The following is a 111,227-nucleotide window of genomic DNA, read 5'->3' as shown; positions in this document are numbered from 1 at the left end:
GACGAGATCAAGAGCGGCCTGAAGGCCGGTCTCGACACGTTCAAGGCCACTCAGAGCTGGTGACCCCGTCGGCCCGCTCCCCCCGGGGAGCGGGCCCTGGAGCTTTCTGAGGGCCACGAACAAAGGTAGATCGCTATGGCAGCTGCAAAAGAGATACGCACCAAGATCGGCAGCATCAAGAACACGCAGAAGATCACCAGTGCCATGGAGATGGTCGCTGCGTCGAAGATGCGCAAGGCGCAGGACCGGATGAAGGCCAGCCAGCCCTACGCCCAGCAGATCCGCAAGGTGGTGGGCCACGTTGCCGACGCCAACCCCGAGTACAAGCATCCGTGGATGCTCGAGCGCGAGGTCAAGCGGGTCGGCTACATCGTGGTGTCCAGTGACCGCGGCCTGTGCGGCGGCTTGAACGTCAACATGTTCAAGGCCGTCGTCAAGGAAGCCGGGGCCTGGCACGACAACGGTGCCGAGCTGGATTTCTGCGCCCTGGGCAGCAAGGCCACCGGCTTCTTCCGCAAGTATGGCGGCAGCCTGGTCGCGGCCAAGAGCGGCCTGGGCGAGGCGCCGGAGGCCGATGACCTGATCGGCAGCGTGAAGGTGATGCTGGACGCCTACGACGAGGGCAAGCTGGATCGTCTGTACGTGGTGTACAACGAGTTCGTCAACACCATGACCCAGAAGCCGGTGATTCGCCAGTTGCTGCCCTTGTCGCCCGAGATGGGTGCCGACAACACGCAAGACGAAGAACACAAGCGTCCCGGAAGTTGGGACTACCTGTATGAGCCGGATGCCAAGGAGCTGCTGGATAGCCTGCTCGTGCGTTTCGTCGAGGCGCAGGTCTATCAGGCGGTGGTCGAGAACGTGGCCTGCGAGCAGGCCGCGCGGATGATCGCCATGAAGAGCGCCACCGACAATGCCGGCAATCTGATCGACGACCTGGAGCTGGTGTACAACAAGGCCCGTCAGGCGGCCATTACCCAGGAAATCTCCGAGATCGTCGGTGGCGCCGCCGCCGTATAACGCCGAGGGAGGGTGCGACCCTTCCGGCAACCGGGTTTCATTTGCAGGTATTTGAGAGGAACCAAGATGAGCGGACGTATCGTACAAATCATCGGCGCGGTGATTGACGTAGAGTTTCCGCGGGACGATGTGCCCAAGGTCTACGACGCGCTGAAGGTCTCCGAGCAGGAGACCGTTCTCGAGGTCCAGCAGCAGCTGGGCGACGGCGTCGTGCGTGCCATCGCCATGGGCTCCACCGAGGGGCTCAAGCGCGGCATGGACGTCACCAACACCGGCGCGGCCATCTCCGTGCCGGTCGGCAAGGCGACCCTGGGTCGCATCATGAACGTGCTGGGCGAGCCCATCGACGAGGCGGGCGAGATCGGCGAGGAAGAGCGCATGCCGATCCACCGCAAGGCCCCGGGCTATGCGGATCAGGCGGCCTCCGAGGAGCTGCTGGAGACCGGCATCAAGGTCATCGACCTGGTATGCCCCTTCGCCAAGGGCGGCAAGGTCGGCCTGTTCGGCGGCGCCGGCGTCGGCAAGACCGTCAACATGATGGAGCTGATCCGCAACATCGCCACCGAGCACAGCGGCTATTCCGTGTTCGCCGGTGTCGGCGAGCGGACCCGCGAGGGCAACGACTTCTACTACGAGATGGAAGAGTCCAACGTCCTCGACAAGGTCTCGCTGGTCTACGGCCAGATGAACGAGCCGCCCGGCAACCGCCTGCGTGTGGCCCTGACCGGCCTGACCATCGCCGAGAAGTTCCGCGATGAAGGCCGCGACGTGCTGCTGTTCGTCGACAACATCTACCGTTACACCCTGGCCGGCACCGAGGTCTCCGCTCTGCTGGGCCGCATGCCGTCCGCGGTGGGCTACCAGCCGACCCTGGCCGAGGAGATGGGCGTCCTGCAGGAGCGCATCACCTCCACCAAGACCGGCTCCATCACCTCCGTGCAGGCGGTGTACGTGCCCGCGGACGACCTGACCGACCCCTCCCCGGCGACCACCTTCGCGCACCTCGACGCCACCGTGGTACTGGCGCGCTCCATCGCCGAGCTGGGCATCTACCCGGCCATCGACCCGCTGGACTCCACCTCCCGTCAGCTGGATCCGCTGGTCGTCGGCGACGAGCACTACAAGACCGCTCGCGGCGTGCAGGGCGTGCTGCAGCGCTACAAGGAGCTCAAGGACATCATCGCCATCCTGGGCATGGACGAGCTGTCCGACGAGGACAAGCTGGCCGTGGCGCGGGCGCGTAAGATCCAGCGCTTCCTGTCGCAGCCGTTCTTCGTCGCCGAGGTGTTCACCGGGGCGCCCGGCAAGTACGTGTCGCTGAAGGAAACCATCCGTGGCTTCCAGGGCATCCTCGACGGCGAGTACGACGAGCTGCCGGAGCAGGCCTTCTACATGGTCGGCACCATCGACGAGGCCGTCGAGAAAGCCAACCAGATGAAGTAATCCCTCCACCTGGGAGACGTCATCATGACGAAAACCTTCAAGTGCGAGATCGTCAGCGCCGAGGCGTCGATCTTCTCCGGCGTCGCCGAGCATGTCGTGGCGGCCGGACGCGCGGGGGATCTCGGGGTGCTGGCCGGCCACACGCCGCTGCTCACCGAGCTGGCCCCCGGCCCGGTGCGCATCGTCCGGGGCGGAGGTGAAGAGGATCACTTCTATGTCTCGGGCGGCTTCCTCGAGGTTCAGCCCGAGGTGGTCACCGTGCTTGCCGACACCGCCGTGCGCGCCGATGATCTGGACGAGGCCGCTGCCGAGGAAGCTCGCCAGCATGCCCTCAAGGTCATGCAGGACAAGTCCGCGGAGATGGACTACACCCGGGCCACGGCCGAGCTGGCCGAGGCCATGGCCCAGCTGCGGACCATCCAGCAGCTGCGTCGCAAGTTGGGCCGCAGCTGACGCCGCCCCCGCCCTGTGCGATGATGGCGCCCCCCGAGATCCTCGGGGGGCGCTGTCGTTTGTGTCGGCACCCGAAGGACCTGGCCCATGCCGCTCGAAGAATCCCTGCATCGCCACCAGGCGACCCTGCTCGCCGCCCTGGAGGCGGATGACCGCGTCAGCCTGGACGCCCAGCTGCCGGAACTCCGCTCCGCCGATATCGCCGAGATCCTCCAGCACCTGCTGGAGGACGAGCAGGTGCCGCGCGTTCGGGCCCTGCTGGACTGCCTGCCCCTGGAGCGCCAGGCCAGTGTGATCGGTTACCTGCACGGCGAGGAGCAGCTGGCGATCACCGCCGCCATGGGCGACGACCGCCTGCAGGCGATCCTCGAGGAAATGGGCGCCGACGAGCGGACCGACCTGTTCAAGGTGCTCGACGACGACCGCCGCGAGGCGCTGCTGCGGCGCATGGCGCATCGCGAGCGCGAGGAACTCAAGCGCCTGGCCAGCTACGAGGAAGGCACCGCCGGGGCGCTGATGACCTCGGACTACGTGGCCATCCCCGCCGGCCTGACGGTGTCCCGGGCGATGATGCGGGTGCGCCAGACCGCGCCGGACGCCGAGACGGTCTACCAGCTCTACGTGATCGATCCCGAGGGGCGGCTGGCCGGCACCATGTCGCTGCGCCAGTTGATGGTGGCGCGTCCCGGCGCCCGGGTCGACGACCTGATGATCCACGACGTCATCCACGCCACGGTGGACACCCCCCAGGAGGAGGTGGCGCGCATCGTGGCCCGCTACGACCTGCTGGCGCTGCCGGTGGTCGACGAGGCGCGCCGCCTGGTGGGCATCGTCACCCACGACGACGCCCTGGACGTGGTGGAATCCGAGGCCACCGAAGATATCCACAAGGGGATGTCGATCGGCGCCCTGGAGGACGGCGTCAGCCGGGTGCCGCTGTGGAGCCTGTACCGCAAGCGGGTGACCTGGCTGGTGCTGCTGGTGTTCGGCAATCTGCTGTCCGGGGCCGGCATCGCCCACTATGAGGCGACCATCTCGGCCCAGGTGGCGCTGGTGTTCTTCCTGCCGCTGCTGATCGGCAGCGGCGGCAATGCCGGGGCCCAGGCGGCGACCCTGATGGTGCGCGGCATGGCCACCGGCGAGGTCGGGGTGCGCGACTGGGGCAAGCTGCTCGGCCGCGAGCTGCTGGTGGCCGGCTCGCTGGGGCTGACCATGGCGCTGGCCGTGGCGCCGATCGGGGTGTTCCGCGGCGGCGAGGCGGTGGCGCTGGTGGTGGCGATCAGCATGATCGCCATCGTGCTGTTCGGCAGCCTGCTGGGCATGTGCCTGCCGTTCCTGCTCGATCGGCTGGGCTGGGATCCGGCCACCGCCTCGGCGCCGCTGGTGACCACGCTGATCGACGCCTCCGGGGTGCTGATCTACTTCAGCATCGCCACCCTGGTGCTGTTCGGCGGCTGAGGGGGCGGACAGCGGGCCCGGCGACCTGTATGCTCTGGAACGCGCATCGAACACTGTTTCCACTCACCGAGAACCGTGCCCATGGACTGGCCACAGATCATCCTGCTCTCCCTGGTTCAGGGATTGACCGAGTTCCTGCCGATCTCCAGCTCCGCCCACCTGATCCTGGTCCCGGTGTTCACCGACTGGCCCGACCAGGGCCTGGCCTTCGACGTGGCCCTGCACCTGGGCAGCCTGGCGGCGGTGGTGCTCTACTTTCGCCGGGAGCTGGTCGCCATGCTGGGCAGCTGGTGTCGCAGTGTGATCGGCCGAGGCACCGATGCCGACGCCCGGCTGGCCTGGTGGGTGATCCTGGCGACCATCCCGGTGGGCGTGGCGGGGTTGGCCCTCAAGGAGCCCATCGAGTCGGTGATGCGCTCGCCGCTGGTGCTGGCCGGGGGGCTGATCGTGTTCGGTCTGGTGCTCGGCATTGCCGACTGGCGCCACCGCGGCCGCCGCGACGAGTATCGGATGTCCTGGCGCGATGCCCTGTGGATCGGCCTGGCCCAGGCCCTGGCGCTGATTCCCGGCACCTCGCGCTCGGGCATCACCATGACCGCGGCGCTGATGCTGGGGCTGACCCGCGAGGCGGCGGCCCGCTTCTCCTTCCTGCTGTCGATCCCGGTGATCGTGCTGGCCGGCGGCCTGGAGACCCTGGACCTGCTGGAGACGCCGGTACCGGTGGCCTGGGGCGACCTGGCCGCGGGGACCCTGCTGTCGGGGGTCAGCGCCTACCTGTGCATCCATTTCTTCCTGGCCTTCATTCGCCGGATCGGCATGCAGCCCTTCGTCATCTATCGGTTGATGCTCGGCGTCGCGCTGATCTGGCTGTTCGGCTGAGGAAGCACGGATGTATTGCTGCGCTCCGGCGGCGGCCAGGCTAGGCGCCCCCACCTCTCAGCGCTCGCGACATCGATCTGCGCATCCTCCGGACTTTATCTGTTGGAGCCCACATGCCATTCCCACACCATCGCCTCGCCTTCCTGACGCTGCTGCTGGTCGCCCTGCTGGCCGGCTGCTCGGAGCGCACCCTGGAGCCTCCCGTCACCCTGGAGGGCGACATCTTCGGCACCTTCTACCAGGTGACCATCGCCGACCCGATCACCGCCGAGCGTCGCGACGCCCTGGAGGCCGGTATCCTCGACGAGCTCGAGAGCGTCGATGCCTCCATGTCCACCTATCGCGACGACGCCGAGCTGGTGGCCTTCAATCAGGCGCCGCTGGGCGAGTGGCAGACGCTGTCCGCGCCGCTGATCGAGGTGCTGGGGGTCGCCCATGAGGTAGGCGACGCCAGCGGCGGCGCCTTCGACATCACCGTGGGCGGGCTGGTCAACCTGTGGAGCTTCGGGCCCGAGGCACGGCCCCGGGAGGTGCCCGAGGACGCGCTGATCGAGCGGCGCCTGGCCGAGGTCGGCATGGACACCCTGGAGCTCGATGTCGAGTCGAACCGGGCGCGGCGCCTCAAGGATGTCTTCGTCGACCTGTCCGGGGTGGCCAAGGGGCACGCCACCGACCGGGTGGCGGCCTACGTGGCCGAGCAGGGCATCGACGACTACCTGGTCAACATCGGCGGCGAGCTCGAAGTGGCCGGTCATCGCGACGGCGAGGCCGAGCCCTGGCGGATCGGCGTCGAGATCCCCCGCGACGGCCGGCCCCAGGCCAAGTACGTGCTGCCCCTGGCGGACACCTCGGTGGCCACCTCGGGCGACTATCGCAACTACTTCGAGCAGGACGGACGCCGCTATTCGCACACCATCGACCCGCGCACCGGCCGTCCGATCCAGCATCGCATGGCCTCGGTGACGGTGGTGGACGACTCCAATGCCCGCGCCGATGCCTGGGCTACCGCCATGTCGGTGCTCGGCGAGGACGAGGGCATGGCCCTGGCCCGGGAGCATGGCCTGGCCGTGCTGATGCTGGTGCGCGACGAGGACGGCGACGGCTGGGTGAGCCAGGCCAGCCCGGCCTTCGCGGATCGCTTCGGGCGCGACAGGCTCGAGGGCATGGGCGTCGAGGTGGTCGACGCCCGGGCCGCGACCGGGGACGTGGATGCCGAGGCCTCGGACGCACTAGAATGAACCGATTCAACGATGATGGACAAGGAGTCACGATGAGCCTCGACGTGGTGATACTGGCGGCCGGGCAGGGGACCCGGATGCGTTCGGCCCTGCCCAAGGTGCTGCACCGGCTGGCCGGCAAGCCCCTGGTGCGACACGTGATCGACACCGCCGCCGGGCTCGAGGCCGAGCGGACCCATGTGGTGGTCGGCCACGGCGCCGAACACGTGCGCGAGACGCTGGCCGACTGCCGGGTGCGCTTCGCCCGTCAGACCGAGCAGAAGGGCACCGGCCATGCCGTGGCCCAGGCGCTGGAGGGCCTGGGGGAAGGCAAGGTACTGGTGCTCTACGGCGACGTGCCGCTGATTCGCCGCGAGACCCTGCGCGACCTGCTGGGACGCGTCGATGAGCGGCACCTGGGGCTGCTCACCGTGACCCTCGAGGACCCCAACGGCTATGGCCGCATCCTGCGCGACGAGGCCGGCGAGGCGGTGGCCATCGTCGAGCACAAGGACGCCTCCGAGGCCGAGCGCGCGGTGCGCGAGTGCAATACCGGCATCATGGCGATGACCGCCGCCCAGCTGCGTCGCTGGCTGCCGCGGCTGTCCGCCGACAATGCCCAGGGCGAGTACTACCTCACCGATGTCATCGCCATGGCCGCCGCCGAAGGCGTGAAGATCGCCACCGCCCAGCCGGCCCGGGCGCTGGAGGTCGAGGGCGTCAACGACCGGGCCCAGATGGCGCGTCTCGAACGGGCCTGCCAGCGCGACACCGCCGAGGCCCTGATGGCCGCCGGCGTGGCCCTGGCCGACCCCGAGCGCCTCGACGTGCGCGGCAACCTCACCTGCGGCCACGACGTCGAGATCGACGTGGGCTGCGTGTTCGAGGGCGACGTCGAGCTGGGCGAGGGCGTGAGGATCGGCCCCTACTGCGTGATCCGCGACAGCCACGTCGGCGCCGAGACGGTCATCGAGTCCCACAGCGTCCTCGAGGGCGCCGTGGTGGCCGGCCACAACCGCATCGGCCCCTTCGCCCGGCTGCGTCCCGGCTCCCGCCTGGCGGTGGGCGCCAAGGTCGGCAACTTCGTCGAGACCAAGAACGCCGAGGTGGGCGAGGGCAGCAAGATCAACCACCTCAGCTACGTCGGCGATGCGCGGCTGGGGCGCGACGTCAACGTGGGCGCGGGCACCATCACCTGCAACTACGACGGCGCCAACAAGCATCGCACCGAGATCGGCGACGGCGCCTTCATCGGTTCCAATACCGCCCTGGTGGCCCCGATCAGCGTGGGCAAGGGCGCCACCGTGGGCGCCGGCTCCACGCTGAGCCGCGACGTGGCGGACGATACCCTGGCGGTGAGCCGGGGCCGCCTGATCAACAAGGAAGACTGGCAGCGGCCGGTCAAGAAAGACGACCTCTGAGGAGCGAACCATGTGTGGCATCGTCGGCGCCGTCGCCCAACGCAACGTCCAGGGCATTCTCCTGGAGGGCCTCAAGCGGCTGGAGTATCGCGGCTACGACTCCGCGGGCATGGCCGTGCTGGGCCACGACGGCCGCCTGGCGCGCCGTCGCGCCCTGGGCAAGGTGGCGGCCCTGGAGGAGAGGCTCGTCGCCGCCCCCCTGCCGGGCCATAGCGGCATCGCCCATACCCGCTGGGCCACCCATGGCCGGCCCAGCGAGGAGAATGCCCACCCCCACCAGTCCGGCGAGCGCCTGGCGCTGGTGCACAACGGCATCATCGAGAACCACGAGGCGCTGAGGGGCGAACTCGAGGCCGCGGGCTACGCCTTCGCCTCGGAGACCGACACCGAGGTGATGGCCCACCTGATCGCCCGGGAGGCCGGCGAGGGCGACCTGCTCGGCGCCGTGCGGCGCGCCCTGGCCCGGCTCGAGGGGGCCTATGCGCTGGGCGTGGTCCACGCCGAGGCGCCCGGCGTGGTGATCGGCGCCCGTCAGGGCAGCCCGCTGGTGGTCGGCGTCGGCATCGAGGAGGCCTTCCTGGCCTCCGACCCGCTGGCGCTGCTGCAGGTCACCGACCGCTTCATCTACCTGGAGGAGGGCGACGTGGTGCGCCTCTCCGACGGCGGCAGGATCGAGGTCTTCGACGCCGAGGGCGCCGCGGTGGAGCGGCCGGTGCAGACCTTCGAGTATGGCGACGGCGCCGCCAGAAAGGGCGGCTATCGCCACTTCATGCTCAAGGAGATCCACGAGCAGCCGGCGGTGATCGCCGCGGCCCTGGAGGGGCGGCTGGGCGAGCGCAGCGCCCTGGTGGAGAGCTTCGGGCCCGAGGCCGAGGCGCTGTTCGGCGAGGTGCGCCAGATCCACGTCGTGGCCTGCGGCACCAGCTATCATGCCGGCATGGTGGCGCGCTACTGGCTGGAGCGCTATGCGGGGGTGCCGGTGCAGGTCGAGGTGGCCTCGGAATATCGCTATCGCCGCGTGGTGGTGCCCGAGGGCACGCTGTTCGTGACCCTCTCCCAGTCCGGCGAGACCGCCGACACCCTGGCGGCGCTGCGCTTCGCCAAGGGGCTGGGGTACCTGGGCAGCCTGGCGATCTGCAACGTGCCGGGGAGCTCCCTGGTGCGCGAGTCGGACCTGACGCTGATGACCCAGGCCGGCCCGGAGATCGGCGTGGCCTCCACCAAGGCCTTCACCACCCAGCTCACCGCGCTGATGCTGCTGACCCTGGCGCTGGGCCGCTCGCGGGGCCAGGCCGCCGACGAGCAGGCGGCACTGGTCGAGGCACTGCGTCGCCTGCCCGAGCAGGTGCGGGAGGTGCTGGCGCTGGACCCGGCCATCGAGACGCTGTCCGCGGCCTTCGCCGAGAAGCATCACGCGCTGTTCCTCGGCCGCGGCGCACACTTCCCGGTGGCCCTGGAGGGCGCCCTGAAGCTCAAGGAGATCTCCTACATCCACGCCGAGGCCTATCCGGCCGGCGAGCTCAAGCATGGCCCGCTGGCGCTGGTCGACGGCGAGATGCCGGTGATCGCGGTGGCGCCCAATGATGCCCTGCTCGACAAGCTCAAGTCCAACCTCCAGGAAGTGCGGGCCCGGGGCGGCGAGCTGTTCGTGTTCGCCGACCAGGGGGTAACGCTCGAGGACGGCGAAGGCATTCGCGTGCTGCGCCTGCCGCGGGTCGAGGATGCCCTGGCGCCGATCCTCTACACCGTGCCGCTGCAGCTGCTGTCGTACCATGTCGCGGTGCTCAAGGGCACCGACGTGGACCAGCCCCGCAACCTGGCCAAGTCCGTGACCGTGGAGTGACGCCAGGCACCGTGACGGGAAAGACGGCTCTCGGTGCCCCCGGGCCGCGCCTGCATCTGGGGCTGCCCATGTGGGCCAATCCCGACTGGCGCGGTGGGCTCTATCCGCCCCACGGCGGCAGCGAGCGCCTGCTGGACGATTACGCCCGGGTGTTTTCCGCCGTGGAGGGCAATACCACCTTCTACAGCGGGGCGCCCCGCGCCGAGACGGTGGCGGCCTGGGCCGCTCAGGCGCCGCCCGGTTTCCGCTTCTGCTTCAAGCTGCCCGCCGAACTGACGCACGATCGACGCCTGACGGCCGTCGAGGGGGCCTTCGACGACTTCCTGGCGGCCCTGACGCCGCTGCATGATCGACTAGGCCCCCTGCTGGTCCAGCTCCCTCGCGATTTCGGCGCCGAGGAGCTGCCGAGGCTCGAGGCGTTGCTGGCGCGCTGGCCGAGCGGTCTGCCCTGTGCCGTCGAGGTGCGCCACAGTGAATTCTTCCACAAGGGGAACGCCGAGGCAGGTCTCAACAGGTTGTTGATAAGTCACGGGGCGAACCGGGTGATGCTCGATGTTCGCCCGCTGTTCTCCACCGCCGCCGGAGATCATCCGGGCCTGCAAAAGGCCCAGCGCGAGAAGCCGAAACGCCCGTTACACGTGATTTCCACAGGGAATTTTCCGGTCGTGCGCTTCATCGGTCATGTTGACGAAAGCGTCAATCTCGACTACTTCCGACCCTGGATCGAGCGCCTCGCGCTGTGGATAAAACAGGGGAAAACCCCTTTCCTCTTTGTGCACACCGCCGACAATCGCCGCGCCCCGCAGCTGGCGCGCCGGCTTCACGCGGCCGTCGCCGAGCGGGCCGGGCTGCCCGCCCTGCCGGCCTTTCCCGGCGAGTGCCAGGCCGCGCTGTTCTGAGCGATGCCGTCGAGCCGACGGTTTCGTCCCCATGGCTGGCCACCAAGCGTATGATCGGATATTTTTACGCCTCGATCGTCACTTGCCATGGGATATTGTGGAGTCGCTCGCCTATCCCGCGAGATTTCTGCGCTATTCCTCCCGAGGTTCCCGCCGCCCTGGCGGCGGGAGCGTAGCTTCGGCAGCGATCCTGCTTGGCATGCGTTATGCCCTTGAATGCGGTGTGCCGTGATCCGGCGCCCCGCGGACGTGGCGACTACAACCACAACCTCCGTCATCGCATCCGATCGATCGATGGCGACACGCTTTATCAAGGTGAAACATGTCGAAATCTACCCACGCACAGTGGTCATCCCGACTGACCTTTATCCTCGCGGCCACCGGGTCCGCGGTCGGTCTGGGCAATATCTGGAAATTTCCCTACATGGTGGGCGACAGTGGCGGCGCGGCCTTCGTGCTCGTCTACCTGTTGTGTATCGCCCTGGTGGGCCTGCCGATCCTGATCGCCGAGTGGCTGGTCGGCCGTCGCGGACAGAAGAACCCGGCCAATGCCATGGCCGACCTGGCCGAGGCCTCGGGGCGCACCCGAGCCTGGATGATGGTGGGCATCAGCGGGATCCTGGGCGCCTTCCTGATCCTGTCGTTCTACAGCGTGATCGGCGGCTGGTCGCTCTACTACACCCTGAGCTCCGTGACCGGGGCCTTCAGCGGACAGACCGCCGATGGCATCGGTGGCCTGTTCAACGACATGCTGGGCAACCCCGGCCTGCTGCTGGCCGGTCACTCGGTGTTCATGCTGCTGGTCATCGGCATCGTCGCCCGCGGCGTGACCAAGGGCCTCGAGGGCGCCGTGCGCAGCCTGATGCCGGCGCTGGGCGTGCTGATGCTGGTGCTGGTCGGCTACGGCATGACTACCGGCCACTTCGGCGAGGCGTTGAGCTTCATGTTCAACCCCGACTTCGGCGCCCTGGACGGCGGCGTGGTGCTGGCCGCCATGGGCCAGGCCTTCTTCACCCTTTCCCTGGGCATGGGCATCATGATGGCCTACGGTTCCTACCTGGGCGAGGACGTCAACCTGCTCAAGACCGCGCGGACCGTGATCATCCTCGACACCCTGGTGGCGCTGGTGGCCGGCCTGGCGATCTTCCCCATCGTCTTTGCCAACGGCCTCGACCTGAGCTCCGGCCCGGGGCTGATCTTCGTCACCCTGCCGCTGGCCTTCGGCAACATGGGCGGCGGCGTGATCCTGGGGCTGTTCTTCTTCCTGCTGCTGACCTTCGCCGCCCTGACTTCGGCCATCTCGCTGCTGGAGCCGGTGGTGGAGTTCGTCGAGGAGCGCACCCCGCTGTCGCGCGTCGGCGCGACCCTGGTGGCCGGCGCGGCGACCTGGGCGCTGGGCATCGCGGCGCTGCTGGCCTTCAACGTCTGGAGTGACGTGCTGATCTTCGGGCTGAACGTCTTCGACCTGCTCGACACCGTGACCAGCAAGTTCCTGCTGCCGCTCACCGGCCTGATGGCCGTGGTCTTCGTGGCCTGGTTCCTGGACCGCGACAGCGTGCGTCGGGAACTCGGGCTCGGCGACACCGCCGCGATGGTCTGGACGGTCGTGTCCCGCTTCGTCGCCCCGATCGGCGTGATCGCGGTCTTCGTGTCCAGCCTCTGAGCCGACACGTCGCCTCGGGCGACGACGCCATCGACGAGCCCCGCCCCGTGCGGGGCTCGTTGCGTCTGCCCGGGGCCGGTCGAGCCGGGCTGGGCCGCTCGGCAACGCCGGTCGGTGTCCGGTTCGTCGGGCTCCTAGTGCATCTCGTCGTCGCCGTCTTCCGGCAACTCGGCGATGTCCTGGCTCAGCCGCTTGAATTCCTCGTGGAGCTCGATGCCGCGGCGGGCGCGCAGGTTGCGCTGAGCCGCGGTGCGGGAGCGTTGTTCGTGTTCGGCGACTTCCATGCTCATGAAGATGTCGAGAAGTTCGCTCTTGACGGAGGTTAACCGTTCGACATTGCGCATGATCGACTCTCCTGTCTGCAGTGAGGGTGCCGGCATCGATGACGCTGCGCGACACTGCAATTCTTACTATACCCCACTTGACAGAATGATGAAGATCGGGGCGTAAACGCCCCGGCGACGTCCCGGAGTGCCCATTCCACGGCCGCTAGGGCATACTGTGGGCAGACCGCCCGATACGCCGACGAGGAGCGCCGCGTGAGCCTAGGCCTGTTCGATGAGATGAGACGCCGCATGGAGCACTTCCGCCGCTCCGAGCAGAAGGTGGCGCGTTTCGTGCTGCGCAATCCCGACGAGGTGATCCACATGCGCATCGTCGACCTGGCCACCGAGGCCAAGGTCAGCGAGCCCACGGTGGTGCGCTTCTGCCGGGCCCTGGGCTGCAACGGCTTCCAGGACTTCAAGCTCAAGCTGGCGCAGATGCTGGCCACCGGCAGCCAGTTCGCCCAGTTCTCGATGAACGACAGCGACTCGGTGGTCGAATTCTCCCAGAGCATCTTCGATTCCACCGTGGGCACCCTGCTCTCGGTGCGCGATCGCCTGGACAACGAGGGCCTGAGCCGGGCGATCAACGCCCTGGGCATGGCCAATCGGGTGGAGTTCTACGGCTTCGGCGCCTCCGGCGCGGTGGCCTTCGATGCCCAGCATAAGTTCTTTCGCCTGCAGATCTCCACCGCCGCCTACACCGATCCGCACATGCAGAACATGTCGGCGGTGACCCTCAAGGAGGGCGATGTGGTGGTGGCCATCTCCCAGACCGGTCGCACCCGGGCGCTGGTGGCCAGCGTGCGCCTGGCCCGGGAGGCGGGGGCCACGGTGATCGGGCTGTGCCCCAGCGGCTCGCCGCTGGCCGAGGAAGTGACCCTGCCGCTGTATATCGATGTCCACGAGGACACCGAGATCTACACCCCGATGAGCTCGCGGATCGCCCATCTGGTGCTGATCGACGTGCTGGCGGTGGGCGTGGCCAAGTCCCGCGGGCCCAAGCTCGCCGAGCAGCTCAAGTCGGTGAAGCGGAGCCTCAACCCGCTGCGCTATCCGGAACCGGACGACTCCTGAGCCGGCGTTGCCGGCGCAGGTGCCGTGGCCCGGCTCGCGGCGGTAGCCGGAGGGTCGTTCGCCGCGGGGACGCACGCTCGACGCGGGGGCTTGACGCCTCCGCTGCCGACATCAAGCTGCCTCGCCCCTCGCCCCTCGCCCCTCGCCCCTCGCCCCTCGCCCCTCGCCCCTCGCCCCTCGCCCCTCGCCCCTCGCCCCTCGCCCCTCGCCCCTCGCCCCTCGCCCCTCGCCCCTCGCCCCTCGCCCCTATGCTAAGCTGTCGGCCCATTTTCCCGAGCAGCGATGCCTTCCCATGGACGACGTCACGGCGATTCTCGACCACATGAACCCGGCCCAGCGCGAGGCCGTCAGCGCCCCCCAGGGCAACATGCTGGTGCTGGCCGGTGCCGGCTCGGGCAAGACCCGGGTGCTGGTGCATCGCATCGCCTGGCTGATGCAGGCCGAGGGACTCTCGCCGTATGCCGTGCTGGCGGTGACCTTCACCAACAAGGCGGCCCGCGAGATGCGCACCCGCCTGGAGGCGCTGCTGGGCATCTCGCTGCGCCATGTCTGGGTCGGCACCTTCCACTCCATCGCCCATCGCCTGCTGCGCACCCACTGGCAGGACGCGAGGCTGCCCCAGCACTTCCAGATCATCGACGCCGATGACCAGCTACGCCTGATCAAGCGGCTGCTCAAGGACCATCGCATCGATGACGAGCGCTACCCGCCGCGCCAGGTGCAGTCCTTCATCTCCGGCTGCAAGGAGGAGGGCCTGCGTCCGCACCAGGTGGACGCCCACGGCGATGCCTACATGACCCAGATGGTCGAGCTCTACGAGCGCTATCAGCTGACCTGCGAGCGCGGCGGCCTGGTGGACTTCGGCGAGCTGCTGCTCAGGAGCCTCGAGCTGCTGCGCGACAATCCCGCCCTGCTGGCCCACTACCAGGAGCGCTTCGCCCACGTGCTGGTCGACGAGTTCCAGGACACCAACACCCTGCAGTACGCCTGGCTGAAGCTGCTCACCGGCATGCGCACGCCGATGACCGTGGTCGGCGACGACGACCAGTCGATCTACGGCTGGCGCGGCGCGCGGATCGAGAACATCCGCCGCTTCGAGGACGAGTTCCCGGCCACCAAGACGGTGCGCCTGGAGCAGAACTATCGCTCGACCAGCGCCATCCTCGACGCCGCCAACGCCCTGATTCGCCACAACTCGGAGCGCATGGGCAAGGAACTGTGGACCGCCGGCGACCGCGGCGAGCCGATCTCGCTGTACGGTGGCTTCAACGACCTGGACGAGGCGCGCTTCATCGTCGACACCATCCGCGAGAAGGTCGAGGAGGGCATGACGCGCCGCGAGATCGCCATCCTCTACCGTTCCAACGCCCAGTCGCGGGTGATCGAGGAAACGCTGATCCGCCAGGGCGTGCCCTACCGCATCTACGGCGGCCAGCGCTTCTACGAACGTCTGGAGATCAAGAACGCCCTGGCCTACCTGCGGCTGCTGCTCAACCGCGACGACGACGCCTCCCTGGAGCGGGTCATCAACGTGCCGGCGCGGGGCATCGGTACCCGCACCGTGGAGGTACTGCGCGAGCGCGCCCGGCAGACGGGCATCTCGCTTTGGCAGGCGCTGCACGACGCCCAGCTCGATGGCTCGCTCAAGGGCCGCGCGGTGTCCTCACTGACGGCCTTCGCCGATCTGATCGAGCGGCTCGACGACGAGACCTCCGGCATGGCGCTCCACGAGATCATTGACCACGTCAACGAGCGCACCGGGCTGGTCGAGCACCACCGCAACGAGAAGGGCGAGAAGGGCCAGGCCCGGGTCGAGAACCTCGAGGAGCTGGTCACCGCCGCCAAGGCCTTCTCCCAGGGCGAGACCCTGGACACCGTGGAGGCCGGCGAGGGCATGGCCGCCCTGGAGGCCTTCCTCGCCGAGGCGGCGCTCAACGCCGGCGAACACGAGGCCGACGAGTTCGAGGACTGTGTGCAGCTGATGACGCTGCACTCGGCCAAGGGGTTGGAGTTCCCGGTGGTGTTCGTCGCCGGCGTGGAAGAGGGGCTCTTCCCCCACAAGATGTCGCTGGAGGAGCCCGGTCGCCTCGAGGAGGAGCGCCGGCTGTGCTACGTGGGGCTGACCCGAGCGATGCAGAAGCTCTACCTCACCCACGCCGAGCTGCGCCGGCTGCACGGCAAGGAGACCTTCCAGCGGCCGTCGCGTTTCCTGCGCGAGCTGCCCGAGGACTGCCTCGAGGAGGTGCGCCTGCGCGGCCAGGTCTCGCGGCCGGTCACCGCCTCACGCCCGGCCCCGGCCTGGCGTCAGGACGGCGTCAACGGCGGCGCCGACCTGCCGTCGCTGTCGCTGGGCCAGCGGGTCAGCCACCCGGTGTTCGGCGAGGGCGTGATCCTCAACGCCGAAGGCGAGGGCGAACGCGCCCGGGTGCAGGTCAGCTTCGAGGGCGAGGGCGACAAGTGGCTGGTGCTGGGGTTCGCCAAGCTGACGCCTCTCTAGTGATCCCACACCGAGAGACAAGGTCTTCGATGTGGTGAGGGGCGCTGTCGACGGATCGGCCCCGAGCGATTCCCTGTTCATGGCGCGGTGGTCGTTCGCTTGCTGAGAAATTCGGCTTTCGCGCATACTGCACGACGGACACGCGTGCCGCCGGCACGCGGCATAAAAGAACATCAAGGAGCCGCCCTCGCCATGGAGCGTCGCAATTTTCTCAAGACCAGTCTCAAGACCCTGGGCGCCGGCACCGCCGGCGTCGCCGCCGCCCCCTTCGTCAACACCGCCAGCGCCCAGGAGACCATCACCTGGAACATGGTGACTTCCTGGCCCAAGAATTTCCCGGCGCTGGGTACCGGGGCCAACGATCTCGCCGAGCGCATCGAACGCATGTCCGGCGGCCGCATGCGGGTGCGCGTCCATGGCGCCGGTGAGCTGGTGCCGGCCCTGGAGGTGTTCGATGCGGTGTCCGCCGGCACCGCCGAGATGGGCCATTCCGCCTCCTACTACTGGCGGGGCAAGGTCGCCGCGGCCCAGTTCTTCACCGCCGTGCCCTTCGGCATGACCACCACCGAGACCAACGCCTGGCTCTACTACGGCGGCGGTCAGGCGCTGTGGGACGAGCTCTACGCCGAGCACAACCTCAAGCCCTTCGCGGTGGGCAACACCGGCACCCAGATGGCCGGCTGGTTCAAGAAGGAGATCAACTCGCTGGACGACATGCAGGGCCTCAAGCTGCGCCTGCCGGGCCTGGCCGGCGAGGCCATGAGCGGCATCGGCGTGACCACCATGACGATTCCCGGCAGCGAGATCTTCACCTCCATGGAGACCGGGGTGCTGGACGCCGCCGACTGGGTCGGGCCCTACAACGACCTGGCCTTCGGCCTGCACCAGGTGGCCGACTACTACTACACCTCGGCCTGGAACGAGCCCAGTGCCATCCTCGAGGGCACCGTCAACCTCGACGCCTGGAAGGCCCTGCCGGACGACCTCAAGGCGGTGGTCGCCGAGGCGGCCCGTGCCTCCAACCTGGCGATGATCAGCGAGTTCGCCTATCGCAACGCCGAGGCGCTGCGCACGCTGGTCGACGAGCACGGCGTCCAGCTTCGCAGCTTCCCCGATGACGTCATGGCGGCCCTGCACGATTCGTCGAAGAACGTCATCCAGCGCCAGGTCGAGGGCGACGAGGCATCCAAGCGGATCTTTGATGCCTACCGCGACTTCCAGCAGAAGGTGAGCCCCTTCACCGACGCGGGCGAGTTCGCCTACCTGAAGGCGCGGGAACGCCTGGTCTGAGCCGAGGCGCCGCCCGCTCGCTGCGAGCCGGTATGCGGCGGGTGGTTCAGCTCCCCTGACGCACCGCGCGGATGCGGCCGTTGTCGTCCAGGGCGACCGTCACGACGCGCGCCTCGGTGACCTTGTGCAGTTCGTCGGGGTCGCGCTCCTGGGGCGAGCGGCTCCACACCTCGACATCGATCTTGATCGAGCTGTGGCCGATCTCGCGGACCTCGGTGAAGATGTTGACCATCGAGCCCACCCGCACCGGGCACAGGAAGTCCATGGCCTCGATGGCCACGGTGGCGGTGCGTCCCCGCGCCTCGCGACCGGCGGCCAGCTCGGCGGCCTGGTCCATGTGGCCGACCAGCCAACCGGCGGAAATGTCGCCATGGAAGTTGGTATCCTGACGGCTGGCGACCAGCTTGAGGGTCAGTCGGCCGCGGGGGGCCGGAATATCGTCGAGTTCGCTCATGGCACGGTCTCGCCTGGCTTGTTGTTGTGCGGGGATCGCGGGAGGGCCGCTGCGGCCCGAGATCGGTGAATCATCATAAACGCCAAGGGAGTGGCCACTCCACCCTTGTGAGCCGCGCCTGTGCGCCCCGCCACCGCGGTAGGAGACAGCATGCTGCGATCCCTTCGACGATACCTGACGGTCTGGCTGCTGGTGCTGGCCGCCGCCGGAAGCGCCCCGGCCACGGCCGACCACCACCTCGGCACCCTGGACACCGTGGGCTCCGATACCATGGCCGGCCTGATGCTGCGCTGGGGCGAACTGCTGGGACGACGCTACCCGGGGCTGCGGCTGCAGCTCCAGGCCAGCGGTTCGGCCAGTGCGCCGCCGGCCCTGACCGCCGGGACCACCCTGGTGGGCCCCATGTCGCGGCCCATGGACCCGGCCGAGCGCGAGGCCTTCGTGGAGCGCCATGGCTATCCGCCCCAGGCGGTGGTGGTGGCGCAGGATGCCCTGGTGGTGGTGGTGCAGCGTCACAACCCGCTGACGAGCCTGTCGCGTCGCCAGCTCGATGCCATCTTCTCCGAGTCCCGGCGCTGCGGGGCCGCCCAGGGCCTTCGTCGCTGGCGGGACCTGGGGCTCGAGCGGCCCGCCGGGCGCATCGTGCTGCATGGCCGCAATGCCGTCTCCGGCACCCACGGGCTCTTTCGTCGCGAGGCGCTGTGCGGCGGCAGCTTCCGGCCCGAGGTCAACGAGCATCCCGGCTCGGCCGCGGTGGTGGCCGCGGTGGCCGACGATCCCCTGGCCATCGGCTATGCCGGCCTCAATCACCTGACGCCCAGCGTGCGGGCGGTGCCCCTGCGCGACGGCGCGGGGCGCCTGCATGCCCCGGATCCCGACTCGGTACGCAGCGGCGCCTATCCCCTGGTCCGGCAGCTGCGCCTCTACGTCAATCGGCCGCCGGGCGAGTCGTTGCCGCCCGCCGAGCGCGCCTTTCTCGAGCTGGTGCTGTCCGAGCAGGGGCAGGAGGTGGTCGACGAGCTCGGCTTCGCCTCGCTGTCGGCGTCGTCGCTGGCCCGGCAGCGGCGGCGGCTCGGCTTGGTCGGCGACGGAGGGTGACACTGTCACCCGATTGTCACGACAATGTCGTATCGTTCCGCTACCCCCACGAGTGCCGCCGTCCATCATGCACGAACCTTCCCCCTCCCCGCTGTTGCGACGCCGCCTGAGACAGGGCCGTGACCGCCTCGGCACCGCCCTGATCACCGCCGGTGGCATCGGCGTGATCGCCGCGGTGATGGCGATCGGGGTGTTCCTGGTGGTGGAGGTGCTGCCGCTGTTCTGGCCGTCGTCCGGCGAGGCGCCGGCGGTGAGCGTCGAATCCCTGTGGTTGCCCCAGGACTATGCCGCTCTGGAGTCCCCCGGCCAGCGCTGGCAGCCGGCCCTGCCCGCGGGCGATCCCGGGCCGCGCTTCGGCATGGCGCCGCTGGCCTGGGGCACGCTGGAGGCGGCGGCCTGGTCGCTGATGATCGCCGTGCCCCTGGCGCTCGGCGCGGCCGCCCACTCGTCGCTGTTCATGGCGCGCCGGCTGCGCGCCCACCTCAAGCCGACCCTGGAGCTGATGGAGGCCCTGCCCGGGGTGGTCATCGGCTTTATCGCCGGCCTGGTGCTGGCGCCCTGGCTGGAGCGCCACCTGGGCTTGGGCCTGACCCTGCTGCTGCTGCTGCCCCCCGGGCTGCTGCTCGGCGGGGCGCTGTGGAACCGGCTGCCTGCGGGGCTCAGGAACCGCCTGCCGCTGGGCTGGTCGGCGCTGTGGCTGCTGCCCTGGCTATGCCTGCTGTGGCTCGCGGCGCGCTGGCTGGCGCCCGGGCTGGAGGCCTGGTGGTTCGACGGCGATCTGCGCCACTGGCTGGCCACCAGCCTGGGGCTCGACTATGCCAACCGCAATGCCATCATCGTCGGCATGGCCATGGGCTTCGCGGTGATGCCGAGCATCTATGCCCTGGCCGAGGACGCCCTGTCCGGGGTGCCCGCGAGCCTCGCCGAGGGCGCCCAGGCGCTCGGGGCGACGCGCTGGCAGACCCTGTGGCGGGTGGTGCTGCCCGCCGCGGCCCCGGGCGTGCTGTCGGCGGTGATGATCGGCGCCGGGCGCGCCGTGGGCGAGACCATGATCGTGCTGATGGCCAGCGGCAATACCGCCCTGATGACCGCCAGCCCCCTCGACGGCCTGCGCTCGATGGCCGCCAGCATCGCTATCGAACTGCCCGAGGCCGCCCCGGGGGGCACCCACTATCGGCTGCTGCTGCTGGCCGCGCTGCTGCTGTTCGCCTTCACCTTCCTGGTCAACACCCTGGCCGAGGTGGTCCGGACCCGGCTGCGGCGGCGCTACCGGCGTCTGGGGGATCCCTCATGAGGTGGCCATGGCGGCGTGCGTCTCGCGCCCGGCTGCCCCGGGGCGAAGGGCCCTGGGCCTGGCTGGCCGCCGGCAGCGTGTCGCTGTCGGTGCTGCTGCTGGGGCTGCTGCTGGGGCTGCTGGCCACGCGGGGGCTGGGGCATTTCTGGCCCGGCGACCTGGCCCAGCTGACCCTGACCGACGGCCGCACCCTGGCCGGTCGCGCGGTGAAGCAGGTGCCGTTGCCCGGTGGCGAGGGCGAGGAGCGGCTGTATCGCACCGACAATCGCGACCTGGACGGCGCCATCTGGACCTGGGTGCCGGTGGCGGACATCGAGACGCTGGCCCATCCCCGCGACCTGGTGACGCTGGAGCGCGACCGCTGGGGCGCCTTCGTGGGGCGGCTGGTGGCCTGGTCGCCCGCCGAGGGGGAGCGCCGCGAGGGCGCGGCGGCCTGGCAGGCCCTGCAGGCACGACTGGCGGTCTTCGAGCGCCAGCGCGAGGCGATCGAGCGGCTACGCGAAGAGGCGCTGCTGCCCCTGGCCCGGCAGATCGAGGCCCAGGGCGAGCGCCCCGGGACCTCCCGCGCCCTGGCGGACGTCCAGGCGCGGATCCGTGAGCTGCGCGAGGCCATGGCGGGGGACATCCTGGTGCTGGAGAGCGCCGATGGCCGGCGCCTGCGCCAGCCCGCCGAGGAGGTGTTGCGCGCGCTTCGCCCCAACGCCATGGGGCCCGGCGCCAAGCTCGCCGCCTGGGGCGAGGGCGTGTGGCGCTTCCTGTCGGACGGGCCGCGGGCGGCCAACGCCGAGGGCGGCGTCTGGCCGGCGATCTTCGGCACCGTCCTGCTGGTGATGCTGATGTCGCTGGTGGTCACCCCCTTTGGCGTGCTGGCGGCGGTCTACCTCAACGAGGTGGCCCATCAGGGACGCCTCACCCGGTTGGTGCGCATCGGCGTGCGCAACCTGGCCGGTGTCCCCTCCATCGTCTATGGGGTGTTCGGCCTGGGGGTGTTCGTCTACGGCCTCGGCGGCCACCTGGACCAGTGGTTCTTCGAGGACTCGCTGCCTTCGCCGACCTTCGGCACCGGCGGCCTGCTGTGGGCCTCGCTGACCCTGGCGCTGCTGACCCTGCCGGTGGTGATCGTGGCCACTGAAGAGGGGCTGGCGCGGATTCCCGACCGCCAGCGCGAGGGGGCCCTGGCGCTGGGCGCGACGCGCCTGGAGATGCTGACCCGGGTGGTGCTGCCGATGGCCATGCCGGCGATGCTCACCGGGGTGATCCTGGCGGTGGCCCGGGCCGCCGGCGAGGTGGCACCGCTGATGCTGGTGGGGGTGGCCAAGCTGGCGCCCCAGGTGCCGGTGGACGGCGAGTTTCCCTTCCTGCATCTTGAGAGGAAGTTCATGCATCTGGGCTACCACATCTTCGACGCCGCCTTCCACGGTAACGATGTCCAGGCGGCGATGCCGCTGGTCTATGCCACGGCGCTGCTGCTGGTGGTGGTGATCCTGGTGCTTAACCTGACTGCAATATTTCTGCGGCATCATCTCAGATCACGCCACGGCAGCCTCTCGCGGCACTGAGACGAGGCCGTGGCACCGAGGGGTATGCGATGCCGGTCAAGCGGGACCCGGCTCCGCGGCGCGGAGCCTTCGTCGACTTTACGCCCGAGGCCTCCTGCCTGGAGGTCTCGGGCTTCGGGCTGCGCTACGGCGACAAGCCGGCGCTGCGCGACCTGACGCTGCGGGTGCCGCGTCACCGGGTCACCGCCTTCATCGGCCCCTCGGGATGCGGCAAGTCGACCTTGCTGCGCGCCCTCAACCGGTTGCACGACCTCAACGAGGACGTGCACCGGGAGGGCGAGATTCGCCTCGAGGGGCAGGACATCCATGCCCCCGAGGTGGCGGTGGCCGAGCTGCGCCGGCGGGTGGGAATGGTGTTCCAGGCGCCCAACCCCTTCCCGATGTCGATCTACGACAACGTGGCCTTCGGGCTGCGGCTGCAGGGCGGGCTGCGCAAGCGCCGCATCGACGATATCGTCGAGTGGTCGCTGCGCTCGGCGGCCCTCTGGGAAGAGGTGAAGGACCGGCTCCAGGCCTCCGCCTGGTCGCTGTCCGGCGGCCAGCAGCAGCGCCTGGTGATCGCCCGCACCCTGGCGGTGGGGCCCGAGGTGCTGTTGCTCGACGAGCCGGCCTCGGCCCTGGACCCGATCTCGACGCTCAAGGTGGAGGAGCTGATCCGCAACCTGAAGTCGAGCCTGACCCTGGTGCTGGTCACCCACAACATGCAGCAGGCGGCGCGGGTCTCGGACTACACCGCCTTCCTGCAGGACGGCGAACTGGTGGAGTACGCCCCCACCGACACCCTGTTCACCAATCCGCGCCTGAGGCGCACCGAGAACTACATCACCGGACGCATGGCCTGACGCCTGCGCCCTCAGGAGAGTCTCATGGACATCACCAGCGATATCCACAGCCAGCATATCTCGCGGCAGTTCAATCATGAGCTCGAGGAGCTCAAGACCCACCTGATGGCCATGGGCGGCCTGGTCGAGAAGCAGGTGCAGGACGCGGTCCGCTCGCTGCTCGACGGCGACTCCGCCCTGGCCGAGCGGGTCGTCGACAACGACCGCGCCGTCAACGACATGCAGATCAAGATCGACGACGAGTGCACCCGGGTACTGGCCCGCCGCCAGCCCGCCGCCTCCGACCTGCGCCTGGTGCTGGCGGTGATCCGCGCCGCCTCCGACCTGGAGCGCATCGGCGACGAGGCCAGCAAGATCGCCCGCAATGCCCTGGAACTGGTCGAGAGCCACAACGGCAGCCGCGGCTTCGTCGAGGTGCGCATCATCAGCGAGCACGTGCGCAGGATGGTGCGCGACTCCCTGACCGCCTTCGCCCGTTTCGATACCGAGCTGGCGATGCAGGTGGTCCAGGAGGACGACCAGGTCGACAGCGAGTACCGGTCCGCCATGCGCTCGCTGATGACCTTCATGATGGAGGACGCCCGGTCGATCTCGCCGGTGCTCGGCATCATGTGGATCCTGCGCGCCCTGGAGCGCGTCGGCGACCACGCCAACAATCTGGCCGAATACGTGATCTATCTGGTCAAGGGACTCGACATCCGCCACACGGACCCGGAAGATCTCGGCGACGAGGTGCACGGCGATCGCTGAACCGCGGTCGTCCGGCGCTGTCTATGAGTCGGCCGTCGCCCCTGGCGACGGCCGACGTCGTCGTGTACGGAGGAAATGACACCGATGCTGGATGCCTTCACGGCGCTGTCCCGGGGGACCCGCCTGGTCTATACCCCCGGCCTGCGCCGCTACGTGTTCCTGCCGATCCTGGCCAACCTGGTGGTCTACGCGGCCATGCTGAGCTATGTGCTCACCCACTTCGGCGGCTGGCTGGATGGCTGGATGGCCATGGTGCCGGGCTGGCTCGACTGGCTGTCGTGGCTGATCTGGCCGCTGTTCGTGCTCAGCCTGGGGCTGATGGTGTTCTTCAGCTTCACCCTGGTGACGCAGCTGATCGCCGCGCCCTTCTACGGCCTGCTGGCCGAGAGGGTCGAGCGCGAGGTCACCGGTCGGCCGCCGCTGGACGATCGCGGCCTGGTGCGCACCGGCGTCGACGCCCTGGGCCGCGAGCTGGTCAAGCTGGGCTATATCCTGCCGCGCATGCTGGCGCTGTTCGTGATCGGCTGGATCCCGCTGCTCAACCTGGCCGCCCCGCTGCTGTGGCTGCTGTTCACGGCGTGGATGGTGGCGGTCACCTACCTCGACTACCCCATGGACAACAACCAGGTGACCTTCGCCGACATGCGCCGCCGGCTCGCGGCGCGGCGCTGGCCGACGCTCACCTACGGCGGCTGGGTGATGCTGATCACCTGGCTACCGCTGGCCAACCTCTTCCTGCTGCCCGGCGCGGTGGCCGGGGCGGTGCTGATGTGGGAGGAACACTATCGTGTCCTGACGCCCGACGCCGGCCGGGCGACGCCGCCGGCACGGTAAAGACAGAGCGCCGGCTTATCCACAGTCGGCGGCCCGCGTCGGGTTGTGGATAGTCGCGCGGGGACGGGCGCCGAATCAGCGAGCGTTGCCGGATCGGGGCAGGCCCACGGCCGGCTCCTCCCCCGCGGCGGCCGCGGTCAGGCGCTCGGCGGGGAAGACGCAGCGGAAGGTGGCGCCCTCGCCGAGCCGCGAGTCGATCTCCAGCCGGGCATCGTGGCGCAGCAGCACGTGCTTGACGATGGCGAGCCCCAGGCCGGTGCCGCCGGTAGCGGTGCTGCGCCCCTTGTCGACCCGGTAGAAGCGTTCGGTGAGCCGCGGGATGTGCAGCGGGTCGATGCCCTCGCCGTCGTCTTCCACCTCCAGGCAGGCGCCGTCCTGCCAGGGGCGCCAGCGCAGCACGATGCGGCTGTCCTCGCCGGCGTAGCGCACGGCGTTGAAGGCCAGGTTGGAGACGGCGCTGTGCAGTTCCTTCTCCGAGCCGAGCAGGCCGCGGGGCTCCTCGACCTCGACCTCGAGCCGGTGCCGGCCGTCGGACAGCGCCTCGGCGTCGCGGCGCACCGCCTCGAGCAGGCTGGCCGGGTCCAGGCGAACGTCGTCCTGGCCGCCACGGTCGTTCTCCAGCCGCGACAGCAGCAGCAGGTCGTTGACCAGGTTCTGCATGCGCTGGGTCTGGCTCTGCATCTGCCCGATGCCCCGGGCGAGCCGCTCGGGCAGCAGCTCGGCCATGTCGCCGTAGGTCTCGAGATAGCCCGCCAGCACGGTGAGCGGGGTGCGCAGCTCGTGGGAGACGTTGGCCACGAAGTCGCGGCGCATCTGCTCGAGGCGGTGCAGGCGGGTGATGTCGCGGGCCATCAGCAGTCGCTCGTCGTCGCCGTACAGGGTGATCTGGAACTGCAGGATCATGTTCTCGTCGATCGGCGACGACAGGGTCAGCGGCTCGCTGTAGGCCCGGGCATGGAAGTAGTCGACGAAGCGCGGGTCGCGCAGCAGGTTGGTGATGTGCTGACCGCGGTCGTGGGCCGGCTGCAGGCCCAGCATGCGCTCGGCGGCGCTGTTCCACCACTCCATGTCGCCATGGCGGTCGAGCATCACCACGCTGTCGCGCATGGCCTCCGAGGACTCCTGGATGCGCCTCAGGGTATCGCGCAGCCGCCGCTGGGTGATGCGCTGGCCCTTCTGGTAGCGATACAGGCGGTCGAACAGCTCGCCCCACAGCCCCGAGGCCGCCGGGGGCTCGTCATGAGGGTGATGGGTCAGCCATTCCTGCAGGGCGCGCAGCTGGCGCAGGTGGTAGAAGAGATACAGGCCCAGCGCCACGGCGATGCCGGCGCCGACCAGGGCGAAGGGCCAGCCGACCAGGGCGCCGGCGGCCACTAGGGCCCCCAGCCGCCACAGTTCGCGTCGCCACAGCCGGCCCACGTCAGCCCTTGGTGGAGAAGCGGTAGCCGGTACCGCGCACGGTCTGGATCAGCTGCTGGTGCGGTTCGCCCAGGGCCTTGCGCAGGCGGCGGATGTGCACGTCCACGGTGCGCTCCTCGACGTAGACGTTGCCGCCCCACACCTGGTCGAGCAGCTGGCCGCGGGTGTAGGCGCGCTCCTGGTGGGTCATGAAGAACTGCAGCAGGCGGTACTCGGTGGGGCCGATCTCCAGCGACCGGCCGTCGACGCTGACCCGGTGGCTGACCGGGTCGAGCATCAGCCCGTCGACCTCCACCGGGTCCTCGACGCCCCGCGGCGTGGCCCGGCGCAGCACCGCCTTGAGCCGCGCCACCAGTTCCCGTGGCGAGAAGGGCTTGGTGATGTAGTCGTCGGCCCCGGCGTCGAGCCCCTGGATCTTGTTGTCCTCCTCGCCCTTGGCGGTGAGCATGATGATCGGTAGCTCGGCGGTGCTCTCCTCGCGCTTGAGCCGGCGGGCAAGCTCGATGCCGCTGGTGCCGGGCATCATCCAGTCCAGCAGCACCAGGTCGGGCTGGTGGTCGACGACCATGGCGTGGGCGGTCTGGGCATTGTCCGCCTCGAGGACGCGATAGTCGGCCATCTCCAGCGCCACGGCGATCATCTCGCGGATCGGCGCCTCATCATCGACGATCAGTACGGTCTTGGCGGTCATCCCGGGGCCTCATGGTCAAGGTCAATGACAGGTTGGTGACGATGACAGCATGTCCTTGTGACAATACCGTGACAGCCGCCGCCTGTCGCCCTCGGCTCGGCGGGCTTCAGCCGCCGACGCCGGGCCACAGCGAGAGCGCGATGCCGGCGAATACCAGCAGTCCCGACCAGTGATTGTTGAGGAAGGCCTGGAAGCAGCGCTCGCGCTCCCGGTGGCGGATCAGCCGCTGCTGGTGCACGAAGGTGGCCGCCATGGCGGCGAGCCCCAGCCAGAAGAAGCCGCCCAGCCCGAGGCGCTGGCCGGCCCAGGCCAGCAGCGCCAGGGTCGCCAGCTGCAGCAGGCCGATGATCAACTTGTCGGCGCGGCCGAACAGCACCGCGGTGGACTTGATGCCGATCCTGAGATCGTCGTCCCGGTCGACCATGGCGTACTCGGTGTCGTAGGCCACGGTCCACAGCACGTTGGCGGCGAACAGCAGCCACGCCTCCAGGGGCAGGTGGCCGAGCACCGCGCCGAAGGCCATGGGGATCGCCCAGGAGAAGGCCGCCCCCAGCACCACCTGGGGGAAATGGGTGTAGCGCTTCATGAAGGGGTAGACGAAGGCCAGGATCACGCCGCCCACCGACAGCATCACGGTGAAGGGGTTGGTGAGCCACACCAGGGCGAAGGCCGCCAGCACCAGGGTCGCGAACAGCGCCTTGGCCTCGCCCTCGCTGATGCGCCCGGTGGCCAGCGGGCGGTCCCTGGTGCGCTTGACGTGGCCGTCGAAGTGGCGGTCGGCGTAGTCGTTGACCACGCAGCCCGCGGCGCGCATCAGGTAGACCCCGGCGACGAAGATCAGCAGCAGCCGACGCTCGGGGAGGCCCGCGGTGGCCACCCACAGCGCCCATAGCGTCGGCCACATCAGCAGCCAGGTGCCGATGGGGCGGTCGAGGCGGGTCAGGTGCAGGAAATCGGGTAGCCGGGTCAGCCCCCTGGGGCGCATCAGGGTACGTTCCATGCGGGTCTCTTCTCGAAGGGTCGGGTCGGACGACAGGGGTTTCAGACGCAGCCTATCGTGCCGGAAGCGCCAGGTCATCCGCCATGGCGTCGAGGAAGAACTCCTGGACCAGCACCGCGAAGCGGCCGTGACGCAGCACCGAACGGCGGCCCCAGGGGCCCGGCGCGCCGCGCCCGGGGGCCGGGTCGGCGCTGACCTCGATGGGGCCTCGCACCAGGTCCGGCTGGCGGAACAGCCAATGACCCAGCGAACGCTCGCCCAGGCGCTCGAGCCGCTGGCCGCGCAGGCGGTGCAGCGGCGCCACCGAGCGCGCCATCACCCAGGGGTGGTCGTCGAGGCACAGGGACACCTCGCGCAGCCAGACCCGGCGCGTGGGGGGAATGCCCAGCGCCAGGGCCTCGTCGCGACGCGGCCGGCCCAGGCGCTGGTCGAGCAGGCGCACCCGGAAGCGGCGCGGCGCCCCGGCCTCGGTCAGGCGCAGGGTTAGCGAGTCCCGGGAGGCGACCCAGCGCCACCAGGCCGCGCTCATAGCGGGGCGAGCCGCCGCCAGGGGGCGCCATCGGGGGGCGAGGGCCGGGCCGTGATTCACCGTACTACTCCGCGTCCAATCCAGGGGGCGGCTAGTGTACCATGTCGCGCCGACAGGCCATCCCGTGGCGGCCCCCCGGCGGGCCGTCGCGCCCCGCGCAGCGAGGAACCCCATGACCGCTCCCCTGACCATCATCGGCTCCGGCATGGCCGGACTGGGCCTGGCGCGCCAGGTCCGGGCCCGGCAGCCCGAGCGCGCCATGACCCTGATCACCGCCGACGGCGGCGACGATTATTCGAAGCCGCTGCTCTCCACCGGCTTCGCCAAGCGCCTGCCCCCCGAGCGCCTGGCGGCGCGTAGCGCCCTGGACGCGGCCGAGCAGCTCGGCGTGGTGATGCGGACCCGGACCCGGGTCGAGGCCATCGACCCCGCCGCCAGGACGCTTACCATCGGCACCGAGCGCCTGGCCTACGGGGAACTGGTGCTGGCCACCGGTGCCGTGCCCGAACCGCCGTTCGCGATTCCCGAGGCGCTGGCCGGCCGGGTTCACACCATCAACGACCTCGACGACTATCGCGCCTTCCACGCCGCCCTGGCGGCGCTCGGGCGGCCGGCCCGGGTGGCCGTCGTCGGCATCGGCCTGGTGGGCTGCGAGTTCGCCAACGACCTGGCCGCCGGCGGCCATCGGGTCGAGCTGGTCGCCCCGGAATCGGCCCCGCTGCCGCGGCTGCTCCCCGAGCCGCTGGGGCGCGCCCTGGGCGAGGCCTTCGTCGAGGCCGGCATCGCCCTGCATACCGGACGCCTGGTCGAGGCGCTGGCAGAGGCCGGCGGCCGGGTGGGCCTGGGGCTGGACGACGGCCAGACCCTGGAGGCGGACCTGGTGCTGGTGGCCACCGGGCTGCGCCCGCGCACCCGGCTCGCCGAGGCGGCGGGCCTGTCGGTGGGGCCGGCCGGTATCCGCGTCGATCGCTATCTCGCGACCTCGGCGCCGGGCATCCATGCGCTGGGCGACGTGGCCTGCGTCGACGGCATCAACGCCATGTACGTCCAGCCGTTGCAGGCCGGCGCCAGGGCGCTGGCCGCCACCCTCGACGGCGAGCCCACCGCGGTGCGCTATGGCCCCTGGCCGGTGCTGGTGAAGACGCCCTTGCTGCCGGTGGTCTCGCTGCCGCCCGCCGAGGCGCCCGCCCGCTGGCGGATCGAGGGCGAGGCCGGCGATCTCGCCGCCCTGGCCGAGGACGAGGACGGACGTTTGATTGGATTTGCGTTGACAGGCGCCTGCGTACGTCGGAAAGTCGAACTGGCGCGGGCTGCACCGCCATTGCTAGGCTAGTGACGTCAACGACGGCGCCCCCGATTTCCGGCGAGGCAGCGGCGTTGCACCATGGCGTCATTCGCATGCCGCTCCCTCGGGCGGGCCGACGACGGCGCTCGACCGGGCCGCATGCGAGTGGAGCAACACCTCACCATCACTGCGTACAATAACGAGGCCGATGGGACCATCGGCAGGATGTCAAAACCAGGAGGGCTGTATGCGCAAACCTGAACTCGCCGCGGCGATCGCCGAGCGTGCCGATCTTTCCAAGGACAAGGCCAGCCAGGTGCTGAACGTCATTCTCGACGAGATCACCGGCAGCGTATCCGGCGGCAAGGACGTGTCGCTGATCGGCTTCGGTACCTTCACCGTGCGCGAGCGTGCCGCCCGCACCGGCAAGAACCCCCAGACCGGCCAACCCCTGACCATCCCGGCCAGCAAGACCGTGGCCTTCAAGCCCGGCAAGGGGCTCAAGGACGCCGTCTCCAAGTGAGACGCGACGCGGCCCGTTCGGCGGGCCGCGCTTCCCTCCCTCCTCACGAACGGATTCGACATGAAGCTACGCGTGATGCTCTGGGTATTGGGCGTGCTGCTCAAGCGTGCCCTCAGGCGCAAGCCCGCCTTCCGCGAGCGCATGGCCGAACTGCGGGGCCTCGACTGGGGCATCGCCACCGAGGATCTGCGCATCGCGCGCCACTATCGGATGTCGCCCCGAGCCATCGAGACCGGGTCCGGGCTACCGGTGGATCTCGACCTGGAGCTGCGTTTCGATGACGCGGACAGCGCGGTGCAGATACTCCGCAAGCCCACCCAGAAGGCCTTCCTCGACGGCATGATGGCCGGCCATGTGCGGCTGGTCGGCGATGCCAAGGACCTCGAGCGCCTGCAGGGGCTGCTCAAGCACTTGTAAGACGCGGCTGTGCCGCTCGTGAGCGACGGGCTTCGGGCCATGAGCTTCGAGCAGTCGACTGCGAGCCCGCAGCCCGCAGCCCGCAGCCCGCAGCTTAAGGCTAGACCTGCCCGTACCGCCCGGCTTCCTCGCCCAGCCAGCGACGGATCAGCGGTCGGCTGGCCTCGGGGTGCTCGGCCAACAGCGCCTCGGCCAGCGGCGAGATCTTTGCCAGCAGGTCGGCGTCGCGCTCCAGGTCGGCGATCTTCATCTGCGCCAGACCGGTCTGGCGGGTGCCCAGTACCTCGCCGGGGCCGCGGATCTCCAGGTCCTGTTCGGCGATGCGAAAGCCGTCGGTGGTCTCGCGCATCACCGTCAGGCGCTTGCGCGAGTGCTCCGACAGCGGCGGATGATAGAGCAGCACGCAGAAGCTTTCGGTGGCGCCGCGGCCGACCCGGCCGCGCAGCTGGTGCAGCTGGGAGAGCCCCAGCCGCTCGGGGTTCTCGATGATCATCAGGCTGGCGTTGGGTACGTCGACGCCGACCTCGATCACCGTGGTGGCGACCAGCAGGTCCAGCTCGCCGGCCTTGAAGGCCGCCATGACCTCGGCCTTCTCGGCGGCCTTCATGCGCCCGTGGACCAGGCCCACGGCGAGCTCCGGCAGCGCCTCCACCAGTTCGTCGCGGGTGGCCTCGGCGGCCTGACACTGCAGCGCCTCGGACTCCTCGATCAGGGTGCACACCCAATAGGCCTGGCGGCCCTCGGCGCAGGCGTGGCGGATCCTCGCGACCACCTCGGGGCGGCGCTCGTCGGGCACCACCACCGTCTTCACCGGGGTGCGCCCCGGCGGCAGCTCGTCGATCACCGAGACGTCCAGGTCGGCATAGGCGCTCATCGCCAGGGTGCGCGGAATCGGCGTGGCGGTCATCACCAGCTGGTGGGGCGTCAGGCCGCCGGCCTCGCCCTTCTCGCGCAGCGCCAGGCGCTGGTGAACGCCGAAGCGGTGCTGCTCGTCGATGATCGCCAGGCCCAGGCGCTCGAAGTGCACGTCGCCCTGGAACAGCGCATGGGTGCCGATCACCATCTGCGCCCGGCCGTCGAGGATCGCCGCCTTGGCGTCGAGCCGCGCCTTGCCCTTGAGCTTGCCGGCCAGCCAGGCGACCTCGATGCCGAGCGGCTCGAACCAGGCCTTGAAGGCGCGATAGTGCTGTTCGGCGAGGATCTCGGTGGGCGCCATCATCGCCGCCTGGCAGCCGCCGGCGATGGCCGACAGCGCCGCCATGGCGGCGACCACGGTCTTGCCCGAGCCCACGTCGCCCTGCACCAGGCGCAGCATCGGGCGCTGCTCGGCCAGGTCGGCGCGTAGCTCGTCGAGCACCCGGCGCTGGGCGGCGGTCAGCGAGAACGGTAGCTGGGTGAGGAAGCGCGCCTGCAGGCCGCGTCCGTCGGGCAGCGGGGGGGCGCCGTCCTCCTGGATGCGCAGGCGCACCTCGCGCAGGCTCAGCTGGTGGGCCAGCAGTTCCTCCAGGGCCAGGCGCCGCACGGCCGGATGCTGGCCCCCGGCCAGCGCCTCGGGATCGGCATCGGGGGCCGGGTGATGCAGCGCGCGTAGGCAGCCGTGCAGCTCGGGCAGCCCGAAGCGCCGCCGCAGCGGCTCGGGGAGCCACTCCGGCAGTGCCTCGGGGGCCGCGTCCAGCCGGGCCAGGGCCTGGTCGATCAGCGCCCGCAGGCGCGTCTGGTGGAGGCCCTCGGTGGTCGGATAGAGGGGCGTCAGGTGGTCCTCCACCGGCGGCGCACCCTCGCCGAGCAGGCGATACTCCGGATGATAGAGCTCGAGCCCGGTGGCCCCGGCCCGAGCCTCGCCGAAGGCGCGCACCCGGGCCCCGGGGCGGAACTGCTGCTGCTGGGCCGGCGAGAAGTGAAAGAAGCGCAGGCTGAGGATGCCGGAACCGTCGCGCAGCCGCACCAGCAGGCTGCGGCGCCGGCCGCGCACCACGTCGGCCGCCATGACCTCGCCCTCGACCACGGCCTCGTCGCCGGACCTGAGGCCGGCGACGGGGGTGATGCGGGTGCGGTCCTGGTAGCGCAGCGGCAGATGGAACAGCAGGTCGGCGACGGCCTCGATACGCAGCCTGGCCAGCTTCTGGGCCAGCGCCTCACCGACGCCCTTGAGGTCCGTGACGGGGGCGTCGAGGCCGCTCATGCCGTCTCGGGCTCAGCCGCGCGGCAGTGGGCGATGGCCTCGGTGACCGCGTCGATGGCCTGGGGCCGCGGGAAGCTGGCGCGCCAGGCGATGGCCACGGTGCGCCCCGGACCCGGGGGGGTGAAGGGCCGGCTGGTCAGCAGGCCGCTCTCGTAGTGGCCGGTGCCGATCGCCGAACGGGGCAGCACGGTGACGCCCAGCCGCGAGGCCACCATGTGGCGGATGGTCTCCAGCGAGCCGCCCTCGGCGGTCAGGGTGTTGTGGGGGCTGTTGAGCTTCTGGCTGATGGCCGGGCAGGCCTCGAGGATCTGGTCGCGGAAGCAGTGGCCTTCGCCGAGCAGCAGCAGCCGCTCGTCGAGCAGGGCTTCCTTGTCGATGGACGATCGCTCGGTCCAGGGATGGTCGGCCGGCATCAGCACCTCGAAGGCCTCCTCGTACAGCGACTTGGTCACCACGTCGGTCTCGGTGAACGGCAGCGCAACGATGATGGCGTCGAGCTCGCCGCTGCGCAGCTTGCGTCGCAGCTCGCCGGTGAAGCCTTCCTCGATGTAGAGCGGCATCTGGGAGGCGCGACGGGTGAGTTCCGGCACCAGATGCGGGAACAGGTAGGGGCCGATGGTGTAGATCGCGCCGATGCGCAGCGGGCTCGCCAGCTGGTCTCGCCCGGCGGTGGCTAGCTCCTTGATCACGCTGCTCTGCTCCAGCACGCGCTGGGCCTGCTCGACGATCTTCTCGCCCAGCGGGGTGACCTGGACGGTGGATTTCGAGCGCTCGAACAGCGCCACGCCGAGCTCCTCCTCGAGCTTCTTGACCGCCACCGATAGGGTCGGCTGCGACACGAAGCAACGCTCGGCGGCGCGGCCGAAGTGGCGTTCCTGGGCCAGGGTTACGATGTAACGGAGTTCTGTTAGAGTCATTTCGGTGCCGGGGCTTCCTCGCTAGTGCTGTGTGTCACGGGCCCCATCCATAGGGCACCCCAATCGGGTCATAGGGACTTTTTATCAGGGGGCGAAGGAAAGGTGAAGACGACGACGCTGATTCTGGGCTGTGGAGACATCGGAACGACGCTGGGACGCGAGCTCAAGGCGTCCGGGCAGAGGGTGATCGGGGTGCGCCGCGATGCCGGCAGATTGGCCGAGAGTGGCCTGGAGGGCGTGTCGGCGGACCTCAACGACGCGGCGGCCCTGGCCGAGCTGCCGGATGCCGACATCCTGGTCTATGTCGTCAGTGCCGACCGCTTCGAGGAGGCGGCCTACCGCGCCGCCTACCCGGACGGCCTCAAGGCGGTACTGGACGAATTCGGCGCGCGCCGCCAGCCGCCGCGGTACGTCTTCTTCGTGTCCTCCACCAGCGTCTATGCCCAGCGGGAAGGCGAGGTGGTCGACGAGGACAGCCCCACCGTGCCCACCGGCTTCTCCGGGCTGCTGATGCGCGAGGCCGAGCAGACGCTGGCCGACCACGCGCTGCCCGGCACCGCGGTGCGTTTCTCCGGGATCTACGGGCCGGGCCGCGATCGGCTGATCCGCCAGGTGGGTGAGGGGCGCATCGCCGCCGCCACGCCGGCCATGTACTCCAACCGCATCCATCGCGACGACTGCGCCGGCGTGCTGGCCCACTTCATCGACCAGGCCCTGGCCGGCGAGGCCCTGCACGAGCTGTACCTGGCCAGCGACTGCGAGCCGGCCCCCCTCCACGACGTCATGGCCTGGCTGGCCAAGCAGCTCAAGGTCGAGGCCACCGAGACCATCCAGTCGCCGCTGCGTCGCCGCGCCAGCAAGCGCTGCGACAATCGCCGCTTGCTCGAGAGCGGCTATCGTTTCCGCTACCCGAGCTTCCGCGAAGGCTATGCCCAGGTGCTCCGCGAGGGGGGCTACCTGCAGCCGACGACTTGAGCGGTGCCGTCGAGCCTGATTCAGAGGGCCAGGCGATAGCTCAGCGAGTAGACCTCGAAGCCGTCATTGGGCCGGTCGAGGCTGGCGTTGGAATAGTGACTGAGGCCGACCCCCAGCTCGCCGCCCCGGTCGAGCCGGACCCCCGCCGCCAGGCGATCCTCGAACTGGAAGGAGGTGGACAGGTCGCGATCCTCGTGCCGCGTCTCGAGGAACAGGGCGCCCCCCACGCCGGCCTCCACATAGGCCCGCCCCCCGGCGAAGCCATAGCGCAGGGCCGGGGTCAGTCGCCAGGCGAGGTTGTCGTGACGATGATGCCCCGGCAGCCACAGCAGCCCGGTGGCGAGGCGCAGGTCGAGGGCGGGATGCAGGCGATCCAGGGCGATAACGGTGTCGAGCGTGATGCTCACCGCCGTCGTGCCCTCGCTGGTGCTCCCCAGCTCGACCGCGGGGGCGGCGTTGGCGTGTGCGGCGGCCAGGCTGCCGAGTAGCAGGCCGGTCAGGGCGAAGACTCTGGGCGACATGGCGACTCCTCGGGTCGAACCGTGCGCGCGAGGCGGCGATCGGCGACCTGGCGCGGTTCAATACCCTAAGCGGGATGAGCCGTTCGCGCGAGGCAGCGGTAGTGGCTGCCGTCATGCGTGATCGTTGACTGTATTAGCTCAACCTGAGTGTAGTCCCATGTCAGGGAAACGGCGGGCAGTTCCGCCGCCGAGGGCAGCATCGCCTTGCGCAGCAGGGTGATGTGGGGCGCGAAGTGCCCGGGGCGCGGCCCGGCGCCGAGTCGCTCCAGGCCGTCCCAGAGCTGGCGTTGCAGGCTCGCCAGTGCCGGATCGGATTCAGCCCCACCGACCCAGACGATGCCGGGCCGACGGAACTGGCCCCAGCGCTCGAGCCGCCAGCGGCCGGGCAGCAGGGTGATGCCCGCCAGCCAGTCGCCGATGGCGGTGGCGCGTTCGGCGGGCTGTTCGCCGAGGAAAGCCAGCGTCAGGTGCAGACTGTCGTCCGGCATCCGACGGCCGCCGCACTGGGCCCGGGCGGCCTCGGCCAGAACGCCGAGCCGCCGGCGCAGGGCCGGCGGCGGTACCAGGGCCAGAAACAGGCGCATGGCATCGTTGCTCTTGGGCGGGGAATCGATCAGTCGCCGATGACCAGCACGGCCTCCGCCTCGACCTGGCTACCCTTGGGCAGGGCCTTGACGCCGACGGCGGCGCGGGCCGGGTAGGGCGCGTCGAAGAACTCCTCCATGATGCTGTTGACGATGGCGAAGTTGTCCAGGTCTACCAGGTAGAGGTTGAGCTTGACCACGTCCTTGAGGCCGCCGGCGGCCTCCTCGCAGACGGCCTTGAGGTTGGTGAACACCTGGCGGGCCTGGGCCTCGAAATCATCGGAGACGATTTCCATGGTGGCCGGGTCCAGGGGGATCTGGCCGGAGAGATAGACGGTGTTGCCGGCCTTGATGGCCTGGGAATAGGGGCCGATAGCGGCGGGCGCCTGGTCGGTGTTGATGACGGCCTTGTTGCTCATGATGTGCTCCGTATTGTTGGCGATGATGGAATGACCAATGACGGCCCCCGCCCGCCGCGACCGCGACGGGCGGGGGCGGCATCTTTCAGTTGCCCAGGCGGGTGATCTTGCCGACGTGGGACAGGTTGCGCAGGCGCTTGATGATCCGCGCCAGGTGCACGCGGTTGCGCACCGACAGGGTGAGATTGACGATCGACAGCCGGGCATCGCGTTCCTCGATGCCGATGCGCTCGATGTTGGCGTCGGCATCGGTGACCAGGCTGGCCAGCTCGGCGACCAGCCCCCGGCGACTCTCGAGTTCCAGGCGCAGCGGCACCGGGAAGTCCTCGTCGGACTGCTCCGACCACTCGAGGGCGAACAGCTTGTCCGGATCGTTCTTCAGCTCGGCCAGGTTGCGGCACTCGGCCCGGTGGACGACGATGCCCTTGCCCACCGACAGGTGGCCGATCACCGGGTCACCGGGCAGCGGGTGGCAGCAGCGGGCGAACTTGATGACCATGCCCTCGGCGCCGCTGATCACGATCGGGCCCTGGTGGCGCCCGGCGTCCTGGGTCGGCGCCTGGTCGCCGTGCTGCAGGTCGACCAGGCGCCGGGCGACCACGTGGGCGACCCGGGTGCCCAGGCCGATGGATTCCAGCAGGCTGTCCTCGCTCTTGAGCTCGAGCTCATCCAGCAGGTGCTCCAGCGGCTTGGCCGGCAGCTCCTCGAGGCTGGTCTCGAACTCCGCCAGCGCCTTGTTGAGCAGACGTCGCCCCAGCTGCACGGCCTCGGTGTGCTGCTGGTGCTTGAGGGCGTGGCGGATCGCCGAGCGCGCCTTGGCGGTGGCCACCACGTTGAGCCAGGCCAGGTTGGGCCGAGCCCCGGGCGCGGTGATGATCTCCAGGGTCTGGCCGCTCTCGAGGCGGGTGGAGAGCGGCGCCAGGTGGCGATCGATGCGACAGGCGATGCAGCGGTTGCCGATATCGGTGTGCACGCTGTAGGCGAAGTCGATCACCGTGGCGCCCTGGGGCAATTCCATGATGTCGCCCTTGGGCGTGAACACGTAGATATCGTCGGGGAAGAGGTCGTGCTTGACGTGCTCGATGAACTCCAGCGAATCCCCGGCGTGGCGCTGCATCTCCAGCAGCCCCTTGACCCAGGCGCGGGCCCGGGCATGGCTGCCCTCGGCGATGGGATGCTCGGTCTGGCCGGCCTTGTACAGCCAGTGGGCGGCGATGCCGTTGTTGGCCATGGCCTCCATCTCGCGGGTGCGGATCTGCACCTCGATGGGCATGCCGCCGCTGCCGAACAGCGTGGTGTGCAGGCTCTGGTAGCCATTGGCCTTGGGGATGGCGATGTAATCCTTGAAGCGCCCCGGCACCGGCTTGTAGAGGTTGTGCACCACGCCGAGGATCCGGTAGCAGCTGTCGACGTCCTCGGTGATGATGCGAAAGCCGAACACGTCCATGATCTCGGCGAACGACTTGCGCTGGTCGCGCATCTTGCGATAGATCGACAGCAGGTGCTTCTGGCGGCCCACCACCGAGCCGGTCAGGCCCTCGTCGTCGAGGCTGTTCTGCAGGCTGTTCTGGACCTGGCGGATCGCCGAGCGACGGTGGCCGCGGGCGCTGGCCACGGCGCGCTTGATGCGCTCGGCGCGCATCGGGTGCAGGGCCTGGAAGGACAGGTCCTCGAGCTCCACGCGAATGGTGTTGATGCCCAGCCGGTTGGCGATCCGCGAGTAGATCTCCAGGGTCTCGCGCGCGATGCGGCGCTTCTTCTCCGGGCGCAGCGCGCCCAGGGTGCGCATGTTGTGCAGTCGGTCGGCCAGCTTGACGATGATCACCCGGATGTCCCGGGACATCGCCAGCACCATCTTCTGGAAGTTCTCCGCCTGGGCGACCGCCTTGTCCTCGAAGGTGATCTGGGTCAGCTTCGAGACCCCGTCGACCAGCTCCGCCACCGGCTCGCCGAACTGCTGGCCGAGGGCCTGCTTGGAGACGCCGGTGTCCTCGATGACGTCGTGCAGCATGGCGGCCATCAGGCTCTGATGGTCCATGTGCATGTTGGCCAGGATGTTGGCCACCGCCAGCGGGTGGGTCACATAGGGCTCGCCGGAGCGCCGTCGCTGGCCGTCGTGGGCCTGCTCGGCGTAGTAGAAGGCACGCTTGACCTGCTGGATCTCGTCCGGGGGTAGATAGCCGCCGAGGCGGTCGGCCAGGTCATCGATGGTGAACATGCGGCGCGCCCTGAAGGTTGCATGATGGCCGTGCGGGTGGCGACGACGGCGGCATCACTCCTCGGCGGGGATGCCCGGTTCGCCTTCGGGGCGAGGACGCACGGGAGCCTCGACGGGCTCGTCCAGCACGCTGGAGTCGACCAGGCCGTCGGCGATCTCGCGCAGCGCCATCACGGTGGGCTTGTCGTTTTCCCAGGGCAGCAGGGCATCGCGGGAGCCGCGGGCCAGCTGGCGTGCACGCTGGGTGGAGATCATCACCAGCTTGAAGCGGTTTTCGACGTTTTCCAGACAATCTTCGACTGTGACTCGCGCCATGAATGCCTTCCTGAATGCTGACGGGCGAAACCCCGGCCGGCGTCGTTGCGCCCCGGGGGTTCACCGATGAATAGATCGAATAGATTACTCGACGCCCGGTTCCCTTGACAAGCGCCGCGGCCGGCTCAGGACCAGCGGCCGGGGTTAAGACAACAGCGCCGCCAGCAGCGGGGCATGGCGTTCGTGCATGCGTCCCGCGGTCAGGCGTCGGGCGATCACCAGCGACTGCAGCTCGCGCAGGGCGGTGGTGAAGTCGTCGTTGATCACCAGGTAATCGTATTCGTCGAAGTGGGACATCTCGCCGACCGCCTCGCGCATGCGGGAGGCGACGACGGCGTGCTCGTCGGTACCGCGGCTCGACAGGCGGCGCTCCAGCTCCTCTCGGGAGGGCGGCAGGATGAAGATCGACACCGCGCCGGGCACCTGCTCGCGGACCTGGCGCGCGCCCTGCCAGTCGATCTCGAGGATCACGTCCTGGCCGGCGGCCAGCAGGTCTTCCACGGCGCGTCGGGACGTGCCGTAGTAGTTGTCGAAGACCCGGGCGTGCTCGAAGAAGTCGCCTTCCTCGATCATCCGCTCGAATTCGTCCGGGTCGACGAAGTGATAGTTCACGCCGTCGACCTCGCCCTCGCGGCGCGGCCGGGTGGTATGGGAGACCGACACCTGGATGCCGTCGAGGCTTTCGATCAGCTCGCGCACCAGGCTGGTCTTGCCGGCGCCGGAGGGGGCGGAGACGATGAATAGCGTACCTTGGGGCATGGGCGGAACCTGCGACGTTGACGGCTGCGGGGAGGGCGCGAAGTATCGCATACTTGGCGCCCATCCCCTATCCCCGTCCTGCGGGGTCATGCCGTGGCGGCTTTGGCCTCGCGACGTTCCAGATGGCGCCCCGCGAGGAACACGGCCAGCCCGCCGAGTGCCAGCACGGCGCCGACCAGGCCACTGGCGGACCAGGGCGCGCCGCCCTTGATCACCACCGCCGCCAGCCAGGCGCCGAGGGCGTTGGCGCAGTTGAAGGCGGCATGGTTCATCGAGGCGGCCATGGTCTGGGCATCGCCGGCCACATCCATCAGCCGGGTCTGCAGCGCCGGCCCCAGGGCCATGCTGGTGCCCACCAGGCCGACGAACAGCAGGCCGGCGATCAGGTGGTCGGCGGCGAAGAAGAAGCCGCCCTGGACCAGCAGGCACCACACCAGGATGCGGGGGATCGCCTTGAGCAGGTGCTTGTCGGCCAGCCGCGCGCCGACCAGGTTGCCGAGGATGGTGCCGATGCCGAAGATCGCCAGCACCCAGGGCCCCACCGATTCACGCATGCCGGCCTGGTTCGAGAGCGTCGGCACCACGTAGCTGAACACCGCGAACATGCCGCCGAAGCCCACGCTGGCCACGCCCAGGGTAAACAGCACGCGTTGCTTGAGCAGCGCGGTGAGCTCCCGACGGGGGCTGGCGTCCGGGTTGTGGGGCTGGCGGGGCACCCACAGGCGGATCAGCAAGGCGGTGGTCAGGGCGATCGCGCCGACGCCCAGGAAGGCGCTCTGCCAGCCCAGCCACTGGCCGGCCCAGGTGGCCAGTGGCGCGCCGATCACGATGGCGCTGGTCAGGCCCAGCATGACCCGGCCGATCGCCTGGGCGCGTTGTTCGACCGGCACCGCGGCCGCGGCCACCAGGGCGGCGACCCCGAAGTAGGCGCCGTGGGGCAGGCCGGCCAGGAAGCGCAGCCCGACGAAGGGCCAGAAGGACGTGGCCAGGGCGCTGGCGATGTTGCCCACCGCAAACACCAGCATCAATGCGATGAGCAGGGTGCGGCGCGGCACCCGGGCGGCCAGGGCGGAGATCAGCGGTGCGCCGACCACCACGCCCAGCGCATAGCTGGAGATGGCGTAGCCGACGTCGGCGGCGGCGACCTGGAGGTCGCCGGCGACGCGTTCCAGCAGGCCCATGATCACGAACTCGCTGGTGCCGATGCCGAAGCCGCCGAGGGCCAGCGCCAACTCGGCCAGGCGGGGGTGGCGCGCGGTGGCGCTGGAGGAAGAAGGGGGCGACATGGCGGACCTCCGTCAATAAAAAAGACCCTGACGAGGTCAGGGTCGCGTAAAATTACTACAAAAGTATAAAGCCTGCGTCAGTCGGACGCGAGGGGCGGCGCAACGTGACGGAGTCCGTGGGACGGCCCTGTCACGAGGCCGGTGGCTCGGCGAGCCACCGGGTGAGCGGTCAGGCGTGACGTGCGATGAGGCTGTCGAAGCTCTCCTTGGGTTGGACGCCGGTGAGGGCCTCGATCTTCTGCCCGTTCTTGAACAGGGCGATGGTGGGCAGGCCACGAACGCCGTTCTGGGCGGCGAGCTCGGGCGCCTCGTCCACGTTCAGCGTGACGACCTTGAGGGCGTCGCCTTGCTCTTCGGCGATGGAGTCCACGACCGGATCGAGCATCTTGCAGGGACCGCACCAGGGCGCCCAGAACTTCACCAGGACGGGCTTGTCATGCTCGAGGACTTCCTGGGTATAGCTGCTTTCGTTGACCGCTGTCAGATTGGCCATAAAGCTCTCCTTGGCACGCCTAACCGGTGCCGACATAGAAGGTAAGGCGTCGTCGGTACGCCCGGTTGCTGGCATACCCTACCTTGTCGAGAAAAATGTTAGCAAGTTAATTTTATGCCGCCCCGCCTGTTCCCCTGCGGGGCATGGCCGCCCACCGGCGGTGGCCGGGGGCGTGGCACGAGCGACCCGCGGGGAGCCTGGCGGGCTCCCCGCGGGGCCTCATCAGGAGGCCTTGTGCCACTCGTACTCGGCGAAGGGCTTGTCCAGCGGGGTCGCCGCCAGATGGTTGGTGTAGTTGCTCATCACCTTCTGCGACAGGGCGAGGACGACCTCGAGGACATGGCGTTGCGTGTAGCCGGCCTCCAGGAAGCGTTGCACCGTCGTGGCATCGAGATCACCGCGCTGACGGACCATCGCGAGGGTGAAGGTGCGCAGAGCCTCGAGGCGATCGGTCGGCAATGGCGTTTCATCACGCAGGGCGTCGGTGATGGCGCCGTCCACCTTCATCTGATGAGCGATGGCGGTATGGGCCGGGACGCAGTAATGGCAATTGTGCTCGACGTTGATGGCCTGCCACACCACGGTGGTTTCCTCATCGTCGAAGCTGCTGTCGAGGAACAGCTGGTGCAGGCGCTGGTAGCCTTCCAGCAGGCCGGGCGCCTCTGCCATCACGGCGTGCAGGTTGGGGACCATGCCGAAGGCGTTGACGGAGTTGTCGAGCAGCGTCTGGCTGGCCTGCGGCGCGGACTGCTTGTCATGAAGGGTGAAATCGGTCATGGCGGTGTCGGCTCCATATTTCAGGATAAAGGGGGTTCCTCGAAGAGGCCGTATCGGGACCTTGCCCCGGGCTTCGAGTGGGGGCCACTGTTGTTGAGTGATCGCTCAAAAACGGGCGCGCCGTTGCCTAAGGCCTCTTCACTGGGGACATCCTAGCTGTACTTGAGCGACCACTCAAGATAAAATTTTCCTACCTTCACCGCCATGATGTCCGACCCGTTCGAGGTCGGCCGCCGCCTGGACTCGCTCATGCCCCGCACGACTCGCCACAACCGACAGGAATCCCTGGAAAAGGCGCTGGCACTGTTCTGGCGCAAGGGGTTTCATGCCACCTCCCTCAAGGACCTGGAAGCCACCCTGGACATGCGTCCGGGCAGTATCTACGCCGCCTTCGGGAGCAAGGAGCAGCTGTTCCAGGAGGCGCTGGAGCGCTATGCGCAACGGGCGCTCGTCGAGCTGGATCGCACCCTGGGCAGGCATGAGTCGGCACTCGACGGCCTGGCGGCCTATCTACGCCAGCTCGGGGGGTTGCGCGAGCGTGAGCTCCCTTGCCGTGCCTGCATGCTGGTCAAGAGCCTGCTGGAGCTGGGGGATCGCGAGGCCGCGGCGAGGGAGAAGGTCGACGCCTTGCTGGAAGGCATGGAGGCTCGCTTCATCGAGCGGTTTGACGTGGCTCGTGACCGGGGCGAGATCGGCCGCGACCAGGATCCCAAGCGGCTCGGGAGGCGCCTCCAGGCCGAAGTCATGGGTCTGCGCTCCTTCGCTCAACGCGATGTCGGCAGCGATGCCCTCCAGGCCCTGGCGGAAGACCTGGCTCGGTCGGTCGAGGCGCTAGGAGACGGCCGCGGCGCGGAGGCGCCACGGCGCTGAGATCCGAGATAGTGGGGGGAGCCATGCGGGTGCCGTCCTCCCCCGGTCGCGCCTGCCTCACTCGATGTTCTGGATCTTAAGGTTGATTTTCTTAAAAAATATATTATTAATCAATTGCTTGAAGAATGTGAGTGGTGAATTTTCATGAGGGACTACCCGGTATACTACCCGGTTGGCTGATGACTCCCAATCGCCATCCCTTCGTGGTGGGTCGAGAGTACTGGCTGTTCAACCTCACTCAGAGCGATGCGCGGTCAAGCGCGGCTCTCTACAGCCTGATCGAGACGGCCGAGACCAGTAGCCTCTTGCCCTACGAGTACCTGCAGTTCGTGTTCGAGACGCTGCCGACCTTCGGCGAGGAAGCTGGACTCAGCTCCCTGCTCCTGGCACTGGAAGGAGATCCTACCGGCTTGAGAGGGGCTGATACAGATGAAGTTTCTGGATCGCATAGGAGCGGGCGGCCTGACGGTAAATCAGGCTGTACCACTCTCGCCGAGCCAGTCCGCGGCATATTCAAGGCGATCTACTACCGCATGTCGCTGGTGCTGGACACCGAGAACCTCTCGCCCTGGCTCGGTTCCACGCTCCACCACGTCGCTCATTACCTGCCCGCCTAGCGGATCATCCACTGGCCGGTGAGAATGAGGGTAAATCGACCTATTAGGACGATGCGGAACTATCGAGTCCGTCGACTATGCGCCCTAAATATTCGTCAGGCTCTATATATAATGCTGTTAGCCTTCTATGGGTGACAACTCATCACTCGTACCGGTCACCGCAACCGTTCGACTGCGCAACCTTGTCAAAGCAGGCAGCTTGACCTTTGGGTTGCACAATGGTTCTAGCCTATTAACTTTATCAGGGTCATGGCCGAAGTGCTTGGCTGTGAATGCCACATTCGCGAATGCCTTTCAGGCACTGAAGGAGGTGAAAGCCTATGAGTAGCGTTGCGTCGGCGTCTGCTGCACCGCACAAGACGGCCCGTGTCTACCGTATGAAGACGGAAGAGCACCTCTGCCCGTTTGGCCTGAAGACCGTGGATCTTCTCAAGCGCAAGGGCTATCGAGTCGATGATCACACCCTCACCTCGCGGGAGGCGATCGAGGCGTTCAAGGAGCAGGCCGGTGTCGATACCACGCCTCAGGTCTACATCGGCGAGGAGCGCGTGGGGGGCTATGAGGAGGTTCGCGCCCACCTGGGCATGAGCGTGCCCGGCGAGAAGGAGACCACCTATCAGCCGGTCATCGCCATCTTCGCGACATCCTTGCTGATCGGCCTGGCGGTGAGCTGGGCGGCCAGCGGCACGCTCGTGTCTCTGCGTATGCCGGAATATGCGGTCGCCACCGCCATGACCCTGCTGGGGCTCCAGAAGCTGCAGGATATCGAGAGCTTCAGCACCATGTTTCTCAACTATGACCTGCTCGCCCAGAGACATGTGCCTTACGGCTACGTCTACCCCTTCGCCGAGACCCTGGCCGGTATCCTGATGCTGGCGGGGGCCCTGATCTGGCTCGCGGCGCCACTGGCGCTGTTCATCGGCACGGTAGGGGCCGTGTCGGTCTTCAAGGCCGTCTATATCGACAAGCGGGAGCTCAAGTGCGCCTGCGTGGGTGGCAACAGCAACGTGCCCCTGGGCTTCGTCTCCTTGACCGAGAACCTAGTCATGATGGGCATGGGGCTCTGGATGCCGCTGAAACAACTCATTCTTTGAGGAAACGGAGGCAGGGATGAACGACTCCTCGGATCGTGCACCCGAATACGAGGAGGGTAGCCTGACCCTGGCGGGCGCGGTTGCCCTAGGCACGGGGGTCATGATCGGGGCCGGTATCTTCGCCCTGACCGGCCAGATGGCACAGATGACGGGGTGGCTGTTCCCCCTGGCGTTTCTGTCGGCGGCCGTGATCGTCTCCTTCAGTGCCTACTCCTATGTCCGAATGTCCAGCACCTACCCCTCCGCCGGGGGGATCGGCATGTATCTGCAGAAGGCCTATGGCTCGACATTGCCGACCGCCTTTCATGCCTTGCTGATGTACTGTTCCATGGTGATCGCCCAGAGCTTTCTGGCCAGAACCTTCGGGTCCTATACCCTGCAGCTGTTCGACGTCGAGAACCGCTCCCTGCTGGTGCCGTTACTGGGGGTAGGGCTGCTGTTGGCGGCCTTCCTGATCAACCTGTCGGCCAATCGGCTGATCGAGGGAGTCGCCTCCGTGCTGGGTGTCATCAAGATCGGGGGAATCGTCGTGTTCGGCGTGGTCGGGGTCTTCGTCGCCGACTCGCTGAAGATGGACGTGTCATCATCAACAGCGCCCCAGGCTTCCCTGTCAGGCTTTCTGGGGGCCACGGCCCTGGGTATCCTGGCCTTCAAGGGGTTCACCACCATTACCAACAGTGGGTCGGAGCTCAAGGACCCCCACCGCAATGTAGGCAGGGCGATCATGATCTCGATCGCTCTGTGCGTGGTGATCTACGCGCTGGTGGGCTTCGCCGTCGCCAGCAACCTGTCACTCCAGGAGATCATCAAGACCCAGGATTATTCCCTGGCGGCTGCCGCCAGGCCGGCACTGGGCGAGGCGGCGGTCTGGTTTACCGTCATCCTGGCGATGCTGGCGACGGCGGGTGGTATCATCGCCAGTGTCTTCGCCGTATCCCGCATGCTGGCCATGCTGACCGAGATGCGGCTGGTGCCTCACCGCCATTTTCATATGCCCGGCAGTATCCAGAAGCACACCCTGGTCTACACGATCGTGCTGGGCTTGCTGCTGACCGCGTTCTTCGACCTCAGCCGCATCGCCGCGCTGGGCATCATCTTCTACCTGATCATGGACATCGCGATTCACTGGGGGGTATTTCGCCACCTCAGGCACAAGGTCAGCGCCAGGCCCGCGATACCGATCATTGCCATCCTGCTGGATATCGTCGTGCTGGGAGGCTTCGTCTGGGTGAAGGCTACCTCCGATCCGCTGGTATTGATCGTCGCCGCCGTGGTGATGGGCCTTATCCTGGTGGGGGAGAGGCTGTTCCTGTCAAAACGTGAACCGCCGGCCGGCGATGATCACTCGCATACTCATTGACCCCGGTCGGATATACCATTTGCTGCTTGGCGCATGTCGTCGTGCCGTTCGGGAACGGGCACTGGCAGAGCATGATGCCGGGGACCATGCCATCCACCATCATGTTCGGCTCCGTATTGTCTGCTCGTCATTCCGGGAGCATCTTCCGCTGTATGGCTATTGGTCTCGAGCCTGGTTGGATTGCTGAGCCAGCTGTATAGCTTCGTGCTCTCCGAGCTTGAGAAGTTCGCGAACCAGATCGCGAACCTCCGGGAACTTGGCCCGCCCCTCCAGGTATCGGTACAGATCGACTCCCTGATCACAGAGGTTTTTGGCATGAAGATTGACAACGATTGGCCTGGCCTCACAGGAGTGAGTCAGGCTCTGCGTTGGCTGCAGGCTGCGATGGTACTGCTGGCCGCTGGGAGTGCCGCCCTCCAGGCGGCTGAGGTGCCATCCGACTGGCCCAAGGGCCAGTACCCATTGCCCAGGGGGGGGCGACCTCATTGGGCAGGACTACACCGTCGAAGCGGATACCGGGGAGACGTTGCTCGATCTCGCCCGCGAGCATAATTTGGGTTACGAGGAGATTCGTCGCGCAAATCCCGATCTCAGCGTCTGGATGCCTGGGGAGGGTATCGAAGTACTGATTCCAGCGCAGCGCCTGCTGCCGCCGGTACCCCGCGAGGGCATCGTGATCAACCTCGCCGAACTCCGCCTCTACTATTATCCGGAAGTGGAGGAAGGCGAATCGCCGCGGGTCGAGACCTACCCCATCGGCATCGGTCGTGAAGGTTTCGACACCCCGCTTGGCAAGACCGAGACCACCATGCGCATCGAGAACCCAGCCTGGTACCCTCCCGAGTCGGTGCGACAGGAAGCGGCGGCGCGTGGCGAGGAGGCACCCGCAGTGGTCCCCCCAGGGCCGGATAACCCCCTCGGCGACTACGCGATCCTGCTCGGCTTCGACGGTTATCTCATCCACGGCACCAACCGGCCAGACGGCATCGGCATGCGTGCCAGCCGTGGCTGTATCCGAATGTTCCCCGAAGACATTCAATCGCTCTTCGAGCGGGTTCCCGAAGGCACTCCGGTCAACATCATCGATCAACCGATCAAGGCTGGCTGGCATGCGGGCACGCCCTACGTGCAGGCCTACCAGCCGCTGGAGATGCAGGAGAACGGCATGGCGCAACTGCTGGAGGCATTGACGTTGCTGAGTCAGTCTGCCCATGGAGAATCCATGGACCTGGACTATTTACAGCTACGCGGCGTGGTGGATGATCCCGATGGCCAGGCCGTCGCCATCCGACGGGCGCCGGAACCCGAATCCGTGGTGGTCGATGCGGAGAGCGAGGCCAGTGGTATCTACGAACACCTGGGGGGCCAACAGGGCTTGCTCGAAGCTCCTGAAGTGTGACACAGGCAGCCAGGCATCTCCTGATTCTCGGTTAGATAGGGGACCACGCCAGGGGGCGCTGGGGCGTTTTCGTCGCGGCAATCCCGGTATGGCTTTCAGTAACGTGTTGGCCGAGCTGGGCGCGCTGGCACGGAACAGGATGGCGTCACGTCGAGACGTCTCAGGAGACTCGACGACTGGGTTTCGGTCGGAGAGTCCTCAGCCGATTGTGGCCAGGAACGGGAACCAGTCCACTAGGAAGCTGGAGAGCCGGGTCAGGGTCCCGGTGACGATCAGCAATCCCATGAGGATAAGGATTACACCGGCGACCGGTCGGGCATAGGCACTCCACTTGCCAAGACGGCCCCGGTAGCGGCTGAACCGATTGAGCAGCAGGGTACTGGCCAAGAAAGGCAGAGCCAGGCCGAGGGAATAAGTCGCCAGGTAGAGCATGCCGGCCTGGGCATTGGCCGTGGTGGAGGTAGCCATCAGAATTGCGCCCAGGATGGGGCCGATACAGGGCGTCCAGCCGATGGCGAAGGACACGCCGAAGAAGGTCGCTGCTAACGGGGAGCCCCCTCGCACTTGCGGAGACCAGTGGAAGTTGCGCTGTAGGACGGGCAGCCGGATCATGCCTGACATGAACAGGCCGAGCACGATGACGACGCTGCCGGTAATCCAGTTGAGCTCCTGGCGGTAGCCGCGCAACAGCTGCCCGATGCTGGTGACGCCCAGGCCCATCAGGATGAACACCACGCTGAAGCCGAACACGAATAAGGTGCTCAGCAGCATCGCCTCGAAGCGCCGATCCGCCTTGCCGGCACTGCCGCCGGTGACCACCGAGAGATAGGCGGGCAGCAATGGCAGTGTGCAGGGTGAAAAGAAAGATAGCAGCCCGCCGAAGAGAGCGCCGATCAGGCCGATAGAGGAGAGCGTTTCCACTGGGGGCTACCTGGCTGTCATGCCGTGAAGGAGGCTCGGCCGGGTGGCGACTACTGTCCCCGAGGGATGCTGGCGGATGGGGTGCTTTCGCCAAAGTGTATCGCCTCGGTTTCCATCGTTTCGCGCAGTGGCTGGTTCAGCGGACATGCGAAGCCTCAAGCGATATCTGGTGACCGATGCCCCTAATTCCAAGGTCTTTGACACATCAGGGGAATCGGGGATCAAGATCCATAGCACGGGGTGGCTCGGTTGGTGATCAGCAATCATCCGTCGGTAGACGCCACGGCGATATGGTAGGGAGCCGAAGCCAGGTCGGTGCTGTGTCGTGTGTCGTTCTCAAGGGAAAACGTGACCAGACGATTTTGCCCTAGCTTGTAGCATAGAGCGTCTGGCCATCGGGACTCAAGTCGATGCCGTGAGGCTCCGCGCCGATCTCATATTCTGCGGCCACACTCCTGCTAGCAAGATCCATCGCCAGGGCTTTCCCCCCGGTATCATTGTTAACGTACACGCCCTTCGAGAGCAACATATGCTTCGGGATGCCACCCACGCGGATGTTCCGTCGCACGAACCAATGCTGGGAATCCACCTCGCTGATGGTGCCGTCACCGGCGTTGCTGACGGATATGCTCCTTCCCACTTCATTCTGGACGAGGTAGTTTGGATTCAGCCCCGACGCCACGAAGGCGATCACCTGGCTGGTGACAAGCAACAAGACGCTGATGTCTCTGCCGGAGGGATGTGTCGCCATCACTGCTGTCCGTCTTGCGTGATCAGGGCATGGTGCCCAGGCCCGTGCATCACCCGCGTCCTGATGAGTCGGCTCGTGGTCGTGTCGGCGACGTAAAGAAGCCCCGTATTCGTGGCTTCCCGGGAGGCCGTTCCGCCATTGCCATGGTGGGCCGCGTGCTCGTCTTCCGTGACGCCTCCAGTGTGTGGTCTCTCGGTATTGGGCCCATGAGGAGTGAGGCTGACAAGAATCAGTTGCTGACCATAGAGCATCGGGGCGAAGCCGCGCGTGTTGATCGTATCGGTGGCGGTCGATATTACTTCCAGCCGATTCGGGTCGATGACATCTACGGCATTTGCTGCCCCCATTGGCATGAAGGCCCGGTCGCTGTTCGCGATGGCGGTGGTCGAGGCGCCGAGGGCGATGCTGGACACGAGACAAGCCAGGGATGGGTGCTGCAGAAAGCTCTTCATGAAAGTTATCCCCTAGGCATTGAGGCCCTTTGGAGGATGTGCGAAAGCCGGCATGCGGTCGGGCTATCTTGGAAAACATTCATGAGATCCTGGTTGATCCAGGCCATGTGAAGACATCATCGCTCACGGCGTTTCATTAGATAGCGCATCGATGTAGCGCTGCTCGCCGCGGTTGATCAGCCGCCTGGGCCAGCGCTGGTGGTGAGACCGGGCGCGATACGGAGGGCCGTGTCAATGGTCGTGGTTCTCGTGGCCGTCGTCGTGGCTAGTGGTGTCCTGGGCTGTCATGGCACTCATGTCGCCGTGCTCGTGGTCGTGGCCGTCGTCGGCAGGCGCCGACTCGGCCTCTTGCTCCTGATGGCTGCGGGTTATGGCGCTCATGTCGCCGTGCTCATGGTCGTGGCCGTCATCCGTGGCGGGCGGTGCCGTCATGGCACTCGTATCGCCATGCTCATGAGCGTGACCATCGTCCTTATGGGATGATGTGGTTGCTACATCTTGGGATGAAACAAGGTTGCTGTACTCTTGGTTGGAAAGAGAAGGGATCTTTTGTATAAAGGCAACGAGCTCCCAGAGCTCCTTGTCCTCATGAGTCATTCCCCAGCTTGGCATTCCTGTCATTTTTATGCCATTTTTAACGATCCAAAACTGCTCTTCAGGAGAGCTGTCTATCATCTCTGTAAAGTCGGGTGGGGTAGGGTTAAGCCCCTGACGCAGTACCGTGTTGTTCATGCCGGGTTTAAGATGGCATGCCGCGCATAATGATTCATAAGCACTAGCCCCTTGTCTTATCATTTCCGTGTCTTCTAGGCTAGGAGCTTCAATATCTTTGCTTCTGGCTCTGACGGAGCTTTCCATAGTTTGATGCAGCGACCAGCCTACGATGGGGTGGTGATCATCTTGTGCAGACACATTGTAGAATCCACCGAAAACAAAAAATAACGTGCCGAACGATATTGCAATTGCGCCGACGGTGACTCCATGCCAAATCTTCATATTTTGATCTTTTTTCACTGATTGAGAGGGTTGCTAAAGGGATGGGGGTGGTGTCACTGGAATCCATGCGTTGATGTGGAGGTCACATTCCCAACCCTTCTGAACATTTTTTGATAAAAGAAGGCCAGCCGAAGCTGGCCTTTCTATTATCATCAAGACCGCTGAAAGGTCGGTTATTTAAAGTTGACGTGGAGATTGTAACGGTTGGATACCTCGTTGGGGCTTCCCATGGCGTCGCCCGAGACCTCCAGGATATAGGTGCCGGGAGATACCCGCTCGGTCATCAGGAAGTGCCCGCGCGGATCGGTAGCCTGAGCGATCAGATTTCCCGCATCATCATACAGGCGACCTTGGATGCGGACGTTCTCGCTGGAGTCGCTGGCCAGGTGCTCGCTACTCAATTGCAGTGTCGTTGCTTGCTTAACCTGGAGGCTATAGCGTTTTGGCACTTGTGAGATCAGTTGGCTGTCGGAAACACCGGCTTCCAACATCATCGGCTCCGATGGTTGGCTGCCGGTGACGGCGAACGTCGCTGCCGAGAACAGCCCCAGCATGGTGGCTCCGATCAGGGTAGTATAGCGCTTCATGATGCATCTCCTTGTGTGGTTGACATGGTCGAGTATGGAATCCTTGTCTGAAACGACGCTGAAAAAAGTGCCATGTGTCACGGTATGGGGATGGCGGAGCAGCCGTTGGTTCAATACCACATGCGGATGCCGGCGACTATCCCGGTATCCTCGGTGGCCTCGCCTTCGGCTCGTGCCATATCGGCGGTATCACCATACGTTTTCTGCCAGTAGCCGCCGATGTAAGGGGCGAACTTGCGGTGAAACTCATAGCGTAGGCGAAGCCCCGTGCGCACGGAGTTCAGGCCTTTGCCGATGCCGAACTCCGGCACCTCATCGGCAGAAACCGCCATCTCCAGGCGGGGCTGAAGGAATAGCCGCTGGGTAATGCGAACATCGTATTCACTCTCCAGGCTTGCCGAGATATCACCATCTTCGCTGATGCGCAGGTCGGCGTCGGTCTCGAAGCGATACGGCACCAATCCCTGAAGGTTGATGACGCCAAAGTAGCGCTCGAGATGGTCATCCGTGGCGATGCCCCCCTGGTAGCCAATCCCCCCCTGCAGCTCCCAGAAGGGAGCGATCAGACGGCTATACAACAGGTCGAGACCCTCGAATTCGGGGGCCTCGCCATCGCCCTGGACGTTCTCGCCTTCTCCCTTCAGGTAGACCCGGTTGACGTCGCCGCCATACCAGGCGCTAAAGTCCCATACCAGCGCATCGTCTCCTTCGTCGGGCCTGGCGTATTCGAGGCGGTCGATGAGCAGCGAGCCGCGTGGATGCTCGACGATGGGCGATGGCCAGTCCGCTGGCGCATCGTAACCGTCTTCGGCCTGTATGCCGGTGGCGGCCAGCATGGCGATAGTGGTGCCGAGACTCACGGCGATCCTTTTGGCTTTCATGAACCCTCCTTAGGCGACCTTGACGACCCGGAACATGCCGGCATCCATGTGATAGAGCAGGTGGCAGTGGAAGGCCCAGCTACCCTCGGCATCGGCGGTGATCAAGGCGGAGAGGCGTTCGCCGGGCTTGACGTTCAGTGTGTGCTTGCGAGGAATCAGCTCGCCGGCGCCATTCTCGAGTTCCATCCACATGCCATGCAGATGAATGGGATGCTCCATCATGGTGTCGTTGACCAGGATCAACCGCAGGCGCTCGTCCTTCTCGAAGTGGATGGGGCCCGTGACCTCACTGAACTTCTTGCCATCGAAGGACCACATGTAACGTTCCATGTTGCCGGTCAGGTGCAGCTCGAGCTCGCGGCCTGGTGGGCGACGATCCGGCCAGGGACGCAGTGCCTTGAGATCGCGATAGACCAGGACTCGGCGCTCACCCGGATCGATACCGATGCCTGGCTGATCGAGGCGGGAGCCGGGCTGGGCCACGCCCACGGGAAGCATGCCGTCGGTCCTGCCGGATGCCGCGTCGGCCATGTGACTCCGATCCATGCCCTGCATGGCCGAGTGGTCCATGCCGGGCATCCTGGCGTGATCCATCCCCTGCATGGCCGAGTGATCCATGCCGGGCATCCTGGCGTTATCCATGCCCTGCATGGCCGAGTGGTCCATGCCTTGCATATCGGACATTCCCGACATGTCCATTCCCGCGTGTGCGCCCATGGCTTCCATGCCCCGGTCTGCAATCTGGCGGCGTACCGGGATGGGGGCGGCCATGCCGAGCCTGGGCGCGAGGGTGCCGCGGGCGTAGCCGCTGCGGTCCATGGACTCGGCGAAAAGCGTATAAGCCGTATTCGCCTCGGGAGTGACCAGGACGTCATAGGTCTCCGCGACGCCGATGCGAAACTCCTCGACGGGCACGGGTTGAATCGGTTGGCCATCGGCGGCCACGACCGTCATCGTTAACCCCGGAATCCGCACGTCGAAGTAGGTCATCGCCGAGCCGTTGATGACGCGAAGCCGCTGGGTTTCACCGGGCTTGAACAGTGCCGTCCAGTTCTGTGACGGAGATTGCCCGTTCATCAGGTAGGTGTAGGTGCTACCGGTGACGTCGGCGATGTCACGGGAACTCATGCGCATTCGCGCCCACATGGCGCGCTGGGCGGCGGTATCGGCAAAGCCGTGTCGCTCCACGTCGGCGAAGAAATCCGCGACCGTTCTTTCCTGAAAGTTGTAGTAGCCTTCACCGATTTTCAGGTTATGGAAAATGGTCGCAGGGTCCTCGAAGCTCCAGTCGGTCAGCAGCAGTACGTGTTCGCGATCATAGCGAAACGGCTCCGGCTCGGCGGCGTCGATGATCAGGGGGCCGGCATGGCCGAGCTGTTCCTGCAGGCCGGAGTGGCTGTGATACCAGTAGGTGCCGTTCTGGCGTACCGGGAAGCGGTAGGTGAAGGTCTCGCCGGGGGCGATGCCTGCGAAGCTGACGCCGGGCACGCCGTCCATTTCCGGTGGCAGGATCAAGCCGTGCCAGTGGATGGAGGTCGGTTCCTCCAACAGGTTGGTGACGCGCAGCACGGCGTCCTGACCTTCCCGGAGGCGAACGAGCGGGCCGGGGCTGGTGCCGTTGATGCTGATGGGGCGAGCCGACTTGCCCGCTACCGGAAACGACTCACGGCGGATGGCCAGCGAGACATTGGGACCTTGCTCGGTGCCTTGTGGGTATGCCGCGGCTTGGCCCCAGGGCGAGGCCCAGGCCGGTGACAGCCTGAGCGCCATGGCGCCGAGCCCCAGGGCGCTGCCGCCCTTGAGCACCTGGCGTCGGGTCAGCGGGGATGCCGTTTGGTTGGCCTTCGTCATGCATGACTCCTTTCCGAGGCGATGGGATAGAGTCGATGATGCCGTGGCCAGCTGAATCCAGGCTGAATATCGAATCAGGCCGCGGGAATATGGATCGTGACCCGCAGGCCCGAGTCGGGCGGTGCCTGAAACTCGGTGGTGCCCCGATAGTGCTCCAGCAGCTGGATCAGGATCGAGAGCCCCAGGCCATGACCGGGCCGCCCCTCGTCGAGGCGTCGCCCTCGCTGGCCCAGTCGCGTGAGCTGCTCTGTCGGCACGCCGGGGCCATCGTCTTCCACCATCAGGCATAGGCCGTCGCTGACGGTCGCGTGAATGCGGATGGTATGGCGCGCCCACTTGCCGGCGTTGTCCAGCACGATTCCCGCCATTTCCATGAAGTCCTGCCGCTCCATGGCCAGCCTCGCATCGGCCTCGGGCATACCGAGGGACAGGAAGGTCTTGTCGGGATAGAGGGTGCGAAACATGTCCAGCAGGGTAGACAGCTCTCGTTCGGGACAGGTGTGCTGGCCGGAGTCGGCCCCGGCGATGCGCGATCGACGTAGCTCGGCATTCAGCTGCGCCTGCATGTCCTCCAGGCGGGCCAGGATCTTGGCCCGCCGCGGCGGATCGATGGGGCGCTGTCCGCGCATGACCTGCATGATCGCGGCCAGTGGCGTCTTCAGGGCGTGGGACAGATCGGACACGGCATGTCGGGAGCGCTTCAGGCGGTTCTCCTGGGCATCCATGAAACGGTTCAGTTGATTGATCAGCGGCTCGAGTTCCGTCGGCATCGTCAGCTGCAGGCGTGCTCGTGTGCCCTGGCGAAGCTCTTCGAGCTGTCGCTGCAGCTGCGCGATCGGGCCCAGGCCGGCCCTCACGGCGAGCAGGTTCAAGCCAATGAGCAGTAGCAGGACGAGCCCGGCAATGACGCCGATCCACCAATGCAAGCGACTCAACCCCGCTTCGACCCGGTCGAAGCTCTCACCGACGAGCAGTACGCCTTCGTGACCGGCGATAGAGAACGGGCGGCGGTAGACGAGAAGATGGCTATCTTGGCGATGCACGTCGAGCAGAGCATCATCGTCAGCGTCCAGCAGCGGATAGAGCGTCCCCAGCCAGGAGGGGTGTGAGGTCGTGACCTCACCATCTAGGCTCAGGACATAGAGGTGATGGAAGACTTGCGCGGATAGGCTCGATGGAGCAGATAGCGGGGGGCGAGTCGTCGGTTCTTGGCGAAACTTGTCGAGAGTGTACTCGGCTTCTTCGCGCAAGCGGTCACCAAGGAAATCACGGGCCAGGTCTCGTAGCAGGATGCCATGCAGCAACCAGGTCATCGCCATCACCAGGAAGGCCGCCCCGCCCAGCCATACGAGCAGCCTGCTTCTCAGGCTACGCCGATCAAGAAGAGGCAAGGATGTACCCCTGGCCGCGACGCGTCTGGATGACATCCTTACCCAGTCGGCGGCGCAGACGACCGATATAGACCTCCACCAAGTTGGGGGCTGCAGCATCCTGTTCCAGGGCGTAGAGCTGGTCGAGGAGATGCTGCTTGGAATGGACGCGATCCGGGTGGTGCATTAGGAAACGCAACAGCCGGAATTCGGTGGCCGTCAGCGACTGCCAGGTGGTGCCGTCGGTGCTCACTCGCTGCTGGAGCTCGTCGAGATGAATGCCGCTGACGGTCAAAACATTGCCGGTATTGCCGTGCTGACGCCTGAGGAGGACATGCAGCCTGGCCAGCAATTCTTCTTCGTAGAACGGCTTGGTCAGGTAGTCATCGGCTCCGCGTCGCAGACCGATGACCTTGTCTTCCCAGGTATCACGGGCCGTGAGGGCTAGGATGGGCTGGTTGTACCCTTTTCCTCGCCAGCGCTCGAGCAGGTCGAGGCCCGACCCGTCGGGCAGCCCGAGATCCAGGATTACGAGGACGTATTCTTCTGTCTGCATCAGCGATTCGGCCACACGTATACGTGTGGCCGTATCGACGCGGTAGCCCTCGTCGCCGAGGGTCTCCGCGAGGCTCTCGGCGAGCAGGTCATCGTCCTCGAGCAACAATAGCTTCATGGTTAGCCTTCGATCTGGATATCGCCGCTCATGCCCGACTCGTAGTGGCCGGGAATGTTGCAGGCGAATTCGATCCTATCGGCATCCTGCGGAGCGGTCCACACCAGGGTGGCGGTCTCACCTGGGGCGATGGTTACCGATGACATACTGCCATCGTGGCCACCGCCATGGTGCCCTCCGGACATGTCGTGACCGCTACCGGAGGCCATCTCGCGCATCATCTCACGATGCTCAGCCTGCGCCTCTTCATCTCCAATCACGAATTCATGTTCAAGATTGCCGGTATTGGTAATTTCGAACTTCACCGTCTCGCCGGGCGCGATCTCTAGCTTGCCGGGGGTAAACCACATGTCACCCGCCTCAAAGGAGAGGGTGCGATCAATCGCCGTATGGTCGGCAGCCGGTGAGCCGTCGCTGCCGTGCCCGGCGCCGGCCAGGGCGGTGGTGGACGCCAGGCTGAAAATGGCTACGAGAAGTGTATTACGCATCTTGATACCTCTTTCGGGTCTGTGGACCTTCCCATATTTAAGCCATCAAGCTGAATCGAGGCTGAATGCCGAGCGATCTCAATGATCGACAGTGGGTCCTTGCGCTCGTTTCTGGCGAGCCTTCCCCTGGTTATAAGATCGGGCCAGGCTGGAGACGTAGCATCCAGTCTGGCTCAAAGCGAATGGGCTCTAGGGATAGGAGGGGCGGTGTCCGGCAGGGTGACCTGCGCGGTCCCAGGGCCCAGCAGCATGTGGGGCAGGTACGAAATCACTGGTCACGTTCGTCGGAATACGCAATGTTCTAGCCGGGCTTCGTGGCATGCGATGAGATGTCAACCGTCTCGAGGCTGGTATGTAGAATCATGCCTGTAGCCTAGGCCTAGTGTTGAAAAAATCGCCATTAGCTGCGAGGCCATGAATGATATTCTAGTTAAGGAGGCAGGTAGTCCCACATTACTCTCCAGTTACCTTCCATGGTAGCGCAAACGCCACCAGAGCGGCCGAGATCCACAGGCAGCCCAGGTCAGAAACAGCACCGCCATAAACGAGGTGATAGCCCGTTTATCGCCGGCAAGGTGGCGGGGCAGTCGAAGTATCTGGATCTACATGACGCCGTAACCGATTACCTAGGGTTCGTACGAAAGTAGATTTTGCTAACTTTCCCTATGCCGCAACAGTATAGGTGAGGTACGGCAGGACGCTACGAGATCTCCGACATCGGTTGGGCTCTCTTCGAGAATATCGTGTCGCCGCCGAAGACAACGGGGCATCTCCGTCGCGATGACCGCCAGGTTGAACGGCATCTTCTGGATACTTTTCTCGGGAGCCAAGTGGCGCGATCTTACCGAGCGTCACGGTCCCTGGTCCACGGTGTATGACTGATTCCGCCAGTGGCATGATGATGGCACCTTCGAAGCCGTGCTGACACGCCTCCAGCTCCAGCTCCAGCTTCGCGAGGATGGCCTGATGGACCTGAATGCCTGGATAATCAGCTCCACGGCCGTTCGTGCCACACGGGCTGCCTCGGGAGGCGGCAAAAAGGGGGAACGGACGAACCTGTAGACCATGTGTTGGGGCGCAGGCGGGGCGGCAACGAAAGCGTTGCCGCTATATTGTGCACGACAAAGGCTACGACAGCGATGACTTACGCCGTTGCTGCGATCGATACCGGATGAAGCTGATCATCGCGCAGCGCAAGATGTACCGAAAGCCTCGTCCTGGCCTCCCCGAGGGTTCGACAAGCCCAAGTATCGGGAGCGCAATGTGGTATGCGTGACTTTAGCTGGTTCAAGGAGCTACGGCGAATCGCCACACTGGATCGTAGCTTGTGCGCCATGGTATGCCTGGCTGGTATAAGCTGCTGCCTACGAGCTGACTTTTCGTACAGAACCTAGACTGTCCAGTGGGCAGCCGTTATGGTCATACAGGAAGAGTGACAGTACTACCACAAACCACATTACTCGGGCGAGGAACATGCACAGCCGCCCCTCGACCAGCGTTTGGCAAAGCATCAGGGCCTCCATCTGGGCCAAGAACCGTTTGCGGCGAGTAACCTCCTTCTTGTCCTGGTGCTGAGCCTGAGCGAATGAGATCTGCTTGTTCAGTTGGCTTTGATCAGACTGTGGTCAGAAAGCCAGATTTTACCTCGCCGCAGCTGCCGGCCTGCCAGCGGAGAGATTTGTGCAGCGCTTCCCTAGCCCCATAGCTACTCTCTTTGCTTTGGAAATGGAGCTCCCTCGCTTTCATCCGCCTGATGATGCCTTTGTTCCGGTGTCCATAACGTCTTGAGGTAATTAATCACGGAGCGGATCTCGGCCGGGGCCAGGACATCCTCGAAGGCCGGCATCGTGAGTCGCTCGGTCTTGTTCCAAGGATCGCGCCACCCCTCGGCGACGATCCGGTAGAGCATGGCATCGGAGTGCTTCCAGGTATGGCCCTCCGGCCCGTGAGGAGGCGCCGGCAGTTCGCCTTGGGCATTCTGGCGCTCCCAGTTCGGCATGCCCTCGCCCTGGCGGCCGTGGCAGCTGGCACAATACTGCTGGTAGATGCTTTCTCCCTCTTCCAACCGAGAGGTATCGCTTGAAGAGGTGCTGTCATCCGCTATGGCCTGCCCGGCGGCACTGAGCAGCAGCCAGGTTGTGGCGAAGAACCAGCGCCTACGCATCGGGGGGTGTCCAGGTTTGGCCCTGATCATTGCTACGCAGGAGCTGTCCTTCGCGATTCAGGCCATAGAGCATTCCTGCAGGAGAATAAGCGAGCGCGACGAGCGCCGGGCCGTCATCCGTCACCGGCTGCCATTCCTGGCCGCCATTGTCGCTGCGCCACAGGCCTTGCTCTGTGGCGACATAGACGCGCTCAGGAGTTTCGAGGTCATAGGCCACATCGTAGACCCTGCCGGCATCGAGCTCACCGGTCGGTCGCCAGCCGCAGAAGCAGTCCATCGACAGGCGTACCGCATCGTCGGACACCGCATAGAGCCACCCGGTTTGCATGCTGCCTTCCATATCGGAGTGGACGAGCCGGCGGATGGGCTGGCCAGGACCGCTATCCATCTTCTTCCAGGTCGTGCCGGTATCCTCGCTTTGGTAGAGGCCATCGTCGGCGATCACCGCATAGAGGGTCTTGGCCTGATGTCGGTGGGTGGCCAAGGCGATAACATTCTCACTGGGTAAGCCCTCGTTGAGTTCCTGCCAAGTCTTTCCATTATCGGTGCTGCGCTGTACCCCGATCCCTGGACCCGCAATATAGAGCGTCTGTTCGGCTGTTGCCGGTACCGAGACCGTGACTACCCGCCCCTCTTTGACGGCCTCCGGCAAGGGGAGCTCTTGCCAGGTCTCTCCATCGTTCGTGCTCTCGGAAAGCCGGTTGGCCTCCACCTTGAGTAGCCGTTCGCTCGTCGGGTCGTAATGCAGCAACGGCGATGTCTCCTCGTCCGCCCCGGCCAACCCGGTGATCCCCAGGCTGACGATGACCAAGCCCGTCAATGACAGGGCACGCCAGAAGCGACTTGCGGCGATTTTCATATCAGTGATTCCTCGAATATTGGCTAGCCGATGCTGCCCAGCGCCGGAAAGGTGCGCAATAACCAATAGGACAGCTCGGTCAGTTGTCCGGTGATCATCAGGATACCCATCAGGATCATGATCAGCCCGGCCGTCAGGTGCATGACCCGGCCCCAGCGGCGCAGGAACTTCTGGTGATGCAAGAAGCGATCGAGCGAAACGGCACTCAGCAGGAAGGGCACCCCCAGGCCCAGCGAATAGATACCGAGCAATGCCAAGCCGCTCGAGGCATTGGCCGTCGAGGCGCTGACGGTCAGAATGGCACCCAGGATCGGGCCGATACAGGGGGTCCAGCCGAAGGCGAACGCCACGCCGAGCAGATAAGCCGCACCGGGCCCGCCACCCTCTTCCTTTAGCCTGCCGATGAACCGCCATTCTCGCTGTAACCAGTGCAGCGGGATGAGCCCGGTCATGAAGGCACCGAACAGGATGACGATGAGACCGCCGACCAGGTTCGCCTCCTGGCGATAGACCAGCAGTAGACGACCGATGGCCGTGGCACTGGCCCCCAGCATCAAAAATACCGTGGAGAAGCCCAGCACGAACCATAGCGACTGGGTCAACACCCGGAGCCGCTCGCGCCGGTCCGCTTCCCGTATCTGCCCAAGCGATCGCCCGGCCACGAAGGAGAGATAGCCAGGCACGAGCGGCAAGACGCAGGGTGAAACGAACGAAATCAAGCCCGCCAGAAAGGCCGTCGCCAGGCCGATATTGGCAATCTCCAGCATCCCTCCTTATCCCGTGGCTAGGCTTGGAATTTGGAGTCGGGCCGCTCGGACGACACCTCGTGAACCGCTGCTTGGCGATGGGCGGATGCCGTCTCCGTGGATACCTCGGTAGCGGCTTCCACTCCGGCTTGCACGTCGGTGGCTTCGCCCTGGTCGGTAGCCTTACCTTTCTTGTCCTTGCATTTCATCATGCACATTGCTCCGCACATGACGAGGCAAGGCAAGAGGCTCACCAGGATAGGGGCGATCCCCAGCAGGACCAGTTGATCCCAGCCCATGGCCAGGCCACCCGCCACGACCGCGGCACCCAACAGCATCCAGCGGCGGGGGCCCGTCAGCAGGCCTGTCAGCCCGGTTTTCTCCTGCCCCTGCGGGTTCTTGTCGTCACAGCAACTCATGGCGCTTCCTCATTGGGTGGTTTCTAGCGTTTCGGTCAGAAACTCGATCATCTCGGGGGTATCCCATTCGGCCTCCCCGACCAGGCGCCCGATCTCTCTGCCCTGGTGGTCGAGCAGAAACGTCGTGGGAATACCCACGGCACCCAGGTCCGCGCTGGCCATGCCGGTTGGATCGACATAGGGGGCAAGATGCTCGATCCCCACTTCCTGATAGAAGTCGTTGACGACCTCGATACCCTTGCGGTCGATCGAGAGCGCAACGACTTCGAAATCCGTTCCCCCCAGTTCGGCCTGGAGGGTATCCAGGGTGGGCATCTCCTCGCGGCAAGGGCCACACCAGGTCGCCCAGAGGTTGAGCAGGATCGTCTTGCCCTCGAAGTCGGCCAGGGTCAGGGAGGAACCTGTGCCATCTTCGAAGCTTATTTCAGCCACGTCGCGCGGGCTTTCCCAGAGAAGAAATCCCTGAGGCCCTAGATTTTCAGGGGGCGTGGCGGCGGCCGTCGTGGCCATGGCCGTCAGCAGTGACACCACTAGCCACCTCGTTGCGATCCGTTTCCCAATCACCAGCGCTTACCTTCAGTGGATGGCGTAGACCTCAGGAGTTTCGGTCGGCTGAAAGGCCAGGGTATAGACTTCCAGCGGTCCTTGTTTCTCACCCGACATCCCTGGCGAGCCGAGGGGCATGCCGGGTACGCTCAGGCCTTTGATAAAGGGCGTTTCTTCGAGCACCTGGGTGACGCTTTCTACGGGGACGTGACCCTCGAAGACATAGTCGCCAATAAGCGTGGTGTGGCAGCCATGCAGTTTCTCGGGCACGTTGTGCTCGGTTTTCAGCTGTGCAAGATCATGGGTGTCGATCGTTTCCACCTCGAACCCGTTCTGTTCGAGATACTTGGCGTATTCGGCACAGCAGCCACAGTTGGGGTTCTTGTAGAGGGTGGCCGATGTCTCGGCTGCCAGTCCCGAGAGGGGAAAGGTCAAAAGAGAAGCGATGGCCAGTGTTTTTCCGTACTTCATATGCGGAGTCTCCGAGGAGGTCATGAAATGAGCGATGATGCCGTGGATCATTGTCTCGCGGAATTAGTTAGTTAACGATATCGGTAACGTAATGACGGATACGGTCCCAAGTGCCGGTGGATAATGTCTCAGGTCTTTCTGCCAGTATCCGTATATACGAAACTAGGTGCTTTGGATCGAATTCGAGGCCATGAAAGCGGGCGCGCATACGCCCCGACGGATCGATGACATGGGTCACGACGCCATGGGCCTGGATGCCCTCGGCAACGTCGTCGAACCGGAGGCCATAGGTCTCTGCGACCTGACGTGTGGTATCGGTCGGCTCGCCTTCGTCACGATACAGGAAACGCCAATTGGCGGAGTCTAGGTCGAAGTTCTCGCCATAGGCCCGCATGTTCTCCCGGGTGCCGACGATATCCTCGCTGTCGGTGGCAATAGTAATGAACTCGACCTCCTCACTCAGGCCGGCGTCGCTGACTCGTTCCTGCACCTCGGCGATCAGGTTCATATGCACCGGGCAGGCTTGCTGGCAGCGGGTGTAGATGAAGTTGAGCACCACGACGCTTTCTTCGAAGTCAGAAGACGATACAGTATTGCCGTCAGCATCGGTCAGGGAAAATGCCGGTGCTGGCTGGTCGACAAACTGGGCGTAGCGCTCCCGCTCCTGCAACGTCTCCTCGGCCTCTTCGAGGGAGTGAGCGAAGGCTGGAGCGCTTGTTATCAGCAACAGAATGGCTAACGGCGCATAGATGCTTTTACTCAAATGCCGTCCTCCGCTCGCATCATCAACACCGTCACGCGGCTGCTCCTTGCGGAGCAGCCCCTGCCGATCTCATGTCAGGACTGACTGTCGCTCTCATGACCCTGTTGCATCTTGTCCATCATGGCATTGCATTTTTCCATCATGGAGTTCATTTCGCTCATCATTCCCATCATGCCGTGCATGCCACCTTCCTGCATCATGTTGCCTTGCATGCCCTGACCTTCCATTGGCTTCTGCTGATTTTCTTCCTGCGCAAGAAGCGAGCCGGCGCCGAAGGCACTGGTGGCTATGATGACGGCAGTCAGGATCGCAGTATGACGTTTCCGCATGACACTCTCCTTTATCTTCCTGGGAATCACCTATCCACCCGCGAGGGTGGGAAGGCTTGATCTTGGGTTCAACATCCTCAGCGTGGCTACTTGTTGGAAAGGTATCCTTGAAGCCTACTTCAAGGTCAAGCCCTATTTTTAGGCCTCCGCGTCGGCATAGGCTGCTCGTCGGCGAAGGCCGGTCAGCGGCCTTGACCCTTGGGCAGCCCCGCGGTTGTAGACTGCTCTCAGGCACGTAGTGGAGGGTAGATCGATGCGCGTCAGCGAACTGGCCCGGGCTGGTGGCGTCACCGCCGAAACGGTGCGCCACTACACGCGAGAAGGCTTGTTACCGTCGCGGCGGGATCCGCATAACGGCTATCAGCTCTATGACAAAGAGGTGCTGGGGCGGCTTCGTTTTATTGACTGCCTGCGTTGTCTGGGTTTCAGCCTCAAGGAAATCAAAGAGGTACTGGTGCGCGTGGAACGAGATAACGCTTCGCCTCTCGATGGGGATGACCGGCTGGCCGAGAGCTTACCGCTCATCCACTCGCGCGTTCGAGAGCTGCAGACCCTGGCAAGTTGGGTGGAACGAGCCAGGCGACGTCCGCACGCCGAGTTTCGTGGCACTACCGAAGCGCCCGGACTCAACCAACTGATAGCAGAGCTGACGCCGTAACAGGACGGGACGACTCAGCGTGGCCATCAGTGATGCGACGGCGTCATGTTGGCTGTGTCGTCCATGCCGGTCATCGATGACAGATGCCAGAGTTGCCAGACGGCGAACGCCATGATCAGCAACGCTGCCATCGTGCGGGTCGCCGGATGACGAATCCATAGCGAGACGCGACGCGCGGCCACACCGGTCGCCAGGACGACGGGCAGGGTGCCGAGCCCGAAGGCGCCCATTATCGCCGCAGCGCGCAACGGCTCGGCCACGGCCAGACTCCAGGCCAGCATCGAATAGATCAGCCCGCAAGGCATCCAGCCCCAGATCGAACCCAGCGCAACGGCCTGAGGCACCTTCACGACGGGCATCAAGCGTCGGCCAACCGGTTCGATACGCCGCCACAGAGAACGACCCAGGGCCTCGACATGAAGCAAGCCCTTCCACCAGTTGGCGATATACAACGCCATTAGAATCAGCATGATCGCCGCCAGGACACGCAGTGCCAGGGCGATACCGTCCAGGGCATGATTGAGCACGGAACCGAGCAGTGCCACCAGGGTACCGGCGATCATGTAGCTGGTGATGCGGCCCAGGTTGTAGCCGAGCAACAGGCCCGCCAGGCGTCCCGGCTGTCGCATGCTGGGGGGCACGGCGAAGGTCAGGGCACTCATGATGCCGCCACACATGCCGATGCAGTGGGCGCCCCCCAGCAGGCCGAAGACGAAGGCCGCCGCCAACGGCGGTAGGCTCAGGGCGGTGGGATCCATTCAAGGTGCTCCGTTGGGATGATCCGTCGCATCACGAGAGGAGGGGGTGGTGAAGGCCGCCGGAGGCGACCCGTGAAGCGCGTCGAGCGCGACCTGTTGGGGGGGATAGCAGAGCCCCTGGTCGGAACAGCCCTGAAAGGTCACCGTGATGGCCAGCGGCTCGGTAGCGGCGTCGCTCGCCTCGATGGGCGCACTGAGCACCACCCGGTCATAGAACACCCGGATCTCCCCCAGAGACGCATGCACCATGCGTTCGCCGGGGGGGATTGCCAGCTCTCCGACACTGATGTCCGGGGCGCGGCTGTCCAGGGCGAATTGGTGGCGGTGGAGGTAATAGTCCTTGGCATTGAGGAAGCCTACATAGACTCGCTCATCGTCTCGCCAGGCGCTGGCCCGGAAGGCCTCCTTCGCCGGCAGGAATTTCCGCTGAGCAGGGTCACTGAAAGGATTACTGTTGTCACCGCCCAAGGGCATTCCCTCACGGGCCGCTACCGGTGTAGCGACGAACAGCAGCACCAGCAGAGAAGCAAGGATCGTTTTCATGAGGCCACCGCGGGTTTCGTCTTATCCACTGGCTGACGCCTCGCCCAGACCAGCAGCGCCAGGCCTGCGATAAGCATCGGCAGGGTCAGCACCATTCCCATGGTCACCCAGCCAAAGGCGATAAAGCCGATGTGCGCGTCGGGAAGGCGCACGAACTCCACGGCGAAGCGGAAGGCGCCATAGAGCAGCAGGAACATCCCGGAGATCAGGCCCCGCCGGCGTGGCTGGCTCGACAGCCACCACAGCACCCCGAACAGCACCACGCCCTCCAGGGCAAACTCGTAAAGAGACGAGGGGTGACGCGGTTCCGGGCCCAGCCCCATCATGGGCGGGAACACCATGGCCCAGGGCATCTCGCTGATACGGCCGGGGAGTTCGTGATTGATGAAGTTGCCGAGTCGCCCGGCCCCCAGGCCGATCGGCACCAGGGGGGCGATGAAATCGGTCAGTTGAAAGAAGGCGAGGCGCTTCTTGCGGGCAAACAACAGCGCGGCGATCAGTACGCCGGCCAGGCCGCCATGGAAGCTCATGCCACCGTCCCAGATTCTGAAGAGCCACAGGGGGTTGGCCAGCAGTTGCTCGAGCCCATAGAACAGCGCATAGCCGAGGCGACCCCCGAGGATGATCCCCAGGGCGCCGTAGAAGATCAGATCGCCGATATCGTCATGACTCAGCCCCAGTCGATGGGCACGACGACGCCCCAGCCACCAGGCGGCGACCAGGCCGACCACATACATCAGGCCATACCAGTGAATCTGTACCGGCCCCAGGGAAATAGCCACGGGATCGATCTGCGGATATTGCAGCATGTGTCTTCCTTTATGGTTTAATGGCTCTAGATCGATGTCACCGAGTCAGCATGTGGTAGGCCTGCATCACTCAACGACGCGGTCGATGGTGACGTCGACCGGCGGGGCGGACTCACCGGACATCACCGGTCCCGCCTCGCCGAACAGGTCGCCTGGCTGTGGGGTGGCATCACCCGATGAAGAGACGCGTACCGTCAGGCGCACCTCGGTAACCTGGGAGAGCCGTGCTTGGGGCGCCATGGCGTCGTCATCATCTAGTGTCACCTCGAGTGGTAGATCGGCAACCGTGGCCCGCTCCACTGCCAGTGGCGGTAGTTCGCCGGCCACATCGCGGGCAATGACAAATACCGTGTCGTCCGGCGCGCTCCGTGCGCGGAGCGCTTCAGCGAGGCTGACCCTGACCGCGAGCGACGGACCATCCCCGGCGGCCTGCGCCTCCTCGCTGCCATCGGGCGCGATTCCCAGACGCTCCTGGGCGGCGGCGATGCCATCACGCAGAGCATCGGCCGACCGGGGATCATCAAAGCCGGCGATGGCACGTCGCCAGTAGTCGATCGCCTGCTCATAGCGGCCGCGATCGAAGGCCTCGATCCCCAGCATGCCGAGTATCGTCGGCTGGCGTGGGTCCTTGTCGAGGGTCTCTTCGACCAGTGCCTGCACCTTGCCGGTCAGGGTGCGGTTGGCGGCGAAGAATTTCATCTGCGCCAGTTGAGCGAGCAGACTGGCCTGGCGCCCTTCCAACGCGATCAACTGCTCGAGCGCGTGGATCGCCGGCTCGAACTGGCCGTTGTCGCGGTAGAGAGGAAACAGCGACATCCACACCTTGGGATTGTCTGGCTGGATCTCGGCCTGCTCTTCCAGGCGCTCGATCAGCATCGCCAGCGAGCCGTCAGGCGAATTGCGTACCTCCTGATGCACGGCGTACAACGCCAGGTCACCCTCCGCTCCTTCGCGCTGATACCAGAGCACACTGACAACCACCAATGCCACCATCACCAGCGGCACCAACAGCCGCCCGGCCTGGGGGGGCTTGAGCGGTGAGCGACGCTGCATCTCGGTGTCCTCGAGGAGGCTTCGGTCAAGCTCCAGCCGGCCCTCCTCGAAACGCGCGACATCGATCTCGCCACGGGCATGGGCCGCGTTTAGCGAGGCCAGACGCTGGCGATACACCGCCACATTCTGCGCTTCGGAGCTTTCCTCCGCTTCGAAGGCCTGTTGAGCGGCCCGTACGGATCGTGCACGCCTCAACGGCAGGCTCAGAACCCAGAGTGCTGGCAGCAGTAACAGAGCGATACCCAACCAGAGCAGAGTCATTCGTTCCCCTCGCGGTTGACCAATGCGTTGAGGCGCTCGCGCTCCTCAGCGCTGAGTGCTCGAACCTGGGCATGCCTGCGTTGGCGGACGAAGACCGCCACGATCATTCCCCCGATCACCACCAGCGCCGCCGGCAACCCCCACAGCAGCCAGGTACGCTCGTCGAGGCGCGGGTTGTAAAGCACGAACTCGCCGAAACGTGCGACCATGTAATCGAGGATCTCCTTGTCGGACCGCCCTTCGTGCAGCAAGCGCACGACACGCTCGCGTATGTCGGCAGCCACCGGAGAGTCGGAGCTGTCAACGGCCTGGGCATCACACTTGGGGCAACGCAATGAGGCGGTAAGATCGCGATAGCGCTCGGCCATCACCGGATTCTCGAAGTCACGCACCTCGATGGCCGAGGCGGCCAGCGCAGACGACATGAGCAGGAGCAGGGCGAGCAGGGTGCCTGCCCGTATGCTTAGCGCCATTTTTCCACCTCCCGCATGACCTGCTCGACATCCTCGGGAGTGATATAGCCCGTGTGCTTATAGCGAATGAGGCCCTCGTCATCGACCAGGAAGGTCTCCGGCACGCCGTAGACGCCGAGCTCGAACCCCAGGTCGCCATCCGGATCGAAGATGTTGACTTCGAAGGGATCGCCGAACTCGTCAAGAAACTCCTGCCCCTTGGCGCGGGTGTCCTTGTAGTTGATGCCGACCAGGCGTACGCCGCGTTCAGCGAGTGTTAGCAACTGGGGCATTTCCTCCTTGCAGGTCGGGCACCACTCGGCCCAGACATTGACCAGCGTGACTTGTCCGAGCAGTAGCGACTCATCGAGTCGTTCATTGGGGTCCTTCAATGTCGAGAGGGTAAAGGCCGGAAACTTCCGGGCCAGCAGTGCCGAATCGCGGGCACTGGGATCCATGGCCAAGCCGCGGTAGAGAAAGAACCCCAGACCCAGGAATATCAACAGGGGTAACAGCAGTAACAATCGGCGTTTCATATGCGCGCCTCCCGGGAGAGGGTGGATTCAGGTGCCACTGCGCGCTGACGTCGATAGCGACGATCCGCCACTGCCAGCAGGCCGCCAGTTGCCATCAGCAGCGCCCCCAGCCATAGCCAGCGGACGAACGGCTTGATCTGGATTCGCATGGCCCAGGCACCGTCACCCAGGTCTTCGCCCAGCGCCACGTAAATGTCCTGCAGCAGCCCAGGGCGCAGTGCCACGTCGGTCATGGGCTGACCGCGGGCGATATACAGGCGTTTTTCGGGGTGCATGGTGGTGACACGCTGGCCGTCACGAGTCACCTCGATGGTGGCCGTATCGGCCAGGAAATTGGGCCCGCGGCGCTTGCTCAGGTCGGTCATGGTGAAGCTATAGCCGCCCACCTCGACACGCTCCCCCACGGCAAGGCGCGCATTACGCTCGGTGGCATAGTTCGACACCATGGTCACCCCCACAATGGTAACGGCCAGGCCCAGATGACCGATCACCATGCCCCAGTACATCAATGACAGCTTGCGTAGGCCGGCTCGAAGGGAGGAGGCATTGCGAGTCTTGTCGTACAGATCACGCATCAAGGCCAGCACGACCCATAGCGCAATGGCCAGGCCCAGCGCGACGGCGATGTTCCACTCACCGCCGTAGAGAAACGGTACTGCCGCCGCGATGACTAGCGCCGCGATACCCGCCCATGCAAGACGACGCCGCAGTTCGCGTCCGGGCATCTGCTTCCAGCGCGCCACGGGGCCCAGCCCCATGAACACGCAGAGCAAGACGGTCAGCGGTACGAACAGGGTATTGAAGTACGGCGGTCCGACGCTGATCTTGCCCAGCCCCAAGGCATCGAGGATCAATGGGTAGACCGTACCCAGCAGCACGGTGACGGTCATGACCACCAAGAGGATGTTATTGATCAGCAATAGCGCGTCCCGAGACAACCAACCGAAACCAGTATTGCCGCTCATGCGAGGTGCGCGCAGGGCAAAGATCAGCAGGGAAACGCCCACCGTGATGCCCAGCAGTGCGAGAATGAAGATGCCCCGTGACGGATCATTGGCGAAGGCATGTACCGATGTCAGCACTCCGGAGCGCACCAGGAAGGTACCCAGCAGTGAGAGTGAGAAGGTGAAGATCGCCAGCAGCGCGGTCCAGCTCTTGAAGGTGCCACGTTTCTCCGTGATTGCCAGCGAGTGGATGAGTGCCGTACCGGTCAGCCAGGGTAGGAACGAGGCATTCTCCACCGGGTCCCAGAACCACCAGCCACCCCAGCCCAGTTCGTAGTAGGCCCACCAGCTACCCAGGGCGATGCCCATGGTGAGGAAGGCCCAGGCGATATTGGTCCAGGGCCGCGCCCAGCGCGTCCAGGCGGCGTCGAGGCGTCCGCCCAGCAAGGCGGCGATGGCAAAGGCGAAGACCACCGAGAAGCCCACATAGCCCATATAGAGCATCGGAGGATGGATGATCAGCCCGACGTCCTGGAGCAGCGGATTGAGGTCGGCACCGTCCTGGGGGATGTTGGGCAGCAGGCGCTCGAAGGGGTTCGAGGTGATCAGGATGAACAGCAGGAACCCGGTGCTTACCATGCCCATGACCCCCAGCACCCGGGCCAGCATGTCACGTGGCAGGTTGCGCGAGAACAGGCTGACCGCGAAGCCCCAGCCACCGAGGATCAGGCTCCACAGCAGCACCGAGCCTTCATGGCCGCCCCACACCGCCGTGAACTTGTAGTACCACGGCAGCATCGAGTTGGCGTTGTTGGCGACGTAAGCCACGCTGAAATCATCGAGCAGGAAGCTCGTGGTCAGGCTGGCATAGGCCACCAGCAGGAAGGCGAATTGCCCCCATGCCATGGGCTCGGCGAAGGCCATCCAGAGTGGGCGGCGGAGCGTGACACCCACCAAGGGGACGGTAGCCTGTAGAAATGCCAGGCCCAGCGCCACAATCAGCGAGAAGAGACCGAGTTCGGGAATGATTTGGACCAGCATAGTGATTCCGTCTTGAGTCGCGTTGTGTCTTGGGCGAGGCGATCGGTTCTTCAGCCCGTCAAATCGAGCTATTTCTTCGCTTTCGATGCAGAGACCAAACGAGTTTCGTCAGGATCGGTAACAATGTAATGCCGCTGATCAAGATCAGTACGGTTGTCAAGCCTCTGGAGTCGGCAGTGATGAGCACTTCGCCGAACTTGACGATCAGGTACGCCGTGGGAATCACGCCAGCCAGCGTGGCGATCAAGAAACGCCAGAAGGCCAGCGGCGTGAGGCCCGCCGCATAGCTGACGGCATCGAACGAAATGAACGGCACCAGTCGGGAGGCAAAGACCACGAGCATCAAGGCGGTCTGGGAGCGTTCCCTTCCCAGCCAGTCCAACATGGGACGTATACGCGACCAGCGATGGATCGCCTCGTAGCCGAGTAGGCGAGCAAGGCAGAAGGCGATCAGCGCGCCGGCCTCGGCACCGATGACCACATACGCCGTTCCCCATAGCGGCCCGTAGATCGCACCGGCGACCATGGCGATCGGTCCACTGGGGATCGGGCTCATGACGATGGCCGCTATCATCATTGCCATGACGGCCAACGGTCCCCAGATGCCCAGTTGATCTACCCACTCACGCAAGGCGTTCTTATCGGTGAATATCGATAAGGACTCGGTCTCCATCAGGCCCCAGTAGAGAGCTGCCAAGCCAATCAGCACGGCGGCCCCTACTGCTAGCCTTGGCGTTATCCCGAGCTTGTTTGCCATGCTCATCTCGAGTCGTGTGTCCCTAGTCAGCCCGTTTCGATGGAATCGACGAGTCGGTTGGGGGGTCATTCGACACCCAGTATTTCGCGAAGCCGGTCGGTCGATACCGCCCCATTGATACGCTGCACGTTCCCTTCTTCATCGCGGTAATAGCTGGTCGGCGTCCCCGTGGCCCCTGCTTCACGCATGATCCGGGCATGCTGTGTCAGCAAGGCACGACTCTCCTCCGACGGCCTCACCGGTGTGATACCGCCCTCACGAAAGTTCAGCTCATGCCTCTCGAGAGCGCTGACGGGATTGTCCGATTCAAGAATTGCGGCTGCCTTGCGGATGCTGTCCTCTGACAGAACGCCGACCAGCACATGGCGAAGCTGAAGCGTTCCTTGTTCAATCAGGGGCCGCGAACTCTTCCACAGCGCATTGCAGTAGGGGCAGTTGGGGTCGGTCAGGGTGTAGACGATATGTGATGCATCATCGGCCCCTTCCGAAATGAAGCGGGTGTCTTCAAATGCGCTCCAGGCCGCCTCCAGCATGGGTCCCAGCACCAGAGTTTGAATCTGGCTTTCCATGACATCATTGCCCTGAGGATCGATTAAGGTGCCGACGATAGCGTAATCGGTGGTGGGGGGAACATAGGCCGCTACGGGCTCATTATCATAGGATAAGGCATACCCCAGGATATCCCCCGGGGCCTCGAAGGTAGCGTGGAATTTGAATCCGCGGTCCAACAAGACCGTAATCGAATCGGGCAGGGCGGGCTCGGCATTCGCTACACGGCTAACGTTGTTACCCGCATTGGAGCCGCTCCCCCTTTCCTCCGCCAGAGTGGGGAGCGTGATGAAACCGAACAGCCCTGCCATAGCAAGGCAATAAGTGAAGCGAGTGGTATTCTGCATGAATGGCCTCTTTAATTCCGCTCCCTGGTCAACCCGAACAATGACGTCGACACGTAGGCGATGGGCTGTCAGTCGTCACGCTTCCTGCTGAAAAACAGGTATTTGACGAGTGCTGCCACGCCGAGCACCAGCGCGATGACCAGCAGGATGCCGATCAGGCCCATCCCCGCCATGCCCCACATGCAGTTTTCGCTTCCCATCATGTCGAATTCCTCTTCGATAACCGGGTGAGTGGCTTAGGCGGGATGGGCCCGTTCTGGCTGGGCAGCCCCGTCGGTGCTTGGCGTCGCGTCGTCGATATCCGGCGTGAAGCGGCGCAGGTGCAGCGAGTTGGTCAGCACGAAGACGCTGGAGATGCTCATGGCGCCGGCCGCCAGCATGGGGTTGAGCAATACGCCGATGAACGGATAGAGCACGCCTGCGGCCACGGGGATCAGCGCCAGGTTGTAGCCATAGGCCCAGACGAAATTGCCGATGATGGTGCGATGGGTACGCTTGGCGAGCGCCGTGGCATTGACGATGCCGCGCAGATCGCCACGCATCAGCACCACATCGCCGGCCTCGATGGCGATATCCGTGCCGGTACCGATCGCGATGCCCACGTCGGCCTGGGCCAGTGCCGGGGCGTCGTTGATGCCGTCCCCCACGAAGGCGACCCGCTTGCCCTCCGCCTGGAGGCGCCGGATCTCGGCCGCCTTCTGATCGGGCAGCACCTCGGCGAGCACCCGTTGGATACCGGCCTGCCGGGCGATGGCGTCGGCCGTACCACGGTTGTCGCCGGTGAGCATGGCCACCTCCAGGTCCAGCGCCTTCAGGGCGTCGATGGCCTCGACGGACCCCGCCTTGAGCGGGTCGGCCACCGCGATGATCGCTGCCAGCCGACCGTCCACCGCCGCATAGAGTGGGCTCTTGGCATCTTCGGCGAGCGCCGTGGCGCGTGCTTCCACCTGGCCAAGCTCGATGCCTAGCCGGTTCATGTAGCGATCGGCACCTACATGGATCTTGTGGCCTTCGACCTCGGCCTCGATGCCGTAGCCCGGTTCGGCGCTGAAGTGACTGACGGCCGGCAGATCGAGCCCGCGCTCCTGGGCCCCGCGCACGATGGCCTCGGCGATGGGGTGCTCGCTCTGGGCTTCCACCGCCGCCACCAGGCGAAGCACATCGTTCTCGTTTTCGTCGAGCGCCTCGACGTCGGTCAGTTCGGGGCGACCTCGGGTGAGGGTGCCGGTCTTGTCGAGCACGACAGTATCCATCTTGGCCAGCGTCTCGAGGGCGGACCCCTTGCGGAACAGCACACCCATCTCGGCGCCTTTGCCGGTGGCTACCATGATCGCGGTCGGCGTGGCCAGTCCCATCGCACAGGGGCAGGCGATCACCAGCACGCTGACCGTGGTGACGAACGCAAACGACAGGGCCGGGGCCGGGCCGAAGGCGAACCATACTCCGAAGGTGATCAGGGCGATGGCGATGACCACCGGGACGAAGACCCCGGCGATCCGGTCGGCCAGCTGCTGGATCGGGGGTTTATCGGCCTGCGCCGACTCCACCATCTTGATGATCTGCGACAGCAGCGTATCGGCGCCGACCCTTGTGGCACGGAAGGTGAGGGCCCCGTTCTTGTTGATGGTGCCCCCGACGACCTCGGCGTCCCGCTGCTTGGCGACTGGCACCGGCTCACCGCTGATCATGGATTCATCGACGTAGGAGTGCCCCTCTTCGACCACGCCATCCACCGGGAGGCGCTCCCCCGGGCGAACCAGGATGCGATCACCGGGCACGACGGCGTCGATCGGAACCTCGAGCGTCTCGCCATCGCGGATGACGCGGGCGGTCTTCGCCTGCAGTTGCAGCAGTTTCTTGATCGCCTCCGAACTGCGACCCTTGGCGATATGCTCCAGGTAGCGTCCCACCAGGATGAGGGTGACGATGACCGCCGCCGCCTCGAAGTAGCTCACGGCAGTCCCCGCCGGGAAAACACCGGGCGCGAGTAGGGCCGCGACCGAATAGAAGTAGGCGGCACTCGTGCCGATCATCACCAGGCTGTTCATGCCCGGGTTGAGATGCCGGAGTTCGGCATAGCCGCCACGATAAAAGCGCGCCCCGGCATAGAACAGCACCGGGGTGGTCAGCAGCCACTCGATCGCCATCCAGCCCCGATGCGACATCAGGCTGGAAAAGAGCGCATCCAGGGACGGGAGAAACTTGCCCATGGCGATGACTACCACCGGCAGCGTGAACACTGCGGCAAGCACGACCCGGTTGCGAAGCTGACGCCCTTCCCGATCCTCGCTGTCCGCCGGCTGTGGCGCATCGGCCTCCTGCGGCTCGTAGCCCGCCTCGCGAATGGCGTGATGGAGGCGCGGCAACGACACGGCCCCCGGCAGATAGCGCACGAAGGCCTTCTGGGTGGCGAGATTGACACTCACCTCGACCATGCCGGGCAGTTTCTCTAGTGCCCGCTCGATCCGCGAGACGCAGGAACCGCAGCTCATGCCGGTCACGGGAATCTCGACGCTTTCCACCACCGGCTGATAGCCCGCCGCCTCGATGGCGTCGACCAGGCTGGTAGTCGCCGTGTCTTTCTCCACTTCGATCGCCGCCTTGTGCATGGCCAGGTTCACCTGGGCGTCGATGACGCCCGGCTGCTTGCCGAGCGCGCGCTCCACGCGCCCCACGCAGGACGCACAGGACATGCCGTGAATCTCGATAGTGACGTTTTCCGTCATCGCTGCGTTCTCCCCACTAGGTTCTCGCCGACCCGGCATGCGCGTAGCGGTGGCCTGGCGTTACAAGGCCCTTGGTCATGCGCTTGTTCACTCGTCTTTTCCCGCGATGGCCTCGACGATCGGGCAGCCTTCCCGCATCGGCCCTTCGCCCGTGCACTCGTCGAGGGTTTTCGACAGCACGGCCTCGATCCGAGTGAGATGCTTGATCTGCTCGCGGATCTTGTGCAGCTTCTCTGCGGCGATACGCTTGGCCTGGGCGCGATCGCCGTTGGCATCCTGGAGGATCAGCAGTTCGCGGATCTCGTCGAGCGTGAACCCCCACTGCTTGGCATGCACGATGAAGTCGAGCCTGGCCACGGCATCCAGGGGATAGCGCCGATAGTTGGCGTCCGTTCGCTGAGGGGCGGGCATGAGCTGCTCTTTCTCGTAATAGCGGATCGCCTGGCTGGCGACCCCGCTACGTTCGGCAAGCTCGCCGATACTGAGTGTCTGCATGGGTTCACCTCAACGACGTCATCACTCGACGGTTATTGGCAGCCCGGTTGAGTCGGGCTGCCAGATTCAAGGACAGTGGCCCCTCAGCGTGGTTGGCGGACGACACGCAGGTAGGGCGTCTTGACCTCCCAGCCTTCGGGGAAGCGTTCTCTGGCGTCATCATCCGACAGCGACGGCAGGATGATGACATCGTCGCCGCTTTGCCAATCGACGGGCGTGGCCACCTTGTGCTTGTCGGTCAGCTGGAGCGAGTCGATGACCCGTAGGATCTCGTCGACGTTACGCCCGGTGCTGGGCGGATAGGTCAAGGTGAGACGGATTTTTTTGTCAGGATCGATGATGAAGACGGTACGCACCGTCACCTTGGGATCGGTTTTCGGGTGGATCATGCCGTACAGGTCCGCCACGACCTGGTCCGCATCCGCCAGCAGGGGATAGTTCAGGGCCGCACCCTGGGTCTGCTCGATATCCTTGGCCCAGTCGTTATGGGAAGCGAGGGGGTCGACCGAGACCCCCACCAGCTTGACCCCACGCGCGGCGAACTCGTCCTTGCGCTTGGCAAACGCCCCGAGCTCCGTGGTACAGACAGGCGTATAATCGGCCGGGTGCGAGAACAGCACGGCCCAGTCCTTGCCCAGCCACTGATGAAAGCCAAGCGTACCTTCGGTGGATTCGACGGTGAAATCGGGAGCTATCTCCCCTAGCTGTAGTGTCATCTCGCTATCCTTATCTATGGAAAGTGCCGGATGATGCACTACGCACGATATCCTTGAAGTCAACTTTAAGGTCAAGGGCTTTCGAAGGAAGGCGTGTTATGCCGTTAGGTTATATAGATAATCATTTACCATGGTTGACCTTGAGGCGGACTCACCCTTTAGGATCATCCGCCGAACCAAATGCGCAGCAGGCGGCTGGCCACAGGCTGCTTCGCGCCTAGCACCTTGCCCCAGGAAGTGTAACGCCTTGGAATCTCTCTCTTCTATTGGCCTGATCGGTGCCTTCGCCGGCGGGTTGGTCTCTTTCTTCTCGCCCTGCACGCTGCCGCTGCTGCCAGCCTACCTGTCGGTGGTCACGGGCGGGAGTGCCGGCAAGGCCGATCGACGTCTGGAGGCGTTGATCCTCAGCGTCTTCTTCGTCTTCGGCTTCAGCATCGTGTTCATCCTGCTGGGGCTCGGTGCCAGCGGTATCGGCCAACTGATGCGGGGGTATCGTCAGGAGTTCAACTGGGTCGCCGGCTCGGTGGTGATCGTGCTGGGCCTATTCATGACCGGGGTGTTCCGGTTGCCGCTGTTCCAGCGCACCCTTCAGTTCACTCCAAACGTCCAGGGCGGCTCCCCGCTGTCGGCGACGGTGTTCGGAGTCTCCTTCGCCATCGGCTGGACACCCTGCATCGGCCCCATCCTGGGTGCCATCCTGATGGCCACCTCCAGTGCCGCCAGTGCCCAGGCTGGCATGATCTACTTGAGTACCTATTCGCTGGGCCTGGCGCTGCCCTTTCTCGCCAGCACCCTGCTCATCAATCGATTCGCCCTGCATCGGCAACGTCTGGGGAGGTGGAGCGCCTATGCCCGCCCGGTCGCTGGCACGATCGTGATCCTGATGGGCATTGCCATCGTCTCGGGCACCATGACACGGCTTTCCAGCATCCTGGTCGATCTGTTCCCTTCCCTGGCGACCCTGGGGTAGTCAATTCTGCTCATCGTCGAATCGCTCTCTCGAACAGGCGTGACCTTAAAGTCAACTTAAAGGTTATGCTCAGTCTGATAGTCATGCACTTTTATACGAATGGAGGGTTCATCATGGAGAAAGACCCCGTTTGCGGCATGAGAGTCGATCCCGAAGCGGCGGAAAACGTTGACCATCTCGGGAAGCGTTACCATTTCTGTAGCAGCCGCTGCGCCGAGCATTTTCGCGAGGATCCGGACGCCGTGCTCGCCGATACCTCGGAGGTGGCGGCGAAGCCAAGTAGCAAGGCCAACTATTTCTGCCCAATGTGCCCTGGTGTAGAGAGCGATAAACCGGGGGACTGCCCCAAGTGCGGCATGGCGCTCGAGCCCGTCAAGCCACAGCCGTCGTCGAGGGTTCAGTACACTTGCCCGATGCACCCCGAAGTACGGCAGGATGAGCCCGGCGACTGCCCCAAGTGCGGTATGGCGCTCGAACCCACCCGCGTTGCTAGAGAGGAGCGCAGCACCGAATTCCTCGACATGTTCCGCCGCTTCTGGGTGGGTGGCCTGCTGACACTGCCAGTATTGTTCGTCGCCATGGGTAGTATGCTGCCCGGTATTGGTCCCTGGCTGGATGAGGTGCTGCCTGCCGGAGGTGGCCACTGGATCGAGCTGATCTTTGCTACGCCCGTGGTGTTGTGGGCTGGATGGCCATTCTTTTCGCGTGGCTGGAAGTCCCTCGTTACCCGCCACCTGAACATGTTCACACTGATCGCCCTCGGCGTGGGGGCGGCCTATGGCTACAGTGTTGTCGCCACGCTCGTGCCAGGCGCTTTCCCGGACACCTTCCGTGCCGCCGATGGTACGGTCGGTGTGTACTTCGAGGCGGCGGCGGTGATCGTCGTGCTGATCCTGCTCGGTCAAGTGATCGAGGCCCGCGCCCGCGAGAAGACCGGCAGTGCGCTGCGCGCGATCCTCGATCTCGCCCCGCCGACCGCGCGACGCATCGATGCCGAAGGCAACGACGAGGAGATCTCACTCGACGAGTTGCGCACCGGTGACCGCCTGCGGGTACGTCCGGGTGACAAGGTGCCGGTCGATGGCGAGATGCTCGATGGCAGTAGCACGCTGGACGAGTCGATGGTGACCGGGGAATCCATCCCCGTCGAGAAGCGCGAGGGCGACACGGTCATTGGTGGCACCGTGAATGGTCAGGGCAGTTTCATCATGCGTGCCGACAAGGTTGGCGATGACACGGTGCTCTCGCAGATCGCGGAAATGGTGGCCGAAGCGCAACGGTCGCAGCCACCCGTGCAGCGGCTCGCCGACGTGGTTGCCGGCTACTTCGTACCCGCCGTGGTGGGTGTGGCGATACTGGCGTTCGTGGCCTGGGGGATTTGGGGGCCGCAGCCGGCGATGGCTTATGCGGTAATCGCTGCGGTATCGGTGCTGATCATTGCGTGTCCTTGCGCGCTCGGCTTAGCCACACCGATGTCGATCCAGGTCGGTGTCGGTCGCGGTGCACGTGCGGGCGTGCTGATCAAGAATGCCGAGGCGCTGGAGCGCTTCGAGAAGGTCGATACCCTGGTCGTCGACAAGACCGGCACGCTCACCGAAGGCAAACCCCGGGTCGCCTCGCTCGAACCGGCTGCCGACAGCGATGAAACGCAGCTGCTTCAGCTTGCCGGCAGCCTCGAGCGAGGTAGCGAACACCCATTGGCCGAGGCCATCGTTAGTGCCGCCCAAGAACGCGATGTTGCGCTGAACGATGCCAACAATTTCGAAGCGGTGACCGGCATGGGCGTCATCGGCCAGGTCGAAGGACACGATCTTGCGCTTGGCAACGCTCGACTGCTCGAAACGCGTGGTGTGAAGATGGCGGAGTGGGCGCAACGCGCTGAAACGCTGCAAGCCGAGGGGCAAACCGTGATGTACCTGGTGGCCGACAGTGAGGTCATGGGGCTGATCGGTGTTGCCGATCCGATCAAGGAAACCACCTTCCAGGCAATCCGCACACTCAAGGAAGAGGGCCTGCGGCTGGTGATGCTCACCGGCGATAACCGTGCCACTGCCGAGGCCGTCGCGCGACAACTTGGAATCGACGAAATCGAGGCGGAAGTGCTTCCGGAAGACAAGAACCGTATCGTGCGCGAGCACCGTGAGTCTGGGCGCGTGGTAGCCATGGCCGGCGATGGCGTCAATGACGCCCCCGCCCTGGCGGAGGCCGATGTCGGCATCGCCATGGGCACGGGGACTGACGTGGCTATCCAGAGTGCGAGCGTGACTCTGGTGCGTGGTGATCTCGCCGGGATCGCACGCTCCCGCCATCTCAGCCGCCGCGTGATGCGCAACATCCGCCAGAATCTGTTTTTCGCCTTCGTGTACAACAGCCTGGGGGTACCTCTGGCCGCCGGGGTGTTGTTTCCGTTCACCGGCTGGCTGCTCAGTCCCGTCTACGCCGCCGCCGCGATGAGCCTGAGTTCGATCTCGGTCATCGCCAACGCCCTGCGACTTCGTGCCACCAAACTATGAAGGGGAGTCGCCGACTACCACGCAGAGGAGGGGGGAACGTCATGGACAAGGTCGACCTACAACGACGCATGGTATTACGCCGAGTCGGCGGTGTGGCGGCGCTATCGATCCTGGCGGGTGCCGGGGTATGGTTCGGAGGGGGACGTTCCCCTTCGCTGGCGGCGTTCGCGTCGACGACCATGGAGGGCCCCTTCGACGTTGATTTGCGTTTGCGCGCCCACCCCGACAAGGTTCCGATTCTGCCTGGTGCACCGAGCGACGTCTGGCGCTACACGGCCGATCGTCTCGCCGGGCCCACAGAGACCCTGCCCCCTGTCGGCGAGAGTTATGCGGGCCCGCTCATCCGTCTGCACCGTGGCCAGCGCGTGCGTGTGCGCATCGACAACGACCTCCCCGAAGACACCACCGTGCACTGGCATGGCCTGCACGTGCCGCCGGACGTGGACGGCCAGCCGCGCTTGCCGATCGCGCCTGCAATGAGCACGACGGTCGCCTTCGACGTGGTGGATCGTGCCAGCCTTTACTGGTACCACCCCCATCCCCACGGCCCTGACGGTGGTCGGGTCGGCTTTCAGAGCTATGCCGGCCTTGCCGGTCCGTTGATCATCAGCGACGAAGCCGAGCGTGCCCTCGGGCTGCCCGACGGCGAACGGGAGTTGGTCTTCATCCTGCAGGATCGCACCTTCACCGATGGCAACGAGCTTCAGTACATCAGCGGTGGTGGCATGGGGGCAATGATGACCCGCATGCGAGGCTTTCACGGGGAGCGGGTGTTGGTGAACGGGCATCCGGACGCGCGACGCGAGGTGTCTACCCAGCCTTATCGCTTACGGCTGCTCAACGGCTCCAACTCACGTATCTACAAGCTGGCCTGGAGCGATGGCCGGGCGGTGACGGTCATCGGCACCGACGGTGGCTTGCTCGCCGAGCCCGAGCGGCGCCGCTCGGTCACGCTGGCGCCGGCCCAGCGGGTCGACCTGTGGGTCGATTTCGGCGATACCGAGCCAGGCGAGTCCATACAGCTGGTGAGCGAGGAGTATCAACTCGACATGATGGGCGGAAGGGGCATGATGGGTGGCAGTGGCATGATGGACGAAGGAATGATGCGCGACATGATGGGAAGCGAGCGGCTCTCGCTGGTCACCTTCGAGATCGTCACGCGGGCGAACGATTCGGGAGCCCTGCCGGAACGCCTGGCTCAAGACCTTCCGGCCTCCCCGGTGCAGGCCGATACACCGGTTCGTCGCTTCGAGCTGGGCATGCGCATGATGCAAGGGTTCACCATGAACGGGCGGCAAATGGAGGGTGCGACGGTGGCGGACGACGAGATCGTCCGGCTGGGGGAGACGGAAATCTGGGAGTTCGTTAACAACACCATGATGCCGCATCCTATGCACGTCCATGGCCTACAATTCCAGATCCAGGAACGGATATCGGCGGGTGACAGGACGGACCTGCACGATGGAATCATCGACGCGGGGCTGCACGATACGGTGCTGGTGTTCCCGGAGGAACGGGTGCGCATCGCTCTGACCTTCAAGGACTTCGAAGGATTGTATATGTATCACTGTCACAACATGGAGCATGAGGATGCCGGCATGATGCGCTACTTCAAGGTAGTGGCATAACGAACCGACGGTATTTGAATCACCGTAACCACAAAGGATGACGATAGCCGATGTCCTTTTACGAGCAGCACGTCTTGCCGCATCTTCTCCACCTAGCGTGCGGCCACGAGGTGGTCGATCGTCAGCGGGCGGCCGTGGTGCCGCAAGCGCGGGGGCGGGTCCTGGAGGTGGGCATGGGATCCGGTCTCAACCTGCCCCACTACGATCCGGATCGGGTCGAGCTGGTCTGGGGGCTCGAGCCCTCCGAAGGCATGCGCCGCAAGGCCCGCCATCACGTCGCCGGGGCGCCGTTCGAGGTTCGCTGGCTGAACTTGCCGGGGGAGGAGATCCCTCTCGAGGACAACAGCGTCGATACCGTGGTGCTGACCTATACCCTGTGCACGATCCCCGACTGGCACCGCGCGCTCGAGCAGATGCGGCGCGTGCTCAAGCCGAGTGGCCAACTGCTGTTCTGCGAACACGGCACGGCCCCCGATGAGGGCGTGCGACGGTGGCAGGACCGCTTCAACCCTCTGTGGGGCAAGGTGGCGGGGGGCTGCCATCTCAACCGTGACATACCCAAGCTCATCGAGCACACCGGCTTCGCTATCCTGCGGATGGAAACGGGCTATCTGCCGAAGGTCCCGCGGTTTGCCGGTTTCAATTTCTGGGGAGCCGCTAATCCCCGTTGATCAAGCTCTCGTGTAATGAGGCGATCAGTGGGCAGGTGATACTTCCCTCCAGTTCATGACATGCCTGTACCAGTTCGGCCAGGGTCCGCTCGATGCGTCGCAGGCCGGCGATCTTCTCTTGCACATCCACCAGCTTATGCTCTGCCAGGGTGCTGGCCTCTTGGCAATGAATGCCATCCTCCCACCGCAATAGCTCGGTGATCTCGTCCAGGCTTAAGCCCAGCCGCTGTGCGGTCTTGACGAAGGTCAGCCGCGCCACGTCGGCCGTGCCATAGCGACGGATACTGCCGGGAGGCCGCTCCAGCTCCAGCAATATCCCGCGTCGCTGGTAATAACGGATGGTCACGACATGGACGCCAGCTGCTCACGCCAGACCGCCGTTGGTCATGGTGTCCGTCACGCTAGCGGCATGTCGCTGCATGATGTTTGTATCCGTAGTTAGCTACGGGTGAGAGTGGTGCTCACGCACCTGCTCAGTTGGCAGGTGATCCGAGGCAACGGCTTTGCCGGACGCCTTGCGGAGATGCGCGGGAAGCAGGTGTTGAACCTGTACCAGCTAGAGCTTGTAAGCTTGACGCCTGCTTTTTTGGCGCCGTTCAGGCGTGTGGCCCTGGCCACTCGCTGCGCGCCGAGGTTCGTGGGTTAATCCGGTCATCTCGTGAGGAAATAAGATGATACGACGTGCGGCTGTTATCTTGGTGGGCGCGCTGGTCCTGGTGGCCATTATCGTTGCCGTTTCGAATCCCTCGTTGGTTGGAGCCGCATCGGAGTCGGCGAGTCGAGAGGCCGATAACATCCTCGTCCGCTCTCATTCGCCGATCCTGGGGCCCGATGACGCGCCGGTCACCATCGTCGAGTTCTTCGATCCGGCCTGTGAGGCCTGTCGCGCCTTCTATCCGCTCACCAAGAAAATCCTGGACACCTACCCCGACCAGGTACGCTTGGTGGTGCGCTATACCCCCTTCCATGGCGAGGTGTCAGAAACGGCCATTCGCGTGCTGGAAGCCGCCAGGCTGCAGGGGCGCTTCGCGCCGGTGCTGGAGGCACTGCTGGCTCGCCAGAACCAGTGGGCGGCCCACGGCAGCTTCGATGAAGCCGCCATCCTGGAGATCGCCAGCCAGGCCGGGCTGGACAGCGCCCAGGCGCAGGAGCAACTCGACTCTCCCGAGATTCAGGCGGTATTCGAGCAGGATAAGGAAGACGTCAAGGCCAATCAGATCAGTCAGACACCGACCTTCTTCGTCAACGGCGAATTGCTGGCTCCCTTCGGCATGCAGGAATTGGTCGACGCCGTACAGCGCCAAGTCGCTGAGCTGTCCAATGACGATGGCGGGACATCATGAAGGGGTGGTGGCTGTTGGTAGGGCTGATGGGTATCGGCCCCATGCTGGCCGAAGCCAATTGGCGAGGGAGCGTTTTATCGTCACCCGTGAAGACCCGAGCCGTCGAGAAATCGTCCGTGGAACGGGGACTATCATTGCCTCGGCTTGCTCAAGCGCTCGATAGCAACACCCAGAGGCTCACCGTGGCTCCGGGCGACACCCTGGATCGCCTGCTGCGGCGTCTTGGTTTGGATGTCGCGACCCGTGCCGCGGTAGTGGCGGCGATGAGAGGCGAGTTCGATCCGACCAGACTGCAGCCCGGTCAGCGCGTATCGGTGGCCTCATCGGCGGCTGGGAAACCGGTGTCGGTCGCCATCGAGCGTGAGTCGGGTGTCCGACACGTCGTGACGCTGGGGCAACGACCGGAGGCGCGCACGGTGCGGCCACGAGCCGACACCCTGGCGTTCGCCCGCAAGGTCGAGGTCGAGACTTCCCTATCTGCCTCGTTGGCGGCGGCGGAGGTGCCCAAACATTTCGCTGCAGATCTCGAAAGCCTGCTGGGCGACATCCTGGATACCGGTCATGACGTCAGGGACGGAGAACGACTGCGACTGCTATGGGAGGAGAGGCGGCGGCAGGATGGTTCACGGGTGGGACGACCACGCCTGACCTATGCGGGATTTGGTGGGCTTGGGTGGCGCCTGGAGCTGGTTTGGCCGGCGGATCAGCCAGGCATGGTGATGTTGTTCCAGGATGGCGAACTCCAGCGCGTCTTGCGCTTCCCGGTCGAGGGGGCACGCCTGACGTCATCATTCGGCAATCGACGCCATCCCGTGTATGGGGACATTCGGCGGCATGACGGAATCGACCTTGCCGCTCCTAGAGGCACGCCCGTGGTGGCGACTGGCCCTGGCCGCGTGACCTTTATCGGTTGGCGGGGCGGCTATGGGCGTGTCGTCGAGATCGATCATGATTCCGGTGCCGTCAGTCGCTACACGCATCTTAGCCAGTTTGCCGAAGGGCTCGAGGTCGGTGATGGGGTGGAGGCCGGGGATAACCTCGGTGCCGTAGGGGCGACGGGGCTGACCACGGGGCCCAACCTTCACTATGAGATCAGGCTGGATGATCGTCCGATCGATCCTCTGGCAGAGGGACAGCGGATCATTCGAGGGAAGAATACGTCGGGTGACGACAAGATGTCAGCGCTCGTGGAGGCACGAACGCGCCTGCTGCGCGTGATGGAGACTTCGATTTCCCCCGAACTGGCGGCGCTCGTCTCCCCTTGAGTCCGTCGCCCGACGAGGCCTGGTCGGCAGAGTCAGCCGGCGTTATCGGAGGTCGGCGGCCCCGCCATGCTCTGCCTTGCGCCGGCAGAGCCGATGGTCACCGAGCACCTCGATGATCCGGCAGTTCTCGACCCTGCCGCCGGCACATTGGCCCACCATCCTCCTGAGCTCTTCACGTAGTGCGGAGAGCCGCTGAAGACGTGACTCGACCTCTTCCAGGTGATGCTTGGCGATGGCATCGACCTCGTGGCAGGGCATCTGCGGATGGTCCGCCATCTCCAGCAGCTCACGCACCGCCTCCACCGAGAAGCCGAAGTCACGGGCATGGCGAATGAACGTCAGCCGCTTGACAGCTGCGTCACCGTAGCGGCGCTGACCGCCCTCGGTGCGCGGGGCGTCGCGAAGTAGCCCGATGCTCTCGTAGTAGCGCACCGTTTCGGGCTTGCAGCCGGCGCGTCGGGCCAGCTCACCGATGCCTAGCGCGGGGCAATCGATAGGCGCTGACGTAGTATCACCGGACATGGCTTGAACCTCTAGTCGCTCCAAGGTTTATGCTCCAGACGATAGATTATTCGAAGGAGTCACACCATGGGCAAATCGACGCACCCGGCGTCTTCCTCGGCCTTCTCCTTGCGCGTCGAGGGCATGGACTGCGGCGGCTGCGAGCGCAAGGTCGAGTCCGCGCTGGGCCGCCTGGATGGCATCGCGGAAGTGTCGGCCAGCTCGGTCACCGGCTCGGTAAAGGTCCACCCCAGGCAAGGCACGACGCCTTCCCGAGAGGCGATCGAGCGAGCCCTCAACACGCTCGGCTACCGCCTGGTCGATGAGGAGGCGACGAGTGACACTGCCACCACATCGGCCTCCTGGTGGCGGACCGCCAAGGGGCGCCTGGTGCTCGTCACCGGATGTCTACTGGTACTGGCTTTCGTCCTCCGCCTGGCCTGGCCGGCCTTGGGCAACTGGCCCTTCGTCGCAGCCACCCTGGTGGGGCTGGTGCCCATCGTGCAGGCCGCCTGGGGCGCGCTGAAGCAGCGCAACCCCTTCACCATCGAGATGCTGATGAGCATCGCCGCCCTAGGCGCCCTGGCCATCGATGCCGCCGCCGAGGCGGCGGTGGTGGTCTTCCTGTTCGCCGTGGGCGAATTGCTGGAAGGCGTGGCCGCATCACGGGCGCGGCGCAGCATCTCGGCCCTGGCGGACCTGACCCCGTCCACGGCGAGGCTGATGGAGGATGGGGATACCCGAGAGGTCTCGGCTGCCTCGCTCACGCCCGGGCAGCGAGTCCTGGTGCGGCCGGGCGACCGTGTGCCCTGCGATGGGCGTATCCTGACCGGCGAATCCGATCTGGACGAGTCACCAATCAACGGGGAGTCGGTGCCCCGCTCGCGTGCACCGGGCGATGACGTCTTTGCCGGCACGGTCAACCTCGATGCCGCCCTGGAGGTGGAGGTAACACGCGGCGCCGAGGACAACACCATCGCCCGTGTCATCCGCCTGGTGGAGGAGGCCCAGGCTGCCAAGGCCCCCGTGGCACGCTTCATCGACCGCTTCGCTCGCTACTACATGCCAGCGGTGGTGGGGCTCGCCCTCCTGATGGCGGTGGTGCCACCGCTGGTCTCGACCATGGCCTGGTCGGAATCGGTCTATCGCGCCTTGGCCCTGCTGTTGATCGCCTGTCCCTGCGCCCTGGTGATCTCGACCCCCGCGGCGATCGCTGCCGGCCTCTCGGCGGGCGCCCGGCGGGGCCTGCTGATCAAGGGCGGCGCTGTGCTTGAACAGTTGGGCAAGCTCCGAACGGTAGCGTTGGACAAGACCGGCACCCTCACCGCCGGCACCCCCAAGGTCACCGACGTGGAGGACTGGGCCAGCGGCCAGGGCACGCAAGAGATCCTGAGGCTGGCGGCCGCGATGGAGCGTGACTCCAGCCACCCCATCGCCACGGCCATCCTCGCCCATGCGCAGCAGCAGGGCCTGTCGTTACCCCAGGCGAGTGACAACCGAGCCCTGGCGGGTCGAGGTGTCGCTGGTCGGGTCGAGGGGCGTGAGCTGAGTCTGGTCACGCCTCGCTACCTGGCAGAGCAGGCCGCGCTCGATGACGATCTGACCGCCCGGGTCGCCGAGCTGGAAGAGGCTGGCAAGAGCCTCGCCGTGCTGATAGAAGGCGAGCGTCCGCTGGGGCTGATCGCCGTTCGCGATGAGCCGCGCGAAGATGCCATCGAGGGGCTCGCCGCCCTGTCACGCCTAGGCGTCGAGGCGGTGATGCTCAGCGGCGACAATGCGCGCACGGCGGTGGCTATCGGTGGCTCGCTGGGCATCGAGGCACATGGCGAGCTGATGCCCGAGGACAAGGCACAGCGCGTGCAGGAATGGCAGGCCGCCGGACGCGGCCCGGTCGGCAAGGTGGGCGACGGTATCAACGACGCCCCGGCGTTGGCCGCGGCCGAAGTGGGCATCGCCATGGGCGGCGGTACGGATGTGGCACTGGAAACCGCGGATGCGGCGCTGCTCAAGAACCGCGTCGGCGGCATCGCCGAGCTGATCGACCTGTCCCGGGCCACGCTGCGCAACGTCAAGACCAACGTCGCCCTGGCGCTGGGCCTGAAGGCCATTTTCCTGGTGACCACGGCGCTGGGCATCACCGGCATGTGGATCGCGGTGATGGCAGATACCGGCGCCACCGTGCTGGTGACCCTGAACGCCATGCGGCTGCTGGGCTATCGCTTCTCGCCAGGCAATGCCACGACTCGTTCGGAAAGCCCGCGCTACCAGGAAGCCACGTCATGAGGACAGAGCGGATACCGATAGTGCCGCGCCGCTGGTACTGGTTGGCACTGGCCGTCATGGTCGGCCTGGCCGACCAGGCCATCAAGGGGCTGGTGCAGGCGCTGATGCCGTATGGCCAGACCATCCCGCTAGCCCCGTTCTTCAACTGGGGCCACTGGTGGAACACGGGAGCAGCCTTCAGCTTCCTCGCCGATGCAGGCGGCTGGCAGCGCTATCTCTTCCTGGGCCTGACGGGGATGGTGACCATCGTCCTGACGATGCTGCTGTGCCGGCCCAGACCCCGACTGGAGGCGCTGGGGTACAGCTTGATGCTGGGTGGCGCGCTGGGCAATGGCATCGACCGCCTAGCACGAGGGTATGTCGTAGACTATCTGGACGTCTACTGGCGTGAGTGGCACTGGCCCGCCTTCAACCTGGCGGATATCGCCCTGTTCCTGGGTGTCTTCGCCTTTGCGATTGCGGCCTTGCGTGAGCGTCCTTCCTCCAGAGCGTCTGAGTAACGGCATGGATGCAGAGAACCTGCCAGTCCGGTATATGACGCTTGCCGGCCGGATCTCTCCGGCCCTCGGCTGTTTGCTGGCTCTGACCGCCGGGGGACTGACCACCCTCAGCGCCGCGCCCTTCGCGCTGTGGTGGCTGGGCCCGGTGGCGGTGGCACTGGTCTATTTCGGCATCCATTCTTTGACACCCGCCCAGGCCGGCCTCCGTGGCTGGTGCTACGGCGTGGGCCTGTTCGGCTCCGGTGTCTCCTGGGTCTTCGTCGCGATCCACGACTATGGCGGTACGGGGGCGCCCCTGGCGCTTTTCCTCACCGGTTTGTTCGTGGCCAGCCTGGCGCTGTTCTTCGCCGTGTCCTTCTGGCTCTATCGCTGCGTCACGGGCCCGCGGCTGGCCTTCCTCAGCTTCGCCGGCGTCTGGGTGCTCAGCGAATGGTTGCGCACCTGGCTGTTTACCGGGTTTCCCTGGCTGCTGCTGGGCACCTCCCAGGTAGATTCTCCTCTGGCGCCCTGGGCCCCGGTGGGTGGGGTCTATCTGCTGTCACTGATCACCGCGCTGACCGGCACCCTAGGCGCCGAACTGCTGCGCCGCCGCTGGTGGGCCGCGGCGCCCATCACCGCTCTCTGGCTCACCACCTTGGCCCTGCCGGCCCAGTGGACCTTCCCGGCCGGTGAGCCGCTGCGGGTCGCCCTGCTGCAGGGCAACCTGGATCAGGCGATCAAGTGGACGCCCGAGGGTCAGCGCGAGGCGGCCAGTATCTACACGGCGTTGACCCTTGCACAGTCCAACGACCTCGACCTGGTTATCTGGCCCGAGGTAGCGCTGCCCATGTTCGAAGAGGAGGCCCGGCCAATACTGGAACGAGCGCAGTCCAACCTCGCGTCCGACACCGCCCTGCTCACCGGCATCCTGCGGCGCGACGGTGGCGACTACTACAACAGCGTGATCGGCCTGGGTGCCGCCGAGGGCGAGTATCGCAAGGCTCGCCTGGTGCCCTTCGGCGAATACTTGCCGCTTGAACGTCTGCTCGCCGGCACCATCGCCTTCTTCGACCTGCCCATGCCAATCATGTCGCCCGGGGCCGAGGCTCAGGGGCCGATCCACGCCGCTGGGACCACCATCGGCAACGCCATCTGTTACGAGATCATCTATGCCGACCGGGTCGCCGAGCAGGCGCGCGATGCTGAGCTGCTGCTGACGGTTTCCAACGACACCTGGTTTGGCCGTTCCATCGGCCCCCTGCAGCATCTGCAGATGGCCCGCCTGCGCGCCCTGGAGAACGGCCGCTATCTTATCCGAGCCACCAGCAACGGCGTGACCGCCATCGTCGATCCTCAGGGCCGCCTCACGGCCCGCGCATCGCCGTTCCAGACGACGAGCCTGCGCGGCGAGGCCCTGCCCATGGCGGGGTACACACCGTTCACCCGTACCGGTAGCTGGCCGACCTGGCTGTTGGCCGCATTACTGGTGCTGCTTGGATCGAAACTCAACACACATCGGTCTGGATGATAATGGTCCAGTCGAAAAGGGGAGAATGATGGCTTTATCGAAACCTCACTCTGATACAGCGAGGGAGGCACCATTGTGGCAGCTCCGAACACGCACAGCGGTGGGGATGCTGGTCGGTTGGCTGGCACTCATCGGCGTTGCCCAGGCCGAAGAGGAGGGCGAGTGGCCCCGCGGCCACTATCCGCTGCCTGAGGAAGGCAATGTGATCGGCGATACCTATACCGTCACCGTGGAGAATTACGACGATACCCTGCTCGATATCGCCAGGCGACACAACGTGGGGTACAGGGAGATCGTGCGCGCCAATCCGGATGTGAGCATCTGGATTCCCGGCGAGGGTACCGAGGTGACCATACCCGGGCGCTTCATCCTGCCCGATGCGGAGCGCACCGGGATCGTCATCAACATCGCCGAGCTGCGCCTCTACTACTATCCAAAGGTTGACGATAGTGAAACGCCACGCGTCGAGACCTATCCCATCGGCATCGGTCGCGAAGGCTTCGGTACGCCCCTCGGTGTCACCGAAACCACCATGAACATCAAGAATCCTGCCTGGTACCCACCCGAGTCGGTCCAGCGTGAAGCCAGGGCGCGCGGAGAGGAGGCGCCTAGCGTGGTGCCTCCGGGCCCAGACAATCCGCTGGGAGACCATGCCATTATTCTGGGTTTCGACGGCTACTTGATTCATGGCACCAACCAGCCGGATGGTATCGGCATGCGTGCCAGCCGTGGCTGTATTCGCATGTTTCCTGGGGACATCGAGTCGATTTTCGATCGCGTGCCCGCCGGCACCCAGGTCCATATCGTCAACCAGCCCATCAAGATCGGCTGGGATCAAGAGCAGCCGCTGGTTCAGGCATTCCCGCCTCTGGAAGAAGAAGGGCACAGTAAGTCCGCGTTGGAAGACACCGTCACACGCCTCAACCAACGCAGTGTCGAGGGCTTGAGCTTCGATTATGAACAGCTTCGCGGCCTGCTGGATGACCCCAGCGGTCGCATGATATCCCTAAACCCCAAGCCGGAGCCGGATAGAAAGCACGACACTATCTATAAAGGTATCTACGCAGAAATCGCGCTGCGTAGGTCATGACGACGACAACAACATGGCGAGTCTTGTCAGCCTTATGACGCTAATTCGGTCGTGGCTCATCCCGGGTCTATCGCCATTTGCAAGGCCGCTGGCGGTGCGTTGGCGGTGTGCCCAACCACCGAACAAGTGCAGTGCGTTGGGGCTCGGCCTTCCTCGCACCCCAGGCACCGAGGTGCGGGCTCTGGGTTCGCCTGCGTTTATAGGCCCACCTTGCCGCATGATGCGGTGGGCTCCTAAGGTCACCATTGGCGTGCCGATTCTGGGGAGGGAAGGGCTATCGACCTCGACGTCGCTCTGGGCTACCTGCTGCCGTGGGAGTTCTCACCGACTTGGTTTGCGAGCTGCCTGCTGGCCATCGTGCTCTACCTGCGAGGCCTGCAGCAGCGCCGACAGCGCGGCGAGGTCACCGGCGTGGGCCGAAACCTGGCCTATCTGCTGGGTGTCGCAACCATCTATGGCGTGACCCAGACCCATTACGACTACCTCGCCCAGTACATGTTCTTTACCCATCGGGCCCAGCATCTGGTGCTGCATCACGCCGGCCCCTTCCTGATCGCCCTGGCCGCTCCCCTGCCGGTACTGGCCGATGGCTTACCGACGCGAATCAGGCACTTCCCCGGGTGGAGCCTAGCCGCGCGCCTGCTGCGCCCCGTCTATCGGACCCTGCAGCATCCACTGATCGCCCCTGTGCTGTTCGTCGGGCTGATCTATTTCTGGCTGATTCCCGAGATCCACTTCGACGCCATGCTCAGCGCTGATCTCTATCAGGTGATGAACTGGAGCATGGCGCTGGATGGCCTGCTGTTCTGGTGGCTGATCCTGGATCGCCGCTCGCCGCAACAAGGCGGTCTCGGTTATGGCAAGCGCATCGCCATTCTGCTGGCGGTGATCCCCCCGCAGATTCTCCTGGGCGCCTATATCACCTTCAGTCGCGACGTGATCTTCGATGTCTACGAGGTCTGCGGTCGCGCCTGGCCGCTGGATCCTCTGACTGACCAACTCCTCGGCGGCCTGCTGACCTGGATTCCGGCCACGATGATGAGTGCCATCGGGGTTCTGATCATTCTCAGCTTTCTGTTCCGTGACGCCCGCAAGGAGGATGCCGCTGATGTCTCTCACGCCACACCCTAGTCTGCCGCGCCTGGCGAAAAGCTGGTGCTGGGCCATCCTGCTGCTGATCGCGACGCCCGGCACGCTGGCTGCTGCCGACCTGCAGGTCAACGAGGCACGCATACGACTGCTGCCGGGAGACCTTCCCGCGGCGGGCTATTTCACCCTCACGAATACCAGTGAGGCAGATATCACCCTGGAAGGGGCGGATAGCCCCGCCTTCGGTAAGGTCATGATGCATCGCACTGTCAATCAGGATGGCATCACCAGTATGCAACCCGTCGGCCAATTAGAACTGGCAGCGGGGGAGCAGATCGAGTTCGCACCGGGGGGCTATCATCTCATGCTCATGAAACGGACTCGCCCCCTCGTCGTTGGTGACGACATCGAAGTGACCCTTATCTTCGCCAACGGGCAGCAACAACCCGGCACCTTCCGCACCGTGGCACCCACAACACAGTAGGGGGAGCAGGATGCACCGATGGATCATGGCACTATTCGTGACGCTATGGCTGGCGGGCTGCAGCGAGCCGTCTTGGCAGACCAAGGATATCTCGGGGCTGATGCCGCCCTTGGCGTTCGAGCTTGTCGACGAGAACGGCAATGACATCAACGCCGATCAGTTCCTCGGCAAGAGCACACTGCTGTTCTTCGGCTTCACCCACTGCCCCGATGTCTGTCCCACCACACTCGCGCGCCTCGACGCCGCCACCCAACGCATGGATGAGTCGGCGCGCGACGACATTCAGGTGCTCTTCGTCTCGGTCGACCCCCGCCGCGATGACGCCGAGACGTTGCGAGAGTACACGGATGCCTTCGGCCCCCAGTTCATCGGCCTCACGGGTGATAAAGCGGCCCTCGATGAACTGACACGCCGCTATCGGGTGACCTACGGGTATGGCGAAGAAGACAGCAACGGCAACTACGATGTGTCGCACTCCAGCGCTGTCTTCGCCTTCGATGACCAGGGAGAGGTCCGCCTGTTGATCCGTGACAGCGACCCCATGGATGCCGTGGTTGCCGACCTCGAAAGGCTTGCCGGCGGTGCCTGAGTAGTCACCGTCCAGCGCTCGGTCATCCGTCGAGGTCAGGAGCGCGTGACAGCAGGTGCCCACCTGTTCATAAGGGGGCACCTACTATGACCATCGCAGTCACTGATTGTGAGGCTCGCCGGCGTAGTCGGCACGCTCGGCAAGATCGTCACCATCTGTAGCAGCCCGAGACCTCCATCGCCCGTCTGGCTCTGGCACGTGTGGCCTGAATGCCGTCCCCGATGCGTTAACCCCCTGGGTTTCCTGCCCTCCTGATCCCTGCATGCAATGAATCAATCAGGGGACAGGCAATATCGCCTCTCTCAGCATGACAGCGGTGGATCAGCTCGGTCAGCACCGTCTCGATACGCTGCAGCCTGTCGATCTTCTCTCGCACGTCCTGCAACTTGTGCTCGGCCAGAGCGCTGGCTTCCCGACAGTGGGTGCCATCCTCAAGGCGAAGCAGGTCGCTGATCTCGTTCAGGCTGAAGCCCAACTGTTGCGCGGTTTTCACGAACGTCAACCTTGCCACATCGGCGGCACCGTAACGCCGGATGCCGCCGGGAGGGCGCTCGGGCTCCGGTAGCAACCCACGGCGCTGATAGTACCGTATCGTCTCGATATGGACGCCAGTCGCTTTCGCCAGGCCGCCAATGGTCATGGTGCTAGTTTCCCTTTGCATGGCCCTTGACTCCGTAGTCAGCTACGGAAGTAACCTTATCTCAGTTACTACCGACACGAAAGGAGAGCCTGCGATGCCGCAACCGAAAACGGGGCGGGGGCCCCTGGCCGCCGGAGGGATCGCGGCGCTTCTGGCCTCGACCTGCTGTCTCGGCCCCCTGGTGCTGATCACGCTGGGCGTTTCCGGCGCCTGGATCGGCAACCTGACGGCCCTGGAAGCCTACCGCCCGCTGTTCATCGGCGTGGCGCTGGTGGCGCTGTTCTTCGCCTGGCGCCGAATCTTTCGGCCAGTGGAACAGTGCCAGCCGGGGGAAGTGTGCGCCGTCCCCCGAGTCCACTTGGCCTACAAGCTGATCTTCTGGCTCGTGACGCTGCTGGTACTGATCGCCCTGGTGTTCCCCTACGTCCTGCCCCTGTTCTATTGAGAGGATGCTCCCATGAGAATGCGTTTCGCCCTGACCGCGATCGTCGCCCTCCTCAGCACGCCTACTCTGGCGGCCCCGCAGACCGTGACGCTCTCGGTGCCGGGCATGACCTGCGCCGCCTGCCCGATCACGGTCAAGGCCGCGCTCAACAAGGTGGACGGCGTCGCGCGGGTCGACGTGAGCTACCCGGATCGTGAGGCCGTGGTCACCTTCGACGACACCCGGACGTCCGTGGAAGCGTTGACCCAGGCGACGACCAACGCCGGTTATCCCTCCACCCCGACATCCTCGGAAGCGGATCGGGAGTGACCATGAAGAACCCCAAGTCCCTGCTGCGCGTGAGCGTGATCGGCACCGTCCTGGTGGCGCTGTGCTGCTTCACGCCGATCCTGGTGATCCTGCTCGGCACCCTCGGCTTGGCGGCACTCACCGGTTATCTGGATTATGTATTGCTGCCAGCACTGGCCTTTTTTATCGGCCTGACCCTCTATGCGCTATGGCGCAAGAAGCAATACGACGCCTGTGGCGACAACGCTTCTACCGATTCAAGGAATCCCCCTCATGAGTGATGACATGAACCTGCATATCGCCGTGATCGGCAGCGGCGGCGCGGCCATGGCGGCCGCCCTGAAGGCCGCCGAGCGTGGGGCCCGCATCACCCTGATCGAACGCGGAACCCTCGGTGGCACCTGCGTCAATACCGGCTGCGTACCCTCGAAGATCATGATTCGCGCGGCCCATATTGCCCACTTGCGCACGGAAAGCCCCTTCGATGCAGGCCTGAGCGTCCAGGCGCCGGTGGTGGATCGGGCGAAGCTACTCGAGCAACAGCAGGGGCGTGTCGAGGAGCTGCGTGATGCCAAGTACGCGGGGATTCTGCGCGACCACCCGGCCATCACGGTCCTGCGTGGCGAGGCGCGGTTTGTCGATGAGCGGACCCTGACCGTTGCCCTCAGTGAAGGCGGCGAGCAAACCGTCCGCTTCGATCGCGTCTTCATCGGCACCGGTGCTCGTCCGGCCATTCCGCCGGTGCCGGGCCTAGCCGATACCCCGTACCTGACCTCCACCAGCGCACTGGCTCTGGACCATATTCCCGAAAGGATGGTGGTGATCGGGGCCTCGGTGGTGGCCTTGGAATTGGCCCAGGCCTTCGCCCGTCTGGGAAGCCGGGTGACCCTGCTGGCCCGCAGCCGCCTGCTCTCCCAGGAGGACCCGGCGGTGGGGGACGCGGTGGAGGCGGCGTTTCGCCGCGAGGGCATCGAGGTGCTCAAGCAGACCCAGGCCAACGAAGTGACCCACGACGGCCAGCTGTTCACCCTGCAGACCAACGCTGGCACTCTGCAGGCGGAGCAATTGCTGGTGGCTAGCGGCCGCACACCCAACACCGAGGCCCTGAACCTGGCGAGTATCGGCGTGGAAACCGCGCGTGGCGCGATTCTGGTGGATGAGCACCTGCAAACCACGGTGCCGGGCATCTACGCCGCCGGTGACTGCACCGATCAGCCGGAGTTTGTCTATGTCGCTGCCGCCGGGGGCAGTCGGGCCGCCGTCAACATGACGGGAGGCGACGCCACCCTGGACCTCAGCGCCATGCCGGCGGTGATCTTCACCGCCCCCCAGGTGGCCACCGTCGGCCTGACGGAGGCCGAGGCACTCAAGCAGGGCTTCAGCGTGGATACCCGCGTGCTTGATCTGGAAAACGTGCCGCGTGCGCTGGTGAATTTCGACACCGGTGGGTTCATCAAGCTGGTGGCCGAACGCGACTCGGGGCGGTTGCTGGGCGTCCAGGCGGTAGCAGGGGAGGCCGGTGAGCTGATCCAGACCGCCGTGATGGCGCTGCGTGCCCGCATGACGGTGCAGGCCATCGGCGATGAGCTGTTTCCCTACCTGACCATGGTGGAAGGCCTCAAGCTCTGCGCCCAGACCTTCACCAAGGACGTGACGCAGCTGTCCTGCTGTGCGGGGTGAGCGACAGCGTAGCCTACACGACTGCGTCCCTTGCCCCCGTACCATAGTACGGCCATTAATCTATTCCCAGAAACTGCGCGGGGGCGCCATGAGTGACATGACCATCGGCAAAGTCGCCCAAGTGGTGGGCGTTGGGGTCGAGACGATTCGCTTCTACGAGCGACGCGGGCTCATCGAACAGCCGCCTCGACCAGAGGGCGGAGGGTATCGCGTCTATTCGGATGAGACGGTGCGGCGGGTGCTGTTCATTCGCCGCGCCCAGGAGCTCGGTTTCTCCCTGCGTGAGATCGCCGAGCTGCTCTCGCTGCGTACCGACCACGACACCGATGCCGGAGAGGTGCGGCGGCGAGCCACCGACAAACTCCAGGATGTGGATCTTAAGATTGACCATGATATAAAAAATCATAAATATCAGCACTTTATGTGTTTATTTGTGTCGATAATTCAGAGATTCTCCCCGATATACTCCCCAATCAGCTAAGTCTGGCGAGTATCCCCAAGTGTGTGATGGTGGCTATGGCAACGGCTGATCGAGGGCCTGCCACCATCCCACTTCACGGATGCCGCCAGGCCGTTTAAGTGAGGTCGCCTACCCATCGGTTTGGAGGACATGCAACAGGTCGATTTACTCTAGTAGTAGCGTGTGCTGGCTGACGAGGCGATGAAGAAAGCTATCCGTAGATTCCGGCTAGGCGCGATTTCATCCGCATGACTTGGTCGTTGAGATCGTGCCGTCTGTCGCTACGCTCCAATGCCAACACCTCCTGCTGGAGAAACTTTACCTATCCCATCGGACTTTGGTGGGGCTTAACGATGAACACGCGGAGCTAGCCCTCTCTATGCGTGGGAGTTACGGGCTTCAAGTTACCGCCCCGCCTGAGTGGCAATAAACTTGACCAGGATTCATTTTAGGCAGCTCTGTCTAGAGGAAAAGCAAGAGTTTTAGTTAAATATATTACGGGTTAAGGAAATATTGAAGTCGATTCCCTTGTCTGGCTCATTCAATAATTTGTTGCTACTAGGGCATAAAAAGATGCTTGGTAGAAAATAAGTGGAATCTGAATGATCTTAATGTATTGCTGTCAAGGGCAATACGGCCAAAAAAGAGACGATGGTCTGCTGAAGCTCAGTGGTGGGAGTTTGAGAAGGTTAAGATCGAGCGTTCGTTTTATGTGATTTAGGCCTCTGCAGAAACTGAGTCGGCGCTGCAAGAAATTTGTGAAAACAAGTCGAATCTACTTCAAGTATGTAAAAACTGATGTTGGCGGCTCGGTGCGTGGAGGGTTATCGTCTAGTGCGTTGTAATAATGTATTTATCTGGTCATCCCGCATGGAAGTGTGAAGAAATTATCCAAATTGTTTTGGCTGAGGTGGTGTCATGGTTCATGGGAACACCCCAGCTTTCTTGCAAGAAATTGTTCGATTGTTTGATGGTTCTGTAGGTTGAGGATATTAAAGCCTCTAAAGTGTTGGCTTTTATAGTACGCTGTCAGGGTCGGGATCTTCGTAATATCGATACGGTCTGAAGTTGTTTTGGGCTTCTTGAAGAGGGTTGCCAAGCCCATTTGTACTGTTCTGAAAGTACGGAGTTTGTTGGTACGGCTGTTGATTGAGGTATGGCTGATGATAGTAATTATGTTGGTAATGACTATTTTGCAGCATGCTGGCGTGTTCCTTCATTATTATCCTCTCCAAAGCAGCGCTTTTGTTCATGCCTTGAGCCTTAGCAATGGATTTAATGGCTTCATGGGCTTGAGAAGAAATTCGGAATGTGTGTTGTTTTATCGTTGGCTGCCTCTCTAATGATTTTTGCTGCCTGATATTGTTTTTGAGTTTTCTCGTACAGTCTTTGAAGTATAGGTCTCTTGAGTTTCTTTGTTCTATCTCTTTGATTTGTTCTAGGTCAGGCCTCTTCGAGTTTTTTGCAAAAAAACCTTTATTGTTCAAATAATCAAGAGCCTTTTTGTGTGCGCCTGTTCCATGCTTGCTGAGCCATGATGAAAGAAGTTCCATCCCATCAACCCCAAACTTGACGTATTGATTTTTATGCGAAAATCAATCTTACCATTTTGATAAAAATGTGTCAAAAAACTTGTTTTAAATATGTTTTTTTGTGTTTTTTCCATGAAAATTTTGTATATGTAAAGAAAGTGTTTTTGGTGTAACTGAGTGGCATTCTTTATCACATTTCAAAAGTGTCAAAATTGATGTTACATAAATTCTAAGTGATTGTTATTAATTGATTTTTGTTTCTTGTTGTATGTGGGTTTTAATTAGGCTATGTCGCCGTTGCGTGTTGGAGAGCTACCTTGAAAGGAGAACGTCCACTGAGGTAGTTCCCATGGACACCCTCGCCTTCCAGCACTGGTTGAGTCAGCTCCCACGCCTCAATGCCCGACAGAAACGCCTGCTCCGAGACCGGCTGCACCAGCCGCCTCGGCAGGATGCCCTCCACGATACGTTGCCGGCACCAGCAGCCTGTCCCCACTGTGCGGCATCTGCCGCACAGTTGGCCCCCTGGGGCTGGAATCGGGGCCTACGTCGCTACCGCTGCCGATCCTGCCATCGCACCTGCAACACGCTGACGGCGACACCGCTGGCCCGCCTTCGTCGAGTCGCGTGCTGGCAGATGTATGCCCAAGCCCTGATTGAGGGACTGACCGTGCGGGCGGCAGCACGGCGCTGCGGCATCAGCAAGAATACGGCCTTTCGCTGGCGACACCGGTTTCTGGCGCTGGCCGCTCAACATCACGACACCCGGGAAACGGGCATCGTGGAAGCCGATGAGACGTTCTTTCTGGAATCCTTCAAGGGGCAGCGCCACCTGCCACGACCACCGCGTCAACGCGGTGGCGTGGGCAAGACGCGAGGGACGGGACCCGAACAGATTCCGGTGATGGTGGTACGCGATCGAGAGGGTCATACGGCGGACTTCCTCCTGGACAAGCTCGATGCTCAGCATATCCAGGACGCGCTATCTCCCCTCATCGATCAGGAAGCGGTGCTCTGTACGGACGGTGCCAGCGTGTACTCGGCCTTCGCCCGCCGCTATGGCCTCACTCATCAGGTGGTGCATGCCAGGCCTGGACAGCGCGTCCGCGCGGGCGCCTTTCACATCCAGAACGTCAATGCCTATCACAGCCGCTTGAAGGGCTGGATGCGCCGTTTCCATGGCGTCGCCACCCGATACCTCGTCAATTACCTCGGATGGCGACGAATGCTGGAGCGCTATGCCATGGCGATACGCCCGGTTCACTGCCTTCAAGAGGCAGTGGGGCGCACCGAACAACATCCAATGGGGACATAGCCTTTAATTAGTTTTTAAGCAGCCCTTATCAGGCGTTGGCATGGCAATATTACATCCGTTAGAAGGGCAGGATAAGCACAGGGCGTCGAAGCTCTCGCACGTGCGGTGCGAAGAAAAAAGCGGCCCAGCCAGGCAGAGATCATCGACTGCTGTACACGAGAGATTCTCGGCTAGCGATTATCGAGCAATGGCAGCAGCAAGGCCGCGGAAGCTGCACTGGAGAGAGTGTTGACCTATCAGATGGGAGCGCTGGTGTGTTTAGCAATCGGTGGCCTTTCGGTCAGATAATGGGCTCGTTTTTTATTAGTTTCCACTTCATCGGCACGACGAAGCTCCATAGGTTCACGCAGAAGTTATCGACGTCGTATATTTCGGTGCAGAACCGGCTTACCGAGGAGTTCTTCCGTTCTTGGAAGGAAGGGTTTGTCGGGCTCCATCGCTTCGAGTAGTTGGGCTAAGAAAAATTCATGATCGAACGCTGGATCCGGCACTGTAATGGAGAGCGACCACCGCAGTCTTTGGGCTATGTAGCACCCCGAACACATCCCGCATTAGCAGTGTGGGGTGTGCAGAAACCAAGGGGGACATAAGGGCATAGGAGTATGGTGTAAGGTTTTTAGGAAGAATAAAATAATACTGGGGTCTCCGATCTCATGAACGAATGACAGGAGTTCGTCATGAGCAAGAGACTGATCCGCATCACCGAGGTCATGGACCGAACCAGCCTCGCTAGGTCCACGATCTACAAGTACATAAAGCTTGGAAAGTTCCCCAAGCCCATCAAACTTGGCACTCGGGTCGTTGCCTGGGTAGAGAGCGAAATAGAATCTTGGATTCAAGAAAGTATTGAGCGGAGAAGTGAAGCATGCATTTAGCGCTCATCCTATAATATAATTGCAGAGCTGACATCCTACCCCTGATTCCTCATGTCCAGCCGAGCCACCTGCCTTTCTGGTTACTGTATCAGCAATTAAGGCCCTTGTTTAATTATTATTCTAATAGGGGTTACCCCAATAGGATAACAGGAGAGGGGCCTCCAGTCCCGAACCCAACCAAGCAAGGTAAAAGCAGCAGCAACATCCATCGGCCTATCTGAATCCAGCAGCAGCTGGAGGAGTCGTCGTGCTTGCTATCAGCGCCCATGACCGTCAAGGCATGGGCGTTTACCCATGTCACTGGAGATTTGAAATGACAACGAGACATCCCACCAACCCTAATCTGCACTTGAGTTACCACACCGCGTTTAATGGAATGGAGGTCCAACAGGAGTCCTTGCCGATGGTGAGTCAATACCTGCAGGCGCTGCAGTTCACTCTAGAGCGTGCCATCGACGACTACCCTAGAGTGACGGCTTTCCGAGTTGACCCTGTCATCCCTACCATCATCAGCGACAGGATGACACTACAGGATCATAAGCAGCTGATCCCGAGGTTCATTGAATCCTTCAAGGCCATCATTAGGCACGACCACAAGCGGAAACGTCAGAGTGGCTGGGTACCGCCTACCAAGGTTCGCTACGCTTGGTGCCGTGAGATTGGCACTAATGGCAAGCCGCACTACCACTTCTTGTTGGTTCTTAATCGTGACGCCTACCACTTACCGGGGAGGGCAGACTCCACCAATGAGAACCTCTCTAGGCGAGTTTCCCGGGCCTGGTACAGTGCGTTGGGAGTGGAGTGGAACCCACAGGATCCCTGGATTCATGTGCCAGAGCACCCGGTGTACTGGATTTACCGGGGGGATCCGCAAAGCTTTCAGGAAGCGTTCTATCGAGCGTCGTACCTGTGCAAGGCAGCGACAAAGAATTATGGTTTCGGCCTGAGGGGCTTCTGTACCAGTCGTAATTGATGAAATTCAGCCCCTGCTTCCATGGCAGGGGCATTCATACACATGTCAGTTAACGTGTTTTGATGACAGGCTTTAGGATATATCTTTTCTTTCCGTTTTGGAACTTTATGCGTGACAAATGCGATCTTTATTTCTTGAGAGAGTCGGCTAATGTCATGGATGTCTCCCGACGGGAGATAATGACAATAAGGAGACGTGCATGAGATTATTAAAGAAAAGCTTTTTATTATCGACTGTTCTATTTTCAATGCTGGGGTCTACATTGTCCTGGGCGGAAGCAAATGATGGAACACGTATCTATACAGTTGGTACTGGTACCCCTGTGCCGGAGTCGGAGCGTGCTGGTGCCTCAGTAGCTGTTGTCTATGAGGATAAAACATTTCTATTTGACTCAGGGGCCACCGTATCAAATCGTCTTGAGATTTTGGCTGAAAAGGGTGAGGTGGGTTTATATCCACACAAAGTACAGAATCTTTTCATCACGCATATGCACAGTGATCATACATTGGGGTATCCTGCCCTATTATTTTCGTTGTGGTGGCTGAGAGATGCTCCGATGCGTGTTTACGGGCCGCCTGGAACTCGAGCATTGACAGATAAGCTACTAGAGGCCTTCGCTCAAGATACCAAGATTCGTGTCGATACGGTTCTCAGTGATACCAAAGTGCAGCATCCAGAACCGGCGGTAAATGAAATTTTCGAACCTGGTATAATCTATGATGACGGAGAAGTTGTTGTAGAGGCTTTCTTGGTCGACCATGGGGATATCGAGCCGGCTTACGGGTACAAGGTCACCACGCCGGACAAGGTGGCAGTGATCTCGGGAGATACGACTTATGATGAACGTATTGCCGAGCAGGCAAAAGGCGTCGACTACCTGATTCATGAGGTCTATAGTGAAAAAGGTTTGATCGATAGTGCTGATCCTGATCGTCCCCAGCGGCATGCCTATCATGCCGAGCAGCACACTTCGATCGAACAGGTGGCCGATATTGCTCAGCAGGCTAATCCTGATCTTCTAGTGTTAACCCATATCTTGTCATGGAGCGACTCCATCGAAAATATGGAGGCAAGGATGGCCGAAGTTTATAATGGGGATTTTGTTTTTGCCAAAGACGCTATGTTGGTTGAGTAATATTTCAATGTGAAGAGATAACCGGGCGTAGCCTTGTTGCGCCCGGTGTTTTTATCTTGATGGTGGCTGGTTTTGCTTTGTTATTTCGGAAAATGATCGTCGATCACCAGCCAGCCGTGTTCATTGGTGCGAATGGGTACCGGATCTAGGGCGCATCCTAAGCCGTGACCTCCAACGCCTTGTCCTGTTCTGGCTGAGAAGGCGGCGTCATGGTTAGTGCAGCGCAATACTTCGCCGTTCTGGCTGAGGATACGCTGGCCGCGTTGGTCGAGAGGCAGGTATTGGTGAGGACATGCATTGACGTAGGCTAATAAAGCCTCTTCCATGTAGACTAGCAGAAGAGGAAAATTGCCGTTTTCACTCTTAACTACCAAGCCCACGGCACTGCCCATGGACAGTTCATCCTGCTTAATGATGGGAGTGCCCGGGACGGGTGCGCTGCGATACTTCTGCCATTCTTGAGCCATTAGTTTTTACTGAGCCTCAAGTGGAGTGTTGAGGTACCGTGCCCTTGAAGGCACGGTTCCAGTCGGTTGCTTGTTTGTTGGGAGCGTTCAGATGGCGTCGGGCTGCTCTCCGGGCGCCGCCCGCCGGAAGGCCTCCAGGGCCCGGGCGTTGGCGGCGATGCGCCGGATATGCGGATAGGCCGCGAGGTCGCACTCGAAGCGCTCGGCGTTGAACACCTGGGGCACCAGGCAGATATCGGCCAGGGTCGGGGCGTCGCCGTGGCAGAAGTCGCCGCTGCCGGCCTCGCGGCTGAGCTGGGCCTCCAGGGCGGTGAAGCCCTCGTGGACCCAGTGCCGGTACCAGGCCAGCTTGGCCGCCTCGTCGACGCCGAGCTCGCCCACCAGATACTTGAGCACCTTCAGGTTATCGAGGGGGTGGATCTCGCAGGCCACCAGCTGGGCCAGGGCGCGCACCCGGGCGCGGTCGGCGGGATGCTCGGGCAGCAGCGCCGGGGCCGGATGGCACTCCTCGAGGTATTCGCAGATCGCCAGCGACTGGGTCAGCCGTCGCCCATCCTCGGTCTCCAGCACCGGCACCAGGCCCTGGGGCTGGCGCGCCAGGTGGGCCTCGCTGCGTTGTTCGCCCTTGACCAGGTTGACCGGGGCCTGGTCGTACGCCAGGCCCTTGAGGTTCAGCGCGATGCGCACCCGGTAGGCGGCCGACGAGCGGAAATAGCCGTAGAGCGTGGTCATGGCCGGTCTCCTCACTTGGCCTCGTGCTTCACGACCCGCTGGTCGATGGCGCCGAAGATGCTCTTGCCCTCTCGGTCGAACATCTCGATGCGCACCCGGTCGCCGAAGCGCATGAAGGGGGTCCTGGCGCTGCCATGGAGGATCGTCTCGACCATGCGCACCTCGGCCAGGCAGCTGTAGCCCACGCCGCCGTCGGCCACCGGCTTGCCGGGGCCGCCGTCGGCGTCCGGGTTGGACACGGTGCCCGAGCCGATCACCGCGCCGGCGCCCAGGTAGCGGGTGCGGGCGGCGTGGGCGACCAGCTCGGGGAAGCCGAAGATCATGTCCGGGCCGGCCTCGGGCTCGCCGAACTTCTCGCCGTTGAGGTGCACGGTCAGCGGCAGGTGGACGCGGCCGTCCTTCCAGGCGTCGCCCAGCTCGTCCGGGGTCACGCAGATCGGCGAGAAGCTGGAGGCCGGCTTGGCCTGGAAGAAGCCGAAGCCCTTGGCCAGCTCGCCGGGAATCAGGCCGCGCAGGCTGACGTCGTTGACCAGCATGATCAGCTTGATGTGGCCGGCGGCCTGCTCCGGCGTCACCGCCATGGGCACGTCGTCGGTGATTACCGCGATCTCGCCCTCGAAGTCGATGCCATGCTCCTCGCTGACGGCCTCGATGTCCTCGAAGGGGGCCAGGAAGGCATCGCCGCCGCCCTGATACATCAGCGGGTCGGTCCAGAAGGTCTCGGGCATCTCGGCGCCCCGGGCCTGGCGGACCAGCTGGACGTGGTTTAGGTAGGCGGAGCCGTCGGCCCAGTGATAGGTGCGCGGCAGCGGCGAGTGCAGGGTGCCGTGGTCGAGGTCGAAGGCGCCCTCGGCGCGGCCGTCGTTGAGCGCCGCGTAGCGCTCCTCCAGGCGCGGGGCGAGTTCGTCCCAGCGTTCGATGGCCTGCTGCAGGGTGGCGGCGATGTCGCTGGCGCGCACGGCACGGGTCAGGTCCCGGGAGACCACGATCAGTTCGCCGTCGCGGCCGCTGTTCAGGGTAGCCAGTTTCATGAGGGTCGTTCCTTATCGTCGTCGGCGAGGCCCGTGGCCCCGCCGGTGTCAGGGTGTCAGGGCGTGTTCGGATCGAAATGGGTGCGCAGGGTCGACCAGACCTCCACGTAGTCGCGCTGGCGGAAGTCGGCGGCAAGCGCAGCCTCGGTGGGGTGGAAGACGTAGCGGCTCTCGAACATAAAGGCCAGCGTATTGCCTTGATACTGGGGTTCGAGCTCCGCCTGGCTGGCCTTCTCGAAGGTGTCGGCGTCGGGGCCGTGGGGCGACATGCAGTTGTGCAGGCTGGCGCCGCCGGGTACGAAGCCCTCCGCCTTGGCGTCGTACTCGCCGTGGATCAGGCCCATGAACTCGCTCATCAGGTTGCGATGGAAGTAGGGCGGGCGGAAGGTGCCTTCGGCGACCATCCAGCGCGGCGGGAAGATCACGAAATCGATGTTGGCGGTGCCCGCGGTGTCCGACGGCGAGGTCAGCACGGTGAAGATCGACGGGTCCGGATGATCGAAGCTCACGCTGTTGATGGTGTTGAAACGTGCCAGGTCGTACTTGTAGGGCGCGTAGTTGCCGTGCCAGGCCACCACGTCCAGCGGCGAGTGGTCGAGCCGTGTGCTCCAGAAGCGACCGGAGAACTTGGCCACCAGCTCCATATCACCCTGGCGGTCCTCGAAGGCGGCCACTGGGGTCAGGAAATCGCGGGGGTTGGCCAGGCCGTTGGCGCCGATCGGCCCCAGGCCGGGCAGCTCCAGGGGGCTGCCGTAGTTCTCGCAGACATAGCCTCGGGCGGCATCATGGCCCTCGGCCAGGCGCACCTGGAACTTGACGCCGCGCGGAATCACCGCGATCTCGCCGCCGCCCACCTCGAGCTCGCCGAGCTCGGTGCGCAGGCGCAGGGTGCCCAGCTGGGGCACGATCAGCAGCTCGCCATCGGCGTCGTAGAAGAAGCGCTCGGTCATGTCGCGATTGCAGGCGTAGACGTGCACCCCGCAGCCGGTCTGGGTGGCGGCGTCACCGTTCACGGCGACGGTCAGCAGGCCGTCGATGAAGTCGGTGGGCACCTCCGGCAGCGGAGCGGGATCCCAGCGCATCTGGTTGGGATCGGCGGCGGGGCGCGCCGGCGGCGCGGTGGCCACGCGGCCCGCCTCCAGCGGCCGATAGGCGCTCTGGACCACCGAGGGGCGGATGCGATACAGCCAGCTGCGCAGGTTGTGGTGGCGCGGGGCGGTGAAGGCGGAGCCGGAGAGCTGCTCGGCATAGAGGCCGTAGGGGCAGCGCTGGGGCGAGTTCTGGCCCTCGGGCAGCGCACCCGGCAGGGCCTCGGTGGCGACATGGTTCCGGAAGCCGACTCGATACTCGAGGTTACTGTTGCTCATGGAGCTCTCCTATGCAGGTTCTTCAGGCACGACGAGCTGAGATGCCACTCAATATGGTTTCATGTGAAACTATTTAGGGGTCGAGAACCCTTGAACGTCAATAGGTGCTGAATGAAATAAAAGTCATCAGCACTCTTGGTGTTGCTTTATGCCAATGATTTAAAAGGGGAAAAGGGAAATAGAGAGCTTTCGATGTATCCGTGGTAATTCATCAGCAAAAAGCTGCCGCCATGGAAATATTTTGTAAGGTAAAGAAATTGCTAGAGATTCACCTTAGAGCGACTTTCCGTGTAAGGGGGGAATTGACACTGCAGCGTCATGGAGCTGTGAATAGCTGCGATGAAAGCGAAAGAATGTGGCTGTCCACATGGATGAGGTTATACCTTGGTCGTATTTGTTTGACGAAAGTTTAAGGTGGAGAGCTGATATGACAGGAGCAAGAAATAGATTTATCCTTATGAAATAAAAGGGTTTTTATAAAAAAGTTCCGTTTTGGAACCGTGCCGCTGAAAATTGCGAACTTTAAGCCCGATGGTGGCTCACTTAGCTTCAGGAGCAAGTACCGATCACCACCTGAAGGTGAGTTCCCATGAGCGCGATCTGTCCCGCAAAAGCGATCATCAATGAGGTAGGCCTACGAGATGGCCTGCAAAGCATCGCTACTACCTTGCCCACCGCGAAGAAGATGGAATGGATCCGCGATGCCTATCAGGCTGGCATTCGTGAAATCGAGGTCGGCTCCTTCGTTCCGCCCAAGCTATTGCCGCAGTTGGCAGATACCGCGGATATCGTGGCTTATGCTAAAACATTTCCCAGTCTATTCGTGTCAGTGTTGGTCCCTAATCTCAAGGGCGCGGAGCGTGCCATCGCTAGCGGCGCGAACCTGATGATCTTGCCCATCTCAGCCAGTTACGAGCACAGCCTGGCCAACGTGCGCAAGACCCCCGATGACATGATCGCTGAAGTTGCTCGAATCAAGGCTGCCAAAGAGGCTGCAGGCTCCGAGGTTCTCATTGAGGCGGGTATTGGCACAGCCTTCGGCTGCACGCTGCAGGGGCCGGTCGACCCTGACGAGGTCCTACGCTTGATGCAAGCCGCGCTGGAGGCCGGTGCTGATCGTGTCAGCATGGCGGACACCGTGGGGTATGCTGATCCGGCAATGGTGCGTGAGCTATTCGGTCGAGCAGTCGAGCTGGCCGGTGACAAGTGCTGGCGTGCCCACTTCCACGATACTCGCGGCCTCGCCTTGGCCAATGTCTATGCGGCCCTTCAGTCTGGTATTACCCGCTTCGACGCTTCCCTTGCCGGCATCGGGGGTTGCCCCCATGCGCCGGGAGCCAGTGGCAACGTAGCCTCCGAGGATTTGGCCTTCATGCTGTCCAGCATGCATTTCGAGACCGGGATCGACATCGCCCGACTGCTCGAGCTACGCAAGAAAGTGGCGACCTGGCTCGCTGGCGAGGAGACTCACGGCAATCTGTGGCGGGCGGGGTTGCCTAAGACATTCGCGATTGACGACACCCGTGTCGGCGCTCGATGAGGTGACCATGAACAACACACCATCTGATCAACATGTACTGCCGCTCGAAGGAATTCGTGTCATCGAGTTCAGCCATATGGTCATGGGGCCTACCTGTGGAATGATTTTGGCCGACTTGGGAGCTGAGGTTATCAAGATCGAGCCTCCCCAAGGCGACAAGACACGCAACATGGCCGGTCTGGGAATGGGGTTCTTTCGTACCTATAACCGCAACAAGAAAAGCGTGGTGATCGATCTTAAATCCGAGAAGGGGATGGCGAGTCTGCTGGAACTTCTGGCGCAGTCGGACGTGATGATCGAAAATTTCCGGCCCGGCTTGATGGACTCACTAGGATTGGGGTACGAAGCCCTGTCCGAGCAGTTCCCGCGCCTGATCTATGTATCGCACAAGGGCTTCCTACCCGGGCCCTACGAGAATCGCTTGGCGATGGATGAGGTCGTGCAGATGATGGGGGGCTTGGCGTACATGACCGGTCCAGTAGGCCGACCACTGCGTGCTGGTGCTTCGGTCAATGACATTATGGGCGGCATGTTCGGAGCGATCGGCGTGCTAGCTGCCATTATGCAGCGAAATCTTACTGGAAAGGGCCAGGATATCCAAAGCGCCTTGTTCGAGAACTGCGCGTTCCTCTCAGCCTCACATATGCAGCAGGCTGCCATGTCGGGAGATGTACCGCCGCCCATGCCGTCGCGTATTTCGCCTTGGACGATCTATGACGTCTTCACCGTGGCTGATGGAGAGCAATTGTTCATCGGCGCGGTCAGTGACAAACAATGGAAGAAACTCTGCGAGGTCATCGAACGTCACGACTTGCTGAAGGATCCGGCGTTGAAGACCAATGAACAACGCCTCGAAGTGCGTCAATCACTGCTCGAGCGGCTAGGTGAAACCCTGAAGCAACATCGAATCGATGAACTCTCCGCAAAACTGGATGCTGCGGGGCTGCCCTATGCGCCCATCACACGCCCCGATGAGCTTCTACATGACAAACACCTTAAGGCGAGTGGTGGGTTGGCACCTATGCAGACCGATAATGGAGGCACCACCGAAGTGGTGTTGCTGCCACTCATGATGGGCGGATGTCGTTTGCAAGTGCGTCAGTCACTTGCGCGTATCGGGGAACACACCGAGGAAATTCTCGGTAGCCTGGCCGCCCAACGTTCCCGTGAATGAGGCGTCACCGATCTTAGGTTTGCGCCTTAAGGGCCTCAGAGGCCTGCAGTCATAATCACAACAAGGAGGCACTATGAACGCCACCGTCAAGACCCTTGTCGCCGCCGTAGCCACGGCCAGCTCTATCGGTACAGCCGTCGCTGCCGATTACACTATGCGTATCGCGCACCAACTGCCCGGCTCCCACCATGTGGCGCAGGCCATCGAGCAGTTCGCCGAAGAAGTGGAGAGCAACAGCGATGGCCGTATCGAGGTAGAAGTGTTCGGCGGTGCTCAGCTGTTTGGGCCGACAGAGTTCCATGCCGCTGTGGCACGCGGCCACATCGAAGCAGCATCCATTGTCAACCTACTTTGGGGCGGAACCATTCCGGAAATGCAGGTCTTCAACATTCCTTATCTGATGACGGATAAGGAACAGCTTGAGAAGTTCCCTGGCTCAGAAGCAGCAGCGATGCTAAATGACAAGATGGATTCCAAGGGTGTCCGAAATATTGCGTGGTTGCTGGATGCCAATAACGCAGTTTTTACTTCTGCCGAGGAGCCGCTGATTGCCCCCGAGGATTTCGAGGGCATCAAGATTCGCGGCCTGAGTCGTGTCTTCGATGCCGGACTAATAGCCATGGAGGCTTCTCCGGCCACCATGCCGGGATCTGAGGTTTATCAGGGGCTGCAGACCGGGGTTATCGATGCCGCTATTACCAGTGCTAGCGCGGCTTATTCTCGCCGATACTTCGAGGTTCAGGATTATGGCACCGCTTCAAATCTGATCACTGTCTACCAGAACATTATCGTCAATCCTCAATGGTGGGATAGCCTTCCGGAAGATTTGCAAGGGATTGTTGAGGCAGCAGCGGATGATGCTGAAACGGTTCTTCTACCGGAGTCAAACAAAGTAGATCCGGCTGGCATCGCTAAGCTTGAAGAGAATGGCATGGAAGTGACGGAGCTTTCTGCCGAACAGGTCGAGGCACTGCGTACCGAAATGCAACCAGCAGTGGAACAAGCATTCATTGAAAGTGCTGACGATGGGGAACAGTTGATCGAATTAATAAAGCAGCTCTGAATTTTCAGATAAAGAGAGATTGAGAAATATCTGGCAGGGGGGGAGGAAGCTCCTCCCTTGTGTTCAGACGGAACGGGGGTGATAGCGCGAACCCCGAGGAATAAATCATGAGTAACCACGCTAGACCGGCCATAGGCAGAAATACGAGTAGAGAAACACAGCCACCACTAGTCTGTAGATTATTTAGCCGGCTTGTGTATTGGATAACCACCATTGCCATGGCCGTATCTGCCGCCGGAGTACTAGTGGCACTGGTCTTGATCAGTTACGCAGTCATAGCACGCTATGTGCTGGGCCAGCCTTCTATCTGGATCAATGATGTAGTGACCTTCATTCTGGTTGGCATCGTTATGTTGGGCACAGCCGCTGCTCTGCGAGAAGGACGGCACTTGGGAGTCGACTTGTTCACAGATCGACTTAATGGGAGAAATCGTCGGATATCCCAGGCTTGGTCAATGTTTGCCGTGTTGGCGGTCTCCCTCTATTTAGTCATCGATGGCTGGCAAACTGCCATGTTTTCGAAGATGATCGGTATGACCACTTTAGGTTACGTGGAGATTCCCATCTTTTGGCTGCAGCTGTTGATACCTTTGGGGGGAGTGATGCTGGTGCTCGTGTGCTTGGACTCCCTGCTTCGCTTGTTGCTGGGCGGTGAGGCCTTTGTCGAGACTCAGCAAGACGAGGAGAATAAGTCATGATAACGATACTTTTCATTCTTTTAGGCCTCATCTTGCTACTTTTTACAGGCTTGCCCATTTTCGCTGGCCTGTCGATGTTTGGAGCGGCTCTACTCGCGGGCACACCGGGTAGTTTAGGCGGACTAACCGAGATCGTCTTCAACAAAGTCAGCATGTATGTGTTGCTAGCAATACCGCTGTTTGCCTACATGGCGCATATCATGATTCGTGGCCGCATTGTCGACGATCTCTACGACACGGCCTATACGCTGACCCGCCACCTTCCCGGCGGGGTTGGGATCGCCACCATCGCGGCCTGCATGATCTTCTCTGCTATTTCCGGCTCGAGCGTGGCCACGGCGCTGACCATCGGGGCGGTGGCGATCCCGCAGATGATCCGGTATGGCTACGATCCTAAGGTCGCCTACGGCCTGGTTGCAGCTGGCGGTACCCTGGGGATTCTGATTCCGCCCTCCGGTCCGATGATTATCTACGGGGTGGCCACGGATACTTCCATCGGCGGCTTGTTTATGGCTGGCCTTATCCCCGGCTTACTGCTGGCCGCTATATTCATGGTGTCGACCGCCTATCATCAGCGCCGCGCCGAGCGTGCGCAGCGGGCTTCCCTAGGCGAAGCCTTCACGGCAATTCGCAAGTCGGGGTGGGCCATCGCTCTGCCCACTATGGTGCTGGGTGGCATGTACCTGGGCGTCTTCACCGCCACTGAGGCGGCGGCCATCGGTGCAGCCTTGGCGTTACTCATTGGCGTGGCCGTCTATCGCAGTATCGGCTTACGCGAGATCTGGAGCTCGGCCATCGACGCCAGCCGTACCTCGGCCATGCTGTTCATGATCCTCGCGGGCGCCGCAATCTTCAGCCATGCTCTGACAAAAATGATGATCCCGCAGCAGATCGTGACTTTCGTCACGGACGTGGATCTAGGCGTCTATGGCTTCTTGCTTATGATGATGCTGATGATCTTCATCCTCGGCATGTTCCTGGAATCCATTGCTATCATTCTGATTACCTCGCCCGTCATCATGCCGGTCCTGGCTCTACTGGATATCAGTCCGATCTGGTACGGCGTACTGCTGGTTATCAATCTGGAGCTGGCGATGATCACACCTCCGGTGGGCATGAATCTGTTTACCATCAAGGCGGTGACCAACGCGCCGATCGGTCAAGTTATTCGTGGTTCGGCACCTTACGTGATGCTTATGGTGCTGGGGCTAGCGTTGGTCCTGTTCTTCCCCCAACTCGCTATGTGGCTGCCGGGTACCATGCTTCAATTGGGTCAGTAATGGCTGGAACACTTTTAGTTGCGAGGAAGGTATGAATGGCTATCTATCAGTACGATGAGAAGGTCCCCGATATCGATGATGAGGCCTACGTGGCGGATTCTGCAGATATTATCGGTAACGTGACCCTGCACAGCAACAGCAGCATCTGGTACCAAGCAGTTCTGCGTGGGGACAATGAGAGTATCGAGGTCGGTGAGGAGAGCAATGTTCAAGATGGTGCGGTCCTGCATACCGATGCAGGATACCCATTGCGGATTGGGAAAGGTGTGACCATCGGGCATCAAGCGATGTTACACGGTTGCACCATCGGCGATGGCGCCTTAATCGGCATCCAGACGGTGATTCTTAATGGTGCCACCATCGGCCGTAACTGTCTCGTCGCCGCGGGTTCCGTGGTTACAGAGGAAAAGGAGTATCCCGATAACTCCTTGATCGTGGGAGCTCCTGCCAAGGTCATCCGCGATCTTTCGAGCAAGGCATTAGCTGATATGCACAAGAACGCCATAGAGTACGTCGCACGTGGTAAGAACTACCAGGAAAATCTGAAACGACTAGCGTGACTCTCCTGATAAGGGGGTTGGCGAGCCAGGTTATTTCATGCCACTTGGCTCGTCCTTTTTACGAATATGTGTAAGGCTCAAGAGCTAACTGTACCAGTTATATGATCGAAAAGAAGTCTGGCCGGTACGCTAAGCTGTGAATAGTCGCGTACACAAGCAACGAATCTGCGAGTTGCCCATCCATCTTCGAGGGGTATTGCGCGTATGTTCATGGCTTTTTCGTGAATTTTTGCCACCTCAAGGGGGACGATAGCAATAGCCAGGTCGGAATCTGCGATCCGGCAAGCTGCATCGAAAGTCGTTACATGCACTCGGAATTTGATGGGTTTTCCCAGTGCAGCCGCTTCCCTCTGTAATGTCAGGCTCACTAAGCTTCCAGGTATAATTTCCACTTGCTCATACTCGAGAGTGTCATCAAAAAAGAGAGATTCTTTGTTAGCTAGAGTGTGTTGAGCATTAACCACGACGCCGAGCTTGTCATCTTGATAAGGTCTGCAGTAAAGGTTTCTGGTGTTAGCTTCTTCCCAGCATATTCCAATGTCTGCTTGCCCTTCCTCTATCCCTCTAACTATTAAAGAGCTTACCCTTTCCTCGATGTTGACCTTTACTTTGTCATGGCTCTTCATAAATATGCCAACCTGTTCAGGAAGGAATTGGCAGATT

Annotated in this window: 114 protein-coding genes and 3 pseudogenes (2 of these 117 cut by a window edge); 59 read left to right on the top strand and 58 right to left on the bottom strand. The window is 63.9% G+C overall.

Annotated features, from left to right (window positions below; genetic code table 11):
* The 11 genes from atpA to ACXAFN_RS11825 form a co-directional block, all read left to right on the top strand.
* A protein-coding gene (gene atpA / locus ACXAFN_RS11875) for a F0F1 ATP synthase subunit alpha (RefSeq protein ID WP_474988932.1) crosses the window boundary here: on the top strand, positions 1–63 show its final stretch. Its footprint begins 1,482 nt before the window's first position; only the last 63 of its 1,545 coding nucleotides appear in the window; its start codon lies off the left edge, out of view; its stop codon occupies positions 61–63.
* A 72-nt stretch (positions 64–135) separates the two neighbouring features.
* The gene (gene atpG / locus ACXAFN_RS11870; RefSeq protein ID WP_474988931.1) at positions 136–1,020 is read left to right on the top strand and encodes a F0F1 ATP synthase subunit gamma; all 885 of its coding nucleotides are present in this window, start codon (positions 136–138) and stop codon (positions 1,018–1,020) included.
* A 66-nt stretch (positions 1,021–1,086) separates the two neighbouring features.
* Positions 1,087–2,463, top strand: a complete 1,377-nt coding sequence (gene atpD / locus ACXAFN_RS11865; RefSeq protein WP_474988929.1) for a F0F1 ATP synthase subunit beta — start codon at positions 1,087–1,089, stop codon at positions 2,461–2,463.
* A gap of 24 nt (positions 2,464–2,487) precedes the next feature.
* A complete protein-coding gene (locus ACXAFN_RS11860; RefSeq protein WP_474988927.1) occupies positions 2,488–2,916 on the top strand; it encodes a F0F1 ATP synthase subunit epsilon in 429 nt (142 codons plus the stop codon).
* Between the two features lie 87 nt (positions 2,917–3,003).
* Positions 3,004–4,374: a magnesium transporter gene (gene mgtE, locus ACXAFN_RS11855; RefSeq protein ID WP_474988926.1), complete on the top strand. Its 1,371-nt coding sequence runs from the start codon at positions 3,004–3,006 to the stop codon at positions 4,372–4,374.
* An 81-nt stretch (positions 4,375–4,455) separates the two neighbouring features.
* Positions 4,456–5,253, top strand: coding sequence for an undecaprenyl-diphosphate phosphatase (locus ACXAFN_RS11850; RefSeq protein WP_474988925.1), 798 nt, complete (start codon positions 4,456–4,458; stop codon positions 5,251–5,253).
* 113 nt (positions 5,254–5,366) lie between these two features.
* Positions 5,367–6,491 carry an FAD:protein FMN transferase gene (locus ACXAFN_RS11845; protein WP_474988923.1) on the top strand — a complete coding sequence of 375 codons (1,125 nt, stop codon included), beginning with the start codon at positions 5,367–5,369 and terminating at the stop codon, positions 6,489–6,491.
* A 32-nt stretch (positions 6,492–6,523) separates the two neighbouring features.
* Positions 6,524–7,891, top strand: coding sequence for a bifunctional UDP-N-acetylglucosamine diphosphorylase/glucosamine-1-phosphate N-acetyltransferase GlmU (gene glmU, locus ACXAFN_RS11840; RefSeq protein WP_474988921.1), 1,368 nt, complete (start codon positions 6,524–6,526; stop codon positions 7,889–7,891).
* A 10-nt stretch (positions 7,892–7,901) separates the two neighbouring features.
* On the top strand, positions 7,902–9,734 hold the full coding sequence (gene glmS, locus ACXAFN_RS11835; RefSeq protein ID WP_474988919.1) for a glutamine--fructose-6-phosphate transaminase (isomerizing): 1,833 nt from the start codon (positions 7,902–7,904) through the stop codon (positions 9,732–9,734).
* Between the two features lie 68 nt (positions 9,735–9,802).
* Complete coding sequence (locus ACXAFN_RS11830) at positions 9,803–10,633, top strand: DUF72 domain-containing protein (RefSeq protein WP_474988918.1); 831 nt, start codon at positions 9,803–9,805, stop codon at positions 10,631–10,633.
* Between the two features lie 322 nt (positions 10,634–10,955).
* Positions 10,956–12,296 carry a sodium-dependent transporter gene (locus tag ACXAFN_RS11825; protein ID WP_474988916.1) on the top strand — a complete coding sequence of 447 codons (1,341 nt, stop codon included), beginning with the start codon at positions 10,956–10,958 and terminating at the stop codon, positions 12,294–12,296.
* 134 nt (positions 12,297–12,430) lie between these two features.
* Here ACXAFN_RS11825 and ACXAFN_RS11820 read toward each other — a convergent pair whose 3' ends face one another.
* Positions 12,431–12,640, bottom strand: a complete 210-nt coding sequence (locus ACXAFN_RS11820; RefSeq protein ID WP_474988914.1) for a PA3496 family putative envelope integrity protein — start codon at positions 12,638–12,640, stop codon at positions 12,431–12,433.
* Positions 12,641–12,835: 195 nt separating this feature from the next.
* On the opposite strand from ACXAFN_RS11820, the gene hexR reads away from it, so the two are divergent.
* The 3 genes from hexR to ACXAFN_RS11805 all read left to right on the top strand — a co-directional run bounded on the left by hexR (position 12,836) and on the right by ACXAFN_RS11805 (position 17,483).
* A complete protein-coding gene (hexR, locus tag ACXAFN_RS11815) occupies positions 12,836–13,696 on the top strand; it encodes a transcriptional regulator HexR (protein ID WP_474988912.1) in 861 nt (286 codons plus the stop codon).
* A gap of 292 nt (positions 13,697–13,988) precedes the next feature.
* Positions 13,989–16,193: a DNA helicase II gene (gene uvrD, locus ACXAFN_RS11810; RefSeq protein ID WP_474988910.1), complete on the top strand. Its 2,205-nt coding sequence runs from the start codon at positions 13,989–13,991 to the stop codon at positions 16,191–16,193.
* A gap of 192 nt (positions 16,194–16,385) precedes the next feature.
* On the top strand, positions 16,386–17,483 hold the full coding sequence (locus tag ACXAFN_RS11805; protein ID WP_474988908.1) for a TRAP transporter substrate-binding protein: 1,098 nt from the start codon (positions 16,386–16,388) through the stop codon (positions 17,481–17,483).
* Positions 17,484–17,529: 46 nt separating this feature from the next.
* Here the strand turns inward: ACXAFN_RS11805 and ACXAFN_RS11800 are convergent, their stop codons facing one another.
* Positions 17,530–17,937: an acyl-CoA thioesterase gene (locus ACXAFN_RS11800; RefSeq protein WP_474988906.1), complete on the bottom strand. Its 408-nt coding sequence runs from the start codon at positions 17,935–17,937 to the stop codon at positions 17,530–17,532.
* A gap of 150 nt (positions 17,938–18,087) precedes the next feature.
* Between ACXAFN_RS11800 and ACXAFN_RS11795 the strand changes: the two genes are divergently transcribed.
* The 6 genes from ACXAFN_RS11795 (at position 18,088) to cysZ (ending at position 24,314) form a co-directional block, all read left to right on the top strand.
* Positions 18,088–19,035, top strand: coding sequence for a PstS family phosphate ABC transporter substrate-binding protein (locus ACXAFN_RS11795; RefSeq protein ID WP_474988904.1), 948 nt, complete (start codon positions 18,088–18,090; stop codon positions 19,033–19,035).
* A gap of 67 nt (positions 19,036–19,102) precedes the next feature.
* Positions 19,103–20,329, top strand: a complete 1,227-nt coding sequence (locus ACXAFN_RS11790; RefSeq protein WP_474988902.1) for an ABC transporter permease subunit — start codon at positions 19,103–19,105, stop codon at positions 20,327–20,329.
* Positions 20,326–21,888, top strand: a complete 1,563-nt coding sequence (gene pstA, locus ACXAFN_RS11785) for a phosphate ABC transporter permease PstA (RefSeq protein WP_474988901.1) — start codon at positions 20,326–20,328, stop codon at positions 21,886–21,888. The genes ACXAFN_RS11790 and pstA overlap by 4 nt, the downstream gene beginning before the upstream one ends.
* Positions 21,889–21,917: 29 nt before the next feature.
* Positions 21,918–22,730, top strand: a complete 813-nt coding sequence (gene pstB, locus ACXAFN_RS11780) for a phosphate ABC transporter ATP-binding protein PstB (protein ID WP_474988899.1) — start codon at positions 21,918–21,920, stop codon at positions 22,728–22,730.
* Positions 22,731–22,754: 24 nt separating this feature from the next.
* Positions 22,755–23,480: a phosphate signaling complex protein PhoU gene (gene phoU / locus ACXAFN_RS11775; protein ID WP_474988897.1), complete on the top strand. Its 726-nt coding sequence runs from the start codon at positions 22,755–22,757 to the stop codon at positions 23,478–23,480.
* An 84-nt stretch (positions 23,481–23,564) separates the two neighbouring features.
* Positions 23,565–24,314 (top strand): sulfate transporter CysZ, encoded by a 750-nt coding sequence (cysZ, locus tag ACXAFN_RS11770; RefSeq protein WP_474988895.1) that lies wholly within the window; start codon positions 23,565–23,567, stop codon positions 24,312–24,314.
* Between the two features lie 75 nt (positions 24,315–24,389).
* Here the strand turns inward: cysZ and phoR are convergent, their stop codons facing one another.
* The 4 genes from phoR to ACXAFN_RS11750 all read right to left on the bottom strand — a co-directional run bounded on the left by phoR (position 24,390) and on the right by ACXAFN_RS11750 (position 27,953).
* Positions 24,390–25,733 carry a phosphate regulon sensor histidine kinase PhoR gene (gene phoR / locus ACXAFN_RS11765; protein ID WP_474988893.1) on the bottom strand — a complete coding sequence of 448 codons (1,344 nt, stop codon included), beginning with the start codon at positions 25,731–25,733 and terminating at the stop codon, positions 24,390–24,392.
* Position 25,734: 1 nt separating this feature from the next.
* Positions 25,735–26,424 carry a phosphate regulon transcriptional regulator PhoB gene (gene phoB, locus ACXAFN_RS11760; RefSeq protein ID WP_474988891.1) on the bottom strand — a complete coding sequence of 230 codons (690 nt, stop codon included), beginning with the start codon at positions 26,422–26,424 and terminating at the stop codon, positions 25,735–25,737.
* A 106-nt stretch (positions 26,425–26,530) separates the two neighbouring features.
* A complete protein-coding gene (gene ubiA, locus ACXAFN_RS11755) occupies positions 26,531–27,424 on the bottom strand; it encodes a 4-hydroxybenzoate octaprenyltransferase (RefSeq protein ID WP_474988889.1) in 894 nt (297 codons plus the stop codon).
* A 52-nt stretch (positions 27,425–27,476) separates the two neighbouring features.
* Positions 27,477–27,953: a chorismate--pyruvate lyase family protein gene (locus ACXAFN_RS11750; RefSeq protein ID WP_474989101.1), complete on the bottom strand. Its 477-nt coding sequence runs from the start codon at positions 27,951–27,953 to the stop codon at positions 27,477–27,479.
* A gap of 172 nt (positions 27,954–28,125) precedes the next feature.
* Here ACXAFN_RS11750 and ACXAFN_RS11745 point away from each other — a divergent pair, with 172 nt between their 5' ends.
* From ACXAFN_RS11745 to ACXAFN_RS11735, 3 genes are all read left to right on the top strand, one after another.
* Positions 28,126–29,286 (top strand): NAD(P)/FAD-dependent oxidoreductase, encoded by a 1,161-nt coding sequence (locus ACXAFN_RS11745; RefSeq protein ID WP_474988887.1) that lies wholly within the window; start codon positions 28,126–28,128, stop codon positions 29,284–29,286.
* 199 nt (positions 29,287–29,485) lie between these two features.
* On the top strand, positions 29,486–29,761 hold the full coding sequence (locus ACXAFN_RS11740) for an HU family DNA-binding protein (RefSeq protein WP_394589948.1): 276 nt from the start codon (positions 29,486–29,488) through the stop codon (positions 29,759–29,761).
* A 60-nt stretch (positions 29,762–29,821) separates the two neighbouring features.
* Positions 29,822–30,178, top strand: a complete 357-nt coding sequence (locus tag ACXAFN_RS11735) for a hypothetical protein (RefSeq protein ID WP_474988885.1) — start codon at positions 29,822–29,824, stop codon at positions 30,176–30,178.
* A gap of 100 nt (positions 30,179–30,278) precedes the next feature.
* Here the strand turns inward: ACXAFN_RS11735 and recG are convergent, their stop codons facing one another.
* Both recG and ACXAFN_RS11725 read right to left on the bottom strand, forming a co-directional pair.
* Complete coding sequence (gene recG / locus ACXAFN_RS11730) at positions 30,279–32,360, bottom strand: ATP-dependent DNA helicase RecG (RefSeq protein WP_474988883.1); 2,082 nt, start codon at positions 32,358–32,360, stop codon at positions 30,279–30,281.
* Entirely contained in the window at positions 32,357–33,277 is a 921-nt protein-coding gene (locus ACXAFN_RS11725; RefSeq protein WP_474988881.1) for a hydrogen peroxide-inducible genes activator, read from the bottom strand. Before ACXAFN_RS11725 ends, recG begins: the two co-directional genes overlap by 4 nt.
* Positions 33,278–33,379: 102 nt before the next feature.
* Between ACXAFN_RS11725 and ACXAFN_RS11720 the strand changes: the two genes are divergently transcribed.
* Positions 33,380–34,252: an SDR family oxidoreductase gene (locus ACXAFN_RS11720; protein ID WP_474988880.1), complete on the top strand. Its 873-nt coding sequence runs from the start codon at positions 33,380–33,382 to the stop codon at positions 34,250–34,252.
* A gap of 20 nt (positions 34,253–34,272) precedes the next feature.
* Here ACXAFN_RS11720 and ACXAFN_RS11715 read toward each other — a convergent pair whose 3' ends face one another.
* The 9 genes from ACXAFN_RS11715 to ACXAFN_RS11675 all read right to left on the bottom strand — a co-directional run bounded on the left by ACXAFN_RS11715 (position 34,273) and on the right by ACXAFN_RS11675 (position 41,624).
* Positions 34,273–34,773 carry an acyloxyacyl hydrolase gene (locus ACXAFN_RS11715; RefSeq protein WP_474988878.1) on the bottom strand — a complete coding sequence of 167 codons (501 nt, stop codon included), beginning with the start codon at positions 34,771–34,773 and terminating at the stop codon, positions 34,273–34,275.
* Positions 34,774–34,838: 65 nt separating this feature from the next.
* Positions 34,839–35,357 carry an RNA 2',3'-cyclic phosphodiesterase gene (thpR, locus tag ACXAFN_RS11710; protein ID WP_474988877.1) on the bottom strand — a complete coding sequence of 173 codons (519 nt, stop codon included), beginning with the start codon at positions 35,355–35,357 and terminating at the stop codon, positions 34,839–34,841.
* A gap of 29 nt (positions 35,358–35,386) precedes the next feature.
* Positions 35,387–35,776 carry a RidA family protein gene (locus ACXAFN_RS11705; protein ID WP_474988875.1) on the bottom strand — a complete coding sequence of 130 codons (390 nt, stop codon included), beginning with the start codon at positions 35,774–35,776 and terminating at the stop codon, positions 35,387–35,389.
* An 85-nt stretch (positions 35,777–35,861) separates the two neighbouring features.
* The gene (locus tag ACXAFN_RS11700) at positions 35,862–37,994 is read right to left on the bottom strand and encodes a RelA/SpoT family protein (RefSeq protein WP_474988873.1); all 2,133 of its coding nucleotides are present in this window, start codon (positions 37,992–37,994) and stop codon (positions 35,862–35,864) included.
* A 54-nt stretch (positions 37,995–38,048) separates the two neighbouring features.
* Positions 38,049–38,309: a DNA-directed RNA polymerase subunit omega gene (gene rpoZ / locus ACXAFN_RS11695; protein WP_474988871.1), complete on the bottom strand. Its 261-nt coding sequence runs from the start codon at positions 38,307–38,309 to the stop codon at positions 38,049–38,051.
* 144 nt (positions 38,310–38,453) lie between these two features.
* Positions 38,454–39,068, bottom strand: a complete 615-nt coding sequence (gene gmk / locus ACXAFN_RS11690; protein ID WP_474988869.1) for a guanylate kinase — start codon at positions 39,066–39,068, stop codon at positions 38,454–38,456.
* An 86-nt stretch (positions 39,069–39,154) separates the two neighbouring features.
* Positions 39,155–40,354: an MFS transporter gene (locus ACXAFN_RS11685; RefSeq protein ID WP_474988867.1), complete on the bottom strand. Its 1,200-nt coding sequence runs from the start codon at positions 40,352–40,354 to the stop codon at positions 39,155–39,157.
* 169 nt (positions 40,355–40,523) lie between these two features.
* The gene (gene trxA / locus ACXAFN_RS11680) at positions 40,524–40,847 is read right to left on the bottom strand and encodes a thioredoxin (RefSeq protein ID WP_474988865.1); all 324 of its coding nucleotides are present in this window, start codon (positions 40,845–40,847) and stop codon (positions 40,524–40,526) included.
* Between the two features lie 222 nt (positions 40,848–41,069).
* Positions 41,070–41,624 carry a carboxymuconolactone decarboxylase family protein gene (locus ACXAFN_RS11675; protein WP_474988863.1) on the bottom strand — a complete coding sequence of 185 codons (555 nt, stop codon included), beginning with the start codon at positions 41,622–41,624 and terminating at the stop codon, positions 41,070–41,072.
* A 249-nt stretch (positions 41,625–41,873) separates the two neighbouring features.
* Here ACXAFN_RS11675 and ACXAFN_RS11670 point away from each other — a divergent pair, with 249 nt between their 5' ends.
* From ACXAFN_RS11670 to ACXAFN_RS11650, 5 genes are all read left to right on the top strand, one after another.
* Positions 41,874–42,494: a TetR/AcrR family transcriptional regulator gene (locus ACXAFN_RS11670; protein WP_474988861.1), complete on the top strand. Its 621-nt coding sequence runs from the start codon at positions 41,874–41,876 to the stop codon at positions 42,492–42,494.
* A gap of 179 nt (positions 42,495–42,673) precedes the next feature.
* Entirely contained in the window at positions 42,674–43,111 is a 438-nt protein-coding gene (locus tag ACXAFN_RS11665) for a hypothetical protein (protein WP_152480026.1), read from the top strand.
* A gap of 377 nt (positions 43,112–43,488) precedes the next feature.
* Entirely contained in the window at positions 43,489–44,205 is a 717-nt protein-coding gene (locus ACXAFN_RS11660) for a MauE/DoxX family redox-associated membrane protein (protein ID WP_474988860.1), read from the top strand.
* Positions 44,206–44,221: 16 nt separating this feature from the next.
* On the top strand, positions 44,222–45,565 hold the full coding sequence (locus ACXAFN_RS11655; RefSeq protein ID WP_152480024.1) for an APC family permease: 1,344 nt from the start codon (positions 44,222–44,224) through the stop codon (positions 45,563–45,565).
* A gap of 526 nt (positions 45,566–46,091) precedes the next feature.
* Positions 46,092–46,964: a L,D-transpeptidase family protein gene (locus tag ACXAFN_RS11650; protein WP_474988858.1), complete on the top strand. Its 873-nt coding sequence runs from the start codon at positions 46,092–46,094 to the stop codon at positions 46,962–46,964.
* Between the two features lie 198 nt (positions 46,965–47,162).
* On the opposite strand, the gene ACXAFN_RS11645 is transcribed toward ACXAFN_RS11650, so the two are convergent.
* From ACXAFN_RS11645 to ACXAFN_RS11600, 10 genes are all read right to left on the bottom strand, one after another.
* On the bottom strand, positions 47,163–47,885 hold the full coding sequence (locus tag ACXAFN_RS11645) for a cytochrome c biogenesis CcdA family protein (RefSeq protein ID WP_474988856.1): 723 nt from the start codon (positions 47,883–47,885) through the stop codon (positions 47,163–47,165).
* A gap of 367 nt (positions 47,886–48,252) precedes the next feature.
* Positions 48,253–48,636, bottom strand: coding sequence for a YncE family protein (locus ACXAFN_RS11640; protein ID WP_474988855.1), 384 nt, complete (start codon positions 48,634–48,636; stop codon positions 48,253–48,255).
* Positions 48,636–49,088 (bottom strand): hypothetical protein, encoded by a 453-nt coding sequence (locus ACXAFN_RS11635; RefSeq protein ID WP_474988853.1) that lies wholly within the window; start codon positions 49,086–49,088, stop codon positions 48,636–48,638. Before ACXAFN_RS11635 ends, ACXAFN_RS11640 begins: the two co-directional genes overlap by 1 nt.
* 231 nt (positions 49,089–49,319) lie before the next feature.
* Positions 49,320–50,084, bottom strand: a complete 765-nt coding sequence (locus tag ACXAFN_RS11630; RefSeq protein ID WP_474988852.1) for a c-type cytochrome — start codon at positions 50,082–50,084, stop codon at positions 49,320–49,322.
* 173 nt (positions 50,085–50,257) lie between these two features.
* Positions 50,258–50,671, bottom strand: coding sequence for a hypothetical protein (locus tag ACXAFN_RS11625; protein ID WP_474988850.1), 414 nt, complete (start codon positions 50,669–50,671; stop codon positions 50,258–50,260).
* A 110-nt stretch (positions 50,672–50,781) separates the two neighbouring features.
* Positions 50,782–51,552, bottom strand: a complete 771-nt coding sequence (locus tag ACXAFN_RS11620) for a copper resistance protein B (RefSeq protein ID WP_474988848.1) — start codon at positions 51,550–51,552, stop codon at positions 50,782–50,784.
* A gap of 9 nt (positions 51,553–51,561) precedes the next feature.
* Complete coding sequence (locus ACXAFN_RS11615; RefSeq protein WP_474988846.1) at positions 51,562–53,403, bottom strand: copper resistance system multicopper oxidase; 1,842 nt, start codon at positions 53,401–53,403, stop codon at positions 51,562–51,564.
* A gap of 74 nt (positions 53,404–53,477) precedes the next feature.
* Entirely contained in the window at positions 53,478–54,716 is a 1,239-nt protein-coding gene (locus ACXAFN_RS11610) for an ATP-binding protein (protein ID WP_474988844.1), read from the bottom strand.
* Positions 54,717–54,780: 64 nt separating this feature from the next.
* Positions 54,781–55,446, bottom strand: coding sequence for a response regulator transcription factor (locus tag ACXAFN_RS11605; protein ID WP_474988842.1), 666 nt, complete (start codon positions 55,444–55,446; stop codon positions 54,781–54,783).
* A 2-nt stretch (positions 55,447–55,448) separates the two neighbouring features.
* A complete protein-coding gene (locus ACXAFN_RS11600; protein ID WP_474988840.1) occupies positions 55,449–55,934 on the bottom strand; it encodes a cupredoxin domain-containing protein in 486 nt (161 codons plus the stop codon).
* Positions 55,935–56,641: 707 nt separating this feature from the next.
* Here ACXAFN_RS11600 and ACXAFN_RS11595 point away from each other — a divergent pair.
* Positions 56,642–57,328: pseudogene (locus tag ACXAFN_RS11595) on the top strand (transposase).
* A 96-nt stretch (positions 57,329–57,424) separates the two neighbouring features.
* Here the strand turns inward: ACXAFN_RS11595 and ACXAFN_RS11590 are convergent.
* The 9 genes and pseudogenes from ACXAFN_RS11590 to ACXAFN_RS11550 form a co-directional block, all read right to left on the bottom strand.
* Positions 57,425–57,538: pseudogene (locus tag ACXAFN_RS11590) on the bottom strand (IS5/IS1182 family transposase); the annotation flags it as partial.
* 101 nt (positions 57,539–57,639) lie between these two features.
* Positions 57,640–58,098, bottom strand: coding sequence for a c-type cytochrome (locus tag ACXAFN_RS11585; protein ID WP_474988838.1), 459 nt, complete (start codon positions 58,096–58,098; stop codon positions 57,640–57,642).
* Positions 58,091–58,957, bottom strand: a complete 867-nt coding sequence (locus tag ACXAFN_RS11580; RefSeq protein WP_474988836.1) for a WD40/YVTN/BNR-like repeat-containing protein — start codon at positions 58,955–58,957, stop codon at positions 58,091–58,093. Before ACXAFN_RS11580 ends, ACXAFN_RS11585 begins: the two co-directional genes overlap by 8 nt.
* Positions 58,958–58,980: 23 nt before the next feature.
* Positions 58,981–59,724, bottom strand: a complete 744-nt coding sequence (locus ACXAFN_RS11575; RefSeq protein WP_474988834.1) for a cytochrome c biogenesis CcdA family protein — start codon at positions 59,722–59,724, stop codon at positions 58,981–58,983.
* Between the two features lie 17 nt (positions 59,725–59,741).
* Positions 59,742–60,122, bottom strand: a complete 381-nt coding sequence (locus tag ACXAFN_RS11570; protein ID WP_474988832.1) for a hypothetical protein — start codon at positions 60,120–60,122, stop codon at positions 59,742–59,744.
* 9 nt (positions 60,123–60,131) lie between these two features.
* Complete coding sequence (locus ACXAFN_RS11565) at positions 60,132–60,650, bottom strand: TlpA family protein disulfide reductase (protein WP_474988830.1); 519 nt, start codon at positions 60,648–60,650, stop codon at positions 60,132–60,134.
* Positions 60,651–60,698: 48 nt separating this feature from the next.
* Positions 60,699–61,190, bottom strand: coding sequence for a DUF411 domain-containing protein (locus ACXAFN_RS11560; protein WP_474988828.1), 492 nt, complete (start codon positions 61,188–61,190; stop codon positions 60,699–60,701).
* Between the two features lie 16 nt (positions 61,191–61,206).
* Entirely contained in the window at positions 61,207–61,902 is a 696-nt protein-coding gene (locus ACXAFN_RS11555) for an SCO family protein (protein WP_474988826.1), read from the bottom strand.
* Positions 61,903–61,976: 74 nt separating this feature from the next.
* The gene (locus ACXAFN_RS11550) at positions 61,977–62,231 is read right to left on the bottom strand and encodes a hypothetical protein (protein ID WP_474988825.1); all 255 of its coding nucleotides are present in this window, start codon (positions 62,229–62,231) and stop codon (positions 61,977–61,979) included.
* Between the two features lie 253 nt (positions 62,232–62,484).
* Here ACXAFN_RS11550 and ACXAFN_RS11545 point away from each other — a divergent pair, with 253 nt between their 5' ends.
* Positions 62,485–62,889, top strand: a complete 405-nt coding sequence (locus ACXAFN_RS11545) for a MerR family transcriptional regulator (RefSeq protein ID WP_474988824.1) — start codon at positions 62,485–62,487, stop codon at positions 62,887–62,889.
* A 26-nt stretch (positions 62,890–62,915) separates the two neighbouring features.
* Here ACXAFN_RS11545 and ACXAFN_RS11540 read toward each other — a convergent pair whose 3' ends face one another.
* From ACXAFN_RS11540 to ACXAFN_RS11480, 13 genes are all read right to left on the bottom strand, one after another.
* Entirely contained in the window at positions 62,916–63,647 is a 732-nt protein-coding gene (locus ACXAFN_RS11540) for a sulfite exporter TauE/SafE family protein (RefSeq protein ID WP_474988823.1), read from the bottom strand.
* Positions 63,648–64,190 (bottom strand): protein-disulfide reductase DsbD domain-containing protein, encoded by a 543-nt coding sequence (locus tag ACXAFN_RS11535; protein ID WP_474988821.1) that lies wholly within the window; start codon positions 64,188–64,190, stop codon positions 63,648–63,650.
* Positions 64,187–64,999 carry a prolipoprotein diacylglyceryl transferase gene (lgt, locus tag ACXAFN_RS11530; protein WP_474988819.1) on the bottom strand — a complete coding sequence of 271 codons (813 nt, stop codon included), beginning with the start codon at positions 64,997–64,999 and terminating at the stop codon, positions 64,187–64,189. The genes ACXAFN_RS11535 and lgt overlap by 4 nt, the downstream gene beginning before the upstream one ends.
* A gap of 66 nt (positions 65,000–65,065) precedes the next feature.
* Positions 65,066–66,313, bottom strand: coding sequence for a c-type cytochrome biogenesis protein CcmI (ccmI, locus tag ACXAFN_RS11525; RefSeq protein WP_474988817.1), 1,248 nt, complete (start codon positions 66,311–66,313; stop codon positions 65,066–65,068).
* Positions 66,310–66,786 carry a cytochrome c-type biogenesis protein gene (locus ACXAFN_RS11520; protein ID WP_474988815.1) on the bottom strand — a complete coding sequence of 159 codons (477 nt, stop codon included), beginning with the start codon at positions 66,784–66,786 and terminating at the stop codon, positions 66,310–66,312. Before ACXAFN_RS11520 ends, ccmI begins: the two co-directional genes overlap by 4 nt.
* Positions 66,777–67,301 carry a DsbE family thiol:disulfide interchange protein gene (locus ACXAFN_RS11515; protein WP_474988813.1) on the bottom strand — a complete coding sequence of 175 codons (525 nt, stop codon included), beginning with the start codon at positions 67,299–67,301 and terminating at the stop codon, positions 66,777–66,779. Before ACXAFN_RS11515 ends, ACXAFN_RS11520 begins: the two co-directional genes overlap by 10 nt.
* Entirely contained in the window at positions 67,298–69,286 is a 1,989-nt protein-coding gene (locus ACXAFN_RS11510) for a heme lyase CcmF/NrfE family subunit (protein WP_474988811.1), read from the bottom strand. Before ACXAFN_RS11510 ends, ACXAFN_RS11515 begins: the two co-directional genes overlap by 4 nt.
* Positions 69,287–69,344: 58 nt before the next feature.
* On the bottom strand, positions 69,345–70,043 hold the full coding sequence (locus ACXAFN_RS11505; RefSeq protein ID WP_474988809.1) for a TVP38/TMEM64 family protein: 699 nt from the start codon (positions 70,041–70,043) through the stop codon (positions 69,345–69,347).
* Between the two features lie 65 nt (positions 70,044–70,108).
* Entirely contained in the window at positions 70,109–70,939 is an 831-nt protein-coding gene (gene dsbG / locus ACXAFN_RS11500) for a thiol:disulfide interchange protein DsbG (RefSeq protein ID WP_474988807.1), read from the bottom strand.
* Between the two features lie 68 nt (positions 70,940–71,007).
* A complete protein-coding gene (locus ACXAFN_RS11495; protein ID WP_474988805.1) occupies positions 71,008–71,142 on the bottom strand; it encodes a hypothetical protein in 135 nt (44 codons plus the stop codon).
* 33 nt (positions 71,143–71,175) lie between these two features.
* Complete coding sequence (locus ACXAFN_RS11490; RefSeq protein WP_474988803.1) at positions 71,176–73,665, bottom strand: heavy metal translocating P-type ATPase; 2,490 nt, start codon at positions 73,663–73,665, stop codon at positions 71,176–71,178.
* An 87-nt stretch (positions 73,666–73,752) separates the two neighbouring features.
* The gene (locus tag ACXAFN_RS11485; RefSeq protein ID WP_474988801.1) at positions 73,753–74,160 is read right to left on the bottom strand and encodes a heavy metal-responsive transcriptional regulator; all 408 of its coding nucleotides are present in this window, start codon (positions 74,158–74,160) and stop codon (positions 73,753–73,755) included.
* Positions 74,161–74,243: 83 nt separating this feature from the next.
* A complete protein-coding gene (locus ACXAFN_RS11480) occupies positions 74,244–74,876 on the bottom strand; it encodes a peroxiredoxin (protein ID WP_474988799.1) in 633 nt (210 codons plus the stop codon).
* A gap of 247 nt (positions 74,877–75,123) precedes the next feature.
* Here ACXAFN_RS11480 and ACXAFN_RS11475 point away from each other — a divergent pair, with 247 nt between their 5' ends.
* The 4 genes from ACXAFN_RS11475 to ACXAFN_RS11460 all read left to right on the top strand — a co-directional run bounded on the left by ACXAFN_RS11475 (position 75,124) and on the right by ACXAFN_RS11460 (position 80,658).
* Entirely contained in the window at positions 75,124–75,846 is a 723-nt protein-coding gene (locus ACXAFN_RS11475; RefSeq protein WP_474988797.1) for a cytochrome c biogenesis CcdA family protein, read from the top strand.
* Positions 75,847–75,959: 113 nt separating this feature from the next.
* Positions 75,960–78,359, top strand: a complete 2,400-nt coding sequence (locus ACXAFN_RS11470) for a heavy metal translocating P-type ATPase (protein WP_474988796.1) — start codon at positions 75,960–75,962, stop codon at positions 78,357–78,359.
* Between the two features lie 41 nt (positions 78,360–78,400).
* Positions 78,401–79,987 carry a multicopper oxidase family protein gene (locus tag ACXAFN_RS11465; RefSeq protein WP_474988794.1) on the top strand — a complete coding sequence of 529 codons (1,587 nt, stop codon included), beginning with the start codon at positions 78,401–78,403 and terminating at the stop codon, positions 79,985–79,987.
* 50 nt (positions 79,988–80,037) lie between these two features.
* Positions 80,038–80,658: a class I SAM-dependent methyltransferase gene (locus ACXAFN_RS11460; protein ID WP_474988792.1), complete on the top strand. Its 621-nt coding sequence runs from the start codon at positions 80,038–80,040 to the stop codon at positions 80,656–80,658.
* On the opposite strand, the pseudogene ACXAFN_RS11455 reads toward ACXAFN_RS11460, so the two are convergent.
* Positions 80,645–81,007, bottom strand: a pseudogene (locus ACXAFN_RS11455) (MerR family DNA-binding protein); the annotation flags it as partial. The gene ACXAFN_RS11460 and the pseudogene ACXAFN_RS11455 sit on opposite strands and share 14 nt — an antisense overlap.
* 322 nt (positions 81,008–81,329) lie before the next feature.
* On the opposite strand from ACXAFN_RS11455, the gene ACXAFN_RS11450 reads away from it, so the two are divergent.
* On the top strand, positions 81,330–82,001 hold the full coding sequence (locus tag ACXAFN_RS11450) for a DsbA family protein (RefSeq protein WP_152480023.1): 672 nt from the start codon (positions 81,330–81,332) through the stop codon (positions 81,999–82,001).
* Positions 82,002–82,042: 41 nt separating this feature from the next.
* Positions 82,043–83,266 carry a M23 family metallopeptidase gene (locus ACXAFN_RS11445; RefSeq protein ID WP_172977735.1) on the top strand — a complete coding sequence of 408 codons (1,224 nt, stop codon included), beginning with the start codon at positions 82,043–82,045 and terminating at the stop codon, positions 83,264–83,266.
* Between the two features lie 42 nt (positions 83,267–83,308).
* Here the strand turns inward: ACXAFN_RS11445 and ACXAFN_RS11440 are convergent, their stop codons facing one another.
* On the bottom strand, positions 83,309–83,788 hold the full coding sequence (locus ACXAFN_RS11440) for a MerR family transcriptional regulator (RefSeq protein ID WP_152480021.1): 480 nt from the start codon (positions 83,786–83,788) through the stop codon (positions 83,309–83,311).
* Between the two features lie 66 nt (positions 83,789–83,854).
* On the opposite strand from ACXAFN_RS11440, the gene ACXAFN_RS11435 reads away from it, so the two are divergent.
* The 7 genes from ACXAFN_RS11435 to ACXAFN_RS11405 all read left to right on the top strand — a co-directional run bounded on the left by ACXAFN_RS11435 (position 83,855) and on the right by ACXAFN_RS11405 (position 91,309).
* Positions 83,855–86,050, top strand: a complete 2,196-nt coding sequence (locus tag ACXAFN_RS11435; protein WP_152480020.1) for a heavy metal translocating P-type ATPase — start codon at positions 83,855–83,857, stop codon at positions 86,048–86,050.
* A gap of 20 nt (positions 86,051–86,070) precedes the next feature.
* Positions 86,071–86,550, top strand: a complete 480-nt coding sequence (gene lspA / locus ACXAFN_RS11430; protein WP_253742629.1) for a signal peptidase II — start codon at positions 86,071–86,073, stop codon at positions 86,548–86,550.
* Between the two features lie 4 nt (positions 86,551–86,554).
* Positions 86,555–88,057 carry an apolipoprotein N-acyltransferase gene (gene lnt / locus ACXAFN_RS11425; RefSeq protein WP_253742621.1) on the top strand — a complete coding sequence of 501 codons (1,503 nt, stop codon included), beginning with the start codon at positions 86,555–86,557 and terminating at the stop codon, positions 88,055–88,057.
* A 106-nt stretch (positions 88,058–88,163) separates the two neighbouring features.
* The gene (locus tag ACXAFN_RS11420) at positions 88,164–89,147 is read left to right on the top strand and encodes a L,D-transpeptidase family protein (RefSeq protein WP_152480018.1); all 984 of its coding nucleotides are present in this window, start codon (positions 88,164–88,166) and stop codon (positions 89,145–89,147) included.
* Between the two features lie 357 nt (positions 89,148–89,504).
* Positions 89,505–90,278, top strand: a complete 774-nt coding sequence (locus ACXAFN_RS11415; RefSeq protein WP_474988790.1) for a cytochrome c oxidase assembly protein — start codon at positions 89,505–89,507, stop codon at positions 90,276–90,278.
* Positions 90,256–90,720: a copper chaperone PCu(A)C gene (locus ACXAFN_RS11410; protein WP_152480016.1), complete on the top strand. Its 465-nt coding sequence runs from the start codon at positions 90,256–90,258 to the stop codon at positions 90,718–90,720. The genes ACXAFN_RS11415 and ACXAFN_RS11410 overlap by 23 nt, the downstream gene beginning before the upstream one ends.
* Positions 90,721–90,745: 25 nt before the next feature.
* Complete coding sequence (locus tag ACXAFN_RS11405) at positions 90,746–91,309, top strand: SCO family protein (protein ID WP_253742612.1); 564 nt, start codon at positions 90,746–90,748, stop codon at positions 91,307–91,309.
* A 226-nt stretch (positions 91,310–91,535) separates the two neighbouring features.
* Here ACXAFN_RS11405 and merR read toward each other — a convergent pair whose 3' ends face one another.
* Positions 91,536–91,949: an Hg(II)-responsive transcriptional regulator gene (gene merR / locus ACXAFN_RS11400; RefSeq protein WP_474988788.1), complete on the bottom strand. Its 414-nt coding sequence runs from the start codon at positions 91,947–91,949 to the stop codon at positions 91,536–91,538.
* Between the two features lie 94 nt (positions 91,950–92,043).
* Between merR and merT the strand changes: the two genes are divergently transcribed.
* The 5 genes from merT to ACXAFN_RS11375 all read left to right on the top strand — a co-directional run bounded on the left by merT (position 92,044) and on the right by ACXAFN_RS11375 (position 94,843).
* On the top strand, positions 92,044–92,394 hold the full coding sequence (gene merT, locus ACXAFN_RS11395; RefSeq protein ID WP_152480013.1) for a mercuric ion transporter MerT: 351 nt from the start codon (positions 92,044–92,046) through the stop codon (positions 92,392–92,394).
* 12 nt (positions 92,395–92,406) lie between these two features.
* Positions 92,407–92,703 (top strand): mercury resistance system periplasmic binding protein MerP, encoded by a 297-nt coding sequence (merP, locus tag ACXAFN_RS11390; protein ID WP_152480012.1) that lies wholly within the window; start codon positions 92,407–92,409, stop codon positions 92,701–92,703.
* 2 nt (positions 92,704–92,705) lie between these two features.
* Positions 92,706–92,963 carry a mercury resistance system transport protein MerF gene (merF, locus tag ACXAFN_RS11385; RefSeq protein WP_152480011.1) on the top strand — a complete coding sequence of 86 codons (258 nt, stop codon included), beginning with the start codon at positions 92,706–92,708 and terminating at the stop codon, positions 92,961–92,963.
* On the top strand, positions 92,956–94,362 hold the full coding sequence (gene merA, locus ACXAFN_RS11380) for a mercury(II) reductase (protein WP_152480010.1): 1,407 nt from the start codon (positions 92,956–92,958) through the stop codon (positions 94,360–94,362). The genes merF and merA overlap by 8 nt, the downstream gene beginning before the upstream one ends.
* Positions 94,363–94,450: 88 nt before the next feature.
* Positions 94,451–94,843, top strand: coding sequence for a MerR family transcriptional regulator (locus tag ACXAFN_RS11375; RefSeq protein WP_474988786.1), 393 nt, complete (start codon positions 94,451–94,453; stop codon positions 94,841–94,843).
* A gap of 995 nt (positions 94,844–95,838) precedes the next feature.
* Here the strand turns inward: ACXAFN_RS11375 and ACXAFN_RS11370 are convergent.
* Positions 95,839–96,375, bottom strand: a complete 537-nt coding sequence (locus tag ACXAFN_RS11370) for a hypothetical protein (RefSeq protein WP_474988785.1) — start codon at positions 96,373–96,375, stop codon at positions 95,839–95,841.
* A 328-nt stretch (positions 96,376–96,703) separates the two neighbouring features.
* Between ACXAFN_RS11370 and ACXAFN_RS11365 the strand changes: the two genes are divergently transcribed.
* The 4 genes from ACXAFN_RS11365 (at position 96,704) to ACXAFN_RS11350 (ending at position 100,652) form a co-directional block, all read left to right on the top strand.
* Positions 96,704–97,669 (top strand): IS1595 family transposase, encoded by a 966-nt coding sequence (locus ACXAFN_RS11365; protein WP_474988783.1) that lies wholly within the window; start codon positions 96,704–96,706, stop codon positions 97,667–97,669.
* 677 nt (positions 97,670–98,346) lie between these two features.
* Positions 98,347–98,544: a helix-turn-helix transcriptional regulator gene (locus ACXAFN_RS11360; RefSeq protein ID WP_474988781.1), complete on the top strand. Its 198-nt coding sequence runs from the start codon at positions 98,347–98,349 to the stop codon at positions 98,542–98,544.
* 247 nt (positions 98,545–98,791) lie between these two features.
* Entirely contained in the window at positions 98,792–99,517 is a 726-nt protein-coding gene (locus ACXAFN_RS11355) for an inovirus Gp2 family protein (protein WP_474988779.1), read from the top strand.
* Between the two features lie 199 nt (positions 99,518–99,716).
* Positions 99,717–100,652 (top strand): MBL fold metallo-hydrolase, encoded by a 936-nt coding sequence (locus tag ACXAFN_RS11350; RefSeq protein WP_474988777.1) that lies wholly within the window; start codon positions 99,717–99,719, stop codon positions 100,650–100,652.
* Positions 100,653–100,732: 80 nt separating this feature from the next.
* Here the strand turns inward: ACXAFN_RS11350 and ACXAFN_RS11345 are convergent, their stop codons facing one another.
* From ACXAFN_RS11345 to hmgA, 4 genes are all read right to left on the bottom strand, one after another.
* The gene (locus tag ACXAFN_RS11345) at positions 100,733–101,119 is read right to left on the bottom strand and encodes a Rieske (2Fe-2S) protein (RefSeq protein ID WP_474988775.1); all 387 of its coding nucleotides are present in this window, start codon (positions 101,117–101,119) and stop codon (positions 100,733–100,735) included.
* Positions 101,120–101,206: 87 nt separating this feature from the next.
* Positions 101,207–101,851, bottom strand: a complete 645-nt coding sequence (gene maiA / locus ACXAFN_RS11340) for a maleylacetoacetate isomerase (RefSeq protein ID WP_474988773.1) — start codon at positions 101,849–101,851, stop codon at positions 101,207–101,209.
* A gap of 11 nt (positions 101,852–101,862) precedes the next feature.
* A complete protein-coding gene (locus ACXAFN_RS11335; RefSeq protein WP_474988771.1) occupies positions 101,863–102,882 on the bottom strand; it encodes a fumarylacetoacetate hydrolase family protein in 1,020 nt (339 codons plus the stop codon).
* Positions 102,883–102,938: 56 nt separating this feature from the next.
* On the bottom strand, positions 102,939–104,249 hold the full coding sequence (gene hmgA, locus ACXAFN_RS11330; protein WP_474988770.1) for a homogentisate 1,2-dioxygenase: 1,311 nt from the start codon (positions 104,247–104,249) through the stop codon (positions 102,939–102,941).
* A 589-nt stretch (positions 104,250–104,838) separates the two neighbouring features.
* On the opposite strand from hmgA, the gene ACXAFN_RS11325 reads away from it, so the two are divergent.
* The 6 genes from ACXAFN_RS11325 (at position 104,839) to ACXAFN_RS11300 (ending at position 110,564) form a co-directional block, all read left to right on the top strand.
* A complete protein-coding gene (locus ACXAFN_RS11325; RefSeq protein WP_474988768.1) occupies positions 104,839–105,789 on the top strand; it encodes a hydroxymethylglutaryl-CoA lyase in 951 nt (316 codons plus the stop codon).
* A gap of 7 nt (positions 105,790–105,796) precedes the next feature.
* Complete coding sequence (locus tag ACXAFN_RS11320) at positions 105,797–106,963, top strand: CaiB/BaiF CoA transferase family protein (protein WP_474988766.1); 1,167 nt, start codon at positions 105,797–105,799, stop codon at positions 106,961–106,963.
* A 73-nt stretch (positions 106,964–107,036) separates the two neighbouring features.
* Positions 107,037–108,026 (top strand): TRAP transporter substrate-binding protein DctP, encoded by a 990-nt coding sequence (gene dctP, locus ACXAFN_RS11315; RefSeq protein ID WP_474988764.1) that lies wholly within the window; start codon positions 107,037–107,039, stop codon positions 108,024–108,026.
* Positions 108,027–108,271: 245 nt separating this feature from the next.
* On the top strand, positions 108,272–108,724 hold the full coding sequence (locus ACXAFN_RS11310; RefSeq protein ID WP_474988763.1) for a TRAP transporter small permease: 453 nt from the start codon (positions 108,272–108,274) through the stop codon (positions 108,722–108,724).
* Entirely contained in the window at positions 108,721–110,004 is a 1,284-nt protein-coding gene (locus ACXAFN_RS11305) for a TRAP transporter large permease (RefSeq protein WP_474988761.1), read from the top strand. Before ACXAFN_RS11310 ends, ACXAFN_RS11305 begins: the two co-directional genes overlap by 4 nt.
* Positions 110,005–110,039: 35 nt before the next feature.
* Entirely contained in the window at positions 110,040–110,564 is a 525-nt protein-coding gene (locus ACXAFN_RS11300; protein ID WP_474988759.1) for a gamma carbonic anhydrase family protein, read from the top strand.
* 77 nt (positions 110,565–110,641) lie between these two features.
* Here ACXAFN_RS11300 and ACXAFN_RS11295 read toward each other — a convergent pair whose 3' ends face one another.
* Positions 110,642–111,227 carry the 3' portion of a LysR family transcriptional regulator gene (locus ACXAFN_RS11295; protein WP_474988757.1) on the bottom strand. 311 nt of this gene lie beyond the right edge of the window, so only the last 586 of its 897 coding nucleotides appear in the window; its start codon lies off the right edge, out of view — the gene reads right to left on this strand; it ends in the stop codon at positions 110,642–110,644.

This window comes from Halomonas sp. ABH4_019 (assembly GCF_056159885.1).
Note: the sequence above shows the minus strand (reverse complement) of the source record. Positions and strands in the feature narration are given on the sequence as shown.

Bases quoted from the DNA above. Each gene is read 5' to 3' on its own strand.
- atpG (WP_474988931.1), top strand. From the start codon at position 136: ATGGCAGCTGCAAAAGAGATACGCACCAAGATCGGCAGCATCAAGAAC.
- atpD (WP_474988929.1), top strand. From the start codon at position 1,087: ATGAGCGGACGTATCGTACAAATCATCGGCGCGGTGATTGACGTAGAG.
- ACXAFN_RS11860 (WP_474988927.1), top strand. From the start codon at position 2,488: ATGACGAAAACCTTCAAGTGCGAGATCGTCAGCGCCGAGGCGTCGATC.
- mgtE (WP_474988926.1), top strand. From the start codon at position 3,004: ATGCCGCTCGAAGAATCCCTGCATCGCCACCAGGCGACCCTGCTCGCC.
- ACXAFN_RS11850 (WP_474988925.1), top strand. From the start codon at position 4,456: ATGGACTGGCCACAGATCATCCTGCTCTCCCTGGTTCAGGGATTGACC.
- ACXAFN_RS11845 (WP_474988923.1), top strand. From the start codon at position 5,367: ATGCCATTCCCACACCATCGCCTCGCCTTCCTGACGCTGCTGCTGGTC.
- glmU (WP_474988921.1), top strand. From the start codon at position 6,524: ATGAGCCTCGACGTGGTGATACTGGCGGCCGGGCAGGGGACCCGGATG.
- glmS (WP_474988919.1), top strand. From the start codon at position 7,902: ATGTGTGGCATCGTCGGCGCCGTCGCCCAACGCAACGTCCAGGGCATT.
- ACXAFN_RS11830 (WP_474988918.1), top strand. From the start codon at position 9,803: ATGTGGGCCAATCCCGACTGGCGCGGTGGGCTCTATCCGCCCCACGGC.
- ACXAFN_RS11825 (WP_474988916.1), top strand. From the start codon at position 10,956: ATGTCGAAATCTACCCACGCACAGTGGTCATCCCGACTGACCTTTATC.
- ACXAFN_RS11820 (WP_474988914.1), bottom strand. From the start codon at position 12,640: ATGCGCAATGTCGAACGGTTAACCTCCGTCAAGAGCGAACTTCTCGAC.
- uvrD (WP_474988910.1), top strand. From the start codon at position 13,989: ATGGACGACGTCACGGCGATTCTCGACCACATGAACCCGGCCCAGCGC.
- ACXAFN_RS11805 (WP_474988908.1), top strand. From the start codon at position 16,386: ATGGAGCGTCGCAATTTTCTCAAGACCAGTCTCAAGACCCTGGGCGCC.
- ACXAFN_RS11800 (WP_474988906.1), bottom strand. From the start codon at position 17,937: ATGAGCGAACTCGACGATATTCCGGCCCCCCGCGGCCGACTGACCCTC.
- ACXAFN_RS11795 (WP_474988904.1), top strand. From the start codon at position 18,088: ATGCTGCGATCCCTTCGACGATACCTGACGGTCTGGCTGCTGGTGCTG.
- ACXAFN_RS11790 (WP_474988902.1), top strand. From the start codon at position 19,103: ATGCACGAACCTTCCCCCTCCCCGCTGTTGCGACGCCGCCTGAGACAG.
- pstA (WP_474988901.1), top strand. From the start codon at position 20,326: ATGAGGTGGCCATGGCGGCGTGCGTCTCGCGCCCGGCTGCCCCGGGGC.
- pstB (WP_474988899.1), top strand. From the start codon at position 21,918: ATGCCGGTCAAGCGGGACCCGGCTCCGCGGCGCGGAGCCTTCGTCGAC.
- phoU (WP_474988897.1), top strand. From the start codon at position 22,755: ATGGACATCACCAGCGATATCCACAGCCAGCATATCTCGCGGCAGTTC.
- cysZ (WP_474988895.1), top strand. From the start codon at position 23,565: ATGCTGGATGCCTTCACGGCGCTGTCCCGGGGGACCCGCCTGGTCTAT.
- phoB (WP_474988891.1), bottom strand. From the start codon at position 26,424: ATGACCGCCAAGACCGTACTGATCGTCGATGATGAGGCGCCGATCCGC.
- ubiA (WP_474988889.1), bottom strand. From the start codon at position 27,424: ATGGAACGTACCCTGATGCGCCCCAGGGGGCTGACCCGGCTACCCGAT.
- ACXAFN_RS11750 (WP_474989101.1), bottom strand. From the start codon at position 27,953: ATGAGCGCGGCCTGGTGGCGCTGGGTCGCCTCCCGGGACTCGCTAACC.
- ACXAFN_RS11745 (WP_474988887.1), top strand. From the start codon at position 28,126: ATGACCGCTCCCCTGACCATCATCGGCTCCGGCATGGCCGGACTGGGC.
- ACXAFN_RS11740 (WP_394589948.1), top strand. From the start codon at position 29,486: ATGCGCAAACCTGAACTCGCCGCGGCGATCGCCGAGCGTGCCGATCTT.
- ACXAFN_RS11735 (WP_474988885.1), top strand. From the start codon at position 29,822: ATGAAGCTACGCGTGATGCTCTGGGTATTGGGCGTGCTGCTCAAGCGT.
- recG (WP_474988883.1), bottom strand. From the start codon at position 32,360: ATGAGCGGCCTCGACGCCCCCGTCACGGACCTCAAGGGCGTCGGTGAG.
- ACXAFN_RS11725 (WP_474988881.1), bottom strand. From the start codon at position 33,277: ATGACTCTAACAGAACTCCGTTACATCGTAACCCTGGCCCAGGAACGC.
- ACXAFN_RS11715 (WP_474988878.1), bottom strand. From the start codon at position 34,773: ATGTCGCCCAGAGTCTTCGCCCTGACCGGCCTGCTACTCGGCAGCCTG.
- thpR (WP_474988877.1), bottom strand. From the start codon at position 35,357: ATGCGCCTGTTTCTGGCCCTGGTACCGCCGCCGGCCCTGCGCCGGCGG.
- ACXAFN_RS11705 (WP_474988875.1), bottom strand. From the start codon at position 35,776: ATGAGCAACAAGGCCGTCATCAACACCGACCAGGCGCCCGCCGCTATC.
- ACXAFN_RS11700 (WP_474988873.1), bottom strand. From the start codon at position 37,994: ATGTTCACCATCGATGACCTGGCCGACCGCCTCGGCGGCTATCTACCC.
- rpoZ (WP_474988871.1), bottom strand. From the start codon at position 38,309: ATGGCGCGAGTCACAGTCGAAGATTGTCTGGAAAACGTCGAAAACCGC.
- gmk (WP_474988869.1), bottom strand. From the start codon at position 39,068: ATGCCCCAAGGTACGCTATTCATCGTCTCCGCCCCCTCCGGCGCCGGC.
- ACXAFN_RS11685 (WP_474988867.1), bottom strand. From the start codon at position 40,354: ATGTCGCCCCCTTCTTCCTCCAGCGCCACCGCGCGCCACCCCCGCCTG.
- trxA (WP_474988865.1), bottom strand. From the start codon at position 40,847: ATGGCCAATCTGACAGCGGTCAACGAAAGCAGCTATACCCAGGAAGTC.
- ACXAFN_RS11675 (WP_474988863.1), bottom strand. From the start codon at position 41,624: ATGACCGATTTCACCCTTCATGACAAGCAGTCCGCGCCGCAGGCCAGC.
- ACXAFN_RS11670 (WP_474988861.1), top strand. From the start codon at position 41,874: ATGCCCCGCACGACTCGCCACAACCGACAGGAATCCCTGGAAAAGGCG.
- ACXAFN_RS11665 (WP_152480026.1), top strand. From the start codon at position 42,674: ATGACTCCCAATCGCCATCCCTTCGTGGTGGGTCGAGAGTACTGGCTG.
- ACXAFN_RS11660 (WP_474988860.1), top strand. From the start codon at position 43,489: ATGAAGACGGAAGAGCACCTCTGCCCGTTTGGCCTGAAGACCGTGGAT.
- ACXAFN_RS11655 (WP_152480024.1), top strand. From the start codon at position 44,222: ATGAACGACTCCTCGGATCGTGCACCCGAATACGAGGAGGGTAGCCTG.
- ACXAFN_RS11640 (WP_474988855.1), bottom strand. From the start codon at position 48,636: ATGGCGACACATCCCTCCGGCAGAGACATCAGCGTCTTGTTGCTTGTC.
- ACXAFN_RS11635 (WP_474988853.1), bottom strand. From the start codon at position 49,088: ATGAAGAGCTTTCTGCAGCACCCATCCCTGGCTTGTCTCGTGTCCAGC.
- ACXAFN_RS11630 (WP_474988852.1), bottom strand. From the start codon at position 50,084: ATGAAGATTTGGCATGGAGTCACCGTCGGCGCAATTGCAATATCGTTC.
- ACXAFN_RS11625 (WP_474988850.1), bottom strand. From the start codon at position 50,671: ATGAAGCGCTATACTACCCTGATCGGAGCCACCATGCTGGGGCTGTTC.
- ACXAFN_RS11620 (WP_474988848.1), bottom strand. From the start codon at position 51,552: ATGAAAGCCAAAAGGATCGCCGTGAGTCTCGGCACCACTATCGCCATG.
- ACXAFN_RS11615 (WP_474988846.1), bottom strand. From the start codon at position 53,403: ATGACGAAGGCCAACCAAACGGCATCCCCGCTGACCCGACGCCAGGTG.
- ACXAFN_RS11610 (WP_474988844.1), bottom strand. From the start codon at position 54,716: ATGACCTGGTTGCTGCATGGCATCCTGCTACGAGACCTGGCCCGTGAT.
- ACXAFN_RS11605 (WP_474988842.1), bottom strand. From the start codon at position 55,446: ATGAAGCTATTGTTGCTCGAGGACGATGACCTGCTCGCCGAGAGCCTC.
- ACXAFN_RS11600 (WP_474988840.1), bottom strand. From the start codon at position 55,934: ATGCGTAATACACTTCTCGTAGCCATTTTCAGCCTGGCGTCCACCACC.
- ACXAFN_RS11585 (WP_474988838.1), bottom strand. From the start codon at position 58,098: ATGCGTAGGCGCTGGTTCTTCGCCACAACCTGGCTGCTGCTCAGTGCC.
- ACXAFN_RS11580 (WP_474988836.1), bottom strand. From the start codon at position 58,957: ATGAAAATCGCCGCAAGTCGCTTCTGGCGTGCCCTGTCATTGACGGGC.
- ACXAFN_RS11575 (WP_474988834.1), bottom strand. From the start codon at position 59,724: ATGCTGGAGATTGCCAATATCGGCCTGGCGACGGCCTTTCTGGCGGGC.
- ACXAFN_RS11570 (WP_474988832.1), bottom strand. From the start codon at position 60,122: ATGAGTTGCTGTGACGACAAGAACCCGCAGGGGCAGGAGAAAACCGGG.
- ACXAFN_RS11560 (WP_474988828.1), bottom strand. From the start codon at position 61,190: ATGATCCACGGCATCATCGCTCATTTCATGACCTCCTCGGAGACTCCG.
- ACXAFN_RS11550 (WP_474988825.1), bottom strand. From the start codon at position 62,231: ATGCGGAAACGTCATACTGCGATCCTGACTGCCGTCATCATAGCCACC.
- ACXAFN_RS11545 (WP_474988824.1), top strand. From the start codon at position 62,485: ATGCGCGTCAGCGAACTGGCCCGGGCTGGTGGCGTCACCGCCGAAACG.
- ACXAFN_RS11540 (WP_474988823.1), bottom strand. From the start codon at position 63,647: ATGGATCCCACCGCCCTGAGCCTACCGCCGTTGGCGGCGGCCTTCGTC.
- ACXAFN_RS11535 (WP_474988821.1), bottom strand. From the start codon at position 64,190: ATGAAAACGATCCTTGCTTCTCTGCTGGTGCTGCTGTTCGTCGCTACA.
- lgt (WP_474988819.1), bottom strand. From the start codon at position 64,999: ATGCTGCAATATCCGCAGATCGATCCCGTGGCTATTTCCCTGGGGCCG.
- ccmI (WP_474988817.1), bottom strand. From the start codon at position 66,313: ATGACTCTGCTCTGGTTGGGTATCGCTCTGTTACTGCTGCCAGCACTC.
- ACXAFN_RS11520 (WP_474988815.1), bottom strand. From the start codon at position 66,786: ATGGCGCTAAGCATACGGGCAGGCACCCTGCTCGCCCTGCTCCTGCTC.
- ACXAFN_RS11515 (WP_474988813.1), bottom strand. From the start codon at position 67,301: ATGAAACGCCGATTGTTACTGCTGTTACCCCTGTTGATATTCCTGGGT.
- ACXAFN_RS11510 (WP_474988811.1), bottom strand. From the start codon at position 69,286: ATGCTGGTCCAAATCATTCCCGAACTCGGTCTCTTCTCGCTGATTGTG.
- ACXAFN_RS11505 (WP_474988809.1), bottom strand. From the start codon at position 70,043: ATGGCAAACAAGCTCGGGATAACGCCAAGGCTAGCAGTAGGGGCCGCC.
- dsbG (WP_474988807.1), bottom strand. From the start codon at position 70,939: ATGCAGAATACCACTCGCTTCACTTATTGCCTTGCTATGGCAGGGCTG.
- ACXAFN_RS11495 (WP_474988805.1), bottom strand. From the start codon at position 71,142: ATGATGGGAAGCGAAAACTGCATGTGGGGCATGGCGGGGATGGGCCTG.
- ACXAFN_RS11490 (WP_474988803.1), bottom strand. From the start codon at position 73,665: ATGACGGAAAACGTCACTATCGAGATTCACGGCATGTCCTGTGCGTCC.
- ACXAFN_RS11485 (WP_474988801.1), bottom strand. From the start codon at position 74,160: ATGCAGACACTCAGTATCGGCGAGCTTGCCGAACGTAGCGGGGTCGCC.
- ACXAFN_RS11480 (WP_474988799.1), bottom strand. From the start codon at position 74,876: ATGACACTACAGCTAGGGGAGATAGCTCCCGATTTCACCGTCGAATCC.
- ACXAFN_RS11470 (WP_474988796.1), top strand. From the start codon at position 75,960: ATGGAGAAAGACCCCGTTTGCGGCATGAGAGTCGATCCCGAAGCGGCG.
- ACXAFN_RS11465 (WP_474988794.1), top strand. From the start codon at position 78,401: ATGGACAAGGTCGACCTACAACGACGCATGGTATTACGCCGAGTCGGC.
- ACXAFN_RS11460 (WP_474988792.1), top strand. From the start codon at position 80,038: ATGTCCTTTTACGAGCAGCACGTCTTGCCGCATCTTCTCCACCTAGCG.
- ACXAFN_RS11450 (WP_152480023.1), top strand. From the start codon at position 81,330: ATGATACGACGTGCGGCTGTTATCTTGGTGGGCGCGCTGGTCCTGGTG.
- ACXAFN_RS11445 (WP_172977735.1), top strand. From the start codon at position 82,043: ATGCTGGCCGAAGCCAATTGGCGAGGGAGCGTTTTATCGTCACCCGTG.
- ACXAFN_RS11440 (WP_152480021.1), bottom strand. From the start codon at position 83,788: ATGTCCGGTGATACTACGTCAGCGCCTATCGATTGCCCCGCGCTAGGC.
- ACXAFN_RS11435 (WP_152480020.1), top strand. From the start codon at position 83,855: ATGGGCAAATCGACGCACCCGGCGTCTTCCTCGGCCTTCTCCTTGCGC.
- lnt (WP_253742621.1), top strand. From the start codon at position 86,555: ATGGATGCAGAGAACCTGCCAGTCCGGTATATGACGCTTGCCGGCCGG.
- ACXAFN_RS11420 (WP_152480018.1), top strand. From the start codon at position 88,164: ATGCTGGTCGGTTGGCTGGCACTCATCGGCGTTGCCCAGGCCGAAGAG.
- ACXAFN_RS11410 (WP_152480016.1), top strand. From the start codon at position 90,256: ATGTCTCTCACGCCACACCCTAGTCTGCCGCGCCTGGCGAAAAGCTGG.
- ACXAFN_RS11405 (WP_253742612.1), top strand. From the start codon at position 90,746: ATGGCACTATTCGTGACGCTATGGCTGGCGGGCTGCAGCGAGCCGTCT.
- merR (WP_474988788.1), bottom strand. From the start codon at position 91,949: ATGACCATTGGCGGCCTGGCGAAAGCGACTGGCGTCCATATCGAGACG.
- merT (WP_152480013.1), top strand. From the start codon at position 92,044: ATGCCGCAACCGAAAACGGGGCGGGGGCCCCTGGCCGCCGGAGGGATC.
- merP (WP_152480012.1), top strand. From the start codon at position 92,407: ATGAGAATGCGTTTCGCCCTGACCGCGATCGTCGCCCTCCTCAGCACG.
- merF (WP_152480011.1), top strand. From the start codon at position 92,706: ATGAAGAACCCCAAGTCCCTGCTGCGCGTGAGCGTGATCGGCACCGTC.
- merA (WP_152480010.1), top strand. From the start codon at position 92,956: ATGAGTGATGACATGAACCTGCATATCGCCGTGATCGGCAGCGGCGGC.
- ACXAFN_RS11375 (WP_474988786.1), top strand. From the start codon at position 94,451: ATGAGTGACATGACCATCGGCAAAGTCGCCCAAGTGGTGGGCGTTGGG.
- ACXAFN_RS11370 (WP_474988785.1), bottom strand. From the start codon at position 96,375: ATGGAACTTCTTTCATCATGGCTCAGCAAGCATGGAACAGGCGCACAC.
- ACXAFN_RS11365 (WP_474988783.1), top strand. From the start codon at position 96,704: ATGGACACCCTCGCCTTCCAGCACTGGTTGAGTCAGCTCCCACGCCTC.
- ACXAFN_RS11360 (WP_474988781.1), top strand. From the start codon at position 98,347: ATGAGCAAGAGACTGATCCGCATCACCGAGGTCATGGACCGAACCAGC.
- ACXAFN_RS11350 (WP_474988777.1), top strand. From the start codon at position 99,717: ATGAGATTATTAAAGAAAAGCTTTTTATTATCGACTGTTCTATTTTCA.
- ACXAFN_RS11345 (WP_474988775.1), bottom strand. From the start codon at position 101,119: ATGGCTCAAGAATGGCAGAAGTATCGCAGCGCACCCGTCCCGGGCACT.
- maiA (WP_474988773.1), bottom strand. From the start codon at position 101,851: ATGACCACGCTCTACGGCTATTTCCGCTCGTCGGCCGCCTACCGGGTG.
- ACXAFN_RS11335 (WP_474988771.1), bottom strand. From the start codon at position 102,882: ATGAAACTGGCTACCCTGAACAGCGGCCGCGACGGCGAACTGATCGTG.
- hmgA (WP_474988770.1), bottom strand. From the start codon at position 104,249: ATGAGCAACAGTAACCTCGAGTATCGAGTCGGCTTCCGGAACCATGTC.
- ACXAFN_RS11325 (WP_474988768.1), top strand. From the start codon at position 104,839: ATGAGCGCGATCTGTCCCGCAAAAGCGATCATCAATGAGGTAGGCCTA.
- ACXAFN_RS11320 (WP_474988766.1), top strand. From the start codon at position 105,797: ATGAACAACACACCATCTGATCAACATGTACTGCCGCTCGAAGGAATT.
- dctP (WP_474988764.1), top strand. From the start codon at position 107,037: ATGAACGCCACCGTCAAGACCCTTGTCGCCGCCGTAGCCACGGCCAGC.
- ACXAFN_RS11305 (WP_474988761.1), top strand. From the start codon at position 108,721: ATGATAACGATACTTTTCATTCTTTTAGGCCTCATCTTGCTACTTTTT.
- ACXAFN_RS11300 (WP_474988759.1), top strand. From the start codon at position 110,040: ATGGCTATCTATCAGTACGATGAGAAGGTCCCCGATATCGATGATGAG.